We start from the raw sequence: 109,096 nt of genomic DNA, 5'->3' as shown, positions 1-109,096 counted from the left end.
AATGGTTGGTTGATAACGAGTACTACGAGCGGGATTTCCTTGAGCTTTATGATGACGCCTTTCTGTGCGCTATGTACGACAGAGCACATCAAGCTAAGCACCAGTTCCGCACCTTCCTCGGCGCATTTAAGTTCTTTACTTCATATGCACTGAAAACCTTTGATGGCTCGCGATTTCTGGAAGGCTACGAAGAACGTGTCGCCACCACAGCTTTATACCTTGCACAGGGCGACGAAGAGCTCGCAGAAAAACTGGTGGATGACATCATGACCGGACGCTTCCAGCCCGCCACCCCTACTTTTCTCAACGCAGGGAAAGCCCAGCGTGGCGAAATGGTCTCCTGCTTCCTCCTTCGCATCGAAGACAATTTGGAAAGCATTGGCCGCAGCGTGAACTCTGCACTGCAGCTTTCAAAACGCGGCGGTGGTGTGGCCTTGTTACTGAGCAATCTGCGCGAATCCGGAGCCCCAATCAAAAAGATTGAGAACCAAGCTTCCGGCGTAGTCCCAGTCATGAAAATTCTGGAAGATAGCTTCAGCTATGCCAACCAATTGGGCGCCCGGCAGGGCGCTGGAGCCGTCTACCTACATGCGCACCATCCAGATATTCTTCGTTTCCTGGATACCAAGCGGGAAAATGCCGATGAGAAAGTCCGCATCAAGACTCTTTCGCTGGGAGTTGTTATTCCAGATATAACCTTCCGGCTGGCCAAAGAGAACAAGGATATGCATCTTTTTAGCCCGTATGACATCGCTCGCGAGTACGGCGTAGCCATGTCTGACATGTCTATCACCGAGTATTACGACGAGCTGGTTTCCAATCCGCGAATTTCTCATACGACTATCAAGGCCCGCGAGTTTTTCACCACGCTGGCTGAGCTTCAGTTTGAATCTGGATACCCCTACATACTCTTTGAGGATACGGTCAACCGCGCTAATCCCCTCAAAGGACATATCAATATGTCCAATCTGTGTAGTGAGATCCTCCAGGTCAATACGCCATCCACCTACGGCGCCTCAGGTAACTACACCACCGTTGGCCAGGATATTTCCTGCAATCTAGGGTCGCTCAACATCGCTAAAGCTTTTGAATCACCGGACTTTGGGGAAACTGTTGAAACCGCGGTGCGCGCTCTCACGAAGGTCTCAGACCTAACAAATATCGAAGCTGTTCCTTCCATCGCTCACGGTAATGCATCCATGCATGCCATCGGGTTGGGTCAAATGAATCTCCACGGTTTCCTGGCTTCCAAGCGTATTCCTTATGGCTGCGCCGAAGCACTGGACTTTACAAATATCTATTTCCTGACCGTGACCTATCATGCGCTCCGTGCATCCCATGCACTCGCGGTTGAGAAAGGTCAACGATTCACTGGCTTTGAAGAATCCACCTATGCCACTGGCGTCTACTTCGACAAGTACATCGACCAAGACTGGGCGCCGGCCACTGACCACGTAAAACAGCTATTCCATGAGGCTGGCGTGCAGATTCCTCAACGCGAGGATTGGCTACGCCTCAAGAACCAAGTGATGCAAGACGGCATCTACAATGCCTACTTGCAGGCAGTTCCACCCACTGGATCAATTTCCTACATCAATGACTCCACCGCGTCCATACACCCGATTGCCTCCAAGATTGAAATACGCAAGGAAGGCCGCTTGGGGCGCGTGTACTACCCCGCACCGGAAATGACCAACGACAACTTGGAGTATTTCGATGACTCCTACACCGTGGGGTACGAAAAAATCATCGACACCTACGCTATGGCCACCCAACACGTGGACCAAGGGCTTTCCCTGACTTTGTTCTTCACCGCTGACACCACTACGCGGGACATCAACAAGGCACAAATCTATGCCTGGAAAGCCGGAATCAAGACCTTGTACTACATCCGTTTACGCCAACCTGCACTCCAGGGAACCGAGGTCGAAGGCTGCGTTTCCTGTGCTCTGTAGGAACACGGTCCTTCCTTCATTCACAACCATCCATCAAGAAAGAAAGAATCTATGTATTCAACATCAAACACTGCTGAGCTAACCAGCATCTCAGTTACACCGCCAAGTTACCGGCATGACCCTTCAGCCCGCATCCGCGCCATCAATTGGAACCGGGTGAGCGATGACAAGGATCTTGAAGTGTGGAACCGTCTCACCGCCAATTTTTGGTTGCCAGAGAAGGTCCCGCTTTCTAATGATCTCCCGGCGTGGCAGAAGATGACGCCCGAGGAACGCAACCTCACCATGCGGGTGTTCACGGGACTCACCACCCTGGATACTGTCCAGGCCACTGTGGGAGAAATCTGTCAGATTCAAGATGCCCGCACCGAACACGAGGAGGCCGTGTATACCAACATCGCCTTCATGCAGTCAGTCCATGCCCGTTCTTACTCTTCAGTGTTTTCTACCCTGAGCAGTACAAAGGAAATTGATGAAGCATACCGTTGGGCGGTGAATAATGACCTTCTCCAGGCACGCGCCAAGAAAGTGCTCGAGCACTATTTTGGGCCGGATCCACTCAAACGCAAGGTGTCATCGACGCTGCTTTCCTCGCTGCTTCTCTACGCGGGTTTCTATCTTCCCCTGCACTTTTCCGTCCACGCCACCCTGACAAATACGGCAGACATGATTCGCCTCATTCTGCGTGACAAGGCAGTGCACGGCTACTACTCGGGCTACAAGTACCAGCGCGGTTTGGAATCCACGACCCCGCTACGGCAGAAGGAAATGCATGATTTCACTATTTCCTTGCTCGAAGAGCTTTATGCCCTAGAGCTGGATTATTCCGGCGAGCTATATGAGCCGTTGGGGCTCATGGATGATGTAGCTGTATTCGTTCGCTATAACGCCAATAAGGCGCTCATGAATTTGGGCTACCCGGACTACTTCCCACCTGAAGAAACGGAAGTGAACCCGGAAATCCTCGCTGCCCTAGCGCCCGGAGCAGATGAAAACCATGACTTCTTCTCTGGATCTGGTTCCTCCTATGTCATTGGCACCGCTGAAGAAACGAGTGATGATGACTGGGATTTCTAAACCGTTTCCACGACCAGACCAAGGAAGCTGGCTTGAGACCATCGCGCTGTTTGAAGCCATCCGCGAAGGAAACCAACCAGCAGCCATGCGGCTTTTGGATACGTCCGCCGCACGGGAGGCCGTCCTCGGAGGACTGTTAGGACTCATCGAACTGTACTTCCGCCATGAAGAAGAAGACAAAGTGGATAACTTTCTTACTGCCGCCCACGCCGCCGGGCCACCGCCTGCCTTTGGCTGCAAGCCTTTTCTCCCTTGACCGCATGTACCTACGCCCAACTAAGAAGAAAGGACTTTCTATGACCACCCCACGTATCAGCGTTATCGTCGGCAGCCTGCGCCGCGGCTCATTTGCGCGCAAGATTGCACACGAAGTGCTCACAATGATCCCTGAAAACTACCAGGCAGACATCGTTGAAATCCGTGACTTGCCGCTCTATGACTTCGACTACGATGACCCCTCGGTCACGGACAAGCCCATTCCAGCTGAGTACACCACCTTCCGCGACACCATCAAGAACTCGAGCGGCGTCCTCTTTGTTACCCCGGAAAATAACCGTACTATCCCTGCCTGTCTCAAGAATGCAGTGGACATCGGTTCCAAACCCAACTCGGATGTGGCTTGGAAGAACCTTCCCGCAGGTATCATCAGCCACTCTGTAGGCCGCATGGGCGGCTACAGTTCACAGAAGAACCTCCGGCTCGCCCTGTCCTACTTCGATATGCCGCTTCCTGGTCAGCCCGAGGTATTCCTTGGCCAATCCCCCACCCTCTTCGAAGACTCCGGCCATCTCAATGAAGGCACCGCAGGCTTTGTCAAAGACTACGTTATACGCTTCCTGCAGTTGGTCGACATGACATTAACAGCCAAGCACAGCTAGCGAAGGCGACTAACCCTAGCCACCCTCTACGAAGTACTTGAAGGCTTCTAAAGGGCCTTCTCAAAGACACAAACCCCGGATTCACACTCATCCTTGAGTTACCTGAATCCGGGGTTTCGCTTTCCCTCGAGCACACACAAAAGGCCCAGCGCACGCACGCTGGGCCTTGAGCATGAAGGGCTATTACTCGGCGTCGGTAGCCTCGGCCTCGTCCTCGTCGATCTCACCGAAGTACTGGTCAACATCAACCTTGTTGCCGGCCTCGTCGGTGACCTCGGCGCGGCAGATAGCCATTGCCAGGGCCTTGCCACGGCGAACATCGGAGAACAGGTTACCCAGCTGGTTGCTGGACTGCAGCTGCTGGATGAACTGGTTCGGGTCCATGCCGTAAGACTGCGCGGTGAACAGGATGTGGTCGGTCAGCTCCTGCTGGGACACCTCCGGCTCCTCGATCTCAGCCAGGGCGTCGAGGAAGAGCTGGGTGCGGACGGATTCCTCAGCGGACTTGCGAGCATCAGCGTCGAACTCCTCGCGGGTCGTGCCCTGTGCCTCAAGCAGCTGGGCCAGAGCCTTCTCGTCGTGAGCCAGCTGGCCCATGACCTGGTGCAGCTGAGCGTGAACCTGCTCATCAACGATGGAGGACGGCAGCTCGAAGGAAACCTCTGCCAGAGCGGCCTTCAGGACCTCATCGCGGATGGCAGCAGCCTGCTCGGACTTCTTGGACTCTTCGACGCGGGACTTGGTGTCCTCTCGCAGCTCGTCGATGGTGTCGAACTCGGAGGCCATCTGCGCGAACTCGTCGTCGAGATCCGGCAGCTTGCGCTCCTTGGTCTGCTGGACGTGGATCTTCACGGTGGCCTCTTCGCCCTCGTGCTCACCGGACTGGATGGTGGTGGTGAACTCGTTGTCCTCATCGGTCTTCATGCCACGCAGTGCGGTATCGAGACCCTTAATCAGGTTGTCGTCACCGATGCGGTAGGTCATACCCTCGTGGGAAGCCTCATCTAGCTTGGTGCCATCAACTTCGGTGGTGATGTCGACGATAGCGAAATCACCGGTCTTCATCTTGCGCTTGGTGTCCTTGAGCTCACCGAAGCGGGAAGCCAGGTCCTCGAGTGCCTTGTCGACGTCCTCTTCGGAAGTCTCCAGCGCCGGCACCTTGACGGAAATCTTGGAGAAGTCCGGCACCTCAAACTCGGGACGAACGTCTACCTCAGCGGTGAACTCGACGAAGTCGTTGTCCTCCAGCTTGGCAATGTCAATCTCCGGCTGACCAATAACCTTGAGATCGTTTTCTTCAACGGCCTGCTCGTAGCGGGACGGCAGCATGTCGTTGACGACCTGCTCGAGGATGGGGCCACGACCAAAGCGGGCGTCGATAAGCTGGCGCGGAGCCTTGCCCTTACGGAAACCCGGGATGGAAACCTGCTGCGCGATCGCCGCGTAGGCCTGATCGATTTCCTTGTCCAGCTCAGCAAACGGAACGTTGACGGTGAGCTTGACGCGGGTATCGCTCAGCTTGTCTACGGTGGTCTTCACGAGAAACTCTCCTGATTGTGATCGTTCAAAGATGAAATTAGGGGGCCTGGATGAGTGTCCAGGCCCCCATACGTCGGGGCGACAGGATTTGAACCTGCGACCCCCTGCTCCCAAAGCAGGTGCGCTACCAAGCTGCGCCACGCCCCGTATGGAAAGCCTCTGCGCCCGGAAGTTCCGCACGCAGCTGCGCTTCATACTGGGGCTAGTGTACCGATAGCTGCTTGACTATCCCAACACCGGCCCCAATTAAACTTTGTTTCCCCACGTCAGGGGCAGCTTTAGCGCTAGAAGTCGAAGTCGAAATCAAACATTCCGCCATCGCCCCCGTCGCCACCAAACAGGCCGTCGAAAAAGCCGCCCTCCACGCCTCCCCCGGCGTCACCGGCACCATCCATGGCGCCGCCGTCCATACCCTCGGCGCCGCCCATGTCTCCGCCCCAGTCGCCGCTTTCAGCGGCTGCGGCGGAGTAGCCCACTCCCGCCATGCCGGCGAACATGGCGTTGAACATCATGGAGTATCCCACCATCCACACGCCGGTGGTCAACGCGTCAGCCCACCACGGGCGCGAGTACCAGCCGGCCGGGACCGGGCGCCCTGCGACGACACCACCCGGGTAGTAGTTGGGGGTTTCTGCGGATGCGCTTGGCGACGCTGTCAGGGTCTCCCCGTTGGCCTCCACCGTGCGGGTCTCCGTCACCTTGCCGGCCTGGCGCTGGCCTTCCAACGGCGGCAGCTCTGGACCCGGGTCCATACCCATAATTTCACGGGCCGCCGCAACATAGTAGAGACCCTCCAATGCAGATTCGCGCGCTAGGTGCGCCTGCTTGACCGTGGTGGCCTGGGAGATTGCCGAGTTAGCGGCGGTAAAGCGCTCGGAAGCATCCGCCATAGCCTGCTGGGAGGCGGTATCCGTGCCGCTGATATTCATCACCTGACCACCGAGACGCTCGGTCCACCGGCGGGCATCCGCCATCGCATCATCAAAACGTTGGGATTCTCGCAGCTCTTGCTGCTTCTTCCCGTTTCGCGAGGACAGAAACCAAGCGCCGCCGCCAACGACGAGGATGAGGAGCAATAACGAGCTCACGAAAGCACCACTTTCATCTCAGAGTCGAATTGTGTGTTGTCGTAATTATGTACCTATCCAAAATAACGTCCTTTACCCCTTTCTAGTTCCCATTTTCGTTTCAGCGCCCACGTGCGCTAAAGTAGTTCGCACGCCGATTCATTGGCTTTCAAGCGCAGTGTTTTCACAGTCGGAGCTTTGAAAGTTGGAGATCGTCGGTTGTGGGAATGTCGTATAGTGGCTAATACCTCAGCCTTCCAAGCTGAAGACGCGGGTTCGATTCCCGTCATTCCCTCCAAGAAAACAGCCCCACTACCTGCGAAAACAGGGAGTGGGGCTGACTTTGTACTGGCCTGTACCGGCAACCATGGTAGCTAAGGCGGTAGCTGGGCTTAAGGGTCATTTTGTTGTGCGGCTTCCCCTTGCATCTTTTCTGCATGGATGGCCGCACTCTGCGTAGAGTGGGCCGCATGACTGTACCCAATATCGAACTCCACGATGGCAACACTATCCCCCAGCTCGGCTTCGGTGTCTTCAAGGTTGACCCCGACAAGACCGAAGAGCTGGTCCTCGAAGCCCTCAAGGTGGGCTATCGCCACATTGACGCCGCTGCTATCTACGGCAACGAGGAAGGCGTGGGCCGCGCTATCGCCAAGTCCGGCATTCCGCGCGAAGAACTATTTATCACCACGAAGCTGTGGAATGACCGCCAGACTGACGCGGCCGCTGCTCTCGACGAGTCCTTGGAAAAGCTGGGCCTCGATTACGTGGACCTCTACCTCATCCACTGGCCCTGCCCGGATAATGGCACTTATGTCGAATCCTGGAGGCAGCTCATCGAGCTGAAAAAGGCCGGCAAGGCCAAGTCCATCGGTGTTTCTAACTTCGAACTGGAGCACCTGGACCAGCTGGAAACCCAGACTGATGAAACCCCCGTGGTCAACCAAGTGGAGCTGCACCCCTACCTGCAGCGCTGGCGCGAGCTCGACGCCTTCCGCGCCCACAAGGTACAGATTGAGGCTTGGGGCCCACTAGGCCAGGGTAAGACGGACCTCTTCGAACTGCCGGAAATCACCGAGCCTGCCGAAAAATACGGCGTTTCCCCCGCCCAGGTGATTATCCGCTGGCATCTACAAAACGGCGTCATCGTGTTCCCGAAGTCCGAAAACCCGGAGCGCATCGCGCAGAACTTCGATGTTTTCGGCTTCGAGCTAGATGAATCCGAGATGGCTGCAATCACCGATCTCGATCTCGGGGAAGAGGGCCGCGGCGGCACTCACCCCGCAGAGATGAACTACTAAGCCTCCGGAAGCTCCGGCGGAATGTTGGTGCGCTCGTACTCGGCAAGAATGTCGATGCGGCGCTGGTGGCGCTCAGCACGAGACCACTCCTGATCCAGGAAGGCATCCACGATAGCCAGCGCCTCCTCCTCAGAGTGCATGCGGCCGCCGATGCCGATGAGCTGAGCATTATTGTGCTCGCGGGCGAGGCGTGCGGTCTCAGGGGACCAGGCCAGCGCGCAACGTGCACCCTTGACCTTGTTAGCAGCGATCTGCTCGCCGTTTCCGGAGCCGCCGAGCACGATGCCCAACGAGCCCGGATCATTAACGGTCCGCAACGCGGCTTCAATGCAAAATGCCGGGTAATCATCCTCGGCGTCGTACTCGTGGGAACCGCAGTCAATAACGTCGTGGCCCTGCTTCTTCAGGTGTTCAGCGATGATGTTCTTCATCTCGAAACCTGCGTGGTCTGCTCCTAAATAAACGCGCATGCCCCACATCTTAGCGGGCAGGGCGACTGCCCGCTGAGCCCTGCCATTAATAACGTGCGTTTGCTACGCTCGGTGCCGCCCGCTCAAAAGAGGAGATTTTCCATGCCCATGACACGACGCGTGGCCGCCTTATACCTCATAGCTTTTCTCATCGGCGCCGGCTTGTTCGCCGCAAATTTCTTCACGGAACGCAGCTTCCTCCTGCCCCTGGTCATGGCGATCGTGATGACCGTGGCTCACCTCGGGGTGGGCGCATGGTGGATAGCCCAGAAGCCACACCGTGCAGCCGGCATCACTGCTGGTGTGCTGGCTCTCCTCGCAGGCGTTTCATGGGCTACGTGGGTGGCCGCCGCGTGGGAGGAATTTCAAGCGCAGGCCTCCCTCCCAATCATCAACATTGCCGGGCTACCTGCCTTCGTGCTTAGCCCGGTAGTCCTCATCTGCGTCGCCGTACCGGCGATGCAGAATCGAGCTCGCTAGACCTGCGGGGCTTCCGTGCGGGAGCGCTTGAGCTCGAAGAAGTACGGGAACTGGGCCAGGCGCACGGAGGCGTCGAAAAGCTCGCCGGCTTCCTCGCCGGTAGGAACGCGGGTAATCACCGGGCCGAAGAAGGCGGTATCACCGAACTTCACCACTGGGGTACCGACCTCATCGCCAACTTCGGAGATGCCACGGTTGTGGAACTCGGTGAGCTTCTCATCCATCTCCTCGGTGTTGGCCACGGAGGCGAAGATGGAGGGGAGGGAGGCGTCGTCAAGCGCCTGCTTGATGATGTCATCGTAGGCACCGTAACCTTTCTTGCCGCCCTGGCCTTCCGTGTGGATGCGGGTGCCCATCGCGGTGTAGAAGGCATCGACCTTGTCCGGGGCCTCCACGGCGATCTTGGCCGCCACGCGGGCAGGGCCCCAGTTGGCCTCCATCATCTTCATGTACTCCGGATCCAGGTCGCGGCCCTTGTTGAGCACAGAGAGGGACATCGGCTGGAAGGTGACCTCAATATCGCGAACCTTCTCCACTTCCTTAATCCAGCGCGAGGTCAGCCAGGCGAAGGGGCACGAGCAGTCAAACCAGAACGTCACCTGTTGAGCCATAGTAAATCTCCTTTGTTTGTGTGGGCTTTGGCACCCCACCCTAGGCGTGTGACTACGCTGGTGCAGAGACTAAAGGTACCGAGAAAGAGGAGAGACAGCACATGACCTCGATTAACCTCACCCGCGAGGAAGCCCAGCAGCGTTCCGACATGGTGGAGGTAAGCCACTACGACGTCGCCCTCGACCTCACCGGGGAAGAGTTCTTCACCTCCACCACGGTGGTGAAATTCCGCGTGACGAAGGCCGGCTCGACCTTCATTGACCTGCGCGGTGATGAGCTTCTCGAGGTCCGCCTCAATGGCGCTCCCCTGCCCACCAGTGCTTATGACCCGACCTATGGCATCCCGCTGTCAGGACTGCAGGTCGCGGAGTATGAGCTGAAGGTCGTGGCGAAGATCCGCTACTCCCGCACCGGCGAGGGTCTACACCGCTTCGTCGACCCGGTAGATGGTGAAGCCTACCTCTACACCCAGTTTGAGACTGCCGACGCCAAGCGCGTCTTTGCCTGCTTTGACCAGCCGGATTTGAAGGCAACGTACTCGCTGACTTTTGAGGTCCCGGAGCACTGGACGGTGATTACCAACTCCCCCATGACGCGTTCAGGCAATACCGTGCGCGCTGCGGTGGACTACCCGCTGTCGACCTACCTGATTGCGCTGTGCGCGGGCCCGTACGTTGGTGTGACGGATACGTGGACCGGCACTTTGGCGGAGCATTCCGAGGGCTCGCCGGCACAAACCGTTGAGGTGCCGCTGGGGATTTACTGCCGCCCCTCGCTGCTGGATTCGCTCGACGCGGAGCGCCTCTTCACCGAGACTAAGCAGGGCTTTGATTTCTATCACCGCAACTTCGGCTTTGCCTACCCCTTTGGCAAATATGACCAAATCTTCGTGCCGGAGTTTAACGCCGGTGCGATGGAGAACGCCGGCTGCGTGACCATCCGTGACGAGTACGTCTTTACGTCTCAGGCCTCGCACTACAAGTACGAGCGCCGCGCGGACACCATCCTGCACGAGCTGGCGCACATGTGGTTCGGTGATTTGGTGACCATGCAGTGGTGGGATGATTTGTGGCTCAACGAGTCTTTTGCTACCTGGTCCGCGGCGATTTCCCAGGCGGAGGAAACTCAGTACGACACCGCGTGGGTGACCTTTGCCAACGTCGAGAAAGCTTGGGCCTACCAGCAAGATCAGCTGCCCACCACGCACCCGATTTCCACGGACGCCTCCGATATTGAGACCGTGGAGCAGAATTTCGACGGCATTACCTACGCCAAGGGTGCGTCGGTGCTCAAGCAGCTGCAGGCCTATGTGGGCCGTGAGAACTTCTTCGCCGGCGTGCGCCGCCACTTCCAGGAACACCAGTGGTCGAACGCCACCTTCGGGGATCTGCTGCGCCACTTGGAGGAGGCCTCAGGGCGTGACCTGTCCTTCTGGGCACAGCAGTGGCTCAAGACCACGGGCGTAAACACGCTGGGCGTGGCGTTGGGTACGGACGAGTCCGGCACCATCACGCAGGCCTACCTCACCCAGCGTGGTGATACCCTGCGCACGCACCGCGTCGCTGTCGGCGTCTATGCCTTGCAGGGTGAGAAGGTGGTGCGCACCGAGCGCATCGAGATGGATATCGACGGCTCCTCCACCGAGATTCCGGAGCTTGAGGGCCGCGCGCTTTCCGACGTCCCCTTCATCCTTCCCAACGACGATGACCTGACCTACTGCCTCATCGATCTGGATGCGGGTTCTTTGCAGTTCCTGCTGGAGAATGTCGACAAATTCGAGGACCCCATGGCCCGCACCCTGTGCTGGTCCACCGCGTGGGAGATGACCCGTGCAGGTACCATGCGCGCCCGCGATTTCGTCGCGCTCGTCGCCCGCGGTGCGGCGGCGGAGACTGAGCTCGCCGTGCTCGAGCGCATCCTCTCCCAGGCCGCCACCGCGCAGTCCACCTACGCCGATCCGGAGTGGGCTAAGGAGGACACACAGCTTGCTGACGCCCTCCTGGCGGGCGCCCGCTCCGATAACGCCGAGCGCTCCATCGTCTTCACCCAGGCGCTGGCCGGCATTAAGCTTCACGACGCCTCCCGCGCCTTCTTCCAGGACCTCCTTGAGACCTCCTCGGATGCGGGCCTGCGCTGGAAGGCGCTCACCGCGCTCATCGCCGATGGCTCGCTTGCCAGCGCCACCGGTCCCGAGCACGCCGGTGCTGCCATGACGGCTGTGGCTGAGGAACTTCAGCGCGATAACACCGCAACGGGTTACCAGGCGTCCCTCAAGGCGTTGGCAGCCGTGAACACCGAGGACAACAAGCGCGCGGTATGGGACGAAATCGTCGCCGGTGAGTTGGGTAACCGCGACTTGGAATCGAAGCTAGCGGGCCTGACCTTTGTCGGCTCCGACGAGCTCCTGCCGAGCGCTGAGTTCTTCGACGTGGCGGAGAAGATCTGGTCCGCGCAGTCCAACGAGATTGCTCTCACCACGGTGACCGGGTTGTTCCCGCGCTGGGATGTCAGCCAGGAGACCCTCGACCACGCCGACGAGTTCCTCTCCCGCGACCTGGCCGGCGGCCTACGCCGCGCAGTCACCGAGCAGCGTGACCGCCTCGCCCGCGCCCTGCGCAACCGCGCCATCGACCGCGGTTAGTCCCCAGAGCACACGCGTCTAGCCCCTCACCTGAGGGGCTTTTCTCGTTCCGTCCCTCCCCACAGATGCCGTTCCCCAACCAATCCCTTTCCCTGCCCTTAGTCGGCGTTAACCCCGCCTCTGAGCAGGAATTTTGCCCCCTCCGGTTGCGGGGTTGCGGATGCTGTTTTAATCTCTGTGCCCATGGGGGATATCGAAACCTACATCCACCTACGCAACTCGGGGATTGCACTGGTGGAACATGTACCTGGCACACCCGACGAACTCCGCGCGCTCGGCGCGGATGCCTCCGATGCTGCTGAGCTTTCACAACTACACCAGGTCTACTTCGGCCCGACCCGCTTTACAGGTAAGCAGAAAAAGGCCCGCCAAGCAGCACTCAAACAACGCCACAGCCTCGGCACCCTCACACTGATTGAGACCTACACCGCACGCGTGAAAAAGACCCTCGATGCCTGGAACCTCCGAGCAAAACTCGCCGCCACACCCGCACACCGCATCCCCACCGTTGCCGCCGCACGGCTAAAAGAACTCAAGCGTAAACGAACCGCCAAACCAGGCGTGCGGATTACCTACAGAGCCGAAGGCCCCAACACGCTCTCCATTACCGACGATGCCACCACGATTGCCAACATGCGCGCAGTCCTCGAATCCACCAACACCACCGACCTCCTCCAAGCCGCCAACGACGTCTTCTTCAAAGAAGGCACCGGTTCTAAACCCGCGGTGCGCACCCAAGTCATCGTCACCCTGAACGAGCTCGACCAGATCATCAACGGCGAGGGCGATGAATTAGAGCTCAACATCACTAACGGCGGGCGCATGACCGGGGCAGAGTTTTTGACCCACAAATTTGCCGAAATAGGGTATGCCACCATCGTGCATCCCCTCGACGGGCCCATCAACACCTGGCGCTTAGAGCGTGGGGCAAACCTCAACCAACGCCTTAGCCTGCATGCTGAATTCCACACCTGCTCACGCCCTGGGTGTAATAAACCAGCTGATTACTGCCAGGTGCATCACCTTATCCCCTGGCAGGCAGGTGGCTACACCAATATTAAGAACCTGACCTTCCTATGCGCCTACCACAACGGCATTAACGACGATGACCCTTTAAGGCCCACCGGGCGCGGCTACATGTACCGACTTAACACCGGGGTGACCTTCATCCCACCCTGGGGTGCACCAATTACCGCAATGCCGGAATACCAAGAAGCAGTCGCCAGACTCACCGCCGAACAAGCCACAGGACAAGCCACCCCAACAACCCCGGCCACAGGACCAGACCAAGGAGCTGCCACAACACCGGGCACAGCACCACAACAACCACCAGACCCACCACCCGACAGCAGCTAACACCCGCAGCCACCACACACAGGAAGGACAGCGCCAGCCACCTGCACCAACAGCACCCCGACAGCGCCACCCGTCAACCAAAGCCAGGTTGACGGGGGACTCGGCGATCCCAAGCCCCGCCGCACGTGCCGCCGGAAGCAGCAGGAGCAACGGGGCCTCCTTAAGCCCTTAAAGGGCGAAGCCCGCCAACCGGATGAAGGTTGGTGGGTTGCCCGGCGTGCGCATTCGCATCTCCGGGCGAGGCAGAACGTCTGGAGCCCTCGCGGGGGTTTCTAGTCGAGGGTCGGCGTGGGATCCTCGCCGATGACGACCTCCACCGTGGCTGCATCAGGGCGCAGTGTCTCCTCCAGCTGAGCTACTACGACGCCGCCCTCTGCCTTGATGGTTCTCGTAATGCGCAAGACCGGCTGGTTGCGCCCCACGCCCAGGGCCTTTTGTTCCTCCGTGCGCGCGGTGGCAGGCACGAGGGAATCGCGTTTAAACACTGGCGCCAGACCGAGGCCTGTCAACAGCTCGGTCAGCGGCTTCTGTACGTCCTCTTCCGTAAGGCTCGGCGCCAAGGCTTGTGGGATAAGGAGCGTGGAGGCCATAATGGGCGAGTCCTCAGTCACCTGCACCGTGCGGCACTCCCACACGGAATCACCCTCCTCAATTTCAAAGGAGGAGGCAAGGTGCCCAGGCGCATCAATGAACGTCAGCGACAGCACCCGTACTTCCACATCGAGGCCATGCTCACGCAATTGGTCGAGGGCACTGCGGCCACTCGTCAGACTCAGCGTGGGCGGGGTGGCGCGCACGAAGGTGCCGCCGGTGCGGCCACGCTTGCGGTCAATAAGGCCTTCGATCTGGACAACGTCCAGCGCGTGGCGCACGGTCATGCGCGCCACTTTGTATTCCTGAACCAGCTCCCGCTCAGTGGGAAAGCGGTCACCCGGCTTCAGCTCACCGGATTCAATCTTGCTCCTGAGCGAATCCGCGATCACCAAATAGGCGGGGCGGCGGCGTTGAGAGGTGGACACGCCTCATAACTGTACCGTGTGCTGGGTTTTTCGCATCTTGAGCGAGATTGCGCCGCCTACTTGCGCTGGTTGAGCTCAACGCGCGGGCGCACGCGGATCTCCGTCAGCTGCGTCGTCGGTCCTGCGTCGACAGTGGCGCGGATGGCCTTTGCCACCTCGACCGGGGCGATAACGTGCTCCGGGTTGTAGTCCTGCAAGCCCTGCAACATCGGGGTATCCGTCGGGCCGGGCGCGACGGTGGACACGCGGATACCGAGTTCGCCGAGGCGCAGGCCGTCAGCCAGCGCGTAGAGCGCGTGCTTGGTAGCGGCGTAAATGACGTTGTCGCCGTAGGAGTGGATGCCCGCACCGGAATTGATGAAGACCGCAAGACCTTCCGCTGCACGCAGCGCAGGCAGCAACAGGCGGGTCAGCTCCGCCGGAACATGCACGTTAAGGTCCATCTGCCCGCGCCAATCCTCAGGGCTGGCGCTTTCCACCGAGCGCTTGTCCGCCCGGGCCGCCGCGTGCACGAGCACATCGATGCGCTCAAGCGCAGCCAGTTCGGCGGGAAGCGCTGCACCGTCGAGAAGCGACAGCAAGTCGACGCTCACCGGCACGATGTTGTCCGCCTCCGGCAGCTCCCCGGCGCGCCGCCCCAGGGCATACACGCGGTGGTCCCGGGCTAGGTCCTTGATGATCTCCACGCCCATTCCACCGGTTGCCCCGGTCACAACGGCAGTCTTCACCATGTTTGTTCCTCCTTCAGTTAGCGGAAGCGCTTCGGCACATCCGGCTCCCCCAGCGTCAGCATCAGGCGGTTGGCCCAGTTGAAGAACGCGGAGGAGTTAATGACGTCGATGATGGCTAGCGTATCGAAACCCGCCTCGCGGAGAGCATCCACGTGGGAGGAATCGAACGAGAAGGGCGACTCGGTCAGTGCCAAAGCTGCTTCGCGGATGGCGGACCACTGCGCCGAGCCCAGGTCGGCGGAAACGCCCTCATCGAGAAGCCGGTCGATCGCCGCGGCGTCACCGCCCTCATCCTTGGCGCGCTGCTGGTGCACCGACGCGCAGTACTCGCAGCCATTCAGGCGCGAGACCACCGTGGCAGCCAGCTCACGCTCAGCGCGCCCTAAGCCACCGTCGGTGTTGTAGAAGATGTCCAAATCCGTCAGCGTGCGCGCCTTGAGCGCGGCCGGGTCGCGGGCCAGCAGGCGGAAGTACTCCATGTCGATGCGCTCGGGCTTAATCAGCGCGTCACGCTGCACGTCGGTGAACTCCTCCTTTGGCTGCGGCGGCACCCACGGCTTCCAGCCCAGCGAGTGCGCCACAAAACACTGCGGCTTGACGACGTCCGGCACCAACGTCCCCTCCCCCGGCACCCACTCCGGGGTCTGGGTGGAACACGGCGCCTCAGTCACAGGCGCGGGCTGAGCGCTACCGGCCAGCACAGACAATCCGTGCGCTACACGCAGCTGGAAGGACAGGAAGCTAACGAGCTGTCCCAACGTCACGATGTCATCGTTGGACCATCCGGCTGCCTGCAGGTGACCGATCACGGCCGGGGAGGCGTCCTTGGGGTGGAAGGCCAGCAGGTGGGCGAAGTCGAGGGCGGCGGCGAGGCGCGGGGAGCCGTCGAAAAGCGTGAAGCCGCCATCAATATAGGGGCCAGTGGTAATGCCGCGTTCCACCGCGCGGGCTATTTCTGCAGCAAGCTCCTCCGATTCTTCTTCCAACAAGTCGGAGTAAAACTCAACCGCCCGCGGGGCCTGGTAGATGCCCGCCACAAAGGTCGCGATGGCGTAGCGCTCCGCATAGCTGAACGTGCCGGGCTCTTTAGGCTCAAAGAGTGCGGCGAAGGAGGCCTGCGCGTTCTCCTTTGCTTCAGGCCGGCGCTCGCGCAGCTGGGCGACGTCCTCGCTTGCATTTGCCAGTAGGTTAATGATGTCTGCCATGAATTAATCCTTTCTTGTGTTCGCCCCAGGCTACAGGCCGAGGTTGAGGTCACCGGCGCGGTAGCGCGAGCCGGGGATGGCCTCGATAAGCTTGCGGGTAAACGGTGATTGCGGGTTGCTAAAGACCTCGGCCGTGGGCCCATATTCCACCTGTTGTCCCTTCGAGAGCACGGACACGGTATCGGAAATCTGGTTAACCACCGCCAGGTCGTGGGAAATGAAGATGTAGGTCAGACCAAGCTCGTCCTGGAGCCGGGCAAGCAGCCGCAGGATCTGGGCCTGCACGGTGACGTCGAGGGCGGAAACGGCCTCATCGAGGATGACCAGCTCCGGCTCCACAATCATGGCGCGGGCGATGGCCACGCGCTGGCGCTGCCCGCCGGAGAGCTCGCGTGGACGGCGGTCATAATGATCCGGGTTGAGGGCGACCAACTCTAGGAACTCTTTGGCCTTGGCTTTCGCGCTGCTTGCCGCCACCCCCTTCAAATTCCGCAGCGGCTCCGCCACCGTCTGGCCAATCGTCTGCTTGGGGTCCAGCGAGCCATAGGGGTTCTGGTAGACCAGCTGGATGTTGCTGCGCTCTTCGCGCAAGGCCTTGCCGCGCAGGCCTACGATATCGCGCCCGCCGACGGTGATGCTGCCCGCAGTCGGGGTGTTGAACATCGCGATGCTGCGCCCGGTGGTGGTCTTGCCGGAGCCGGACTCGCCCACGATAGCGTGGGTCGAGCCCTTAGCCACGGTAAAGGAGATGTCATCGACCGCGGTGAAATCACCGAAGCGCTGGGTCAGACCTTCTACGCGCACCAAAGGTTCACCGACAGCGCGAGTAGTCGGCGCGCCGGTAGATTCAGATGAAGCACGCTGAGTGCTTAGGTTGCCCTGGGGTGCGACGGCGCGGGCAGTTGACGTGCCGGCGTCGGCGACGGTAAGGGAGGGGGCGTCGGCAAGCAGGCGTTTGGTGTAGTCGTGGCGCGGGTTGGTCAGCACCGTAGCGGCCAGGCCTTCCTCGCGCAGCTGGCCGGATTCCATGACCACGACGCGGTCGGCGCGGTCACCGGCCACGGCGAGGTCGTGGGTAATGAAGAGGATGCCCATGCCGAGCTCCGCGCGCATGTCATCGAGGAGGTCGAGGATGATCTTCTGCACGGTGACATCCAGCGCGGAGGTGGGCTCATCAGCGATGATGAGATCTGGCTCCAGTGCCACGGCAGCAGCGATGAGAACACGCTGCTTCATGCCGCCGGACAGCTCATGCGGGTACTGGTTGTAGCGGCGCGCAGGGTCATCGATGCCGACGCGCTCCAGCAACTCCAATGCCTTTGCCTTGCGTTCGGCCGCGGTGCCGACCTTGTGGATGCGCAGCCCCTCCTCCACCGAGGCGCCGATGGTCTGGACAGGGTTCAGCGAGTTATTCGGATCCTGCGGGATGAGCCCGATGCGTCGCCCACGCAGCTCACGCCACTGACGGCGGCGAAGCGAAGTGATATCGCGGCCATCGAAGGTGATGGTTCCGGCATCGATGCTGGCATTCGAAGGCAGCAAACCAATGGCGGCCATGGCGGAGGTGGTCTTGCCGGAGCCGGACTCGCCCACGATGGCGGTCATCTGCCCAGGATGCACCTCGAGGCTGACGCCCTGGACCGCGGGAACGTCACCCCCCGGCGGTGGAATAGGACACGTTGAGGTCCCGCACGTGCAGCAGGGGCTGCGCTGCATTCTTTGTAACAGTCATGTTAGGCCTCCACAGGGAAGTTCTGGGACAGACGGTTGGCGGACATCACCACGGCGACCAAAGCGATACCGGGCAGGATGATGAGCCACCAGGCGGTGGCCATGAAGTCGCGGCCTTCGGCGATGATAAGCCCCCACTCCGGGGTCGGCGGCGGGGCGCCGTAGCCCAGGAAGCCGAGGATCGACAGCTGCAAAATAGCGGTGCCGAATTGCAGGGTGGCCAGGGCGATAACCGGGGTGAGTGAATTGGGAAGGATATGGCGGAAGAGCACCGTGGCGTGGGTGGCGCCCGCACCGTACGTGGCCTCGATGTAGTCCGAGCTGGCCACGGAGATCACCTGGGAGCGGGCCAAGCGTGCAAAGGTCGCCACCGAGGTCGCACCGACAGCCACCGCCGCCTGCACGGAGCCGAAACCCAGCACGATGATGATGGACAGCGACAGCAGGATGCCGGGGATGGACAGCAACACGTCGACGACGCGCATAAGAACGCTATCCACCACTCCACGCAAAGAGCCGGCGAGAAGGCCGATCAGCGTACCGATGACGAGGCCAACAACCACGGCGATCAGCGCGCCAAGCAGCGACTGGCGGGCACCATAAACGATGCGCGCGTAGAGATCGCGGCCCACCGCGTCGGTTCCCATGAGATGGCCGGACTCCCCCGGCGGCAACAGGGCTACATCGGTGCCAGCATAAGGGTCAGCTGAGGTGAACAAGCTCGGGAACAAAGCGGCCAAGAATGCGATCGCGAGGATCACGATGGCGATGATGGAACCCGGCGCAAGCCACGGGTTGGAGGTCTGGCGGCGCGGCGCCCATGAAGAACGCAGCGGTTTGGTGTGCGTCATGCTCATGAGCGCACCGTCCTTTCCTGAGTATCGGCCGACAAGTCAGCCTCCGGGGTGGTGGAATTCGTGCTGCGGCGTGCTTCACGCTTCGGGGCGCTGGCGCGCAGGCGGGGATCGAGCACCGGGTAGAGCAGATCCACCACGAGGTTGATGATGATGTAGGAGGTCGCGGCGATGAGAACCACCGCCAGCAGAACCGGGGTATCGCGGTTGGCCACGGCCTGGGCCACCATGTATCCCAAGCCGGTGCGGCCAAAGACGGTTTCGGTGACCACGGCACCGCCAACGAGCTCGCCGAAGAGCAGGCCCGCCATGGTCAAGGTAGGCAGCAGCGAATTACGCAAGACGGTGCGCCAGAAGATCCAGGACTCCGAAGCACCGCGTGCGCGTACCGCTTGGACGAAAGGCCGCGATTGTGTCTCATCGATAGAACGGATCAGCACCTGGATGAGAGGGGCGGCCATGGGCACCGACAGCGTCAGGGTGGGCAAGATGAGGCCTTCGACGTTGCCGGGTTCGATGACGCGCACCCAGCCCAGCTGGAAGGAGAAGAACTGAATGAGCAGGATGGCAATCCAGAATCCCGGCAGCGACACCATGAAGGAAGGCAGGCCCCGGAAGAAAGAACCGATGGCACCGAGCCCCGGCAGCGTCGCTAGGAAGGCAACGAGCACGGCGACGATGAGCGCCAAGCCAATGGCGCTGGCGGCGAGGATGAGGGTGTGGGGAAGGGCGTCGGCAAGCAGCGTAGCTACCGGGGCGCCCGACTGCGTGGAGTTACCAAAGTGCCCGGTAAGGAAGCCACCCAGGGAGGTGAAGTACTGCACCACAAGCGGCTTGTCCGCGCCCATCTCCTCCCGAATGGCATCAATCTCCGCCTGGGACAGGCCCAGGGCAGGGTCGCCGAAGCGCGACTGCACAGCATCCGACGGCAGCGCCGACAGAAGCAGGAAGGCCACGGTGTAGGTAATGAGCAGCACGAGGAGGGCCTGCCCAATGCGGCTGAAAATCTGGCGGGTTGTCATTTATTTCTCCTCCTCACCCGATGCCGCGCGCTGGGGCGCGGCGTCGATGCTGACCTCGTAGAACCACGGGCGCGCCACCGATTCCGGGCTAAAGCCAGTGATGCCCGGTCGCACGGCATAAACCACGGGTTCCTCGAAGAGCGGGAGCACATAGGACTGCTCGGTGAGGTAGTCCTGCACCTCTTCCGTGGCCTTGATGCGGCCTTCTTTATCGGGGGTATCGAGGACGGCGTCGAGAAGCTCCTGCAGGTGCTCGTCGATGGGATTGCCCTCCGCGTCCTGGTTGAGGAAGGCATCGCGGTTGTTGATGCCATAGAGCGAGGTGATGACGGCGTAGTCGGCGCGGCCCACCATCGAGTGGTAAATCTGCACCTTGTTGACGTCCTTGGCATCGGCGTTCTGGGTGGCCTGGTCACCGGCGTTGACTTGGATGCCGATGCCCAGCTCACCTAGCTGGTCCTGCACCATGGTCATGACTTCCTTGGAGCGCGGCTGCGGCAAAGCGGTGTTAGTGCGCAGGACGAGGTGCTGGCCGTCCTTGACGCGGATACCATCCGGCCCGGGTTCCCAGCCGGCCTCGTCGAGAAGCCGCTTGGACTCCTCCGGGTCGAAGGTATAGGCGGCGGACTGATCCTTGTAGGCCAGGCCGGTCTTGGCCACCGTGGAGGTGGCCAGCGGGTAGGACTCGGAGAAGAGCACGCGGAGGATCTCCTCGCGGTCCACGCCGTGGATGATGGCCTCGCGCACGCGCTTGTCTTGCAGCAGAGGGTGGTCGAAGCGGAAGGCGAACTGGTTGTTCATGGAGTTCGTGCCGCGCGAGACGATGTCAACGCCTTGTTCTTTCAGCAGCGGCTCCTGCGGGGCGGAGATCTGGCGGGCGATATCGGCCTGGCCGGAGAGGATGGCGCCGGTTCGCACGGACTCTTCGGCGGCGAGGATGTAATGGACGCCGTCGATGTCCGCGCGGCCTTGGTGCTTCACGGCCGGCGGAGCCCAGTCGTAGTCCTCGCGGGTCTTGAGCTTAAGGTCGGTGCCGATTTCCTCCGACTCCACCACGAAGGGGCCGGAACCGATGACGTTGACCGCGTTGCCGGGGCCGAAGCCCTCGTTGTCTAAAGCCAACGTGGAATCGGAGAGCAGGCCGGCGTTATAGGCGGAGGTGGCTTGGAGGAAACCCGGGGAGGGCTGAGTGAAGTAGAACTTCACGGTGTCCTCGTCCACGACTTCGCCGCGGTCATAGTTGGCGATCTGCTCGGAGCTGGTCAGCGTGCGGGATTTATCGCCGCGGCCGAAGAGGTCGAAGTTGGCCACGACGTTCTCGGCGGTCAAAGGAGAACCATCGGAGTAGGTGACGTCGGTGCGGATAGTAAACGTGTATTCCGTGGCATCGGCGTTGACCTTGGGCATCTCCGTGGCGATCCATGGCGAGAGTTCCAGGGTCTCGGGGTCTTGGTAGAGGAGGCGGTCGGTCAGCTGGTTGACCACGCCACCGTTGGGGTAAAAGCCGGCGGCCGGCGGATAGAGCGTGCGGAAGAATTGCGGCTCGAGGTAGGTGAGGACGTTATCCTCCCCGTCCGGCCGATCCGCGGCAGAGCAGCCCGCTAAGGCGAGGGCTGCTGCCAGGGTGGCGGCGAGTGCGCGTAGAGTTTTCACGGTAATGCTTTCAGAAAGTCGGTAGTCGGTTTGTGCTGTGTCTCTGGATTTAACACAACGCATACTGAGCGGTATTATTCCACTAGACAGCACAGTCTAAAAGTTTGAGGTTGATTTATATGCCCGCCATCGCCATCGTCGGGGCCGGCCCGCGCGGTATCTCGCTGGTCGAGCGCCTTGCGGCCCATCTGCGCGCGACCCCCCTTCATTCACCCCTGCGACTCCACATCATCGACGATGCCCCGCTGGGCGCCGGCCGCATTTGGGATACGGATCAGACCCGCACGCTGTGCATGAACACCCTGGCTGGCGCGGTCACGTTATTCACCGAGCCTGATTCCACGACCACCGCGCCGGTGCTGGAGGGTCCCATTCTCTACGAGTGGATCCAGCTTCTGCGCGGCGAGCGCCCCGACATCGCGCCCGCCAAGCTAAAGCTTTATGATTCCCACCCGCCGCGCGAGGGGCTCGCCGCCTCATTTGCCACAGAGCTCGCGCAGACCCGCCCGGAATCCAACCCTTCCCGCGCGCTCTACGGCGCCTACTTGGAGTGGGTCTTCGAGGTTGCGCTGGCTCAGCTGCCGGAGAGCGTGGACGTCGTCCAGCACCGCGCCCGCGCGCTGTCCATCGAGTCGGCAGAGGACCACGATGTCATTGCGCTTTCCGACGGCACCACCGTCACCGCCGATGCCACCATCCTGGCTTATGGCTGGCAAGTGCCTGCCCTGACCGAGTCCGAGCGTGCCCTGGCGGAGGCCGCAGATTCCGGCTTGCACTGGGTGCACCCGGATAACCCGGTGGAGCAACCGGTGTCTGAGGTTCCTGCGGGCGAGAAGGTACTGGTCCGCGGCTTGGGCATGGGCTTCTTCGACGTCATGGCGCTGCTCACCATCGACCGCGGCGGCGAGTTCGTCGAGGATCCCTCCACCCGGTCTGGCTTGCGCTACGAGCCCAACGGCGAGGAACCGCACTTCATCGTCTCCTCCGGCCGCGGCTACCCTTATATCCCGAAGTCGGAGTATCACGCGCTGCCACCAAAGGCTGAGCTGACCCGCTTCCGCGCCGCGGTCGTCGCGCTTGATCCGGAAGCGGAGCTGGACTTTAGCACGCAGCTGCTACCGCACATTCTGCGTGATTCCTACGCCGAATACTACGAGAACCAGGCTCGTGTATTCCCAGATGCCCTGCAGCGCCCGCTTGCGGATATCCTCGCCACGATTGATTCCACGGAGCTCACCGCCCCAGATCTCCGAGGCATGGCGGATCAGCTGCGCGTGGCGCTGGAGGGCACATCGACTGCCCCCCTCGACCTTGCCCACTGGGCGAACCCGCTGGCGGACTTCGACAGCGCGGAGGGCGCCGAGATCACCGAGTACATCGCCGAGGGCCTCGCCCGCGATATCCGGGAGGCCGTCGCCGCCGCCGATTCCCCGCTGAAGTCCGCGCTGTGGGCCATCTCAGCCGCGCGCAAGCCCTCCTCCATCGCCGGCTCGGAGGGCCGGATGACGTGGGAGTCCCGGACCAGCACCTACAAGGAGTTCATGGCCTTTGGGCAGATGGTGGGCTCCGGCCCGCCGCTCTTCCGCACCCGCCAGCTGCTGGCGCTTGTCGACGCCGGCCTCGTCACCTTCCTGGGCCAGCGCCCCCAGCTGGAGATCGGTGAGAAGTTCACGCTGCGCACCGCGCACGGCGAGGCTTCCTCCACCTGGCTTATCGACGCCTGGATGCACTCCCCCGATGTCCGCCGCGCCGGCGACCCACTTGCGGTATCCCTCAACGGACGTGTTCGCGCGTTCGTCGACCATGGGCAGGCCACCGGCTCGCCGGAGACGACATGGAACCGTCGCGTGGTCAACCCCGGCGGCACCGAGGACCCGCGCCTGCACATCGTCGGCATCCCCACCTATTCGCAGTGGCCGGATACCACCATCTCCCCCATGCCGGGCACCGATCCGCTCATGCTGCAAGAAACCGACCGCACGGCCGGTTCCCTGCTCACTTCCCTCTAACCTCACACAGCGCAAGCGCCGAGGCCCACACTGCCTTGGCGCTCTCGGTGGTTTTAGTCCAGGGCGTCGAGGGCTTGCTCCAAGTCTGCGAGCAGGTCATCAATGGACTCAATGCCCACGGAGATGCGCACGAGGTCTGCCGGTGGGACGAGTTCGGAGCCTTCCGCGGAGATATGCGTCATGTTCTGCGGGTGCTCAATGAGGGACTCCACACCGCCGAGGGACTCCGCCAATGAGATGAGCTTGGTGTTGAGACAGATCTGGCGAGCATGCTCCTCGCTATGGAAGCGCACAGACATCATGCCGCCAAAGCCGCGCATCTGCTTCTTCGCCAGCTCGTGGCCCGGGTGCGAGGGCAGGCCCGGGTAGAGCACCTGCTTGACCTCTGGGCGGGATTCCAAGAACTCAGCCACAGCCTGCGCATTGGAACAGTGGCGATCCATGCGGACTTCCAAGGTCTTGATGCCGCGGGCGGTGAGGTAGGCGTCGAAAGGCGAGGACACCGCACCGACGTTTCCTTGGAAATACAGCAGGCGCTCATCCATCTCAGCGGAGTTGGTCACGACCGCACCACCCAGCACATCCGAGTGGCCGCCCAGGTACTTCGTGGTGGAGTGCAGAACGTGATCGGCGCCCAGCTCCAGAGGGTTCTGCAGGTAGGGAGTGGCGAAGGTGTTGTCGACGACAATCTGGACGTCGCCAGCCGCCTTGACTGCCTTAGTGACCGCGGCGATATCCGTGATCGTCGTCGCCGGATTGGTCGGGGTCTCCAACCAAATGAGCTTGGTGTTTTCCTTGAGCGCCCCTTTAACCGCCTCAGTATCGGCGGTATTAACGATGGACAGCTCGATGCCCCACTCACCGTAGTCATGGTGCAGGAGACGGTACATGCCGCCGTAGGCATCGTTACCCAAAATCACGTGGTCACCTGGGCGCACGATGATACGGATGAGGGTATCGACGGCCGCCATGCCCGTGGCGAAACAGCGAGCATACTCGGCATTCTCTAGCGCCGCGAGGGTCTTCTCTAGGGAATGAACGGTGGGGTTGGCCACGCGGCCATACTCGTAGCCGCCGCGCCGCTGCGCGAGGCCGTCCTGCTGGTACGTGGTGGAAGCGTAAATCGGTACGTTGATGGATCCCATGTAAGGATCCGGCTGGTAACCGGCATGGATGGAACGGGAAGAAAAGCCAAGAGTGCGGTTGTCAGTCATGAGGCACAAGTCTAGACCAAGCTGTTCAGTTGCGAGAAAGACTAGCTTTTTATATTCAACTCTCTTCCCTACTATCGATAGGCGTCAGTCGTGAGCGACAAAAAGAAAGGACACGCGTGACTGCATTATCCGCACGCCTAGGCTCAGCCTCCGAAACAACCAACGACGCCGTCGACACAGTCACCAGGTGGTGGCAGACCGAAAACATGCAGTCCTGGCTCATAGACAAGCCCATCGGCATTGCTCTCATTCTCATCGTCGCCATCATCGGTAGCTGGCTGCTGCGGCGGCTCATCACCAAACTGGCAGACAACAGCATCAAGAAGGGCAAGCTCAGCTCGCCGCTCTCCCCTCGCAAAGCTCACCGAACAACCGATAAGGCGCTCGAGAAAACGCAAGAGGCACGGCGCACCTCCCGCATCCAGACTCTCGCCGGCGTCGGCCGCTCCGCGGTCGCCATATTCGTCTGGGTCTGGGCAGTGCTGGCCATCTTGGACAAGCTCGGCGTCAACGTCGCCCCGCTCGTGGCCTCAGCCGGCGTGGTTGGTGTCGCCCTTGGTTTCGGTGCCCAGGCGCTGGTCAAGGACTTCCTCTCCGGCATTTTCATGCTCATGGAGGACCAGTACGGCATCGGTGACACCATCGACCTCGGCAACGGGGTCTTCGGCGATGTAGAGTCCATTTCCCTGCGTATCACCACGGTCCGCGACATCGATGGCGCGCTATGGTACGTCCGCAATGGCGAAATCCTGCAGGTGGCCAACCACTCCGACCGCTACTCCGTAGCCCGCGTCCAGGTCCCCATCGCGCTGAGCAACGACCCCACCCGAGCAGTCGACGTCATCACCACCGCAGCAGAAGAAGCCGCCCGCGACTCCGACATCAAGGACTTCATCCTGGCCACCCCCACGGTCAACGGCATGTCTGGCCTGGAAGTGGACCACATGTCCTACCGCGTTTCCGTCAAGACGCTACCGGGCAAGCAGTGGGATGTGCAGCGCGCCATGCAGGCGAAAATCCTCACCGCCATGCACACGGAAGGAATTACCACGCCCTACCCGCGGGGGATGGCTATCTTTGATCTGGAAGAACCCAGCCTGACGAGAAAGGAAGATTAGGCGTGCAACCAACGAGCGTGTTCGACGCCGTCGGCGGAATGGAGACCTTTGAGAAACTCGTCGGCGGTTTCTACGCCCAGGTGCGCGAGGATGATCTCATCGGCCCGATGTACCCACAGCAGGACTGGGAGGGAGCAGAACAGCGCCTGACCTGGTTCCTTGTGCAGTATTGGGGAGGGCCACAGCTCTTTTCCGAGCAGCGCGGCCACCCTCGCCTGCGCATGCGCCATGCGCCCTACCCCATCGACATGGCCGCCCATGATCGCTGGCTCGAGCTCATGGGCAACTCCTTGGCGCAGATCGACGAGGAGACCATCCCGCCGGCCTATCGCGCCATGATTTGGGACCACATGGAGCGAGTGGCGGCGATGCTCATCAACCGCGCTCCCTAATTAGGCGATTCAAAAACTGAATATAGCTCTGGGACCGCAGGCGGTGCTCTGATACTGTTCGCCTAATAGAAATTAGCTCCGACCCAAAGTTATTCGAATGGCCAACGTCTTACTCTCCCCAGGACTATCCGCCCCTTCGCTGCCACGGAGGACGCGCAATATTCGTTATACAGGCGTCTTTCTAGGAATTGTGCTGGCAGCCTTGTCCTACTTTGCGATGCCGCAATCTGCGGGCTTCGATGCCCGCGTCACCGCCGCGATCGTCGTCCTCATGGGCACATGGTGGATAACCGAGGCCCTTCCTCTCGCCGTCACCGCGATGGTTCCGCTCGTGGCCTTCCCCGCCCTGGGCACGGCAGACATGAAAGATGTTGCCACATCCTATTCTGCGCAAATCATCTTTTTGTTCTTGGGCGGATTCCTCCTCGCGCTCGGCATCCAACGCTGGAACCTGCATCGACGCATCGCGCTCGTCATCGTTCTCCTCGTGGGAACAAAACCCGATCGCCTCATCCTCGGAATGATGCTGGCCACCGCAGCTTTAGGCATGTGGGTATCCAACACCGCAACGGCGCTCATGATGATTCCGCTGGGCGCATCCCTCGTGACGTTAATTAAAGAGCGAAGCGGCACTACGAAGGTCTCGAATTTCAGTGCCGGTCTTCTGCTTGGCATCGCCTTTGCCGCAACCATCTCCGCTTTCGGAACGATTATTGCCTCCCCGGGTAATGCTTTTGTGGTCGGCTACCTCAACGATGCCATCGGAACAACCATCACGTTCCCGCAATGGATGATTTTCGGAACACCCCTAGCGCTTAGCTTTACGCTTGTGGGCTGGTTCATCATCACCAAAGTCGTGTGGAAACCCGAAATCGAGGACATTCCGGGTGGCCGGGAGCTGTTCCAGAAAGAACTCGCCGCCCTAGGCAAGATGAGCTTCGGAGAATGCCTCATCGCCATCATCTTTGGTATTACCGCGCTCGCGTGGATGTTTGTATCGCTCATCTTCAAAGACACCTGGGCTACCGACGCCGTCATCGCAATGATCGCCGGCATGTCTTTGTTCACCATCCCTGGACGGCCGCGCGACGGTGTCATGCTCATGGATTGGGAGACCGCGCGCGATGTTCCGTGGGGCACGCTTCTCCTCTTCGGCGGCGGCCTTGCGCTATCTGGTCAGATCACTAACAGCGGACTCGATAAATGGATCGGTGAGGCCTTCTCCGGTCTCACCGCCCTGCCCTTCTGGCTAGCGCTGGCGCTTATCGTTCTCATCGTCATTCTGACGACAGAGATCACGAGTTCTATGGCCACGATTGCAACGTTCGTGCCGATCGTCGTGGGGCTTTCCCAAGCGCTGGGCTATGACCCACTACTCATGGCCATCGTTGTCACTCAGGCCTGCCAGTGCGCATTTATGCTGCCTGTCGCCTCTGCCCCGAACGCCATTGCGTTCGGAACCGGGGCAGTCAACATGCGCCAGATGGTCATCACCGGCATTTGGTTTAACGCCATCGGCTTTGTGTTGGTCTACGCAGTAGCCTTCACGTTGCTGCCAATGGCGCTCAACCTCTAAAGCCCGAAGGCGTCCTTTACCGGCTGGGACAGCAGCTCTCCCCCACGAGTCATGAGTCCATCGCCCAAGCCTGGGTAGCGCTCAACCGCACCGTCAAAGCCATCAGCAGCCACTGCACGCATATAGGGCAGCGTGGCAGAGCCCAACGCCCGGGCGGAGGTATTCGCTACCGCGCCCGGCATGTTGGCCACGCAGTAGAAGATCGTGTCGTGCACCTTGAAGGTGGGCTCGTCGTGCGAGGTCTTTCGGGAGTTTTCAAAGCAGCCGCCTTGGTCAATGGCGACGTCGACAAGCACAGCCCCCTTCTTCATCCGCTCGACCACATCTTCGCGCACCAACTTCGGCGCCGCAGCACCTGGAACCAACACCGCGCCGATAACCAAGTCCGCCTCCAGCAACTCAGCCTCGAGCGCCGCCGGATCCGACACAATCGTGCGCACGCTGCCCTGATACTGCTCATCGAAGCGCTGCAACACGTGCGGGTCAAGGTCCAACACCGTCACCTCGCCGCGCAGGCCGTGCGCCATTGCCACTGCCGACGCCCCCACTTGGCCACCACCGATAACGACAACGCGGGCTGGCCGCGTGCCTGGTACGCCAGCAACCAGCAAACCTCGCCCACCTTCGGTGGAGAGCAGATGGTGCGCGCCCTCGATTACGGCAAGACGACCAGCAACCTGGGACATCGGGGTCAACAGTGGTAGGGTGCCGCGAGAATCGGTCACGGTTTCATAGGCTACGGCCGTCGTCCCCGATGTGATCAGCGCTTCCGTCAACGGGCGGTCCGCAGCCAAGTGCAGGTAGGTGAACAGCAGGAGGTCCTCGCGCAGATATCCATATTCTGACTCGAGTGGCTCTTTAACCTTGACCACCATATCCGCAGCCCAGGCCTCCGCTGCGGAGGGAACGATGGTCGCGCCGATCTCTTCATAGCTGGAGTCCGGAAAAGAAGCACCTTCCCCGGCCGTTGTTTCCACTACAACCTCATGGCCATCCTTCACCAGCGTCCCGGCCGCGCTGGGGGTAAGCGCGACGCGGTTTTCGTTATTCATGATTTCTTTGGGTACGCCAATACGCATGCTTCGAGCCATCTCCTTTTGCTGAAGAAAAAGAATTCGACCCCTTTAGGGTAACGCAGATCACCCCTTAGATGTGTTGTTCCTGCTCAGCAGGCACGGCTCCCCGTCAGACGTTAGTATGCGGAGCATGAGCACACTGCGCGATGTACGGTCCTGTAAGCCCCATCATCACTCACGGAGTTACGGGGTGGGCCTCGGCGCTGATCGCAGTGGGCACAGGAATAGCACTCTTATGCAAAGCCCCGCCGTGGACGGTCGCCGTAGGCGCCGCACTGGCGGGGTACGCACTGCTTTAGACCTTTAGAACAAGGACAGCCGCGTCGAGTGGTAAACGCTGCCATAAGGCGCATCAAGGCGCACCCAGCGCCCCTTGCCCGCCACGCGAAGGTGGCGGGGGATCTCGAGTGAGGCGGCAAAGCCCGGGATGAGCCCCAAGCTCGTGCAGGCGAAAATCATCCGCATAGGAATCTCCACCTGAGTCTCCGCATCATTCACGGTGAGCACCGTCTGATTCAGCAGGCTCTTCGGAGGTCCCATCGGCCCGGAGAATTGGCGGGCCAGCTGGCGGCCCTTGTCCGCGAGTTCACGGACAACGTCGACTGGCAGCGAGTCGATCTCCTTAAAACCCTGTGCCGGCGGCAAGGCCCCCGGCCAGGACGGATCACGTGCTGGACCTAAATCAAGTTCCACGCCTCCCTCGTGGCCGAGGGAATCAGGGGCGGTGTGGAGGGCGTCGAGAAGCGCCTGCGCCGACACCACGGCACCGTCGCGGCCCACGGTCCCCTCGCAACGCCGAGCCACGACGACGTCGAACGGCGTGGTCACAAAGACCTCAGCCTGGTTGGTGTCGTACTGACGCAGGCGCACCGCTGCGGATGCATCCAGCCCCGTCGCGCGGGAGAGGAGGGCGCGCAGCCCTACCCCACCGCTGCGCAATGTCAGAGTTTCGCGCTCCATTACTGCTGCTCAAGCTCGACGACAGCGTGCTCCAGGATAATGTTGCGCTCCTGCTCAGAGACCTCTCGCGGCATCTGAGTATCCGGGTCAATGGTGACCTGCACGCAATCAATGACGCAGGCCACTTGGCCCTGCGCATCCTTGATCGTCTGGCGAGTGGTGAAAGACGTGGTGCCGAGGCGCACCACCGTGGTTTCCACCGTCACCGTTCCATGGCGTCCATCCCACTTGATGGGGCGGACATAGTCCGCTTCGATGTGACGAACGAAAGCCACCATATTGATGCCACGTGCGTAGAAGTGGTGCATGGCAAAAGCCAAGCGCGCCTCCTGCGCCAGCTCAATGAAGTTGGCATTCATCATGTGGCCGTACATGTCAAAGTCCGACCAGCGCACGCCCACAGTAAGCGCGTGGACGTTGTCCTTGGTCTCCTCCGACACAACATTCTGAGCGGACATTCCAGGTTCCTTCCGGAGTTCGTGCTTTAACGCTAGGGACTTAAAGGCCCTAGCGGCTGAGCTTACGGTGGGTAACGCGGGACGGGCGTGCAGCCTCCTCGCCGAGGCGCTCGACCTTGTTCTTCTCGTAGTCGCCGAAGTTGCCCTCGAACCAGAACCACTGGCCTTCTGCGACGTTGCCCTCCCACGCCAAGATGTGAGTACAGGTGCGGTCGAGGAACCAGCGATCGTGGGAGATGACCACGGCGCAGCCAGGGAACTTCTCCAGGGCGTTTTCCAGGGAGCCCAGGGTTTCCACGTCCAAGTCGTTGGTCGGCTCATCGAGAAGGATCAGGTTGCCGCCTTCCTTGAGGGTCAAGGCCAGGTTCAGGCGGTTACGCTCACCACCGGAGAGGACCTTGGAAGGCTTTTGCTGGTCAGCACCCTTGAAACCGAAAGCGGAGAGGTAGGCGCGGGACGGCATCTCGTTCTGACCGACGTGGATGTAATCCAGCCCGTCGGAGACGACCTCCCACACGGTGGCCTCCGGGTCGATGTTCTCGCGGCCCTGGTCAACATAAGACAGCTTGACGGTCTCGCCGACGTCAACGGAACCCGAATCCGGCTGTTCCAAGCCCACGATGGTCTTGAACAGGGTGGACTTACCCACACCGTTCGGCCCGATAACACCGACGATGCCGTTGCGCGGCAAGGTGAAGGAAAGATCCTTGATGAGGACACGGCCGTCGAAGCCCTTGGTCAGGTTCTTGACCTCCACGACCTTGTTGCCCAGGCGCGGCGGAGTCGGAATCTGAATCTCTTCGAAGTCGAGCTTCTTGTACTGCTCGGCCTCCGCAGCCATTTCCTCGTAGCGCTGGAGACGAGCCTTGTTCTTGGCCTGGCGGGCCTTCGCGCCGGAGCGAACCCACGCGAGCTCGTCCTTGAGGCGCTTCTGCAGCTTCTTGTCCTTAGCGCCAGCAATCTCGAGACGCTCGGCCTTCTTCTCCAGGTAGGTGGAGTAGTTGCCCTCGTAGGGGTAGAGCTTGCCGCGGTCCACCTCACAGATCCAGCCCGCGACGTGGTCGAGGAAGTAACGGTCGTGGGTCACGGCGAGGACAGCTCCTGGATAGTTCTCGAGGTGCTTCTCCAGCCACTGAACGGACTCGGCGTCAAGGTGGTTAGTGGGCTCGTCGAGCAGCAGCAGGTCCGGCTCACTCAGCAGCAGCTTGGCCAGCGCGACGCGGCGGCGCTCGCCACCGGAGAGGTTGGTCACCGGGTCATCGGACGGCGGGCAGCGCAGTGCTTCCATGGCCTGCTCGATCTTGGAATCCACTTCCCAGGCATCGGCAGCATCCAGCTCCTCCTGGAGCTTGCCCATCTCCTCCATGAGTTCATCGGAGTAGTTGGTGGCCATCTCTTCGGCAATTTCTTCGAAGCGCTGCTTCTTCTGGAAAATTTCTCCAAGGCCCTCTTCGACGTTCTCACGGACCGTCTTTTCCTCGTTGAGCGGCGGCTCCTGGAGGAGGATGCCGACGGTCTTGCCCGGATCGATGAATGCCTCACCGTTGGAAGGCTGATCCAGTCCGGCCATAATCTTCAGGATCGAGGACTTACCTGCACCGTTGGGGCCCACGACGCCGATCTTGGCGCCCGGGTAGAAAGCCATGGTGACGTTGTCCAAAATAACCTTGTCACCGATGGCCTTACGCACGTTTTTCATCGTGTAGATGAATTCGCCCATGTTTCACCCTTTGCTTCTGTCAGGATTGGTAAATAACAGTACAAAGACTACATGACATGGGCGGCGGTGGTCCTTTGTCCTTAGACCATCGCTTCTTCTGGCTCCGGTTCAAGGTATGGCTCAGCCCCGGACTGCGCTTGCTGACGGTCCGCCGCGGTGTCCTGCGGAGTATCTCCCGGCCGCAATGCAGCTGGCATTGCTTCTTCCGTTGCACTCTCCGAGCCTTCTGTGCTCTCTGTGTTCTGCGTATCCCTTGCGTTCTGTGAATCGCTCGGCGGTGCCGTGTAATCCACGTCCAAAACCGGCGGATTCTCCCCTAGCCAGAGGGCTTCGCTGCCCTCCTCACCATAGGAGGTACCGATCTTTGTAGAGGTGATGCAGAAGCGGTTGAGGTCCAGGCCCACGTGGGCGATTTTGATATAGGTCCTAGAGCGCTTCGCACCGTGCTGATCTTCCCACCGGTCAGTCACGATGGAGCCCATAACGAAGACGGGCATGCCCTTAAACAGTGACTTCTTCACGTTGATGGCGCACTGCCCCCACACTTCTCCATCGATAAAGTTGAGATCCAGCTCCCGCCATACGGTTTTGCCTTCCTCGTCTTTCTCCGGAACGCTGCGGGAAGAAGCGATACGGATGCGGGCCTTATACATGGTGTCGCTGATTTTGGTCAGGTGCGGGTCGTGAGTCAGACGTCCTGTAATGGAAATTGGGTATTGAGACATTGCTTGATTCCTTTGCTGGTCATGGCTGGTAGCTTTCTTGCGGTTGAGGAAGCGATGCGCCTCCCTTACCTCGCATCTTTGCCACCAGGAACAGCACCCGCAATGACTTCGCCAGCAACCTGTGGATAACTTGTTGCAAGCGTCAACAAAAAATCCGTTTATCCAGGCAGAAGTACCCTTTCCATCACCCTGGACGCGCCAGCTCTCTCGTGCTGGCACCCCTAGTGCTGGCGGAAGCTAGATTCGTCGCCTTCCCCCATTTGCTTGAGCATCGCGTTATAGCGTTCCAGATCAGCATCGCCGTCCACGTCTGCCTTAGCATCATAGCGCCGAGCAGTCGCGCGATCTTCCCGCAGCCAGTCCCGGAATAGTGAGCCGAACACAATCACCAGCGGGAATTGGCCGAATCCCCAAGAAATGCCACCGCCGGTCCGCTGGTCCTTCACAAAGTCCGGGTTCCATGGCAGGTTCAAGGATTCATAGAAGTCCAAACCAAGAATCACCTGCATCTGCATGAGATAAACACCGGCGAAGAGGTGCAGGGGCATCGACACAAACAGGATCAACAGGCGAACGCCCGTGGGCGCGCGCCACGGCAGCGGATCCGGGCCGATGACCTCCCAGTAGTAGATATAGCCGGAAATCAAGAAGACCCAGTTCATGATGACGTGCCCGGCATGTTCCGAAATGGCGACCTCATAGAAGCTCGGGAAGAGGTAGAGCACGTAGAGGATGGCCAGGAACTGCAGGACATTGACCGCTGGGTGCGTGAGCACACGCAGGGTACGGGATTTGGTGAGGGCGACGGCGGCGTCGTGAAGCGTGGGCTTGCCCGGCTCACCCGGCTCAAAGGCTTCCATCACCAGGGTCACTGGGGCGCCCAACACGAGGCACAGGGGAATTGCCATCGACAGAATCATGTGCACCAACATGTGCATGGAGTACAGCGCCGGCATGTATAGGCCGATGCCATTGCTCAGGATCAGCGTCAGGCCCAGTGAGCCCACAAGGAACCAGGTAGTACGCACCGCCGACCACGTCAGCCCACGCTGCTTCAGACGCCAGAGCGCGTACAGGTAGAAGCCGGCTAGTACGAGTCCGAGCGAGCCAAACATGAGATCAAAGCGGAACATGGTCCACACGTTGGTGGCTGTGGGGGCGTCGAAAAGCTCGTAGCCCACGAGGATCTGCATGGCGTTGAGGTTCGGATCCCGCGGCGGCGGGGGCGGTGTACGGCCCATCGAGATGGCCACGCCGACTGTGGCCGCCATGATGAGAACCTCCACCACGGCCACCCGGATGAACAGGCGCGGCGCGCGTTGCAGCTGGGGAATGGTGACCCGGCGATGCACAAAGCCGATGGCCGCGAGCACCACGGTGAGCACTGTTTTGCTCAACACCAGCAATCCATAGCGAGTGGTGAATAAATCCCCTAGCTCAACGCGGATGAGCGCGTTGACCACACCGGTCGCCGCCAGCCCCAAGATGGACAGCAGCGCAACCGTAGAGTAGCGGCGAACCGCCACGCCCATGTCAGGGCCTAGGCGGCGGCCATGCGCAATGAGACCCATGAGCCCGCCGACCCACAGCATGATGAAGAAAAGGTGCAATAGCAGCGAGTTCGTGCCGTAATCATGATCGCCGCCGGAGGCCGAGTGACCCTCCATGCCGAGGGGCACCGTCAACAACAGCGACAGGAAGAACGTGGCAACCTGTCCCGCCCAGGTGCGCGCAACAAAGCCCATGATGGCAACGAGCGCTGCGATTCCCGCGGTGAGCAGCCACACTTGCGACGTGGCAATCTGTCCCACCGCCATGCCCATCAGCTCTGGGTTGAGGACTTGGCCCAACGGGGTACCGGTGAGGTCCGACATCACGAGGGGAACCTCAATCAACGACACCACCGCAGCGCCCACGGCGGCCCACGCGCCGGTGCGCGCCGCAATGTGCCCATCGACGGTCAGGCCAGCCTCGATGAGACGCTCGTTGTCCTTGTCCGGCACGGCCGGGTAAATCAAGAAGGCACTGGACATAAATGAACCGATGGCTAGCGCCATGAGCATCCAGGCAACCGCACGGAAGAAGGGAAGGCCGAACGTTGTCATGCGGCCTGGGTCGGGGATGCCCAGGGCGGCAAGCGAATCCGCGAGAAAGAACAAGGAAATAATTCCTCCCACGAGGCCCGCGAAGACGACGAAAGAAAAATTCAACAAGCGGGAAGGCTGCGCTCCCGACCCCGAGTGCGCCAGCCCCCGAAAGTGCTGTGAACTGGGATTTTCTTTCTCAGTGTGCATGGTGGGCAGTCTACCGCCACAGACGTTCTCTTACCTAAAAGGTAAATTATTCTCAGCATTCGTGTAGTCTGCTCTCATGGACTCTCGCCAGCTTCACCACTTTCGGGCCGTCGTAGATCACGGTTCTTTCACGCAAGCTGCGGAAGCGCTACAGCTCACACAACCTTCTTTGAGCCTGACCGTCCGCAAGCTTGAAAAAGATCTCAATGTGAAGCTACTTTCCCGCGGACGCGGCGGAGTCCACACCACGGAGGCTGGGGATTATCTCTACGGCGTGGCTACCTCGATCGATTCCCTCCTCACCACCGCCACCGCCCGCCTTGCCGAATTTGCTTCCTCAACACCAGCGCAGAACTAACACCAGCGATAGCCCGATAATCAGGTGGTCCGCAGCGGTGCGTTATGATGTTTTCGGTACGCCTCCATAGCTCAGTGGATTAGAGCAGTGGGTTTCTACCCCATGTGTCGCGGGTTCGAATCCTGCTGGGGGCACTTTTAGCCAAACCCCTTCTACTAGCGTTTATGCTGGTGGGAGGGGGTTTCTGCGTTTTCACCCATACAGCCGTTTGCAGCGGTTTGCCGTGGTTTACGGTGGTGCATGTCGTGGAAATGTCGTGGGATTTTGGGGCTTCGGCGGCGTTGGTGGGGCACAACTTGCAATGCCGCAATTTACGGCATATAATGGTGTTAGACGGCAAGGAGAACAGCTCCTGGAAGAGGCCGCAAGTACCGGAAAGAGAGTCCGAAAGATGTTCCTCATCGCAACCATCACCAACAAAACCAACGCCCCGCGTATCCGCCGCCAGCTCAAAGCCCAAGGCTTCGGCTATGTCCGCGCTCGCGGGGAGTGGGTGAAGAACTGCATGACCCTGCGCGGCACTCGTCTCGACCTGCCGAAGGCCCGCACCATCGACGGCGTAGACATCCAGCTACGCAGTGGCGAGGAGATGCACGCCATCATCAACGCCGCGATTGCAGGTGCCTAGCCATGCAGACCATCGTCACCACCCTTGGCACCTTCACCGGCCCCCACATGTACGCCATCCTCAAAGAGCATTTCCCCGAGGACGTCACCTTCCGGCGCAGCAGCACCCCGGGCCAGTGGGGCACCATCGACCGCGTCGTGGGCACCCCATTCAACCGCCAGTATTTCAATCTCGGCACCATCACCGAAGTAAGGACCATTGCCGCATGACCCCAACCGAATTCCGCATCCTCCGCACCAGCATGGGGCTCACCTCCCAGGACGTCGCCGACGCCTGTGACGTGAACATCCGCACCGCACAAAGGTGGGAGTCCACGCATCAGCCCCCACTCGACGCCGGCGTGTGGCTCCAGGACAAGTGGGTGCGCTTCGCTGACTGCATCGACCAGGCGATACAGATTGCGGAGAAGGCCGAGGAAGAGGGCAAACCGATATCTCTCACCAACGTGGTTACCGGCGAAGGACTAAGCCGCTCTGAGCATACCGCGCTCATGGGGCACATCTGCATGGCGCTCACGCTGGCGGACTTTGATTACGAGGTAGCCCCCTAAAACGCAGAAAAGGACCCCCACCTGGCATGGGTGAGGGTCAAAATTCAAAGGTCTTCAAAAGTCGTTTTCTAGCTCGTCTGGGATAGGTAGCTCGTCAACGCTCTCCGGGTAACGTAGCCGCCACTGGCGAATATGATTCACAGCAACGAAGTAGCGGCTTTTCCACACCTCCAATTTGTCGCGCAGCTCGGCAATCTCTCCACGCATCTCCGCAATAGACTTGTCGCGGGCCTCAAGCTGCTCGTTCGTCCACTCGCGGATGCTCTTAGTAAAGGATTCCCACTCCGGGCCTCGGGTTTCTAGCTCGGCTTTCTTTTTCTGGCTCTTTTCCGTCAAGTGCGTACCGATAAGGGTGCCGAGCACGCCGATAACACCAACGATAACGGTAGCCAGTGGCCCGTCCACGGGCATACCCGTCACCTCCCGTCTACTATTTTCAGCTCACTCGTCTGCCCCCGCCCATACGCATAAAGCGTCATTGCGGCAATACCGATATAGCCCAGGGAGGATACCCATGCGCGGCTGAGGTCATCGAAGAGCGTGGCGAAGATAAAGCTGAGCGCCCACATGGAGTGAAGGCCGACTACTGCACCGACGGCGGCGGGGACAAGCCTGTGCCACTTCACCGCGCAGAGGCACAGCAGCCCCATGAGTATCCACACCACTGCCCACGCCGGAGGGTTAAGCACACTCTCCATGAAGTGCGTGGGGCGGCGGTCGGGGTCGACGAGGACAGGAGTGTAGGACATTCCGCGTGCAATGGAGATGCTACCGAGAATGAGGAGACCGGCGGCGTCGGAGACAAGCCAGTGCGCGGCACGGGCCTTAAACGCTTCCCATTTCATTAGTCGTCTCCTGCTGTGGTGGGCCCGGTGTAGACCGGCAGTGCGGGCGGGGCCTGCTCGGCCTGCGCTACCTCAGCCTGCTCCGCCAATCGTGGGGCCATGCTTGGGGTGACGCCATCGACGGTGAGGCGGTTGACTAGCGTGGTGAGGATGAAGCCTGCGCCGCCGGTGACGAGGATGAACCACTCCGGGGCGTCGGCGTAGCAGACGGGTAGCACGCCGACCAGCCACGCCAGGGCCTGCAGGATAAGCATGATGGTGCCCTTGTAGCGGAGCCACCACGGCTGAGCCGTAAGCTCCGCCGCTACTGCATCGGCGATATGCTCCGAAACCGTGTTGATTGCGGCCTGATTGTAGTGACGCGCCATTACTTCTTGTCCTCCAATTTCTTTTCGATACGCGCCACATCAGCACGGAGTGCCGCGACCGCATCGACCAGCGTTAGATTCTGGCCTCGCTCGTTCTGCCCTAGCTGCTCCCAGCCCTTGCCGCCGGGGCCGCGTAGCTGCCGCCAGATTTCCTGGATAGCGTCAAACTGCGGGCCGAGATAGCCGGTGATGAAGTCTTGGAAGTACTTTTGTGTAAGTGTCACGGGTGTGCCTTCTTTCTTCTTTGTCGGCGCCGCGCCGGTCATGTGGTCGTACCAGTACTGTGCGCGGCGAATATATTGGTCGTGATACTTGTGGCCGGGCCGCAGGTGGTAGGGGCATTCGGTATATCCGCCGGACTCGATGCTGTGGAATCGCACATTCTGGCCCGATACTGGCCTGCCGAGCTTGTAGTAGCGGCAAATAGCGGCGACGAGGTGCGCGCCTTCTTCCAGCGTTGTGTCTCCGATAGGCCAGTCCTGCTCGGGCCCGGCACTGTTGGAGTGCTCAATGGCGATGGTCTTTTGATTCGAGTCAAGGTTTCGGTTGGCCCAGGCGGTGTCTCGATCCCATACGGCCTGCCCGATTTCACCCGTAGGTGACACGGTGTAGTGTGCTGACGCTTCGCGCTGCTGCCATACGTTCCAGCACTCATCCAAGCCACCAATCATGGCCATGTGGTGAATTGTGACGTGCTTGATTTTCTGCCCGCCGCGCCCCGGCGTGAAATGCCGCGATAGTAGACGTACCCGGTCGGGCTGTAGGGTGTTCCAATTTTTCAATTTGCCCTCCTTTTGGGCATGAGAAAAGCCCCACGTGTGTGGGGCTAGTGTTAGTTACTTACTTGTTCCGGCGGGTTACTCGATGGCCACCAACTGCGCCAGTCGGGCGTACCCAGCAGTGTTGAAGTGGAGGCCGTCGGCGTTGTACTCGGCGCGAATAGATTGAGAACCATCATCCATCGCTGTGCTGAAATCGAAGACATCTTTGAACTTACCGGTCGTCTTCAACCATTGGTTGTAATCCTTCAGTTGGGAATCGTTGAGGTTATCAGAGGGTGTAATGGTTGCAGCATAAATCTGGTCGGATACTTCAGAAGCGAGATATTCGACTGCTCTCCTCGTTATCTCCTGCATTTCTGCCGATGATGCACCACCGGAGAAGTCATTTCGCCCCATTGCCCAAATCGCCGCGTCGGGTTTAGCAAAGCGGGGATGCGCAAACCTGGCGACTTTGTAAGCGTCGGTGTGGCTGACCCATGACGATCCTGTGTCACCTGATGTGGCATAGAGAACGGCGAGACCGCCGTGGTTTCGAGCGTATTGGTTTGCCCAGGAATCATGTACCGGGAGATCTGCATTTGCTCCGGCGGTGATTGAATCACCAATGGCTGCAATTACTGGGGTTTCGGCTTTAACCTCAGCTTCTATCCAGATGTCGAACGGCAGCTGGGATACTCGCGTCGTGGATGGAGAAGGATCTGTTGCTGCGGCGTTCCCTACACTCCAACCGCCACCGAGATTCCCCGGAGGAGTTGCCTTAAAGCCTCCGTTCGATGTGTAGGTGTAACTCAGCAATGACGGCATGCCGCCCCCGAGCGGACTTTCTTGCCATTCGGTGAACGCTGCCGCGCCGTCGTTGGGTATTTTAAGGTTCGATGCAACCAGGCGTGGTGTCGATGAAAAATGTCCTTCGCCACTGTGGGGGCCTACTGCCAGCTGGTTGATGACGGCGTCGCCTCCGTGGGAATAGTCAAAACGCGATGGGCGCATCGTAATTCCGACGCGCCAACGCTCGAATGTTGGCGAGTAATCAATTGGGATTCGATACGAACCTTTAGCCGGCATTCCTGCTGAGTCTCCGTCGCCTGCGGTAAGCAGTAGCGGTACGAGCTTTGTTTTTGCCGGTTCCGCAGCTTTTGGCTCTGTGCTTTTGGGCGCAGGACTTGCAGTCGTTGGAACGACGGATGTTGAGGTCGGTGCATGCGTCGGGCGTTCATCCAAGCCATTTTTCGGATGGCTCGATCCGGCGGTGGCCCCTACAATCAGTCCGATTATAGCGAGCAATGCGAGCACCACCTGAAGGATGCCGCCAAAGTCGAGCGTTTTCCAGTGCGATAACTTCATAAATGTCATTGTCGCATGGGTAGATTCCTCGCGTTGAGCAAACGACTACTTCACCCTCCTTCGATTAAAATCATCATATTGGAGTTATGACAATAATAGCCGTGGAATTGTCACTCGGGCGAGATACTGACACGCCAGAGAAAACCGCCGTATCCACAATTCGACGCAGCATGGACTCCCCCGCCGTGGCGATGTCTATTCTTGCCTGGCCAGGCCGGGGCTGCAGTCGCACAACACCCCCCACGAGGGGTTTCTCAAAGTTGACATCCAAGAGTATTTTTCCTGCTGAAGGGAACGGCAGAATGGCGCTGCTCTCAAATTGCAGCCAATACTGCGTAGAATCCGCTGTAGCAGCTCTAGCAATGACACCAGGCTGCAGCCTGCCGATGATGGTAGCCATTTATACCGCCGCCAGCGCCTGCGCAATGCGCATGCCTACCGATGGTGTGACCACGGGCCGATTGACCGCCTGCGCCAGGACTGCATACCCCGCAGTATTGAAGTGAAGCCCGTCGGCGTTGTACTCGGTCTTAATCTGCCCCGCGCCAGAGTCCACCACACTGGCGAAATCAAACACGTCACGGAACAGCGTCTGTGAGTTCAGCAGCCAGGTGTTGTACTTGGCGCGCTCCGTGTCCCCCTCGCCCGTGTTGCGTGGCGTGATCGTCACGGCGAACACGTTCGGGGAAAGATTCTGCTGAATGAACGCTGTCGCCTTTGCAGACACCACACGCATATCTGCGTCGGTAGTGCCGCCACTGAAATCATTGCGGCCCATTGCCCACACCACCGCATCGGGGCGTGACAAATGCGGCTTCAAAAACCGCGTCGCCTTGTAATACTTCGGGTTATCTGCCCACGACTTACCAGTATCCCCAGACGTGCCATACAGGGTGGCAATGCCACCGATACGGCGGGCATACACGCTACCCCACGCATCAAACACCGGCATAGTCGCATTCGCACCACACGTAATGGAGTCACCCACAACGGCGATGACAGGCACATCAGATTCGACCTCGAGCTCAACCCAAATATCGAACGGCAGCTGGGATACCCGAGTCATACCGGACGGGGCCACGTCCATCGCGGTGGCCTGGCCCGCGTCCCACCCACCGCCGAGATTCCCCGGAGGGGTCTTCGTGCCGGTGGACGTGTACGAGTACGACAGGAGGTATTCAGCGTTGGCGTCCATGGTGCGTGTAGTCCACGGCGTATAGGCTGCTTGTCCGTCCTTCGGGACCACCAGGCCGCGGGCTAGGCGTGCTGGGGACTGCGCAAACGCACCGTTTGCACTGTGTGGAGCGAAGCCAATATCCGTAATCGTCGCGTCGATATTGTGCACCAGTTCATAGCGCGGCGCACGAAGCGTAAAGCCCACTCGCCATCGCGTAACCTTCGCACCGAACTTCATTGGGATACGGAAGGAGCCATTCGCTGGCATGTTTCTAGAATCTCCATCCCCCAGAGTCAATGGTGAGGGCACCACTTTCAGCCCTGCCGGAGACGCCCCCACGACCATTGGCGCAGCCCCAGCCCCAACCCCAGAACCATTAGCCGACATATCAACCCACTCGCCCCAACCATGCTGGGTTTTGGTACGAAAGAAAGTCTTTGACTGGCCTGGCATTGGCGACACAGCTTCAAAGATCTGGGTGCCGTTCGTTCCGTAATACTTCGTCGTAACCATGCCCGACAGCACGACAGGGAGTTGGAGTCGGGTGGCTTCCGCGCCGGACCAAACTTCCACAATGCCTGCAGGTAGGTCATCTGCCGTGGCCGTCGTAGTGTCCGTGGACTTGCCGAGGTACGGGAAGCCGTGGTCAAGGTCGGAGCTTTCACGCACCCACTTCTGCCACACCCCGTTGTGCTTTGCACGAACCCAGACGACACCAGAAGCCATGACCGGGTCATGCACTTGGAAACGCTGGAAGCCAGATTGCCCCCACCCCACAGACTGAATCAGCCCCTGGGATTCGGAAGGCATCCCCATAGATTTAGCCTGCGCTGCAGACCACACAGACCACAAGCCATCCCCCAGCAGGTCCACAGAAGCAGTACCGGCGTTACCCTTGTACCACCACAAAGACGAAGGGGCGTTGCGAATGGCTTCATTGAGCAAGTCCTGCATGTTCTTCGTGACATCGAGCATGCCCGCGATATCCGTAGGAATACCGAGAGCATTCACCACCGCCTGCCAGATTTTTGTCATGCCAGCCGCCGCGATAAGCGGGACACTGTCAGACCAGCCCGGCCCCTCAATATAAAGCCATGCTTTCACCCCCTCCGCCAACGACACAGAGATTTGCCCAGTCGCTGCCGTGTATTCCACGTTGACGGGTTGGGTGGCGGTAAGCCCCGTCGCGGAAGGCGTGGGCACCGCGGCTTTTGCCGTCACGTTCGTCACCTGGCTCACCGGCTGCGCTGTCACATCCGTGATCGCCCCAGTCAAAGTAATAGCCATCATCTACCCCTTCTCCACGACACCAGTCGTAGTATTCAAAAGACCCCAGCCCGGTTTGAGCTGAGGTTTCGTTCCCTTACCATCCCAATGCAAAAGCAGTGGCAAAGACTCCAAATATTTCGCCGTTACATAGGCCGACAAGTCAGGCCCCGGAGAAGACTCCAAGGCTGCTATCCGTCTAGATAGGTCGGAGGTTCCTTTGTTTGCGGATTCTGCTTGTGCGGCTACCTCCGCGAAGACTTTGCTGGCCTCGTTGCCGGTGTGCTCGGCGTCGTTGATGAGTTGTTGGGCTTCGGTGCTGCCGTCGACGCGGTAGTGTGTTTCTACATTCTCGCCTGTGTTTGGTCTAATACCCATTCTCTAGCTCCTCCATGGCCTTCAAGCGCTCTAGGCGCATGGCCTCAGCCGCGAGCTGGGATAGCTCAAGGGCGGTCAGGTCAGCCAGGGTCTTAGGCGCCGGGGTCGACGATTCAGCCCGAGCACGCTGCTGCCTTATGGGTATCCATGCCACCTGTTCGCCTGGTGTGCCGTTGCCGCCGAGCGGGTCGAGCTTCACCGACGGGCCAAGCATCAGGGTCACGTCGTACAGGCCGGGGCGTGAGAACACGCCGACTAGTTTGCCGGTGTGGCGCTCCAACCTAATACCAGGCGGCAGGTGCCCCTCCACAATGCGCACACCACGCCGGTCAGCACCAGGAACCACCATGTCCATGGTGTCCCCAACGCTGGCACGCTGGCGGTCACTATCAGTGTCGAAATCCACCGCCCACCCAAGCGTGACGGTCTCCGGCTCTCCAGTCTCGAAGCGTGCGCCGAGCTCGTCGAAGATATGCCGCGCCACAGCAGACTCGCGGCCCTCCGGTACAACGCCTAGAAACAGGCCCGCGTACGGGTGCTCACTCTCGGGTACTTCCGTCGGCACGATGTAGCGGTAATCCATCTTTATCCTCCCTTTGTCACGGCCAGACGGCCAATCACAGCACGGATGTTCTCTTTATTGGCTTGGTAGAGCTCACCCGGCGACGCCAGCGACGCGTAATCACCAATGCGCAGCGTCCAGCCCACCTCATTGCCGGGCTTAGAAGTCCACGTCAGCCCGGACACGTAAGCTGCCCATACGACACCCCACGCGGTAACACCGATGGTGTCGCCAAGGTCGAAATCACGCCCTGGTAAGTACGGGTCAGGGTTGTCGATGGAGAACTCAGCGGAAATGCCGCCCTCTGTCTCTTGCTTCGCCTGCCATGCTTTCTGTAGCGAGTCCACCGTGTTCGCCTCACCTGGCTTGGACACGGCGGTAAACCGCGAGCGGCCATAATGGAATTGCCTGTTCTTGTCCACGAACTCATTGAGAACAAACAGGCGGTCTGCGGACATCTCCGCGAGAAGTTCACCGCCGCCCTTAATCGCCTCAGCAGCCGGGCCACCAATCACAGGCACCGCTGACACAGCCGCCGCGACAGCTGACTTGATACCAATGTTCACGACTTTGTTCACCATGTCCGGTGACTTACCGCCCACGAGGAACCTGTGGTCAGTGGACTTGCGTATTTGCACGCTCGGCGCATCCATCAGGGTGTACACCACCCATGGCTTGCGCCCGTCCGCATTGCGGACATCAACGTCCGCAAACTCAGTCGTCGAGGTGATGAAATCATCACTGCTAATCGTCCGCTTCAACTGCCGGAATGCCTGCCCGACAATGCCGGCGGCGCCGGTGACTGTGGCCCTGGGGGCGAAGTCAATAATCGTCGTCGGCAACGAGAGCGTCGTATAGGAAGGGAAGGGTTGCTCATCGCCGGGTAGCCACAGCCACGCGAAAGGCTGCACGCCTGCCGCCGCCCATGTCGCTTTGAGTAGGTCCCAGGCGTTGTCCCAACGAGCCGACACCACGCACCACTCGGAGCGGTTGCCAGACATCACCGGTGAACAAATCACCGGGTGCATCGACGGGTTGAATCCCCGCCACTGCGCAGGGCTTGTGTACTTGTCCGTCCACGAGAACATCGACGCCATCAGGCTCGGCTGCTGGTAGCCGATGAGGTTGCGGCCAATGAGCTTGCGGCTGACCTTCTCAGCACTGCCGTCCTGGCGGTCCTCCCACTGCGCCTGAACCACCTTCGACCTATTGGACGGGTCCGCCCAGAGTGGAAGGTGCTTCAAATGCTCCATGGAGTCCACGCCAGTGAGTTCCACCTCGGAGGGGTTGCCCTCCGGGTCGCCACCGCGGGGACTGATTTCTAGGATGCGGTAGCAGCGGCGGCGCAGACCAGGCCGCTCCACCACCACGTGTACCGCGCCGTGAATAAGCGCATCCAAACGGCCACCCTCGTCCAAGCGGCGCAAATCATCGCGCAGCAGGTAGTCCACCACGGGGTTGACCACACCCGGCGAAATCTCACCCGGAATCGTCATGGACATGTTGCCCACGTCCGCAAAAATGCCACCCCACTCGGCATCTACCCAATCCTCAATATCGAGCACCGGCTCCCAGTTCTTGTCATACAGGCCGACATACTGCCCGTGGGCCTGCATGACCGATTCACGGTCGGTCTTATGCTTTTGCCAATCAACCATGTGTCACCTCCACGGGCTAAGAAAGCGCGGGGTGACCTCTAGGGTCAGGCCCGCGCCCAACTGGAAACTATTCTTTGTGTGTGGCTGCAGCGTCTCCCCCACGAGCACGCCACGCAGCGATGACCAGGTTCCGGTGTCGACGTTGCCGTCCGCATCGGTCACCTGGCCTTGCATGCCGCGCTCCAAATCAATCCACCGAGTGCCCGGGCCACTACCCAAACTGACGCGCAGCCCACTCGGTAGGGAGAAGGCGGTGGCTTGCCCATCCCAACGCAGGCGAAGTTTCGGGGGAAGGTCGCCGGGAGTCGTCACAGTGACGTTACCCGTGTATGTGGTAACACCACCCGTCCAGTACCCATCAAGGCACTGATACTGAACACTATCCTCAATAAGGGTTACGCCGGACGGATCAACCTCAACCTCACCAAACTCCACCAACCTGACACGCGCCTCACGGTCACCACCATCACGAGCAACAACCTTCAACTTGCCATCCTCAAAATAGGACCACGAGTTACGCCAATCACGCAGCGTCTCCATCACAGACCCATCAGGCCCAGGACGCACAACCACATCCAGAGAGCCGGTAAACGCCGGAACCTTCATCCCCAGTATGCGGGAACCGTATCGGGTGACGGACTCCGCCGAAGCGAAATCCACACCCCCAACACCATCACCGAAACCGCCCTCCTTGAGGACGACGCGCTGCTCATCCGCCTCCGCGTCAAGCATGGAATGAAGGATGAACTGCTCACCAGGACGGTGCGGCGCGGTATACACCACCTTGTAGCCCGGCGGGTCCGGTAACTCGTGTCCCGAGAAACCGGAGCCAAACCTCACGGGATGGACCATTACATCGCACCTCCCCTAGTCGTGCCAGCAACAGCCACGCTCGTGCGACGGCGCAGCTTATCTATTTCCTCAGTGTTGATGGTGACCTCGCCTTCTACCTTGTCCACGCGCTTACGCAGCACTTCCTGGCCTTCAAGATTGACCACAAGAGTCATCCCATCATCAGACTTGAGTCCGCCGCGCTTAATGTCACGCCACTGGTCGCCGTTGAACACAGGCTCCGGCTCATTCGACAGGTTCACCGCAATGCCGCCCGGCTTCAACCAACCGCCTTGGTCGTACACAGCGCCAGCACGACGGGCATCAATGACGGCCCCGACGAGGTCATCATCCTCATGGATGCCTATCTGGGCCATGCGCCCGTCGTAGTCACCCGTCGTCATCAGATGCTTGTAAGAAGCCACCGGCGAAGCGTCCTTAGCCGCAATGCCGGTCTTCGCTTTACCGCGCTCCTCAACCAGGTTGAGAATCGACTTAGCAGCATCCTCACTACGCAAAAGTAGAGAGGTGTCCACCAGTCCAGCGTCGGCACCATCCCACGCGGAAGAGAATTCCTGGAAAGCGCCCTTCAGCTGAACCTCTGGCTTAGCAGGTGTGCTACCGCCGCCGAACACGCCGGTCTCGTTGACCAGCTTCTCGGCAAGGCCCATCTGCTGCGCATAGCGGCCAGGGAAGGCGGACACCTGAACCTTCTGCGCGGCAGCGCCAGGCTCCATATCCTGCCACTTGAAAGTATGCAGCTGGCGGAAGAACATCGCCGCGGACTCATAGGGGTCCATGCGCTGCCATACCTCGCCCCAAGCGCCGTTATCACGCTGCTGGAACAAACCAACGGAATCGTAGTCGGAGCCAACAGCATCGTGACGATATTTCAAGGACTCAGGCACAGCACGGTTGGCCCACATCTTCATCGGATTACCCGACTCAACCAATGCAGTCGCCACACCAATCTTCGCGCCCTTAGCACCCACACCAAGACGCTTAGCCGCCTCAGCAATCTCACTCGCAAAGAACGGCTGACCCCACTCCGCAGTCTTAGCCTTGCGGGCCTCATCCGGAGTCACAACAGCCGGAGCAACCGACTTATCCACCGGAACCTTAGGCTCCTCCTTCTTCCCAGAAGTCGGAACCTGAACCTGCTTCTCAGTGACGATGGAATCACCCGACGGCAACCAATCCCCCGGCTTACCCAGAAGAATCTTCGCCAACAGGCCACCACCAAGACCAGCCATATCCAGCAAGCCCTCAGTGAAATGCTCCACAACTGACTTATCCCCAAGCTCGTTCGCGGCGGTGGCGATAGCCGCCTCCTCAGGCGACAGCTTCACCGTCTGCGAAACAGAACCGGATGACGTGGACTCACCAGTCACCAGAGAAGTATCAATCTCACCGGTCTCCGCCATCGGAAGAATCTCATTCATCTTCGGCGGCACCGGGGGCTTATCCTTCAGCCCAATCCAATAACGATCCGTGTACTGAGAGTGACGAGCACCAGCAGCGGCACCAGCAATCTGCCCGTTACCGCGACCACCACCCATCTCCACATTCGTCGCATGACCATTAGCGTCATAGATTGTGCCGGAGGTGTGGCCACCATAGGGGCCACCGTTGAAGAGCCCAATCTCGAACGCGGACTTACCAGGCGACATGCCAGACGAGAATCCCATCTGCGATAGGACCTGGCCCTCGTTACCGGTGGCGAACTTGCGGCCTGCAAGGTCCATGCCGATAGCGAACGCCGCCAGACCACTCATGGCTCCGGAGCAGTCACCCCAGTTCCCCAGAAGTCCACCGCCCCACACGTAGGGCGAGCCCTCAAGACTGCCGGGGGCCTGCTTGCCCTTCACATTCTGCCCAGAAGCGAACGCCAAGAGTTCCTTGGAGGACACGACGCCACCATTAGCGAAATAGTGGGCACGCATCGGAGCGACAGCTGAGTACGGTGCCGGGGTAATCCGCTCACCGTCCTTATCCAGCACAGTCAGGCCGAAAATATCAGCCGTCTTGGCAAGAATCTCAGTGGAGCGCTTGCGCTTCGACTTGGCGAGTGGGATGTAGGACTCGCCGCCGGTTTCCGGCTCCGCCCACACACGCCACTCACCACCGCGAGCAATCTGCGCCCGATGGTCCTCACGTGTGCCACCGTTAGCGTAGCGCTCCAGCTTGTCGATACCACCATCCACATAGGCGCGGGTGATACCACCCTCCACGAGGACGAGGCCACCACTAGCGAAGCCCATCATGCCGCGAATCTTGTCCGGCATAATCGAACCAATAGCGTTACCCACCTGACCAAACATGGACTTAATGCCGTTGATGAGACCAGAAATGATGTTCTTACCGGCATTCACCAACCACGAGCCAGCATTAGCGAAAACGTTCTTAATCTTGCCGGGAATCTCCCCGACAACACTGAGCATTTCGCCAATCTTGCCGCGCACCGCGCCCACCATGTTGCCGACAGAGTCAGCAAACGCAGACACAACGCCCTTCGCGTTCTCAAAGATCGACTTGAAGAGGTTCATCGCCGCATTGATAGCACCGCGCACCACGTTGGAAATGGCGTCACCCATCGACGAGAAACGATTCCCGATGTTCGAGAAATTACCCGTCAACACGTCCGCCAGAAGACCAGCCGCGTTGCGGAAGAAATCCCACGTGGGCTTAATAATCCCATTCCAAATATCAGAAATCAGGGTGCCCATGGTGCGGAAAGCACCACCAATCATGGCGGTGAAAATCGGGGCCACAAACGACGCTACAGCCTGCACCACCGACATGAATACCGACAGGGTTGGCTGAATAACCGAGGACCACACCGTAGAGATGACCGTGCCGACGAACTGCATCGCCGTCCAAATCCCCTTCAACGCCCCAACCACAATCGTGCCCATCGTCTGAAACACAGTCCCCATGAAAGACACAACCGGGGAAATCCACGTCTCATAGAACTGGCCGAAACCAGTCGTGAACTCGCCCCACTTCTCAGACATGGAGCCCCACGCCTCAACAACGAAATCCTTAACCGCAATCACAGTTTCGCGGAAACGGAAAAGTATATCGACGACTCGGGAATCCTCTTCCAGGCCGAAAGGTAGACCAGTGAAGTCGCCCTTAAACAAGATGTCTGCCACGCCAGAAACTAGCTCACGCGCAGTATCAAAAATCTCCTTGAGATTGTCCCATCCAGACTGGAACCGCTGAACAAGACCATCCCACGCGGAGACAGCGCGTTCCTTTAAGGACTCAAAGACGGGGCCGAAGTTCTCACGAACCCAATCCAGGCCAGCTTTGAACTTCTCAACAACCCAATCCCAGCCAGTAGCAAGGGCCTCCGTAAAGGACTCCCACATCTTGCGGCCCGTCTCCGTCTTCGTGAAGAACACCACTAGACCAGCCACCAGGCCAGCAATCGCAATGGTGATAAGCGCAATCGGGTTCGCAGCCATCACCATGTTGAACGCCGCCTGCACGCCGGTCATCAACTTCGTGACACTAGACAGGCTCTTGAACCACTTAATCAAACCGCCAGCGGCAATAACCTTCTGCTGGAAAGCAACCGCCGCCAACCCACCAGCCACAACAGTCAGACCAGCCCCCAAAGGAAGCAGCCAATCCTTACTCTTCTGCACCCACTCGGCAAAGCCCTTCACCGCATCGAGAGTGAACTCAAAAGCGCCTTGAGCACGGTCCAAAGCCGGGACTAAAGAGTCAAAAACCGCCGCCGCAATAGGCTCCAGCGCCAACATAGCCTGATTCTTAAACTGGTCCCAGTGCTCCGCGAAGTCCGCGGTCTCCTCCGCCAGTCCCCCAATCGTGTCCGAGGTGGCACCAGTCGCATCCATGAAATCATCCACAGACAAAGTGCCGGTCTTGACCGCGTCGACGAATTGGGCGGCACCACGAGTACCGAAAATACCGGACGCCATATCAATAGCTGCAGCATCATCACCCGCATTGATGAGTTCCTCAATCGACCCGATGGTCTCCTTGAGCGCTTCCGGCGCGTCACGCCCCTCAGACGCAAACTCAGCCAGCGCACGCTGCATCGACTGCAGCGTCTTGTCTGCGTCCAAACCGGCCTTATCCATCTGGCCCACAAGTGCAGCAGAATCAGCCATCGAGAACCCGAACCCGCGCAAAACGGGGCCAGCCTTCACCGCCGACTGCGACAACTCAGTAATCGTCAGCCCAGTCGCCTGCGACACTTGGAACAACTCATCAAGCGCCCCCGGCATGTCCTTCGCCTCGATACCAAAGCCAGACATGGCCTTCGATACCTCGTTGATGTCCGCATCCACGCCGAGGTTCTGCAGCTGCATGAACTGAGCCGTCATCTCCTCAAGCGGCTCACCAGTCAGCCCAAGGCGCGTATTCAGATCCGCAAGCGTCGAGCCGATAGCCCCCATATCGGAGCCAACACCAATGGACTCGCCTGCGACCTTGCGCATCGAATCCTGCAGCTCCTCAAATGCAGCGCCACTAGCGCCAGTGCCAGCACGAATCGTGTCATACGCATCATCAAACTGGGAACCAATGTCATACGCAGCCTTACCAGCCGCGCCGACAGCACCAACAACAACCGCGCCGGCAGCGGCAATCTTGCCCAGAGAAACCTCAAAGCCCTGGCCCTTACCGTCAGCATCAGCCGCAGCGTCACCAAACTCCTTGGTCGCACCAGTAGCCTCGTCAGTAGCGGACTCCAGCTCCTTCTGCGCCGCCGCGAGAGAATCAGAAGCACGCTTCGACTCGGCCATCGCCTTTTCGACGCCACGCTCGGCCTTCTCAACATTCTGCGCAGCGGTCTCCACACGGGCACGCTTATTCAGCACATCAGCCTCAGCACGGGCCAACTGCTCAGACGACGCCTTACCCGACTTCTTCATCTCAGACAGCTTCGACTCAGCAGCCTCCAACTGCTTCGCCGCCGCCTGAGACTTCAACACCTCAGAGTTACGCTTCGACTCAGCAGCCGCCAGCTCCTCCGAGGACTTCTTTACACGATAGTTGGCCTTCTCAACCCGCTTCGCCGCATCATCAGAGCCCTTCGTGATGCCCTTCTCGATGGAGTCACCAGCCTGCTTCGCAGCCTTCGACGCCGGGGCCAGAAGCTTATCTTGAAGCTCCTTACTAATGCCCGACAACGAAATCGTAGTAGGCAATACGGCATAGCCTGCTGCACCAGCCATCTAGGTACCTCCATCAAAAAAGGCCGCACAGGCAATCACCTGGCGGCATTAAACTTTCGGGCCTTCTCACGCGCCCGCTCCATCGCAAGCTCACGCTCCTTGGCGCGACGCTCACGCTTCAACTGCTCCCAACGCGGATGCTTCTGGCCGTTCAAACTCGACCAAATATCCATCAGCACCGAAGAAATCTCACTGACAGGCGGGCGGTCTTGCATCACGGAGTGGAACAGGGACTCCGGCGGCAAATGCTCCGCAAGCAGAAGCATGCGCCGCAGCGTCATACGAGACGCACCACCCCCGGGGCGGTAGAAGTCGCGGTAATCCAGGTGGTAGAAACGCTGAAAATCAACCTCGACCAAATCCTCATGCTCGGCAATGAGGTACAGGAGATCTATTTTCCCTGGCGGCGCTCACCCCACGCCTTAAACACCTCACGGAACTCATCAACCGACAGGCCAAGGTCCATCAGCTTAAACACCTGGTCCTCACCAATGAGCTGCTCAAGCACACTCGGAATGTACTTCTGGGCGTAGCGCTCGTGGAAGACGAACATCATTCCGCCGGGTGCCGCCTCACGAGTCCAGCGGTCCTCAATTTCGATGTCTTCACCGTTGACCTCGATGGTGAACGTGGGGTACTCCACCACCTCATCCTTGGTGTCGGTGGTGGTTTCCTCGAGGGCTTCGGCCTGGGCGCCGGTAGCGTCCTTAGGGTCGATGGTGTCGTTCTTTTTCTTGCGAGTAGTCATGGCAGACCCTTTCACATTGAGTTATTTGGATAAAACTTGGGCAGACCAATTGAGTAGAGGGGTAGGGGCGGTCTGCCAAAAATCTCCCCTACCCCATCGCACTACTGCGTAGCGCCAGCCTCCTCGCCAGCACCAGCATCAGCTTCGCCGCGAGACGGAGCCTCCTCCGCCGCATCACCAGAATCATTCTTCTCAGCAGAGAAGCGGATGACCTCCGGCAACTCATCCGGGGTATCGTCACCCTTCAGGCGCAGGTAGTCATAAATCGCGCCGTACTGGTCCTTACGAATCTCAGCCTTAAAGCTAATAACCGAAGCGCCATCATCGTTACGCTCATTACCACTCTCGGAGTAGACGAGAGCCTTACGACGAGACACGTCAATGTAGACATCGCCGAAGCTGTTGGTGGTCTTGAATGCAATGAAGCCCTCCGCCGGATTCTCCGGTGCGAGCAGCACACCAGCCTTACCAATCTCAAACTTCGAGCCGGGCCACAGCAGCGGGAACGTCACATCGTTCATTTCGAGTGCGTCGAAACCGCGAACATCCTTCTTGAACTTGTTATTAATCAGCTGCAGCACGCCACCAAACGAGTTGATTTCAGTGCGGTCAACCTCCGGCTCCTGCGTAATGGCGGAACCATCGTTGAGAAGGCCGATGAAGCTCCACACCTTCGGGTCAAACGACCCATCATTGCCAACTTTCGGGTCCGCCTCGGTAGACCAGTAAACTTCCGCGTCCTTCCAGACATCAATCATCCGGGCGCGATCCGTTTCCAGGGTCTGAGTGCCCTGGTCAGTAGTAGGAGAAGTCATCTTGCGAATCCTTTCTTAGTAGACGCGGCCACAACCGTGACCGCAGCGACCCAGCCCTTCACGTCCTCATCCTTCACAACAAGGAACGGGCCGGGAGAAATACGAAAACCCCCAACAGAGTGGGGGTTTAAAAGCCAAGCATCTATCTCGGCAGCGACGCGCCGAACCTCTGGCTCAAACTTGCCGTACACATTCACACGCACATTCTCAGTCGACGTAGCACGGCCCGAGCGTGGAGAACCGTCACTCGATACCGTGACTACCGGGCCATCATCCACCGACCACCCCTGCGGGATAGCCGCCGCAACCCTAATCGACTTCGCCATCACGCCACGCAAAGCACGGCGAATGACCTCCGGGGCATTACGCTGCACAAAATAATCCATACCGCGTCACCCCTGGCTATAGCGGTGCACATCCAGGCCCTGCGACGCCGCGGCACGCGTCAACGTGCCACGCTTAGCCTGCATGGCCAAGCCCTTCGCATGGGCCAGTGTTACCAGCGCAACAGGGCGCCCATTGCGGTCTGTCTTCATCGTCACCGTTACCGGAACATCACCATCAACGGCACCAGCGACCGCCTGAGCCTTCGCCGCGAGTTGCGGGGCCAGAGCAGCAAGATTCTTCTTGTACCACTCATCCGGAATATCCAAACGAGGCTTACCAACCTTCGCCATCTATCCCTCACCCCTCACACAATCGAAAACCATCGACGGACGATGCCGCCTATACACAGGGCGACGATGCTTAGACCAATCCCACGCAGTAATCCGCACCTGATACCGCTTACCCCGAACAGTGACCTCATCACCATCCGAAACCTCAACACCAGGCGGCGCCCACACACGCAGAATGTCCTTAGTACCCTGCTTATCCTCATCCGACATCTCAGACAAAGACAACGGCTGCACCGACTTCACCATGACCTCACGGTCAGGCCCACCGGCAACCGGGTAACCATCATCATCCACACCACCAGCAGCACCATGAACAATTATCGTTTCGGCCACGAGTACACCTCCGGCCAACAACGCGGCGGCGGGAAATGCCCACGAGCACCACCCGGCATACACAGGCCAAGCTGGGCACGCTGCGCATCAGTCAGACGCACACCGCCGAAACTCACGCTGTCCACATCGGCATAGGTGATGCTGTCCGACTCCTGCCCCGTCGTCGACGACACAGACCGCACACCAGCATTAGGGCCAACGAGAATCGCCGCAGACGCCATTTCACGAATCACGCGCCGCGCCACAGACCCCAACCACGGCACCGATTCCAGCTCCTGGTCAAAGTCCCGACCACAGCGCATGAACTCAACCTCAATGAGGTCAATGGCGTCCTCAATGAACACGCCTAGGCGCTTCATCTCCTCACCAGTCAACGACTGAGGAAGACGCTCGGCCACATACTCGGCACTAATCTCAAGCATGCTGCACCTCCCTCACTATTGGGTTGCGGCGATGATGTCCTTCTTCGACAGGCCCTTAGTGACAATCCCCAGGGACTCGGCGTACTTGCGCCAATCATCAATCGACGCGGCGCGAGCCGGGCGCTCCACTGAACCAGCAGCCGCCTTAGGCTCCGCCTCCGGCTCGGGCGCTGGCTCCGTCTTAGGCTTCTCCACAGGCTTCTTCACCGCCGTCTTCGCAGACGAATCAACCAGCGCACCGCAAGCCTTTAGCCACCGTGCTGTCTCCTCGTCCACTTCAACGACAGAACCCGGGGGATGCACAACATCCTCCGGGCTCCAATACTTCGCCAACGTAACCTTAACCATTAGGCGATACCCGTCAGCTTGACGACAGCCTTCGGATTGTCCACCGCGATAGCACGCTTGCGAACAAGGTCAGAACGCCACGACATCGTCGGGCCACCAAGCTCAGACTGACCACCCTCGGAGTACAACGGCGTCGCGGTCAACGGCATCGTATCCGACTTGAAACCAACCCCCTGCGCCTCAAAGACGTACGCGGTGCCAGCCTCAATCAGACGCGAGGTAGCCACACGCAGCGTGCCAAACAGCTCAGTGGAGCGCAGGCCACCAAAGATGGAGTCACCATTCTGGTCAAGGAACACCGGGTTATCCAGAGCGGCGTTACCAATGTAGTACTTCTGCATCTGCTCATTGCGCACCAGCTTCGTGTAAGAAGCCGGGTGCAGCAGAATCGTGTTCGGCTCATAGTCGAACTGGCGGTCAACGTTGTCGTCCTCATGGGCAGACTGAACCAGCTCAATCGCATCGAACACGTCCTTGACCGGGTCACCACCAGTCCACGGGGCGGACGCCTGCAGAGACGGCACATTCGCCGCCTCGAACACACCAAGCACAGCGTTAATACCATGACGAATGACGGTCTTCTCAAGCGCCTGAATGTGGCGGTTGACCTGGTCGACCTTATTCTCGTTCTTCATCTCATAGGAGATGCGGATAGCCTCACCGGTCTTGATGCCGTAGGCAGCACGCAGAGCACCAAGCTCCGGGGCAGATACCGGAATCTCACCAAACTCGGCGATTTCCTCAGCATCGTCGGCAAGGTACAGGCCAGCGGCTTCACGGAAAGCGACGACGCCCTTGTTGGGCTCCGCCTGGCGGAAGAACAGGTCTTCCAGAAACTGGCCCTGAAGACCATCAATGACGCGCTGAGGGATAAACGTCGGGTCCTCAAGCATCTCGGAAACGGTCAGCTTCGGCCCATCGTAGGCGCTAGTAATGAGCTCACTCATTCTTAATTCTCCTTCTCAAAAATGTTGGGTTAGCCCGCTGCTGCCGGGGCAACAACCGGAGTGACAAGGGTCGTCTTGACGGTCTTGCCAGCACCAGGACGGGCAGCAACACCAACGAGCAGGGAGCCAGTGGCGGACACCTTGCCGTCAGCGGCGGCATACACCGGCGCACCCTGCTTAATCGCGGTGGCGTCACCGTCAACCTCAAGCGGGACGGTGGCGGGGCCAATGTGGACGGCGACGATGCCCGGCGCGTCCAATGCCAGGGTGTTAACCGGCTGCTCTTCCTTCGGCGCGAACGCGTTCTTAGTGACGGCACCAAACACGGGGCCAGCAGCGGCGGCGTGCTTCACGCCGTTCTCTCCGACCTGTACGAGTCGGAACTTGGTGAGGTCTGCCTCGGCCTTGTAGCTAATCGGGCCGGAGCGGAAAGTGGGGTTCGACATGACTTCTCCTTAGTGAAAGTTCTTGCGGGAAAGAAAGCCGACCTTGTCGGCCTTCGCGGACAGGTTCTTCGACGGCTCCTGCTCGGTGTCCTTGCCGTAGCCAATTTCCGCACGTGGGATGGTGCCAGCGGGGTTAGAGCCGTAGATGTCGCGGGCTGCTTCGGGGTCGCGCTTCATCGCAGCAATCGCCTTGGTGCGGCGGGCGGCGGAGATGCGGCCTTCCTTAATCCAGCCGTCCACCTCGGCGACGAGGTCGGCTTCCTTCTGCTGCTCCATCGCCTTCCATCCGTGCTGAGCTGCTGCCTTGAGCTCGGCGTAGGTCTCAGCGTCAAGGATGACGGTGTCATCCGCTGGCGCAGCCGGGGCCGGGGTGAGCTCAGCTGGGGTGTCCTCCTCGGGCTCAGCGGCGGCCTTCACCGTGACGGGTACGGGCAGCTCCACCGGGGCATCCCCACCGTTAGCGGTGACGGTGAACTCCACGGTGGTGTCCGGCTCCACGTTGGCCGGCGCGGTGACCTTGAGAACACCCGTGTCCTCAGTGACCTCACCAGTCCAACCGTCCGGGGTGCTGGTCAGCTCAAACGCGACACCGGCGGGCACCTCACCCACCGGAGCAACCTCAACCGCGCCGGTCGGGACGACAGTCGCATCCTCCGGGTAGGCAAGGTCAACAGTGGCGGTCACGGTAACCTCCTCATTAAAAAAGCCGGAGAGTGCGCGCTGCACGTCCTCCGGCTTCTTGCCCAACTCCTGGGCAAGCTGATTCAAGATACTCACAGTATCCCCTTCCTGCCCATCACTGGGCGTAGTAGTTGCGTCCCCCGATTCCGACCGGGAGACAGGCGGCGGCGGAGCCGCAGCCCGGTTAGCGAACTTGAAACGCCGTTTCGCCAACGACGCCGACGGAGCCGGGGCGGACGACTTCTCCGCCACAATCCCATCCGCCAAACCAGCAGCCACGGCCTCCTCAGCGGTGTACCAGGTCTCCGCGCTCATCGCGTCCAACCAGTCCTGAATCTCACCACCGGCCTTACCGGCGTAGATAGCGGCCAGCTTATTGTCCTGGCGCTCAAGGTCAGACAGTGTCTTGCGAACCTCATCCGCATTACCCTCAGCCAAAGTCCACGCACGATGGATCATCAACTCCGAAGACGGCCGCATCAGCACACGGTCAGCACCACCAACCGCAATGAACGACGCGGCAGACGCAGCCAGTGATTCCACAATCACAGTGACCTCACCATCGTGGTTCTTCAAGGCCTGCATGATGTCAATGCCTTCATACACATCACCACCGCCCGAGCTAATACGCACGGTCACGTCACCGGAGATTTCGGAGAGTTCAGCCATTACTGACTTCGCAGTAATCGCATTCTCAGGCTCCCAAAAATCCGGGCCAATCGGCCCATACAAAAGAATCTCGCTCATGCCGGGCCTCCTTCCTCACTACTCGTAGCCGTATCGGCATCACTCGAAAGCGTGACCCCTATCTGCTCCTCCAACTGCTGGCGCTGCTTCTTCGACTCAAGCGCATCGGTTAGTTTCTGCTTCGGTGGCAGCGTGTAACGGCGACGCAGGTCCTCCTCAAGGTCCTTATCCCCAAGAATCAGACCGGCATTCTTCAACCCGGCGAGGTCAGCAGCACTGATTTCCTTCCTCGACGCAATCGGATCGAACGCAATACGCGGCACCAAGCCCGTGTGCTCAGGGAAAGCAACCCGAACAAGGTCCTCCACAATGTGCTGGGTAGCCACATCCGCAAGCCACTCCGCTGTGGTCTGCAACGACTGAATAAACAGGTCTGACTGGGTTTCCGCCAGCGCATACGAGCCGCCCTTACCCTCAAGGTTCAGGAAGTGCGCAAGCACCGACTTGGCAATCATGCTGTCGTGGTAGTTAATCGCCTCACGCGGGCTAACGAGCTGCCCCGAGGTGCCCAAAAGCTGCAGCTTTGCACCAAACGGAATCGACGCCCCAGAATGCTCACCAGCGCGAAATCCCTCAACAATGGCCTGACCATCTTCAAGGTCTTTATCCGGGTCAATCGCCACATCCGAGCCGGTATACACAGGTACCCCCATGCCGTTACGGTCCAGGGTGTTCAGCTCAAGACGCAGCAGCGAATCCCGCAGCTTCCAATGCTTATATGCCGGGCGCAGCACCGACTTACCAGTCCACTGCGAGCCCTCATCATCAAAGACATACGCCACAAGACGATCCACCGGAATGACCCGCGCCTCATCCGCCCGGGAACGAGATGCCAGCGGCGTCTGACGAATCGACGCCAGGCCACCATCATCATCAACATTGATCTGGTCAATCGTGCCCGGCCACCGAGGAGCCAACTTCACCAGACGCTCACGCCCATCCAAGCCTGGCTCGTACACCTGCTCAAAGAACATGTGCCCAAACTGCAAAGCCTTCAGAGCTTGCTCTAGGTGTTTCTCCCACGACACCCTGCCGGTGCGAGGCGCGAACGGCTTATTCGGGTCCTCACCCTTCGCCCGCAGCCGCAGGTCTTCACACACTGCGGAGACAATCTCATCCGGCGCACCATTCGGCTCCACAAACCAGGTAGCGCGGCGAATCGGCAACGTTACTGCACGCAGCACCGACGTGACCTGAGCATCCTCGCGCCCCATCTTTGCAAACACCCGCGTCGAATGAGGGAACCGCAGTTCCCAGTTATCCTCCGCGAGCGCGTGGTTACGGGTGGCCCGGGCATGGCCCACCTCGCGCACATTCAAACCAGCCACACAGGCCACCTCCTTAGAAACTCATCTCAGACACACGACGCTGCTTCTTCACAGCACGCGCCGAGCTCACATAATGACGGGTGCGCTTCACCTCAACCTCAACATCACCGATGCCGAACTCCTGCAGCCCCCACACCGCCAGCGACGCGGCCACAAGCACAGTCACATCACCGGAATACCGGTCAAGGCTGCGATACCGGCCATTCTTCGACCGCTCCTGCGCCACCCCCAACGCATCCAACCAGCGCGGCGAACCATCATGCGCAATACGCTTTTCCGCCCACATCCGGAGAAATAACTCATATGCCTTCGATACCTGCGAACCACTCAACGTCTCCGGCGCAACACCAATACCCCGCAACGGTTCCACCAGTGTTGAGCACTGCCCAGATGGGTCAAGCACCACCGCCGACGGGTCATTCAGCCTCACCGTCGAAGCGACCTTCTCAACCACCAGGGCGCGGTCAAACTCCTCATACGGAGCAAGCGACAGATAGACTTTGTCGCCCCATTGCGCGGCAGACACCACACCCACAGACTCACCATCCGGCGTCACATCCACCGCCAAACACGACTCCCCCAACGACGACGGCATCAACGCCGACGCAGCAGACCAATCCTCGAAATCAATGACAGGGACAAAGTCATCCACCACATCCCCATCACGCGGCACCCACTCACCCTGGCCCAATGTCTCCACCAGAAACGGCTCAAGAAGTGCCTCCGACGACCGCGCCGACGCAGCCTCGGCACGAACCTCATCCAACTGCACACCAGGGCGCGGCTCATCCACCAACGACGGATTAGCCTTCACCCACGTCGACTCCTCAAACGGATCGTCCCCCTCCTCACGGCACCACTCCTTAAACAGCATGCCGTCCACACCATCCAACGCGGCCCAACGCTTCGCAGAGAAGATAGCCCCATGGAAATGCTCGCGAGTATTCACCGGTGACGAGATAAACACCTTCTGCGCATTAGGGCGCGCCTTCGTCGTGTTATTCATCGCCGCATAAACCTCATTCGGGAGGTCAAAGCACTCATCAAAAATCAGCCAGTCAAACGACAAACCACGACCAGTCTTCTTCGTGCGCGTGCGATAATAAATCTTCGCCTTATTCGGGAACTTGATAGCGTCCTTGCCATTACCAAGCACCGGCTTCGGGTACTCGCCCGGGTGCTCATCCTCCCACCACTCCATAAGCGCCGGGTTCGCTTCGATGACATCCCATAGGCGGTCACGCGCATCCATCGCCGTATCTAGGAAGTGAGCCGAATGCATGATGCGCTCCGCACCACACAGGTAGATAGCCACCAACTCTAGGGCCACAAGGACCTCGCCCTTGCCGTTCTGGCGGGCCAGGGACACCACAACCTCACGCGAAGCCCACATACCCTCATCAGTCTGAAGCAACGCATCCCGCAGCAGGTTCTCCTGCCACGGGTACAAGCTCAATCCCGCCCAGCGGACGAACTCGCAAGCCTTATCGGCAAACTCAACATCACCTGTCGGTACATGCTGCCGTGTAGGTGTCTGACACCCAATCAACCACGCGGGCTTCTCCATCAGACACCTCCCACTATCTATTTCACGAGCTTGAAACCACCGAACTTATCCACCTTCGAGGCTGAATCAGCCCCCGCCGAGCCAGAACGCTGCCCAAACAGGTCAGGACGCTCCTTCACCCAACCCCGAATCTCAGCTGAGGCCATCCGCTCCACCTTTACCGCCGGGTGCTCGATAGGCTCCCCCGACTCCTTCGCTGCCAAAGGCCCCTCAACAGCGATAATCTCGCGGGCCTCACGCACACGACCAATCAACTGGGACACAATGGCGACCGCACGAGCATCGAACTCGTTTAAATTGCCATCTCCACCTAACGCCTTTTCAAGGCCTTCAATGTCCAATTTGATACCTCCATCGCTAAAAGCCCGCCAGAGGGGCACACAGGCCCGAAAAATCCGGCGTTACGTGGGGAGAGAGACGGGCTGACTCAAGGGCAGACGGGGCGGAGTCAGCCGACCAACCCGCTCAAGATTATTGGTGGCGGGTTTCATTAAGCCGGTCATGCCCAGACGAAGCCCTGGCCTGCATTTTCTCCGGATTCACGGGGCTTTTTCTTGGGTTTGTCCCATGCGCCGCCGGAGCGGTTGCAGGTGCGGTGTAGGAGCCGTGTCGCCTTGGTGGCCTGCTTATTCTCCGCGTATTTGAGTGCGCTTCCTGGCCCGTGGTCGGCTTCGAGGGCTGCTCCGTCGAAGTTCTTGGCTGCGGTCTTGAACATTGGTTTTCCGCATTCTGGGCATGGTGTGCCGTCTTTAAGCTGGGCCATGAGTTTGCGGCGTTGTTGCTGGTGTTGGTGCCCGTAGCCGCGCTCATGGGTACTCTTCTTCGCTGCTGGTTTGTTGTCGTACCATTTCGCGGCGGCAATCAGTGAGGCTTTGGGCCGCTCTGCCTTGCAGCGTTTCATGACGGTGCCTTTGCCTGGGTCAATGGTGTGGATGGTCGCGCCCATAGCTTCGTAGTCGTTGAGCTGCTTAGGTGTGGGCTTGGTGTGGATGAGCCACACTGTGCAGTCTTGTTTCATGGCGGCGTCTATAGCTGCTCGCCGTGCTGCTTTGGCCACAGTAAGGATGTGCGACGCGTGCTCATGGTTGCCCGTATCTTCGCCTGCGAGGGCGTTGGCGATGTGGTCGAGGTCGATGCGGATGTCACCTGGCTTCGCATGCTCAGTAACATAGGTGGTCTTTCCTGCCGCTGGCGGGCCGGTGACAACGATGAGCGCCACGGTCACCTCCCTCGTTTGTTGGTGTCTTACTCTGGTCGTGAGCCAGTGGCCTCGCCTCTCTGGTGTGTTGACTTCGAAAACCCACGCAGCACGGACGGAAGTGAAGCAGGCGGTAAGACTGGTGCCCCTGGCGGGTAGACCGCAAAATACTGTTGGGGAGTATTGATGTGCCAGGGGTGTAAAACGACGAAAACCCCAGCTGTTGCCGGGGTATAAGTTGTCGTCGCGTCGATTATACCATGGATGTGGGGAACCGCTAGTCAGACGCAGTTTCGGTTCACTTGATTTGCTCCTCCCAATATTGGCTACTTAGGTCTGCGCGTTGGAAGTTGTCGACAACTCCGTAGGCGGGAACGATTTCTCCCGTTTCATCGACGGCAGCTACGACGACTCGTACGTTACGCCGAGTCTCTACTTCGTAAGTTTCTATGAGCTTGCCAGCTGAGTTGCGGGACATTACATAGCGCCCATTCAGAACTTGCCGCAACACTCCCGGTGATGGGTCGGTGAACTCACCGTTCTCGCCTTCATAGGTAAGCGTGAAGGCCCCCGGCATAGGGATGAACTCTAGAGTCTCCCAGTCCTCAATGTAGGTTTTATTCGGCATCGTTCTCTCCTATCAGGTTGTTGAGGCATTCAGACAGTAGGTAGCCGCCGCGTCCGTTGGGCATGGTTGTTCGGGTGATGTGCCCGGAGCGTGCCCATCCTCGGATTGTGTCGGCGGTTGCGGGGATGCCGCGTGCTCGGAGTTGTCGTGCGATGTGTTCTGCTCCGTGTCGGGGTTCGGGTTGTTTGGCAATGGTTGCGGGTTGTGTTGGGTTGCATCTCCTATCAATGATTCGGGTTTGGTTGGTGAGTTCGTCGTGTAGGTCTGCGGCCCAGGTGAGTTCGCTGGCGGCTTGTGCGTGGAAGGCCAGGAGTTGGCAGAGTCGTGGTGCTGATGCGTCGGTGTCGCGGATGCGTATACCGATGTCTGCGAGGGCGTTGAATGCGACTTCGCGGAGTCGTTGTTCTTGGTCGATGTAGGTGGCGACGTACAGCCAGTTCCCGGGGGACTGTGGTCCAGGTGCTGGCTTCATCACGCGTACTTCGGGTGGTTTGGGTCGGGCGTGCTTCAGCTCATGCAGCTGCTCATAGAGTCCGCCGAGGCGGCGAGCAGTGCTGCGGAATTGTTGCTCGTCAACGCTCATTCTTGTTCCTCCTGTTTGAAGCCGAGGGCTTGCAGCGCCTCCGCTACTTCTTTGCCGTTCCAGGTGGGTCTGGGTAGTGGGTGGTGAGCCATTCGGTCGGCGTAGCGCATCGCCATGCCCCATTCCGGAAATCGACGCCCTTGGGCTTCTTCCCACCAGTGCGCGTTTAAAGGCTGGGTTATCCAGCGCAGCCATCTATCCTCAGGGTCTTTGTAGACCTTCCAGCGGCTCATGCCTCCTCCCAGTCCCCTACCCAGCGGCGGTGTGTGGGTTCTCCGTCGTAGTAGTACACGTCGGTCATGCCCTTGTAGTCGCCTAGGTATTCGGCGTGCTCCCATTTGCCTGGTGGCGTGCCGTCTGGTGCCCAGGCGCGGGGTAGGTCAAAGCGTGGGGTGAGGTTTTCGGGGATGGTGAGGGTCCCTAGCTGGCCTTCGTGGATTAGCTCACAGAATCCTTGATGGTTTGGGCTGTCACCTACGTAGATTGCGAGGTTGGTGCGCTCGTCGGGGTCCGGGAAGTCGCACCACATTCCCCGGCACTGTGCTCTTTCTTCGGGTGTGAGGTCTGCGAGAGTAGTCATGCTTGTCCCTTGATGCGGTCGTAGATGGGTGTAGCTTCGGGGAGTTGGTGGCTGTCGCCGTCGAGTTGAACACTGTCCGCGTAGACAGCGAGGTGCACGCGGTAGAGGTTAGGGCTGAGTGTTTCGACTCTTGGAGCTTCGTCACTGTGTAGGAGTGGGATACCGTCGAGGGTTATGCCGCGTAGGCTGACGTTGATTCTGTGGGGTCTCATGCTTTCCCCTTCGAGTATTGGGCGGCGGCGAGCACTGCGAGGGCGAAGGCGTTGGCTTCGTCGGGGGTGAGGTCGCCGGGTTCGACGCGCTGCACCATGATTCTGCCGCCGGGTGCTGTCCATACGCTTGGGCCGGTGAGGCCGCAGGGTAGCCATCCTTTGCCGTCTGGTACGAAAATGCTTGGGTCATTCGGCTCCGGGAGGTCTGGCGCTAGTAGCCCCGCTTGGGCGAGGGCTTCTACCGCATCATTCGGGTGGATGCGTAGTTCTCCTGGGCGGCGGGCTGTTTCGAGTACCGCGAGGGCACGGTCATAGTTAGTCATCTTGTGTGTCCTTTAGGTCACAGGCGGCGAGGATTGCGTGGGCGGTTTCACGCCCCTTGGTGGTGTTCGAGAAGCGAAGCTCACCAGGGTCAGGGTCTAGCTCCGCAGGCTCACGGTCATCCCCTGCTTCATCATGGATGACGTGGATGATGCCGTCCTCCACAGACACGTAGCCGTCTTCCATGTGCCATTCATGTTCCCCGGTGTCCGGGTAGATGCACGGCTCTGGCGGGTCTGGGGTGAGTAGGCCGCAGTCAGCTAGGGATTCGGCTATGCGGCGGGTGCTGTAGCCCTTCATCGCGCACATCCTGATGACCTGCGCGGCCAGGTTGAGGTTAGTCATCGTGGTCTCCTAGGACGATTTCTTTGAGGTAGCTGGCGATGGTTGCGGGGTCTTGCCACTCGTTATTTGCCGCTTTGGTTTCCATCTCCAGAATTAGTCCCTCAATGCGCCCGCGTAGGCGGATTGCTTCTTCTGCGAGTGCCGGGGTGAGGGGAGAATGACGGATAACCTCCATCTCTGCCTTCACCCCGTATATCTCTTCGTGCTTGCTGGGGTAATCGTGGTGGATACTGCTGGCGTCGGCACCCTTGTACGTCCACTGCATCTCGGGAAGATTGCGCCGCTCCTCAGCCAGGAGACGCTTTAGGAGGTCGATGCTCAAGTCAGTCATTGGTGGTCTCCTAGGACTTTTCTTTGTTGTTTATTCACCCGTCTTCAAGATTTCTAGCTCGATGGATTGGCAGTAGTAGCCAGTTCCTTCATCGCCCCGGATGTGCACATCTGCGATGTTCTTGTCCGCAGCGAGGATGTGGATAGTCCACGATTCATCGTCGTCTTGTACGGATGTAGTGACGTGGGTGATCGCGTTGTCGGTGAGGTTCTTTTCTTCGAGTTCCGCAGCGAACCATGCGCAGCAGTCGGACACGTCGTGGAATTTAAGCACTGTTCCGTCGTGCAGCGTCATGGTGCTGTTTTCGGTGTCGATTTTGACGATCTTCTTGCCGACAAGTTCACGGGCTAGGTCTTGATCAGTCATGTCAATGTACGTATCTACGTATTTGATTTCGCTCATTCTTCTTCTCCGTCTAGTAGGAATTTTGGTGTCTTGCTGGTGGGGAGGACTAGGCCGTGGGCTACGGCCAGTCGGTAGTTGGATTGGCGCTCTAGCCGCGACGGGATAAGGCTTAGCTGCTCCCGTAGTTGCTCCACGCTGTAGGTGACCTTGTATCGGTTGCATAGCTGGCAGGCGGGTACGAGGTTTTCTAGCTCGTCCCCTCCGCCTAGGTAGCGTGGGTGTAGGTGGTCTACCTGAAAAGCGGTGTCGCCTTTTCTCCCGGCGGTGAGTGTTTTACCGCAGTATGCGCAGCGTCCTCCGTATTTTTCGAGTACGGCCTGCCTGTCAACCCGGCTCATTCCTGCACCTCTGTGAGGGTGTAGCGCTTGCCGGTCGGGGTGAGGTCTGCGGGGTCGGCGAGGCGGATTTCGTTCGCCCCTCCAGCACGGAGGTATTGGATTTGCCTAAGCCCCGCATGGCGGTAGAGCATGATCACTTTTCCCCAGTACGTGTGTTCTGCTTCTGCGAGGTAGTGCACGTCATCGTTCCACTCAATTTCCGCCATGGTGAGTTCTGGGAATGGTGGAAGGGATGCACGGACTATTTTCTCGTTTGCCAAAGCGGAAGTCATGGACGTATCAGACGCAAGCACTGAGAGACTAGTTAGTGCCCTGTGTGCGTTGATGATCTCTTGGCGGGTTGGGTTAGTCATTGGTGTGCTCCTTGATGTGTTGGTTGAGGCGTTGCCAGTCGGGGTCGTCGATTTCACTGAGGACGCTGCGGTGCGTGTTGTCGCGGTAGTCGCATTCCTCGGCTACGTCGCGGGCGATGACATAGCGTGTGTTGTCGGTGAGTTCATCCCAGTGTTTGATGACCCAGTCGACGGTCTCTTTGACGACGTAGGTGGCGCGGCCCCTCGCGTAGCGCACCGCACCAATCACCAGAAATTCGTCGTTTGGGGAAATACGGGTGCCGTGGATACGCGGGTCATACTCCTGGTTCCGCCAGTTGTCGGGGTTCTCCGATGGCGGGGTGAAACGCTCGTCATAGAGGATTTCGTCGTCTTTGCGGATGTCACGCACCCGCTCCCAGTAGTCGTCCTCAGTCACTGCACGCCCCCTATGACTGTGGCGAGCATGATGACGGATAGGGTCAAGAAGGTAATCAGAATGACCGTGACTATGGTGCAGGTCAGGATGATGAGGTCAAAAGGCTCCTCCTCAAGCCACTGTGAGAATTTTTCACGCAAGGTCATTGCTGGGCCTCCTTGAGTGCGTCAGCAGCCTGTTCGGCCAGGCGGCGGGTTTCCGCTTCGACTTCTTCCCACATCCAGATGTGATTAGTTCCTCCAAAGCTGCCAAGGAAGGGGGACACTGGTGATTGGCCTGTGAGCTCAGCGTCAGGATGCTGCCCGTCTCCGAAATGGTTGGTGTCGAAGCCGATCACTCGGCCTGTGTGGTAGGTGATTCCGCCGTGGACGTCCACGTCGAAGTACTGTAGGTCTTTTGCCTCGTCGAGCCAGGGATGGCTCTCAGGCAGTTCGATGTAGCCGTTGATGGTGTACGGCCCCATCTGAGTCATGCAATTGATGCCTTGGTGGGTGAAGCGCCGGTCTGTGCCATTGGCGATGCAGTCGAACGGGTCAGTCATTGTTGTTCCTTCCAAAAGATTGTGATGTCAGCGCCGGGTGGTGTGGCGGTGTTGGCGTAGTGTTTGGTGGCTCTGAGTTTGGTGACGCGGCTGTCGTTGGTGATGACGCCGGCGGCTTCGAGGGCGTCCAAGACGGAGCGGGCTAGTTTGTCCACATCGGGTTTGACCGCAGGAACGTTATAGCGGGGTCGTTTCGGGCGGGGTAGGTAGAAGTCCATGAAGACGCTCACGGGGGCGTCTACGGGCGCGCTGGGCCTGTTTTTGGCGGCTTCTTGGGTGACGGCTCGCATCCATGCGGGGAGCTTCTTCGAAGACTCAATCATCCTGCCGTTGCCGACGTGACGCTTCGAGCCTTTCGGGGCGGGTTCGCCCTCAATACGGAAAGTGATGATGTTCAAAATGGGGCCTCCTTTCACTTGTGAGGCGTTGAAGATGTGTTCTGGGGTGATTGTCCAGAGGTGTTGTGTTTGTCCGCCTGTGGGGCTGCTGGGCCATGATTTGGGCGTGTTTCTGGGTTGTGGTCGCAGCGCCATGCCTCCCCGTCCTGGTATCGCATGCCGTTGTCGTCACACAGGGCGCAGGAGTCGATAGCGGCGCGGCGGGCTTGGGCGGCGGTCTCAGCGCGGTTGGTGTCTTGTTCGTCTGCCCAGGCTTCGTCGATGAGGGTGCGCAACAACCCGGGGCCTTTCGGTTCCGGGCGTTGGTTGAAGTTGCGGGTGCCGGTGTTGATGGCGGACTCTGAGATTCCGGCTTGGCGAGCGCGGCGCGTAGCCGCCGCCAGCTCGTCGAGAGAGATTCCGCCAGCCATGTCCCCATCCCCTAGATCACCGTTACTTGGCTGGCTACCTGTACCACCAGAAGGGGACGGGTCGGGTCGGGCCGGGCCGGGTAGAGCGGACGACGCTCGGAGTCCCGGTAGAGCGGACGGCGCTTCGCTGTCCGGCTGGACGTCCGCACGGACATTTTTACGTTCCTGCTGCTTATCCCGCTTTGCCCCCCTCGCGAGACGCTTACGTTCGGCGTCTTCTCGACGCTTCGATAAAACGTCGTCGCGTGTTGGTTGAAACTCCCGCCAATCGTTGAAGACGTATCGGCGAGCGCTCGGCGGAGCATCGTCGGCACTCCACAGGCCCGCCGCGACGAGCTTCTCGGCCTGCTTTTGAGTGCCTCCAATCACCTTGATTTGACGCCCAGTAATCACTCCATCAGTAAGGTGCCTGGCACAGTACGCGCCCGCCATAACCCAAAGCCCACGGGCTGCCATATCTAGCTCAAGCACCTTCGGATGGTCATAGAAACCATCGTCCACTTTGAACCATGGCATTGGCTGGTCTCCTTAGTTGTTGAGTTTGAGGGAGTCTTCCAGCACCCATAGGTAGGTTTGGGCGCGGTGGATGTGCTTGTGAATCTCCCGAATCTTGTACAGGTCGTCAGCGCTTCTGGATAGGGATGCTGCTTCGTTCAATCGGTAGGCGGCTTGAGTCATCAGGTTCTCGTTGAACTCGTCAGCGATCATCGTCTTTTCCTCCTTTCTCTATGGATTGGAACAGTTTGATTAGTGCGTCGAGGAATGCGGGTTGTGCGCAGTACACGTCTTGGGATTCCAGCCAGGCCCGCATGTCCTCACGCTGCTGGCGGGTGGTCACTGTCCTGTGCTCCCGATACCTGCATTACCGCGTTCTGTGTGGCCGAGAGCGTCGACGTGGTTGAGTCGAACCTCTGGGATGGGGAGGATGACGAGCTGTGCGATGTAATACCCTTCGGGGATGGTTTGCATGTGGCGTCCGGTGTTGTGTAGGGACAGCATGATTTCGCCGGTGTAGCCTGCGTCGATGATGCCGGTGCCGTTGCTCAGCACAAGGTGTTTCTTAATCCCCGTTGAGCTGCGCACAAACACCATGCCCACATGGCCCTTGGGGATGGCTACGTGCACCCCTGTGTGGCACACACGGTGCTGCCATGCTGGGATAATCACCGGATGATTCAACGCCAGGTCAATACCGGCGTCATCCGTATAAGCGCGGCGCGGCGGGTAAGCATGCTGGTCAAGGCTGTAGTTAACGTTCATGGGTTCCTATCTGTGAGTTTTGCGGGCGCGGATTGTGCGTTGGGCTTCTCTGTTGCAGGTGGCGCACCTGCGGGTGAGGTTTCCTTTTCTGTCGCGCACCCATTGGGTGTTTGAGTCGGTGTATTCGTGGCCTTTCGCGCAGTGCGTCTTTCGTCGCCTGCGGCCCCCGCTGCGTGGTGGTGGGGTCTCAAAGTCGAACCACAAGCGGCGGGCTTTTTCGGCAGCACGGCGCGCAGCGACCCGCATGGTTGATTCCGGCCAGCCCAACGCGGCTGCGGCAGCCCTCAGGGTTGGGTACTCGGACACGTGGATGAGGATTTCCCTGTCAGCGTCCGGGAGCTTCGCCATGACCTGCGCGAGAGCAAGAGGTGTGAGCGCGTCGGGCTGGTATGTCCGTGCTTTGGGTTCCCAGTACATGGTGAAGCGTGGCCCATACCCGTGTGCTTGTACGTCTTTGTCGTATGCCTTGCCCAGGTAGCTAATGGCGGCGGTGTAGCAGTCTTTCTCCACGCTGTCGGGGTGCTCCGCAAGATGGAGAGCCGCGCCTTCCCACGCTTCCACAAGGGCATCGTCTATGGGGAAGTTGCGGCGGTATTGGGTGCTTGCGGCGGCGCGTGCTACGTCCCAGATCCTTCTTGGGTTAAGTCCCATATTTCATCTCCTAGGGTGAAAGTGTCGAGGTTGTGGACGATGCTGTGGCGTGCTTCGCGCCCGGTTTCTTGTTGGTAGACGGCGCGTAGGTTTTTGTCCGCTATGGTGCAGGCTTCGGGGTCGATTTCCACCATGAGCATTCGATGGTGGTAAAGGTCATCCAGCTGGTCGGGGTTGAGCCCTGAGAGCTGCATCAGGCGTGCCAGGTAGATTCCTGTACCGCCGAATGGGTCAGTGATGCGTACCTCGGGGTCTGCGAGGCTGTAGCCCTGGGCTGCAAGTTGGTGGACGACTGCGCGGACTTGAAAGTCCACGATTTCTACTGGCGTGACCACTACCCCGTCGCGCTGGCCCCGCATAGTGTCGGTGCCCCGCTGGTAGTTGATGGCGATGCGCCTCTGTACAGCAGCGCGGGGGTCGTCAGTCATCTCCTTGTGTCTCCTAGGATTCGGGGTCAATAAGGACTGGTGCGTCTGCGGGGAGGGTGAAGCGCCCGTCACGGGTTGCGCCGTACACTCGGGCACCTTCTTGGGTGGCGTAGACCAGGCGGTCGGGCACCAATCGGGGGTCATATGTGTCGGGGTCCAGGACAATGCGGCAAACCCTGTAATTAGGTAGGTCTGCCGCTGTCATCTCCACGTAGGGCATCAGTACTCGCCTCGTCTAATGAGGGCGATGACGTGTGCAGCTGCTTTGGCTAGGTCTGCTGCCCCGAGGTCTTGCAATTCTGCGGGGGTTGGATCATCGTTGCTGTAGTGCTTGAGGTGGTCGATGTCGTAGGCGTACGCGAGGAGCCTGTCTTCGAGCCGTTTCAGTTTCTCCTCGTAGTAGGCGGCATCCATACCAGTCACCTAGAACGGCGGTTCGCCTTGTTGGCCTACGGGTGCGGGGTCACCCCACGCCCCCGTGGTGGCGGTCTGCCCCTGGGATGCGGCCTGATTCCATTGCTGCTGAGCCGAAGACTGCTGCTGCTGGCCCTGCCCGCGTGGCTGGTTGTAGAAGCTGCTGGCAAGAAGCTCAACCTTGCTGCGCTTCTCCCCCTCCCTGGTTTCCCACGACTGGGTAATCAGCTTGCCGGTGACAGCAACCTGGTCGCCCTTCTTCAGCTCGGCGGCGAGGTGCGCCCACTGAACCGGATTCTGGTTCTTGGTCTCATCCCAGATGGTGACGTCGAGGTACAGAACGCGAGTCTTCACCCACTGGTTCTGTTCCTGGTCGAACCTGTTATCCGACGATGCGAGGGTGAAACTAGCGACAGCCTTACCACTCTTGGTGAAGCGTAGCTCCGCGTCACGAGGCAGACCGCCGGTGATGGTGATGGTGTCAATCACCTACTTCTCCCCTTCCAGCTCTGCCCAGCGAGCACGGCACAGGTCGATCACTGCGTCTGGTACTTCACCGGATTGCTTCAGGTTGGCGGCGAAGTCATTCACCTGCTCACTGGTGGTGAAACTCTCCAAAGTCTCCCGAACGTCTGCGATGAGGTCATCATCAACCACCTCCGGCTCCTTCTTCGTGGTCAACTCCGGCACCGGCGCAGACTCAGCCTTCGCACGCACATCCTCACGAGTAGCGGTCATCTTGACTGGCTCCAGTTCCAGGTCTTCGGCGCTGTACTTGATGCCGAGGAGGACGTCCGGGGCGAGCTTGCGGGATACCTCGGATGCGGCCTTGGCGTACAGCATGGCCTGTGGGTCGGTCTGATACTTCTTGTTGCTGGTGTATCCGGCCTTCTTGGCGCGCTCAATAGTCCAGGTGGATTCCTCAGTCTCACCTGCCGGTGAGGTGCCGCGTACGGTGACGGCTTCGTCACTGGTCTCTACGGTCTGGAACTTGTAGCCCTTCGCCTTCAACAGGGCGACCATTGTTCGGGCGTAGATAGCGGGCTGGCCGTGCACTACGAAGACCTGCTGTAGGGCCTGCTGTGGCTTCAGTCCGAGTTCTGCGCCGTAGAGGATGGCGGCGGCACCGTCATCGGGCTTGCCCCGGAAGGTTTGCGGCACCATCTGCGTGTTGCAGAGGACGGTGGCGAGTTTGTGGGCTGCGCCCATGGCTTCGGCTTGGCGGGTGAGGAGGTCGAGGCCGTCCTCCGTGGTGTTGGTGGTGGGTTCGAGGGTGTATGGGGTGGTCATGGTTACTGCTCCTTTTTGAGGTAGGCGATGGAGATGGTGGTGACGATTTGGATTGCTTCTTCGCGGCTGAATCCGGCGTCGATGTAGGCGGAGACCATGGAGGCCATGTGTCCGGCCATTTGTCGTGTGTCGCTGTCTGCTTCGGGTAGTTGCTTTCCCCAGATGGGCATTAGTTCTCCTTGATGGTGAGTCGGGTTGACCCTGCGCGGGTCTTGGTCTTGAACCTCTGATAGAGGTCTGCGTGTGCCTTGCGGAACGCGGCAGAGTCGAACACTTTGCTGGACTGTGTGGTGCTTACTGTGAGGTGGTAGCCGCCGTAATCACCGGTGTGGGAATCGCCGGTCAGGGCGAGGATTTCTGCCTTCAACGCGCTGATGCGCTTCTTGAGGTCGTCGACTTCGGCGGTGAGCATGGCGTATTGGGCAACAAGGTCGGTGACGTTGTCCACCTGGTCGAGGCTGGTGATTTCGCCCATCCACTCCGGGGTTTCCCCATCGAGCCATGCGAACCACACTCGCGCTGTTTCCATGAGCTCAGCGGCAAATTTCGGGTCATACAGGATGGTGCGGTGGTCGAGCGCCACCGGTGTGAAGTCCTCATGCACCTCCACCAACAACGCGCAGGCTTCAGCCCCGACGTAGTGCATGTTCGCCTGAATCTGCGCGAAGTACTGATTAGGGCACCAGTCATGCCAGCGGCCACCTTGAAACGGCTCAGTACTGGTCTTAATCTCCCCAATTACCTCAAGGTCTTCCGCGTAGAGGTCAGGTGTGCACGAGAGGCGCTCATCATCAGGTAGGAAAATGGTTTGCGGCTCCGCGTTGTACACCAGCCGCGAGTCCACTTCGTCTATCAGCACCTGGGCCAGTAGCGGTTCGCGGGCACTGCCCCACTCTGTCCATTGGTTGCCGTGGAACTTACTACCGTGCTCCTTGGCCTCGCGTACCTCGTGCCACGTCGCAGCATTGCGGCTGGTGTGCAGGCGGGCCAACTCCGTGGAGGTCAACTTTCCTTGACGAAACGCCAGCCAGTCCTCGTTATCAGCTGGTTCGTAGCGTCTCACTTCTTCCCCTTCTCGTCGTAGCGCGACAGGGTGATATCAGTCAGGGTGCACGCAATTTCAGGCTCATAGCCCCTGTCCATGAAGGCCTGCATCACGTCGTCCGCTTCCTCAATGAGTGGCTCCATGTAGAGGAAGTGCGGGGTGATGCTGGTCAGGTGTGGCGGCATCTTATTCGGGGTGTTCATGTCATCCTTTTCGTGTCAAGAATCTTCTTCGCGTGGCGGGCATGCTCGTCGCAGAATCGGAAACCACGCCCCAGGTCGAGGTCATCAGTGCCGATGCGGGTGCAGGCGTGGTAGAGACAGCCGTGCTCATCGCGGAAAGCGACGAGTGCTTTCGTGGCCTCCGGCTGCGTCTTAAAACCGGTGGGTTTCGGGATGTTTACCCACCAGCGGCCACGCTTAAATCGTGCTGGGGTTAGTGCCATCGTTGAATGTGCCTTCTAATCGTCTTCGGGGTGGTGTGGTACACAGCGGCAAGCCGCTGCACAGCGAGTTTCGGACCAAGAATCATCTCAAAATGCTCATATTCCTCAGCCACAATCTGGCCTTTGGTTGGCTTGCGGCGTACCCGCTTCACGAGCTGGTTCTTGGTGCGGTGCTCCCCCATGTCGTGCACGAAGCGCATCGCTTCACCCCAACTCGCAGCGGGAAACACCGCGTCCCCCTCGCGTACGTGCCACACGCCGGTGATGAGGTCTTTGTGGATGCTGGTCATCACATCCACACCGGCGGCATACTGATGAAAGCGTGGGCGACGAAACCGACGAGGCCACCAAGAATGCCAGTGGCCCAGCACAAGCGCGTACGCTTCGCCGCAACATCCTGCCAATACGCGATACGGCGAGCATCAGGAGTAGAACGAGGAGGTCGATTAGTAGCCACGGTCAATTTTCCTTTTCTCTTTCTCAGCCAGTGTGGCGAGCATGTGTGCTTGTGCCGCGTTGTCCTTGATGCGGCGGCGGATGCTCTCCGGCAGTCGGGTCATGGTGTAGAGGGCGCGATACCGGCCCTCAATGTCTTTGAAGTGCGCGATGGCTTGGTCGATGGTGATTTCCCGCATGTCAGCCCCTCCGCATCATGTAGAAACGTGGCGAGTAGGCGCGGTGACGACGATGGAAAAAGTGTTTCAGTAGGCGTTTCATGCTGCTCCTTGGTTCATGTACTGGTCGAGCCAGGATTGTGTTGTGCGCCAGGTCTTACCCGGCTTACGGGCCTCAATGTCGCCGCGCCGCATCAAAGTGCGGATCGTTTCGGCATGCAGGCCGGTGTATTCGGCGGCATCCCTTACGGTCAGCCAAGCCGGTGTAGTATTCATGGTGTTGTCCTTTCCAGACGACAAGGCCCCCGCGACTGCTGCTAATCACGCGGGGGTCTTTTGTTATGTGAAGGGGGTTGCAGGCGTGCAGTGCCAAAGGCAGGGCCAGAAAGAATGGCGACGGAAAGCCACCCCGCCCCGGTTACAGCCTTGATGCTCGTCTTTCCTCCGACAGGAGCTAGCGCTTAACAACCCCTGGTGCCCAGCCGGGGAGTTGCACCCCGGTGTTGCTTGCAAGAACCACCACCGCATGTAGGTGATAATTCGATCTACTCTGGGCTGAGTGCTTCGCCCGGGATTCGAACCCGGATACCCGCGTGGGTGCCGCATTTTGAATGCGGTGCGTCTGCCGATTCCGCCAGCGAAGCGTGTATTTATGTCAGCGCCGCTCGTTCCCTCCCAACCACGTTGGGCGGGGTTCGCCTAAGACGCATACTTTTCGAAATATCTATCCGCTATCTGCTGGAAATGAGGCTTCATTTCCTTATGCCGGGACAGGTAAGCGTATGCACTGTTACAAGCACGACATCCGCGACGGTTGGATTTACTAATTACCAAGTTCCCATGGCAGAAGGCGTGCCCCTTCGAACAGTGCGTTTTCACAGCATTGTGATGGCGCCCATTGCGCACTTTATCTAGGGTGTTTTCCTTCCTTGAGCCCCAGCGCAAATTTTCCAGCCGATTATCTTCCGGGTTGTCGTTCCAGTGGCACGCCTCCATGCCATCAGAGCACGGACCAACAAAAGCCTCTAAGACGGCGCGGTGAACATGTATTGAGGTTCCTTTTCCTCCTCGGAAAAGATTCACTCGTAAATGGGAAGTTCTACCGTCGTGAGCCGGGGACAATATCTTCCCTTTTAGTGGTTGGTTAACCCCGTTAGACAGGGTGATGATTCGGGGTAGAGACCGCACTCTTCCTCCGTTAGAAACCTCGTAGTATCCTTCCCAACCGGGGATTGGTCTCCATTCTTCTTTCATTTTTCTTCTTCTCTTTCTACTCGCCTTATTTGGGAGAGCGTGCCGTGTGCAGGACTTGAACCTGCTGAGTGCCCTTCACGGCTTGGGGTTTACGTCCTTGGTGGTTCCCTCCCGCTTACGGCGGGGTGCCTGCCTGTCGGCTTGGCCTAATGCTTCACGGACATGTCAACGTGGTTCTTAAGCCCGGTATCTTCTATCAGGACAATTCACTAATTCAGTTGTCAGTCATCGCGGCCAACTGGTTCCTGCCCTATCCCCTTAGGCAGGAAGACTTTGGCGGCCTGGTGCCCGTGGGGAGGCTTGCACTCCCCCGCCTGCTAAGTCGGGCTATTGGTTTTCGGATTGGTTGAGGCGTTCGCGTGCTACGGCTTCTGCTTCGGCGAAAAGCTCATCTACGTATTTGGGGTCGAGCTGTTCTTTGATTGCGGCTTCGATGTAGCCGAGCATGAAAGCTTGGATGCCGGAGATGTCCATGGTTTTTCGTCCTTATGCGGTGGTGTAGTACTGGTCCCAGACGCGCTGCATCAACGGGCGGTCTGCTTCGGTGTAGCCATTGACCTGGCGCACTTGACCGTTAGGCAGGGTGAGGTCGTACTTTTCTGGTTCGCGCCCCTTTTCCAGCGTGTACAGAGCCTTCATGCGCTTGCCGAACATCGGAGCCACGGACTTCATCTTCTTGGTGGACAGGTTCTTGGACTTGAGGAAGTCCGCGGTGTACAGGGGCCGGGTCTTCGGGTCAAGTTCCGGAGCTTCTCCCAAACCACGGGCCAGGACGATGCGGGCCTTCGCTTCCAGATGGTCAGGGTGGATAAGCCCCTTCGCTGCCTGACACAACTCCATCTGCATTTGCGACTGACGCATCAAAGCGTTCAGCTGGTGCTCCTCGGCGCGAGGATTAATAGCGCCACCCTTATGGAAGTAGGAGTCAAGGGCGTCAACTGCTTCGCGTTGGTAAGCAATGAGTGTTTCCTTGACCTCTGGCGCTACGCGGCCCTCGTTAATCGTGGCGAGCCACATGGTGAGCGTGCGACGGTCTACCATTGCCATTTCGCGGTTCTTGCCGTCCGCTCCAACCGTGGTCAAAATTCGGACGGTTGACCAAGAGCGCTCGGTGAGCTTGCGGTGTTGGCTCTTCCAGTTGATGCCGAGTGCGTCGCAAATGTGGCGAGCAGCGGCCCATTCGGTGCCGTCATGCTGCACTGCCATGATGGGGGTTGAGGTGCCAGGCACCGGAATAGTTACTAGCTGGTTTCCCATTGTGATAATCTCCTTATTGATAGTTACTTTTTCGGCTCGGTGTTCCAGCACCGGGCCTTTTTTGATGTGCTTCACTGAAACCAGGGCAACCAGCCCTAGAAAGTGAGGTGAAAGTAGTGGGAAATTCAGATTCTTCGAGTCAATGGTTCGGGTTTGAGGATGTGGAATGGCGACTCCGCGAAGCGGGCCTTTCCATAACCCCCGACTTAATGGCGGAACTTGCGCCGCTTGTTAACGGGCTGCCGGTCGGTGAAGTCCCGATTGAAGAAGCGGTCACGGAGTACACGCAGTTTTCGAAGCGGGCTATTTCTTTGGTCGCGTTGAAGATGTCGCTTTTGGAGAAGCGAATCATCGACCTTGAATCCGGCAACGAGGCCTAGCACTTCTTCCTTATTGAAGATTGGGTCTCCGCTAAGGTCTACGGTCACCTTCGGCGTTGCAGCGCCGGAGGTTTCTTTTTCATAGCGGGTCATGCTGCTTCCTGTTCTTCGACTTGGTCGAACCAAGCCGCTATGTAGTTTCTGTCGCCTTGTAGTGCGGATACTCGCAGTGCGAGTTCTGCGGTTACCTTCGCCCCTGCGCGCAGTTTCGGAATGTCTTCGGCGCGTACTCCGATGAGTAAGGCCAGCTGTTCCTCTGTTTGCAGGTTCCTAGAGCGCATGATTGCGTCGAGTGCTCCAGGGCGGAAGGTGAACCGGGGCGGTGCCATGACAGCCATGTAGTTACCTCCATGTGGTTTTGAATTTTGTAAGCGGTGCTGTTCTGCGCCGGTGATTTCATTATGTAGCCGATCGGCTACGTTCGTCAAGCGCTTAAGTTCATCCACCCCCATTTACCACCCCCGCGATACGCTTTTACCTGCCCTAATTGCCCCGGCTACAAAATGCAACTAATATCTAAATCATGAACTTTGAAACATGGCTAACCGAGCTAATAGGCGAGGACACCCGCCGCACCGCCTCATCTAAAGCAGGGATGGCAGAGAGCACCCTCTCCCGCCAACTTTCCCGCGGGCACCTCTCGCCTGAGATGGTCATCGCTTTATGCCGCGCTTACGACCGCTCCCCCGTCGCAGGCCTCATCCAGACTGAATACATCAACGACTACGAGCTACACGGCCCAGACGTAGAGATAGCCCTCCGCGAAGCCACAAACCAACAGCTCCTGAACGAAATCATGCGCCGCTCCGACCCTGAGGCTCGCTACCTCTTTGGCAACGACGGCGACGATGACGCTATCGGCCTAGCCCCGCATCTCACCCCCGTGTCCGACGCGTCTGATTCAATGCCGCTCAGTGCGGTTGCTTACAGCGGCCCCGACGAGGATGCGGAAAGGAATGATGCCTATGACGACTAGCGCGGTAGAGCTGCACCTCCTAGCGGAAAGCATGGGTGTGCAGCTACGTCGCCACTCCGGCGGGCCACCCGGCTGGTACGACCACCACCGGCGCATTATCAGCACACGGCGCGGGCAGTCCATCGGGCAGTACAAAAGCGTCTTGGCCCACGAACTCGGCCACGCCGCCCATGGCGACACCCCAACCGGAAACGGCCACTATGACCAGCGCCAGGAGCGTCGCGCCGACGAATACGCCGCCCAATTACTCATCTCCCCCGTCGACTTCGAGACCGCCGCCGCGTGGCACCAAGGGCACCTCCCCGCCATCGCCGACGAACTAGAAGTCACCAAACACATCCTCAAAACCTGGCAATCTCTCCACGAAAGACAAGCAGCCTAACCCCTGGAAGGACAATTCCATCATGACCCCTACCCCTTATTCCGAGTACGGCAGTCAGCCCACCCCTCCATCCCGTAAGCCACCCACGTGGAAGAAAGTGCTCGCTTGGAGCGCAGTGTTCCTCGGCGTGATTGTCATCCTCGGAAACTTATCTTCAGGTGGTTTCCGAGGGTTTCTCGCGGGCGTGTGCGCTGGGCTAATCTTCCTCCTACCTGGAGCGTGGTACCTCCTGCATGAACGTCGTGAAGCCAACGGAGCTACTCCACTAAATCGCCGCTGGTGGTGGATAATCGCTGCCTGCGTCGGACTCCTCTTCCTAGGAGCCGCCATCAATCCCGAGACAACAACTAAGCCAAAGGATTCCACAACAAGCAAGACTTCAACCACTCCGGAATCCACCACATCTTCAATGACGCCTACAAGTTCGGAGCTTGCGCCCACGTCGACGACTAGAACGACTGAACCGTCCTCAGCTGCACCTTCGACCTCCATCTCGCAGGACCCAACGACCGAACAACCCGCACCAGCCCCCGTCCCACAAGAGCAACCGGAACCAGAACAAAACACTCAAATTCAGCAATTCGCTCCGGCCCCTGAGATTCAGGAAGAAGCGCCAGCACCTGCCCCGGCACAGCCAGCCCCGGCCTACTCCGGAGGCGGCAATTCTGGGTCGTGCGCCGACATCGGACACAAGGTATACCGCGGCGACGGTATCTACCTCCCCAAGCATGACAAGGACGGCGACGGCGTGGGCTGCGAATCCTACCCGGGTTAAACCAGCCCCTGCCCCGCACTTACGTCTGATGGTGGACTAAACAACCCATAAGGAACTGCCCCGTGGAGCTGTGCTCAACACGGGGCGTCCTGGCCCAACGGGGGGATGTGGGCCTAGCAACAGCATAAAGCAAGACCGGCCCTGGCGCTCAACATGTGGAAGTGGAGGAGCACCAGGACCGGGATACACGAACCCCAAACAAGGGGTCGGAGTTGTCGCCCGGGGCGTTCTTTCAGCCCTGGCTAACAAGGAGAAAGCATAATGGCAAGCATCAAGCCCTACAAGACCGCAAAAGGCAGGGCGTGGCGCGTACAGTACCGCTCCCCTGATGGCAAGAACCGCACCAAACAAGGATTCAGAACAAAAAGCGCGGCACAAGCGTGGGCCGATAAGAACGCCACCACCATCCGCGAAGGTGAATGGATAGACCCCAACGCCGGGAAAATAACCGTCGGAGAACTCGGGGCGCGCTGGCTCGCCATGCAAACACACTTGAAACCATCCACGATGCGGACAACGGAGCAAACCTGGCGTATTCACGTCGAACCACGTTGGGGAGACACACCAATCAGGGCGGTGTTGTCGTCTGAGATTCAGCACTGGCTATCAAGCACAGATAGGTCTGCATCAATCGTGAGGAAGAATCATGCGATGCTGTCCCAAATCCTTGATATGGCGGTGCGTGACGGGATTGTGAAGACCAACGCGGCGAAGGGTGTGGCGCTTCCTAGGAAGGCGAAAGCGCGGAAGGTGTATTTGAGTTGGGAGCAGCTAGCCGTGTTCGCTAACGAGTGCGGCACCAATGCCCCTATCGTGTGGCTGCTGGGCACCGTAGGTTTGCGGTGGGGTGAGCTTGCGGGCTTGCAGGTCCAGGACGTGGATGTGCTGCGTGGGCGTATCACTGTGCGGCGTAACGCGGTGACTGTGGGGTCTGGGGTGGAGGTGGGTACGCCTAAGACTCATGAGGCGCGGGTGGTGGCGGTGCCTAGGTTTGTGATGGATATGCTGGTGCCGTTGATGGATGGGAAGGGTCAGGATTCTTGGGTGTGGTGTAGGTCTGATGGGTCACCGTTGCGGGTGCCATCATCAAATACGTGGTTTTATTGTGCGCTTGGACGGTGCATGGATAGGGACGACGAGTTCCCGCGTGTGACCCCGCATGGGCTTCGGCACGTGGCGGCGGGGTTGATGATTTCGTCGGGGGCGCATCCGAAAGTGGTACAGCGTCAGCTTGGCCATGCGAGTGCGGCGATGACGTTGGATACGTACGCTGATTTGTGGGAGGACGATTTGGATGCAGTGGCAGGCCGTATGGATGAGAGTTTTTCGGAGGTCGTGGAATTGTCGTGGAAATTGGCGTAAAGGTTGTGTTTACGCTGGGCAATGGGGTGTTTGTCGCGGGTTCGAATCCTGCTGGGGGCACGCAGGTCAAGGCCACTTTCTAGGGCTTCACTAAGCCTCAGAAAGTGGCCTTTGGGCACAGATTGGACTCTCTTCCATGGACATCACCCTCGCGACTTTTGACCACGCCCCGGAATCAGCGCTGCGCGGTATGCGCTTCGCTAACGCGTGGGTACCGGCACCAAGCTATGCGGCATCACGCCGCGCGGTGCTCACCGGACAATATCCACAGCGCGGAGCCACAACGCGCATCACGGAGATTTTCAAGGCCGCTGGCTTCGAGGTTCGGGAGGATACCCAGCCAGCTTCTTCGCAGGTCTTTCGTCTTCTCGAACAGCCGAACCCCCAGCTACTGGACACCCTCGATGGTGTGGTGGCGGTGTCTTCCCTGCAGGGAGATAAGGCCGCCATGTCCCTCCTGTGGCCCGGGGTTGCAGAATCCGGAGAGTGCACAGAGCTCGTCTCCCCGCTCGACTTGGCACCCACGCTCGCGGCGATCGCGGGGCTCGATGTGCGCCCCAACGCCCCGCTGTCTTTCGATGGGCTCAACTTGGTGCCGGTCCTCCGCTACGGGGCATCCGGGCACGCGGCTCTCTTCTTCGACAACGGCGTGCGCATGCAGGACGCCGTGCTTGTCGACGACTCCGCCACCCCACCCAGCGCCTTGCCGCGCTTGCGCGAAGAGTGGGAAACGTGGAAGCGGTTCATGGCTCTGGGCCCGCTGCAGTAACTACTCCACTGGGATGACAACCCAGAGGATGAGGTAGAGCAGAATGCCTGAGAAGCCCAGTAGGGTCGCAACAACGAAGAGAATGCGCACCAGGGTCGGATCAAGGTTGTAGGTGTGTGCGATGCCGCCGCACACACCTCCGAGCATCGTGTCAGTTGTGGAACGGGTCAAACGTTGGTTGTTCATGATCTCTCCTTTCACCTTCCATTATCCAGAGTTGGGACTGAGGATTCATCGGTGTTTACCCTGATTTAAACCCTGATTGCTCTACGCTGGGTGGAGACTTCCCACCCTGAGAGAAAGGATGCCGCTTATGGCTCACTCCCCTGGGCTGCCCGCCCCTACCCGCTCCTCCTACGCGCTGTTGACCGGCGCTAGCCAGGGAATTGGCGCTGCGATGGCCAAGGACCTGGCTGCCCGCGGTTATAACGTCATCCTCGTCGCACGCCGCGAAGACGTCCTCGAATCCATTGCTGCGGACCTGCGCTCACGCCACGAGGTAGACGCCATTGCGCTGGCAGCGGACCTCTCCGAGGCAGCGGACGTGGACCGCGTCATCGAGTTCATGGCGGGCAAGGAAATTTCCATCATCGTCAACTCAGCGGGTATCGCCAGCTTTGGCAAGTTCATGGATCAGGACTGGGACTATGAAACCCGGCAGTTCGACCTCAACGGCAAGGCCGTTCACCGTCTGACGCGCGCTGCTCTGGAGCAGATGCTGCCGCGGCGCAGCGGCGCTATCTGCAATGTGGGCTCGGCGGCGGGCAACGTTTCCATTCCAAACAATGCCACCTATGTTTTCACCAAGGCAGGTGTCAATGCCTTTACTGAGGCCCTGCACTACGAGCTCAAGGGCTCCGGCGTGACCTGCACGCTGCTTGCCCCTGGCCCGGTGCGCGATGCCGTCATCCCCGAAGAAGAGCAATCGATCGTGGACAAGGTCGTCCCGGATTTCTTGTGGACCACCTACGAGTCTTGCTCTGAAGAAACTCTGGAGGCCATGGCCCGCAACCAGCGCCGCGTGGTCCCCGGGCCACTTTCGAAAGCAATGAACGCGCTGGGTAAGATTGTGCCCACCCCAATTGCTGCACCGCTCATCGGTAGCTTCTATTCGAAGATGGCTTAGAACACCACAATGCCCGCTCTCCTGTTTTAAAGAGAGCGGGCATTGCTTTACTTACCTTGGAGCGGCGATTGCTCCGCGATAGCTTTCTGCGCGGCTTCCTGCCGGGCAGCCTTGCGCTCTACCCAGAACTCTGCGTTCTTGATTCCCAACGCCTCTGGGTCAAACTGCGGGTCCTTGCCAGCAGCCTTCTGTGCGCTGTAGTCCTTGAGGCACTTGAGAGCCGGGACCTGCAGGAAGAGGATGGCGATGATGTTAAGCCATGCAGTCGCGCCAACGCCGATATCACCCAGCGCCCAGGCTGCACCCGGAGTCGTGGTAGCTCCGACAATCACGGAGACCACGAGGAGAATGCGCAGGAGCCACACCAGCGCGCGACGGGTGGTCTTGTTGCTGATCCAGCGGTTGAAGTAGGTCAGGTTGACCTCTGCCATGTAGTAGTAGGCCAAGACGGTAGTAAAGGCAAAGAACGCGATGGCGATGGCAATGAAGCTCGGTCCGAAACCTGCCAACAGGGTGTCTAGACCGTGCTGGACAAAGCCCGGACCCACCTCAACACCATCCGGGATAGAGCCGGCATAACGCACGGGACCGTCCTCAGATTCGCCCTCGAAGACCTTGTACATGTCGGTAGAGATGATGATGAAGGCGGTTGCGGAGCATACGAAGAGGGTATCGATGTACACCGCGAAAGCCTGAACGAACCCCTGCTTAGCTGGGTGGGACACCTCCGCGGCCGCAGCAGACTGCGGACCGGTACCCTGACCAGCCTCGTTGGAGTAAATACCGCGCTTGACTCCCCACATGATGGCCGAGCCCAACAGGCCGGAGAAGGCCTGCTCGGCGCCGAAAGCAGACTTAAAGATCATGCCGAAGACTTCGGGAATCTGGTTAAAGTTCATGATCAGAATGATGATGGCAAAGAGAATGTAGGCAGCCGCCATGAACGGAACCACGAGGGACGCGAAGTTCGCGATGCGCTTGACACCACCGATAATGATGATGGCTAGAATCCCGCCCAGAACCAGGGCAGACCAGCCGACTTCAATACCCCAAGCGTTCTGGACTGCAGCGGCCACGCCGTTCGCCTGGATACCAGGCAGGAAGTAGCTGGTGGCCAGGATCATCGCAATGGCGAAGACGATGCCATAAACCACCATGAATGGTCCGGCCTTAGTGTGCTTGTAGGCCTTCTCGATGTAATAAGCCGGGCCACCACGGTACTCACCGGTGTCCTGGTCCTTCTCCTTATAAACCTGCGCCAGAGTACATTCCACAAACGAGGTGGCAGATCCCAGCAGGGCCACGGCCCACATCCAGAACACCGCACCTGGTCCACCGAAGGCAATAGCCGTCGCTACACCAGCGATATTGCCCACGCCGACACGGCCCGCTAGCGAAATCATCAGCGACTGGAAGGAGGAGACACCCGAATCGGAGCTTTCACCATCCTTCAGCTGCTTAATCATGTCCGGAATGCAGCGTACCTGCAAGAACTTGGTGGCCACGGTGAAATAGATTCCCGCGCCAAGACACAGAAAGACTAGTGCTGGTGACCAAATCAAAGAGTTGAGGGTGTCGAGAAAGGCTGACATCGGTAGGTTACCGTCCTTCGCAATATGTGAGTGCCGTCACGTTAAAGGCTGACCTAATAATGCCCTTCCACGACGACTTTCGTGCGTGAAATCATAAAAAAGTTGAGAAGGCGCCACCCTCAACATTGACATCCAGCACAAATCCCCAGCACATATCGATTAAGAGACCGATTTCGATAAGCACACTCTTCCCCCACCCCCACTTACCCCCACCGAGCCAAGAGCGCGCGTTCCCGACCACGCCCCAAGAGAAACTATGGTGGAAGACATGAGTGATATCCCCGCTAAGAACGACCGCCTCGTCTGGATCGACCTGGAGATGACCGGGCTTGATCCGAAGCGCCACGTGATCGTGGAAGTTGCCGCCGTGATTACCGACGCCGAACTGAACATTCTCGACGAGGGCATTGACCTCGTCGTCCACGCCACGGAGGAAGAACTCGCGCAGATGGATGCCTTCGTCACCGAGATGCACGCGAAGTCTGGGCTGGACAAGGAGATTCGGGAATCTGCAATCACGATTAAGGAGGCAGAGGAGGCGGTACTGAAGCTCGTCGAGAAGCACTGCGACGCCAACCATCCGGCACCCCTTGCCGGCAATTCCATCGCTACGGACCGCACCTTTATTCGCGAATACATGCCGCGCCTGGACGCCGCGCTGCACTACCGAATGATTGATGTCTCCACAATTAAGGAGCTGGCACGCCGCTGGCACCCGCGGGCCTATTACAACCAGCCCGACAAGGGGATGGCACATCGAGCCCTGCAGGACATCATCGAGTCCATTCGCGAGCTCGATTTTTATCGCCGCAGCGTGTTCCGCACAGATAACGGCCCCTCCACCCCGGAAGCTGAGGAGCTCAAGGCGGCTACTACCAACGACTACCAGGCGTTTTTGTAAAACGGAGAACGTGGGTTAACCTGTATCTCGTTGCTTTCCGCAACGATGGTGGCTGTAGTTCAGCTGGTAGAGCACCAGGTTGTGATCCTGGGTGTCGCGGGTTCGAGCCCCGTCAGCCACCCCGAATAGACCCCGCATTCTGTTTGAGCAGGATGCGGGGTCAACTTTTTGCATTGAGCCCCAGCACCACCACACCGCACCACCAAGCCCCACAACGGGCCGGCCTTGAGTATGTTAGCCTTACCTAATTGTATAGTGCGTAGGCTTCCGCCAGCACAGCAACTCAAGTTTTTCAAAGGACAGTGATAACGATGGCTGGCCAAGCTAAAGAGGCAGCGCCGAAGCGTAAGCCCCGCAAGGCGCATGAAGCAACCGTGACTGGTCGCCACCAGGTCTCTCCGGATTTGATTCGGTTGAGCATGAACTCTCCGGCTTTTGTAGGCAAGGAGCTGGAGTTTACAGACCACTACATCAAACTGTTGTTTGTGCCAGAAAATGCTGACTACTCTTGGCCGTTTGATATCCAGCAGATTCGCGAAGAGCAGCCACGTGACAAGCAACCGACTCTCCGCACCTATACCCTGATTAACCTAGACCCGGAGACCGGGGACTTCGACGTTGATTTTGTCACCCACGGTGATTCCGGTCTGGCTGGTCCGTGGGCACGAGTCGCTAAGGCCGGAGAGAAGATCGGCTTCCTCGGCCCAGGTGGCGCGTGGGGACCTGCCGAAGAATATGAGCACTTCATCTTCGCCGGCGATGAATCTGCGGCACCGGCCATCGGCGCTGGTCTGCGCCACCTCCCTGAGGGCGCGACCACTACGGCCTTCATCGAGATCGAAGACGAAGACCGCAAGTTCGAGCTGCCCACCCGCGAGGGTGTGGAGATCGTCTGGGTAATCCGCAACGGCGCTACCCACGGCACTGAGCTATCCCGCGTGGTACGCGAGGCTGGTATCCCCAAGGAGAAGAAAACCAGCTGGTTCATCCACGGTGTCGCCGAGATGATCAAAGAGCTGCGTCGCTTCCTTTTCGTGGAATCTGGAATTCCCAAGGAAGACGTTTCTATCTCTGGCTACTGGCGTATCGGAATGACTGAGGACCAATGGCAATCCTCCAAGCGCGAATTCAATGCAGAGATTGAAGCAGAGGAAGAAAGAGCTAAGGCCTAACGCTTGTTTTCACGTTAGACTGCGGCAATGATCGATTTCACCGACACCGCCGACGTCGTTGCTCCCCAGCTTCTGGGCACGGTGCTCACGCACAACGGCGTTTCAGTACGCATCACGGAGGTCGAGGCTTACCTCGGCGCAGACGATGAGGCCTCACACACTTTTAAGGGCCGCACGCCGCGCAACGCAGCCATGTTTGGCCCACCCGGGCGCCTCTACGTCTACATGTCTTATGGCATCCATCGGAACGGCAATATCGTCTGCGCGCCCGAAGGCACCGGTCAGGGTTGCTTGCTCCGCGGCGGAGAAGTCATCGACGGGCTAGACATTGCCTACCAGCGCCGGGGCGACACGGATTTTCATAATCTCGCCCGCGGCCCTGGCAATTTGGGCAAGGCCTTAGGATTCAGCCTTGAAGATAACGGAACCCCGGTAAAACTTGGCGCACGCGAAGAGGAGCCCGAGTGGGTCCGCGGGCCGCGCATCGGCATCTCAAAGAACCAAGACGCCGCGCTGCGATTCTGGATTCCCTTCGACAAGACAGTGTCTCGACGTCGCGGTCTCCCCCGCTAGCCCCTACCGGCGCATGAGTCCTGAGACTCATGCGCCTTATCTTTAAGCCAAGGCTGCTCGCACCAGCTCCGCTGCCTGCGAGGGGGTCTTGCCCACCTTCACGCCGGCCGCTTCCAGCGCCGCCTTCTTGCCTTCTGCCGTACCAGAACCACCAGACACGATGGCGCCAGCATGCCCCATCGTCTTGCCTTCCGGCGCGGTAAAGCCCGCGATATACGCAATCACCGGCTTCGTGACGTGGTCCTTGATATAGGCAGCGGCATGCTCCTCTGCATCACCGCCGATTTCACCGATCATAATGATCGCCTCGGTATCCGGATCATTCTGGAAGGCCTCAATCGCTGAAATGTGCGTGGTCCCGATAATCGGATCTCCACCGATTCCCACGCACGTGCTAAAGCCAATATCGGATAGCTCGTACATCATCTGATACGTCAGGGTGCCCGACTTCGACACCAAGCCAATCTTTCCTGGGTTTGGCGCAGTCTCTGCCGGAATAATGCCCGCATTAGATTCGCCCGGTGTGTAGAGCCCCGGACAGTTCGGCCCAATGATGCGGGTTTTGGATTCTCGTCCCAGCGCATAGAGCTCAGCGGTGTCCTTCACCGGAATTCCTTCCGTAATGATGACCACGAGTTCAATACCGGCACGGATGGCTTCTTCCGCTGCGTCCTTAGTGAACTTTGCCGGCACAAAAATGACGGTGACATTGGCATCGGTAGCCTGCATGGCCTCACGCACGCTGCCGAAGACGGGAATCTCACGCCCCTCAATATCCACGCGCTCACCTGCCTTGCGCGGGTTGACCCCACCTACGATGGTGGAGCCAGATTCCAGCATGCGACGCGTGTGCTTCATACCTTCGGACCCCGTCATGCCCTGGACAATGATCCGCGAGTCTTTGTTGAGAAAAATCGACATGTCTACTCCTAGTTCGCCAGCTCCGCAGCCCGGTGGGCCGCAGCGTCCATGGTTTCAACTTGCTCCAGTTTGGGCAGGTGTGCGTCATTCAGAATCGTGCGTCCCAATTCCGCGTTGTTGCCATCGAGGCGCACCACGAGCGGCTTGGGTTCAATCCCCTCCGAGTCCAGGATTTTGTAGGCCTGCACGATGCCCTTGGCCACTTCATCGCAGGCGGTAATACCGCCGAAGACATTGACAAAGACCGATTTCACCTGCGGATCACTGAGAATCACTTCGAGCCCGTTGGCCATCACCTCCGCATTAGCGCCACCACCGATATCGAGGAAGTTCGCGGGCTTCGGCTGCGAAGAAAAATCCTCGCCGGCATAGGCCACGACGTCGAGCGTGGACATCACGAGGCCAGCGCCATTGCCGATAATCCCCACGGAACCGTCAAGCTTCACGTAGTTCAACCCCATCTTCTGCGCCTTGAGCTCCAGCGGATCGGTCGCCCCGTGGTCTTGGAGGTCCCGGTGCTCGGGGTGGCGGAACTGCGCGTTATCGTCCAGCGTGATTTTGCCATCAAGCGCGATGATCTCACCGCTCGATGTCTTGACCAGTGGGTTCACCTCTACAAGCGTGGCGTCTTCTTCCGTGTACACCGTGTAGAGCTTCTTGAATACGGGCACCAGCTTGGCGACGTCCCCCTCGTCAAACCCCGCCTCATACGCCATGTCTCGAGCGAGGGTGTCTGTCATGCCATCGAGTGGGGAGAAGCTGCGCTTAATCAGGGCATCTGGGCGCTCTTCGGCCAGCTTCTCAATCTCCACGCCGCCTTCTTTGGAGAGCATGGCCAGGTAACGGCGTTTGGTGCGGTCCAGGAGGATGGAGAAGTAGTATTCCGCAGCGATGTCGGCACCTTCTGCCACCATGACCTTGCGCACGGTGTGCCCCTTGATCTTCAGGCCTAGAATCTCATTGGCCTTCTCCGCGGCTTCCGCAGGACTGTGCGCTAGCTTGACTCCCCCAGCCTTTCCGCGCCCACCGGTTTTGATTTGTGCTTTGACCACGACCACCGGTGTCCCCAACTTCACGGCTGCTTCTTCAGCCTGCACGGCCGAGGTCGCAACGATGCCTTTGAGGGTGGGAACGCCATGAGCTTCAAAGAGGTCTCGAGCTTGGTACTCGTAGAGATCCACTTCTGCCTCCATCTTTGCAGTGAATAACTAGTTCTCCACAAGATTCACCAAAACAAAGACGTGATGCAAGCCACTTTGCAGAAGTTAAAGTATTACACTTCACACACTTTGCATTACATGCGCGCACGTCGCAATGCTGCCCGTTACAGCCATTTAGGCCACTGACGCCGAATTAGCTGTTTTAACTTTCGGGTGCACCCTGATCGATCCCCGGGGAGCTACTGATTAGCGGTAGCATTCCCCGCAGACCACGTCTCCCAGTCCATATTCCAGTCCCCTAGACCATCGAGCGCACTCAGCACACCACCGCCGGTGTTGGAAACCCTCACAATATCGCCGCGTTTGACCGTGTTTTGGAACCACTGAGCAGCCTCAGTAGTTACATTGATACAGCCGTGGGACTGGTTATAACTGCCCATCGCACCCACAGCCCAAGGCGCCGCATGGACATAGATTCCGGAATAGGACATCTGCGTCGCCCACTGAACGTCGGTCTTGTAACCGCCAGCGTCGAGAGCCAGGCCAAAGGTAGTCGAGTCCATGGTGAGGGACGGGTACTGGTCACCGATGATGTAGGCGCCGTTCGGGGTATCCCACTGGCCATCCCTGCCCATCGAGACAGGAATACGGCGCAGCACCTCACCATTCTTGAACACCGACATCATCTTCGTGTTGTTATCGATCAGCGTGATGACGCGGTCGCCGATAGTAAAGTTGGTTGAGGCATCCTCGCCGCCGTAGACACCGCCGCCGAGGTTGCGACCGTACAGGTCGACGTCAACAGTCACCTTCGTACCCGGCTCCCAATAGTTTTCCGGGCGCCAGCGCACCTCCTGGTTATTCACCCAGTAAAAAGCACCGTCGACGGCGGGCTCTGTTTTGACCGTAATAGCCTTTTCGGCCGCCTTGCGGTCAGTGACGTAGTTGCCAAAGCGCACGCCGATAACCTGACCCACGCCTACTTCGGAGTCCGGCAACGGACTCAGGGCCACCTCGGACACCCCTGCGGCCTGCGGGGTGGTGAACGTGATGGTCTTGTGGGTGCCATCTTTGTCCGTGGCATCGATGGTGTACGTGCGGTTATACCCCAGCACCTCAGCACTCTTCCACGTGGTCGAGTCCGAGGACAGCTCATCTTCCACTTCAATGCCAGCCTCGTTGGTCATCGTCACCGACTTCAGGCCAGCCGGGGAGTTCACTTCTACCGGTTCGGATGGATCAACATTGCTAGCACCGTCCTTGACGGAAAACTTCAGCTGCTTCGCTTTAGCGGCTGCCGAGGCCGACGCCTCCGCCGAAGCACTCGTCTGAGCATCTGCTTCCGATTGGTTTTCGGCTGGGCCAGAATCCGCGGCCCCGCCGATGGTGCAGGCGGCCAGAAGGGAAGCCGTTGCAACGAGGCTCGAGAGAAGTACTGCGGGACGTGCAGAAGGGAATAGAGAACGCACAGAAACCCCTAGCTCATAGAAATGATTAAAGACAATGACAAGAGTTCTCATAGCCTAACCGCCAGCGCACCTCTCAAACCAGTTGACGCCACCACCCTTAACCGTTTCGTTACCCACCCGTTGCGCACCCAATTCGCCCCTCCTTCAAAGCGGCCACAACGCCACCACCGAAGACCCCAATAAACCACCAACTACCTGGCGATTTTACCTTTTTACAAAGAGGGTGTTAAAGTTACATCTCGTTGCACGGCAGGCACTGAGGAAATCAGCAGTCACCGAGTAAACACAAGCGCCATTAGCTCAATTGGCAGAGCAACTGACTCTTAATCAGTGGGTTCGGGGTTCGATTCCCTGATGGCGCACAGTTCAACCCCCTTCATCCTTCGATGAAGGGGGTTTCCTCATTCCGTGGCCGCCCCAAAGACCTCCAGGCGCTGCGTCTTGGGCCGCCACCAGGCGGCAGATTCTGCCCTGAATTCTTTATGCTCCGGCCCGGCAATCTCATCGAGGACGCGCATATAGTCAGGCACCAGTGCCCGGGGCAGGCGCAGGCCCATCGTCAGATGCGGCGTCCACCGTGGTCCGCGCCCCTCGGGGTTCTTAGCGCTTATCTTCCGCGCCGCAATTTCTAGCTCATCGGTGGTCTCTAGAAGCCAGGCCACGGTCTGCTTGCTTTTCCTTCCGAAGACCACCGTTCCTACGCGATGAAATTGCGCCGGCATCAGCGGTGGGAGCAGGCTGCGAGCCTCGTCGACGACTGAAGTCTCGAGCACCGGCGCGAACGTCACCGTAATGTGTGGGCGCTGGTGCTGCACCGGACAGCCACGCTGAGCCAGGGCTGCGTAGACTTCCCGGATGGTGTTTTCATCCTCCGGGGTGAGGTACAACAGGAGGTTCTCGGGCGAATTTCGGCTCACACGGCCCGAGTCTAACTAACCTCCCGCAGCGCCACGACGGGTTGCCCGCGGTGGTCCAGCACATCCGTCTCTACGCCGTAGACCTCGCGCAAGAGTTCCTCCGTGAGCACCTCCCCCGGCGCGCCATGGGCGCGGGCCTTGCCACCGTGGAGCACGACGAGCTGGTCACACATCCGGGCCGCCAGGTTGATGTCATGAATCGCTACCAACGCGAGGCTGCCTTCCTCCCGAGCTTTTGCCCGCACGCGGCCCAAGACGAAGAGCTGGCGGTTGAGATCGAGGGCGGAGGTGGGTTCGTCGAGAAGCATGAGCCCAGGGGTCCCCACCAGCATCTGCGCCACGGCGACGAGCTGGCGCTGGCCGCCGGAGAGCTCGTTGAGGTAGCGCTGCGCAATGTCATCGAGCCCCATGGAGTGCAGGACCTCTGCGGTGCGGGTGACGGGGTCCTCGCATGCTTCCCGACGCGCCGCAATCAGCACCGCCTCAAACGCCCGCAGCGCCGCGGTGTGCGGCAGGCCCTGTGGCACGTAGCCAATGAGCCGGCGGCGCCGCTGTCCGCGCGGAACCTGGCCGTCGACACGAAAATCCACCGTGCCGCCCCGCGCGCGGTGCACGCCGGCGAGCGTCTTGATGGTGGTGGTCTTGCCGGACGCGTTCGGCCCCAGCAGCCCCACGACCTGCCCGCCGCACAGGGCGGGAAGGCTCAGCCCGTCCACCACCGTGCGCGAGCCATAGCCGGCAGATAGATCGGTGATGGTGAGTTCTACGTCCACAATGCCCTCCTTCGGGTCATGACGATGGCGATGAAGAACGGCACGCCCAGAAGCGAGGTGACGATGCCAATGGGGATGGCCAGCCCGGGCTTAATCAGGAGGCTTAGCGCGTGGGCGGCGCACATCACCGCCGCGCCCGCGGCCATGGAGGCCGGCACGAAGTAGCGCTGGTCCTCGCCTACCAACATGCGTGCGATGTGCGGGCCCACCAGGCCGATAAATCCGATGATGCCGGCAAAAGCCACGGTGGTTGCCGCGACGAGTGAGACCACGACGAGAACAATCACGCGCAGGCGGGAAGTGTTGATGCCGAGGGCGGTGGCGCGGGCGTCGCCAAGCCGCAACGCCGTCAGCCGCCACGACAGCGCGCCCAGGATGGGCAACGCCACCGCAAGCACGCCGGCCAGCACGGCGTTGGCCTGCCAGCTGGCGCGGGTGAGGGAACCCATGGACCAGAAAACGATCTGTTGGAGAGCCTCGCTGGAGGAACGATATTGAATGAGCGCCAACATGGCCTGAAAAAAGAAGACGAGGCCGATACCGAGCAGCACCATCGTCTCGGACTTCGCACCGCGGATGACGGCGGCGACGACGATGATGGCCGTGGCCAGCGCCGCCGACAGCCACGCGATGAGCGCGAGGTTGAACTGCGGCTGGGCCAGGATCTGCCACCGCAGAACGATGGCGCTGGCCCCGCCGAAAGCAGCCGCCGCGGAGATGCCGAGGGTAAAAGGCTCCGCCAGCGGATTATCCAGGATGGTCTGCATCTGCGCGCCAGCCAGTGACAGGCTAGCCCCGATGAGCAGCGCCATGACGGCCATAGGCAGGCGCAGGCTCCACAGGACTGTACGCGTTTGCTTGTCGACGCCTCCCGGGTCCACCATCCCCCGCAGCACCTGCCCCGTGGTGAGGTCGATGGCGCCAACGATCACGCTCACGACGAAGGCGGCGAGTGCTACGGCGATAAGCCCGGCGACGATGGCGATGCGGCGGCGGGTCACGCGGGAATGTTCGTGTGCGAGGGCCTCCACAGGAAGTTCCGCGGTTTCTGCGCGCGTGGTTCGTTCAGGGTTTGCCGTGCGCGTGGTTGATGTGAGAATGCTCATGACTAGTTGGTGCTGAAGAAGGTTCCGTCGCCGGGGACGGGCGAGTATTTCTCTTGGGCTTCGGCCCATTCTTGCTGAACGTTGACGTCTGCGTAGTCCTCCGGGTGGAGCCACGCGGCGATCTGGAGGAGCGCCAGGTAGTTGAAGGGCGAGTTGTAGAACTGGTGCCACAGGCCGTGGAGGTTGTGCTCCTTGACGGCAGAGAGGTCCTCAAAACCAGGTTGGACGCTGGCCAGCGTCTTGGCGCTGTCGTGGGCATCCTTTTCGCTGATGCCATAGCCAGTAGCGGCGAAACCGGTGTGGCCCCTTGCGTTATCCACCTTGGTGGACCAGTCACCGCCGGTGGCGATGACCATGTCGGGATCGACATCGATGACCTTCTCCGGGGTCAGTGCGCCGGACTCGCCCTCGATGATGCCATCTGCCACGTTCTTTCCGCCGGCGACATTGACCAACTCAGAAATATTGGAGTCGTTCCACGAGCCGCAGCAATCTGAGATACCTGCTGCACGCCACACGAAGGTGGACGGCTTATCCTGCGCCTTCTTTGCGCGCTCAGTTACCAGGTCAACGTTCTTTTGCCAGTCTGCGATGAACTCCTCCGCGCGGTCCTCGTGGCCGAAGATATCGGCGAAGATTTCCATGGTGGGCACGGTGTTCTCCAAGGGCTTGGAACGGAAGTCTGTGACGGCATAGGTCAGGCCAGCCTGGTCCAGCTTGTCGGTGAGCCCGGCGGTCTGGGAGGCCTCATATTGATCCTTGGAGAGCACGATGAGGTCCGGGTCGAGGCTGATGAGCTCCTCCACGGTGACGTCACCCTTGGTGAAGCCGCCGATTTCCGGCAGCTCGTTGACTTTGGGCGTGGTCTTTTCCAGCTCGCGGTAGTAGTCGGGCACATTCTGCTTCAGGTCCGATCCGATGGCCACGACCTTGTCCAGCGGGTCTTCCTTGTTGAGGATGCCGGTGGCAAAGACACTGCGGCCCTCTCCCAGGATGACGCGTTCCGGCGCGTGGTCCAGCTCCACCTGGCGGCCGGCAAGGTCTGTGAAACTCACAGCAGCAGTCCCGGCCTGCTCGCTGCCAGCACCGGCATTGTCGGCGGCACAGCCCGCCAGCGCGCCGGCCAGCGCCGCCACCATGGCGCACGCCCCTACCACTCGCCCGGTGCGTGGACGGGATGCCTGGCCTGCAGGCGTCGATACGTGAAGCACGATTTCTCCTTCAAACTTTCGTCTTGTGGTCTGTTCGGAGGTTCATACTACACACTCAGGTAAGGCTACCCAAAGCTCTTATAGGGTAGGCAATGCTTTTTCTAGTTTATGCGGAGCGTAAAAATGCCCCACCCCAGGCATTTCCCAAGGCAGGGCCTCTACGCGCGCAGTCGCGCCCACTGGCGCGTGTCCGCGCTAGCGGCGCTCAGCAAGCAGGCGCTGCAGCTCCTTGATGTCGGACTTACGGCGCTTGGAGCGGAAGACGGAAAAAGCGATGAGGCCTACGACGGCCGCGCCAACGCCGGCGAGCGCCATCTGCACATTGCGCTCCTGCAGCTTCTGGGTTGCCGCGCCCTTAGCATCCTCGACGAAGTTCTGCGGCTTGCTGCGATCAGCGAGCTCATCCAAGGTACTAGCCAGCTGACGGCGGGTGCGCTCGATGTCGCGCTGGATATCATCAATGTTGCGTGCCACGTGAATCTCCTGAATTTTGGCTTCGTTCGGTGTTGTTGCGGTTAGTGTCTTTCCAACCGTTGTGGTTCTAACGTGGACATTCTACATTGACCACCAGCGTGTCTGCAGAGTTGGTCAACGTTTATCTCACCCACGCTGCACCGAGTGAACATCGTTGAGCGAAAGAGCCCTTGAGCAGAGCACGGTAAGGTAGACACCATGACTGAAGCACAACGACTGTCCGTAGGTGACAAAGCCCCCGCTTTTTCCTTGAGCGATGATGCCGGCAACACCGTGAGCCTGAGCGACTACGCCGGCCAGCGCGTCGTGGTTTATTTCTACCCGCGCGCCAACACTCCTGGCTGCACGAAGGAAGCCTGCGACTTCCGCGACAGCCTGGAACAACTCAATGGCATGAACATCGCCGTGGTGGGAATCTCCCCTGACAAGCCCGAGGCACTGGCGAAGTTCCGCGAGGACCACGAGCTGAATTTCCCGCTGCTGTCTGACCCCGACAAGGAGGTCATGACGGCGTATGCTGCTTTCGGCGAGAAGAAGAACTACGGCAAGATCGTCCAGGGTGTTATCCGCTCCACGTTCCTCATCGAGGAAGATGGCACCATTGGCCAAGCCATGTACAACGTCAAGGCCACGGGCCACGTCGCACGCGTGCTCAAGGGGCTCAACTAAACCGTGGAATCTAACGCGAAGTCACCGGAGATTCTGGTCCCGAGGCGTCGCCCAGCGCAGGCACGCAGCCGGGCCAAGTATGACCGGATCTTGTCCTGCGCGCGTCAGACGCTCGTGGACTATGGCTTCGAGTCCTTTACCTTCGACGAAGTCTCGCGCCGCGCGGAAGTGCCGATTGGCACGCTCTACCAGTATTTTGCCAACAAGTACGTGTTGATCTGCGAGCTCGACCGCCAAGACACCGCCGCAATGCAGGCGGAGGTCGAGCGTTTTTCCCAGCGTGTGCCGGCCCTGCAGTGGCCGGACTTTCTCGAGGAATTCATTGACCGCATGGCTCGCGTCTGGCGCGAGGACCCTTCGCGCCGCGCGGTGTGGCACGCCGTGCAGTCCACACCCGCGACCCGCGCCACGGCCGCCGACACGGAGCTCAGCCTGCTCAAGCCCATCGCGGAAATCATCGAGCCTCTTGCCCAGGGCATGGACGCCGACGCCCGAGTGGAAATCGCCGCCTTCCTCGTCCACACCGTGGTGTCCTTGCTCAACTACAGCACCATGCGCTCCGAGGAGAGCTTCGATGGCGTGGTGGAAGAGATTAAGCGCATGCTCATCGCCTACCTCTTCGCCATCGCGACCAGCGCCTAGGTCATGGCGTGGGTTATGGCGTGTGCCGCGAAAGGTGCACGGTAGCGGTGGCGTAGTCACCATCGTGGCTGATCGACAACGCCGTAGAAAAATCCCCCAGGGATTCCCGCGCGAACCGGGCAATCTCCCCGCGCAGTTCAACTGCCACGCGCCCCCACGCATCCGGGCGGACCTCAATCTCGGCCCAGTCCACGGCCTCCTCCGCCAGGACCGGCGGGCGCCCGTAGAGCGCTTGCGACCACGCCTTGATGAAGGCCTCCTTCGCTGCCCAGCGCCCCGCGAAGTGCTGCGCGCGGGCAGCACCGATTAGCCCACGAGCCTGCGCCACGCGCAGCTCGGAGGCGCTGAAGACCCGCGCAAAACGTGTGCCGGGAAGCTCCAATTGCTGGGCAAAGGACGGAATGTGCACCAAGTCGGTGCCCACGCTCACGCCACTCATAGTCATGCAGGCCAGCTTAGTTGCGCGAACCGTGGTTTAGCGCGCCAGCTCCTGCTTGAGCTCCTCCAATTCGTCGCCGCCGGCCATCCACTGGGTCAGCTCCGGCAGCGTGACCTCCTCCTTGGAAGCGTCGAGAGACATCTGCCCCACCGTGAGCACGATGAAGTGATCGCCCACGAGGTAGGCGTGTTGCGGGTTGTGCGTAATAAACACCACGCCCATGCCGCGTTCGCGGGCGGCGTCGATAAAGCGCAGCACCATGCCTGATTGCTTCACGCCGAGCGCGGCGGTGGGCTCATCCAGGATGATGTAGCGCGCGCCGAAGTAGATGGCGCGGGCAATGGCGACCACCTGGCGCTGGCCACCGGAGAGGGCGGAGAGTTCCACGGAGACATCGCCAAGCTCAATGCCCATTTCGGACAACTGCTCGTGCGTAATGCGCTTCATTTCCTCCTCACGCAAGCTCCCCAGCGCCCCGGTGAGCTCTTGGCCTAGGAAGAAGTTTCGCCACACAGACAGCGAGGGCACCAACGCCAAATCCTGGTACACGGTGGCAATACCGGCGCCGAGGGAATCGCGCGGACTCGTGAAATTCACCTCTTCCCCATCGACGGTGATAGTGCCGCCGGTGGGCTGGTTGAGGCCGGCGAGGATTTTAATCAGCGTGGATTTACCCGCGCCGTTATCACCCAGCACGCAGGTCACTGCGCCTTCCTTGACGCGGAGGTTGATACCGCGCAGGGCGTGGAAGTTGCCAAATGTTTGGGAAATATCGTGCAACTCAATCATGGTTATCGCTTCCTCGTAAAGTTGGCCACGGAAGTGTTCGTGAGCACGGCAAAGAGCAGCATGGCGCCGAGAAAGAACTTGAACCAGTCGGGGTTCCAGCCGGCGTACACGATGCCCTGGTTGGTCATGCCGAAGATGAGTGCACCAATGGCGGTGCCCACCGCGGTACCGCGCCCGCCGGTCATGGAGCAGCCGCCAATCACGGCGGCGATGATGTAGAGGAACTCGTTGCCAATGCCCTGGCCGGCCTGGATGGAGTCGAAAGCAAAGAGGGTGTGCATGCCCACGAACCACGCTGCAAATCCGACGAGCATAAACAGCGCCACCTTGACGCGGCGCACGGGAACACCGACGGCGCGGGCGGCTTCATCGTCGCCACCAACGGCGAAGATCCAGTTTCCCCAGCGCGTCTTGTACAACACCCACGAGGCGATGGCGACGAAGAGGATCCACCAGATGACGGTGGCGCGGATGCTCAAGCTGCCGATGTGGATGGTGCCGGAAAAAATGATGCGGGCAGAATCGAAGCCTTCCATGTCCGAAATGGTGGGGGTGGCCACCTGGCCGGTAACCAGCTTGGTAATCGCCAGGTTGAGCCCCTGCAGCATAAGGAAGGCCGCCAGAGTAATAAGGAAGGAGTCGATCTTGGTGCGCACCACCAGGAAGCCGTTGAGCGCACCGATGGCCAGTGCGGTCAGCAGGGAAAGGCCCACGCCCACCCACGAGTTGAGGTGGAAGTTGTAGTTGAGCATGGTGGCCACGAGCGCCGCGGAGGTCACCGCCACGCCGGAGGACAGGTCAAACTCGTTACCAATCATGAGCAGGCCCACCGCCAGGGCCACGATACCCAGCGTGGAACTGGCGTAGAGCACCGTGGAGAAGGCCTCCACCGAGCGGAAGGCGGGCGCCACGATCATGAAAAGGACGAAGATGACCACAGCGCCGAGCAGGCTGGCCAACTCGGGGCGGCGGATGAGGCGCGCGAAACCGCTGCGGCGGGTCAGGCGCGTATCGGCGGGGCTAGATAGAGCCTCGTCTGATGCAGTCGTGGCTTCGCTCATCGCAGACCTGCCTTAGCGGATTCGGAGATGATGTCCACGTTGGTGGAATCCACGAAGGAGGGGCCGGTGTACACGGGGCGTCCGCCGCCCATGGTGGAACCGTTGCGGTGTGCCAACCACAGCGAATCGACGGCGAGGTAGCCCTGCATATAAGGCTGCTGGTCGACGGCCCACTGGATTCGCTTATCCGCGATGGCGTCGACAAGCTCGGCGTTGGTGTCGAAGGTGGAGACCTTAGCCTTAGAGGAGGCGTCAGCAACCGCGTCGGCGGAGCGCATGGCCACGGAGGCCTGCAGCGCCATCACCCAGTCAATGGACGGGTCCTGGCTCAGCTTCGCGTTGATGGTGGACTGCGCGGCGGTGAGATCCTTGCCGTTGACGTACAGGATCTCAACCTCGCCGTTGTCCAGCCCGTCCTTCACGCCGGCACAGCGCGACTCCTGCGAGGAGTTGCCCTGCTCGTGGATGACGCACAGTACGTGCTTGGCGCCATCGTCTTTGAGGCGCTCGCCGGCCTTGGTGCCGGCTACCTTTTCCTCTTGGCCGAAGAAGGCGCTCATGCCGTATTTCTGGTAATCATCCATGCCGGCGTTAAGCCCCACGGTGGGGATGCCAGCATCCACGGCCTTCTTGGCCACCGGTCCAATCGCCCCAGCGTTGGGCATGGTCACGGCGATGCCATCCACCCCGGAGTCGATGGCGGACTGGACCAAGTTTGCCTGGTTGGGCGCTTCCGGGTCGGAAGAGTAACGCAACTCGATATTGTCCTTGCGCGCGGCGTCCTCCGCGCCCTTACGCACGAGATCCCAGTACGTATCACCTGGTGCGCCATGGGAAATCATGGCAACGACAAGACGCTCGGTGTCGACGCCACCGGCTAGCTCACCGTCAGCTTCGGGACGGGGCGCACCACCGGTGGCGGAGCAGGCGGCAAGAAGGGTGGCAGCGGCTACCGAAATAAGGCCTAGTAGTGGCTTCTTAGCTTTATTCACCCTTGCATGGTGCCCCAGATTGGGGGACTTCTCCAACCCGCCTGACCTGCTTCTTTATCGTTCCAGAGGGGACACGCTGGGGATACTCTAGCGCCTGCTACCCCCGTTTCGTTGTGTCTCCTCCCTCCGGTTCGAGGATGCCGTTGCGAAGCCGAGCGGATTCGCTCAGCAGCGTTGCTGCCTCACGTTCAGCTACCTCGTCAGCTGTGCCTGCTCCCAAGTTGCGCTTTACCGGCCGCTCGTACAGCGATGGCCCACCGCGCATGCCTTCTTCTAAGCGCCGCAGTCCACGCAGCTCGCGATCGGCGGCGGCCACCCGCCAGGCTTCGGCCACGCCCTCACCCTGCTCCCGGGCCAATGCGGCAAAGAAAGCACTCGGGTGAACCAGCGCGATGAGGGCGGAGACGTGCCCGAAGCCCAGAGATGTCACCAGGCCCGCCTTCGGCGGGGTGCGGCGAAGGTCCAACGGCTGGCGCAGCCACAGCAGGTGCGAGTGACGGCGCAGCACGGGGTCGACGCAGTCCAGGGAACGATTCGGCGGGAGGACCCCACTACGCAACACCTGGGTCAGACCGATGAGTTGGAAGGCCGCTGCTCCGCCCTTGGCGTGCCCGGTCAGGCTCTTCTGCGATATCACATAGAGCGGGTTGCCGGGGCTGCGGCCGAGTGCGGCGGCGATGCGCTCGTGCAGGTCCGATTCGTTGGGGTCGTTGGCGTTGGTGGAGGTATCGTGCTTGGACACCACAGCGATATCGTCCGCACCCACGCCGAGAGCCTCCAGGGAGCGGGCCAGGCGGGAGTTCTGCCCGCCCCGCGCCGCGGAGAGTGCGCCCAAGCCCGGCGCGGGGATGGAGGTGTGCGCGCCGTCAGCGAAGGACTCGGCAAAGCCCACCACGCCCAGCACTGGCAACCCCATCTCCGCCGCAAAGCTTCCCCGGGCGAGCAGGATAGTCCCGCCGCCTTCGGATTCCACGAAGCCGGCACGACGGCGGTCATTAGCGCGGGAGAAGAAGCGATGCTCAATCCCCTTCGCTTCCAACTCCGCGCTATCGGCAGTGGCTGCCATGTCACCAAAGCCGGTAATACCCTCGATGGACAGGGCATCGATGCCGCCGGCCACGACGAAGTCCGCCTTGTGCAGGCGCAGCTTGTCGAAGCCCTCCTCCACCGACACCGCTGCCGTGGCACAGGCGGCCACCGGGTGCACCATCTGGCCATAGCCGCCGATATAGGACTGCATCACGTGCGCGGCAATAACGTTGGGCAGCGCTTCCTGCAGGATGTCATTGGGGCGTGGCTGTCCCAGCAGCTTGTCGACGTACAACGAGCGCAGCGCCTCCTGGCCTGCCATGCCGGTTCCCTGGGTGGAGCTCACGCGCGCCGGGTGGACATGGGCTAAGAGCTCGGCCGGGCTAAAGCCTGCAGAAAGGAAGGCATCCACTGTGCACACCAGGTTCCACAGGGCGAGCCGGTCGAGGTTATCCACCATGTCCGCGGGGATGCCGTAGACCTGTGGGTCAAAGCCCTCCGGAATCTGGCCGCCCGCAAAGCGGGTCATGGCCACGCGCCGCGGGACTCGCACCGCGGAGCCAGCAGGGCGGGTGACCTGCCATTCGACCTCACCTGTCGCGCCATCGACGCGGCGGAGTGTGGCGCCCTCGCAGCTGTCAACGAAACTGCGCGCCGTCTCTTCATCCTGCACGGTGAAGCTCAGCGGCTTCTCTAGATAGATGGTGGTCAGCTCGGGCGCGAGGTTATCCAGCATAGGTAGGTGTGGTCCGAAGTCATCGTGGAAGCGGCGTACACCAATCCCAGCGAGAACTTCGTCGTGGAAGCGCTCGTAGACGTCTTCCTCTGCTAACTTTTCACCTTCGGCCGTCAGCCATCCGGCTGTGCGCTCATCCCAACTAATGAGTCCGCGACTCCAGGCCAGCTCCAGCACGCCGGCCGCGGAGAGCTCTCCGCCGACCTCCACCTCATAGCGGGTACGCGAGGAGCCCAGCGGACCGAGCTCTCCCGCGCCGACGATGACCACCATGTCCTCGAGAGTCTGCGTTACCCCACTGAAGTCGGGGCTGGTCGACTCCGCAGGTTTCAGCACGTTCGGCAGGGCCTTCGCCGTTCGCGAAGCCTTCTCTACGCGCGAGCTACCAGCTGCCAGTGGTGCATCTGCTTCCTCTGGCTGTGACGCCCGGGCAAGTGCGGCTAGGTCCAACTCAGCATCGGCCAGCCCGCCGGTGAGGTCGACGCTCAGCGGTGAGGACGCTGCCTGAGCGCGGATCTGCGGGGACGCGGTGACGTCGAGAAGCTGCACCGCCATCTCCTTCGCTGAGAAGGTCCGCACGCCGCGGGCCTCCACCTGCTCAACCAGCGGATCGTTGCCGCCCATCAGGCCGGTGCCGCGCACCCACCCGATGTGGGCGTGCACCAGCGAGGTGCGCGCTCCCCAGCTGGATTGCTCGGAAGACCAGCGGTTAACCAAGGCATCGAGGGCCGCCTTGGCCTCGCCGTAGGCGCCATCGCTGCCGAAGCGCCCGCGGTTGGGTGAGCCCGGCAGCACCACGTGCAGGCGGTGGCCCACGCGTGTATCCGTACCCACAGCGGAAAGCGCCGCAATAAGTTTTTCCACCGACCACAGCAGCAGGCGCATCTGGGACTCCGCCCCCGCACCGGCATCCTGGAGGGTACCGGTAACGCGCGGCGCGGCGAAGGGAAAGAGCAGGTCCGGCACATAGGCCGGTTTTATCTGCACGGTTTTACCGCCCACGGTGGCGGTGTGCTCTGCCGCAATCCATTCCACGAGCGCATCCACGTCCGCGAAGGAACTGAGGTTTGCTGGAACTACCCACAGCGCGGCCGCGCCGACAGCCCGCCTGCGGTAGAGCTCCTTATAAAACTCCAGGCGCTCGTGGCTTAGCTGGGAGGTCGTCGCAATCACGGTTGCGCCCTCCGCGAGCAACTCGCCAATGAGCTCGACGGCAATCGAACCCGGCGAGCCACCCGTCACCACCGCCACCTGGTCAGCCAAGAGCAACCCATCGGCCGGGGTGCGGGCATCGCGGGCCAAGTCCACATAGCCGAAGTGCTCGGCTAAGAGCGCTACCTCCTCACCGGCGCCCAGCACGTCGAGTTCGGGCTCTGTTTCTCCGGCGGCGGCTGCGCGGGCGATGTCCTCGCGGGCGCTGGCCCAGCGGTCGTCGAGAAGCACTGCCTTGCGCGCATCAAAAGCGGGGGCGACGCGCTGCTGCCAGTCCGGCCCCAGCTCCGTGGCAACGAGCTGCTCCAGCTCCGTGCGTGCTGCGCTGTCCCCCTGCTCAATCAGGGTCTCCTCACAGCCGAGGGCGGCGAGTGCGGCGCGGGCGGAGTCCTCCAGCGCCGATTCAAGGCGCTCGGTATAGGCGCGCACCGCTTCCGGGTCCACGGCCTCGTGTGGCGTTGCCGCTGCGGCCTTCTGCAGTGAGACTCCTTCACATTCCCCGGCGGCGCACACGGCGGCATCAATCAGCGCATCAAGCTCAGCTACCGACGCCACACCGGTCGTGGGCAAGCTGGCCAAGTCCCCGCCGCGCAACGAGGAGCCCTCGCGAGTACCCAGGACCAGCTGCACAGTCGCGCGGTCGACCCAGCCTGGCCCCAATCCCCAGGTACCGCTCACGCGCTCGGCCACGTAGCTGGGCTTCTTGCCCGCCGGTCCCGTGAGCCGGTTGAGCGCCTGCGCAACCTGCTCTGTGAGGACCTCCCCGAATGGTGCATAGCCCGGCGCGCGCTGCGCCACACTCTCCGCCAGCTGCGGGATGGGTGTATCCGCAGCATTCTCGATGGCGCTGATGCCGAATTCCACGCCAAGGTCAACGAGCAACTGGTTGCGGCGGGAGGATACGCCTTCCACGAGGGTTTCGATGGAATCAGTCGCGGCCATTTGATCGGGGCGGACCTTCGTCCACAACGCAATAAGCATCTCGAGTGCCTGGTGCGCATTCAACGGGCAGTCCTCGACGACGGCCGGAACCTCCTCATGCGATGCCTGCACCATTTCTTCCTGGTGTGTGGTCTGCGGTGACTGCCTCGACTCAGATTCGACCGATTCCGCTTCGGCGCTAACCGGTTGTGCGGCTTGCTCTGCGACCGCCTTCGCTGCTGGCCCGGGTGCCGGCTCGGCGTCTTCGGCAAAGACTCGCCCATGGTCGCGCTCATAGTTGAGCACCTCGAGGTCTGCGCTGCCCGCGTGCTGGGGAAGGCGCAGGGTTTGGCCCAGCATGTTGGTCAGCGTCGGCGCGGCGCCCACACCGACCTCGATGAAACGCTCCACGCCAAGCTGCCCGAGGAGCAAATCCTGGGTCTCTATCCAGCGCACGGGGGAAGCAAACTGCCAGGCCAGAAGCTCGATGAGCAGGGTACGGCCCAGGCGCGCCGGGCTCGCCACGGCACCATCGAAGTCCGCCAGAATCTCCGCGATGGGTTCCGAATCCACCACCGCGGCGATGGATTCCACGAACTCGCGGCTCAGCGCGAAGGGCCGCGCCACAAGGTTTGGAATATAGCGCCCCACCAGCGGGTCGAGATTGATTTCTTCAGGAACGAGTACATCGAGGTGCGCGCGGAAATCCGCTACGCCGCCCACCAGGTGGGAGGAGTGGAAAGGCACGTCAATTCCCGGAATGGGGATGACGGCACGCTGCCCAGGGGCGCGGCGCTCGGCGTCGCTCGCCAGTGCATCCAGGCCCGCCTTCGTGCCGGCCACTGCATATTGGCGCCCGGCGATATTGTGGTTGACCACCTCGAGGAACTCGTCCGTATCCGCAGCGACCCGAGCGACATGGTCAAAGGCTTCGGTCGCGCTCATCCCCATCTTGTTCGGGCGCAGCGCAGCGAAACCGTAGAGAGATTGCCCAGCGGAATCGCGCTCGACCAGACGGTGCATGGTTAGACCGCGGACATAAACAATGTCCAGGACCGCCTCCAAGGACAGGACCTCGGCATAGGCGGCCAGGGCGTTGTACTCGCCCACCGAGTGGCCAGCGAAGAAGGCACAACTTTCAAGAACCCCGGATTCTTTAAGCGCTGCAATCTGTGCGCAACCCAGCGTCGCCATAGCCACCTGCGTGAACTGCGTCAGATATAGCACGCCATCCGGGTGGGTGAATGCCTCACCATCCACCACCACGGTGTCGGGGTTGTGGCGGACGATCTCCAGGATGGAGAAGCTCAAGCTCCGCCGCGTGTGTTTATCCGCACGCTCCCACACGGCGCGCGCCGCTGCGGATTCTGCGTAGTCCTTCATCCCCATCCCCGGGGACTGGATGCCCTGGCCGGGGAAGGCATAGAAGGTGGTGGGGCTGCTCATCGTCGCTCGCGCCTGCAGCACCGGCACGCCCTGACTGGTGGCAGTCACGCTGCGGACCTCACCGTAGCCGCGCCGCTTGTCGACGCCCACCCGTTCCACATCAAACTCCACCTCACTGCCGGGAAGCACGGCTGCAAGCCAGGTAACGGACCACTCGAGAACGCGGGTGCTGTCAAATGCCGCAGCCGCCTGCGCCAGCGCCGAGGTCCACATGCCGTGGACGATCGGGCCTTGACGATGCCCCGCCAGTGCCGCAGCGTTCGATGACAGGTGGATGGGGTTCCTATCCCCCGTTACAACGGCGAAGGGCCGCAGTGATTCCGGTGCCACCGCGGTGGTGCGGTGGCGGAAGGAACACGGAGTCTCACGGAGAGAGGACCCTGCACTGTTTTCTTGGCTGTTTGCTTGCGCGTTGGTTTCGGATGCATCACCATGCCGTCCGGTAATCAGGAAGCGCTCGTGCATCTGCGCGAATTCATGTTCTTCGTCGCGCACGGCTGTAGTCACGCCGACTGTAATGTCGACAACGCGCCCCGACGGTGTATCGCGTACCTCCTCCAGCTCGGCGGTGTAGCGCAGGTCCAAAGGCTCAGCGTCGGGGGCGGCGCTGCTGCGAAGCCGATCCCAGGCGTGCGGTGTGAGGCTCAGCGAGTGCTCGAGGTGGACAAGGTTGAGGAAGCCCTCCACTATCGGCTCCCCGCACTCGGTGTGGGCGCCGGCCAGGACTGCGAAGAGTGCCGGCCAGGCGCGGCCAACGAGGACATCGGGCGAGGCAGCAGTGCTCATCTCCCCGCTCGTCACCGCACCATACTGGGCAATGTCGGTGGCACTGAGGTCAGCGCTGATTGTTGCGGCCCCGGAATCAACCTCAGGTAGGTCGCCGCCGGCAGCTTGGCGCAGCAGCTCCCGCATGGCGGATTCGGCATCGTCGACAATGACCAGTGGTGAGGCGCCCGGAATGCGCGGCGAAGTGATGCGCACACGCAGCTCAGCTCCGGAATGGAACGGAACGGTCAACCACATGGCATCGTCGCCGGCAGCCTCCAGTTCCACGCCATGAAGGCCCAAGCGCAGAGGGTTGGGCTGCTCGCGCCCGGCCCAATTCAGCCCCGGGGCGCGGCGAATGAGCTCTTCAGTGCTGAAAGCGGGCTCGCCAGAGCCATCCTCGGTCTCGTCAAGAAGCGCAAGTGCCGCCTGTTCGAAGCGGCCAAGTATCTGCGCCACCGGCCCGTTGGCCTGCTCGATTCCCTCAACGGCTGCCGTGCCAGGGATGATGCAGACCTCATCGGCCTCGTAGTGCTCATCGTGCGCCTGCCACAAGGTGTCGCGGCGCCAGCGGCGGCGTACGTCAGAATCGATGACCGGCACAAAGTTTGCGGGTTTGCCCGGACCATCCACGAGCTGGATGAACCATGCGGCGTCGGTCGGGTGCAGCGCGGCGTCACCGTAGAGTTCGGTTAGCTGAGCACTTGCCTCAGCTGGGTTCTCGCGGTCAACCTCAACGCGCAACTCAATCTCGCCGTGGTCGGTCGGATGAAGGCGGGCTTCGGCGCGAGCCACCATGCGCATGAATCGACTCAACCAGGATTCATCGACCCAGCCGTCCAGATAGGACAGCTCAAGGTAGCGCTGCAGCCACTCGGAATAAGACATCTCATTAAGGTCCCCGAAATAGGGCTTGCACGTGCACCCGATGGCCTCAATGATCTCCGCGCGGTGAGTCTCCACGGCCGCAGCGTCACCGGCCACCTCATCCAAGAGGCGCCCAGCGCGGGCAAAGGAATTGTCCAGCTCGTGAATGTCTGCCCCCAGGTCCGAGCGTCCCGATACAACGTCGTCGCGCTTCGCAGCGACGAGCGCCTGCTTTACCGACTTGGATGCGGTGGATTCCTTCGCCGCCATGGCAGCGGTGCCCACCATGATGGCATCGACTGGCGCTGCGGGCAGACCGTAGCGCTGCGCCCACGTGCCCAGCAGGTACTCTGCTCCACGCGCTGGGGTACCGATTCCCCCACCAACGGCGAGAAGGACATTGTCGTGCTCACGGATCCGCGCGTAGGTAGCAACAAGGACCTCATCGAGACTTTCTAAAGAGTGGTGGCCACCGGCCGAGCTACCTTCCAGCTGCATGATGACGGTGGTCTCAGGGAGAGCGTCCGCAACGCGGAGAACCTCCTCCACCTGCGCCGAAGTTCCCGGCTTGAAGGCGACCCACGGGATATTCGCTGCGTGGAGCTTCCCCACCAGCTCTATTGTCTCCTCCACAGGCGGAATACCAGCGGAAATCACCACGCCGTTGATAGGCGCTCCCACTGCGCGTGCCTGCAGAATCGAATTCGGCCCCTCGATCTGGCGGCGCCACTGGGAAGCCGCGAGGTACAGCGCATTGAACTGGGCGTTAACCCCAGGCTGCAGTAGCCGGCCCAGGGTGTGCAAGTTCTCTTTAAGGATGGCATCGGTGTGCTGTCCCCCGCCGGCCAATTCGGCCCAGTGCCCGGCATTGGCTGCCGCGGCGACGATGTCCGGGTCCACCGTGGTGGGGGTCATCCCGGGGAGCATGACTGGTGAGTAGCCGGTGGCCCGAGTGAAAGCGGTCGACAGACGCCCGTTTACCACGCGCGGGGCCCACTCGGACCACGCGCGTGGCAGAGAAGGTGCGCGTCCCGGTTCCACGAGCTGAGCCAGTCCTTGCGCTGTCCCCACGGCCAGCGTGCCCACGCCGTGCCCGGCAACGAGATCTCGTGTCAGCGGCTCCACCCCGCGGGTGGGCCCGACTTCAAGGATCCAGCGAGCCCCAGCGTCAAGCGCCGAATCAACGCGCTCGGGCCAGTCCACGTAGTCCGTGAGCACGGCGCGCGCGAGCTGCGCGGTGATTTCTGGGTCCAAGCCGATTCGCCCCGCCCAGCTTTCTACCTGTTCCACCGCATACTGCATGGTGGGATGGTGGAACGCGGCCGAAACGTCAAGGTCGGAAACGGTAACTGCGGCGGGCTTGACTTCCTCCCCTTCCGTAAGGGTCGCGTTCTCCTGCAGCGCGGCCTTCACTCGGGCAAGCTCAACCGGTGTTCCGACGATGACGAAGCGCCCCCGTCCGTTGTCGAGGCCAATGCGGGCACCGGCTTCATGCAGTTGCTGCTTCGTCGCACCGGTCACCGCCGCCATGGGTGCGCCCTGCGCGGTGCGGACGAGCCCAGCGCTGCGCGCGGTAGTCACCATGGCTGCGCCGATGAGACGCGCCAGTGCCAGAGCCCCCGCTGGGCTCATGCGCTTCTTCACCACCGCTGCGGCGAGCACGCCTTGGGAATGGCCGATGCTGCTCACAGCGTCCTCGAGTTCTACTCCGTGTGCGCGCAGGTTTTCTAGCACCGCCAGCTGTGCGGTGAGGATGCCGGGAGTGGAAAGTGGGACGTCGGCAAGCGCGTGCGCCCACGCCGGCTCCGCATCCGCCCAGGCCAGGGGTGCAAACCCGTGTGGCGCAGCGGGCAGGAGTTCCTCGTCCAGTGGGGCAAGCAGTTCTTCCGCCTCAGCGAGGTACTCAGTCAGTTGCGGCCCGACACCAGTGGCAAGGGCGTCGCGCAACGTCGGCAGCCAGGCATAGCCTTGTCCGGAGAAAGACAGCGCGAAAGGCTCGGAGCCCAAGTGCGCAACCAAAGGCACAGAGACGTGGGAATCGGACACCGTCACTACTCCCCCAAAGCGCGAGCGACAAGCTGCGCGGCCTCATCGAGGGAAGACTGGGTCTTCGACTCAGGAATATCAGAAAAGACCTGGCAGGCGTGGTCTGGGACAACCTCGGCCGAGCGCTGCAAGCCGCGTTCAGCAAGGTACTCGTCAAAGAACATATCGATACTCATACCGTGTGCCGATTCTACCCACTAGGATCACTACGTCATGTCCACTCGTACCCCGTTCTTCATCGCCGCACTGCTTAACGCCGCGATAGCCGCACTGGTGGCTGTGGGCCTTTTCCTTCCCGCCCCAGTCGATCCCCCATTCGAGCAGCCCAGCGCCACAACGGCAGCGGCGCCGGTCCAGGAGGGACCTACAGAAGAACAGTCCGAAGAGGCCGCTCCCGCGCCGGAGATCGCCGAAACACTCGCCGCCTTGAATTCCTTGGAGGTCAAAGGCCGCGCTCCCATGACCGGTTATGAGCGTGAGGAATTCGGCCAAGCGTGGTCCGATGATGTGACGGTGGACTTCGGACACAACGGCTGCGATACCCGCAACGACATCCTCCGCAGGGATCTGGATCCGGAAAGCCTCGTGCTCAAGGAAGGCACCCACGACTGTGTGGCGCTGTCCGGGGTTTTGCACGACCCTTATTCGGGCCAGGACATTGAGTTTCAGCGCGGGGCGCAGACCTCACGCGCGGTGCAGATCGATCACGTTGTGGCGCTGGCCGACGCCTGGCAGAAAGGCGCCCAGCAATGGTCACCGGAGAAGCGCCGCAACTTTGCCAATGATCCACGCAACCTCCTTGCCGTCGGCGGTCCTCTCAACCAGCAGAAAGGCGCTGGTGATGCCGCCACGTGGCTGCCGCCTAACAAAGGTTTTCGCTGTGAATATGCGCGCCGCATCGTCGAGGTAAAAGCGACCTATGGAATCTGGGTTACGGAGGCAGAAAAGGATGCACTCAGTCGGCTGCTGCACGCCTGCTGAGTATTTCTATCCCCCTTAATGTGTTTTAAGCGTTGCGGGTGCGTTCCGGCTACCCCCGAAATTATGCGCATAATATTCATCCGCACCTAACGCTGGAGCTTAGTTTTCCACGATCGGAATTCCGGGGCGCACTGCACGGGCAAAGGGCCTGACCCGTTCCCAAGCCATTCGCAAGCACGCCCTGCGCACTTCCATCATTCCGGTTGCGACCTCCGTTGCTTTCTCCGTTCCCGACATCTTCACCGGCGCCATCATGATGTTGACCATCTTCGCGTGGAAGGGCAACGAAAAGAGAGCCTTCCCAAGCTGCGGAAAGGCCCTCTTCATGTGGTTTTGAATGTGCTTAGTTATTGCCCTTGTTGAGCTGATTGCGCAACTGATCAAAGTAGTCGCGCGCGCTCTGCGGCTGGTTATTGCCCTGCGGCGGGGCCGGGAAACCCGAGAACTGACCAAAGCCCTGGCCCTGCTGTGCGTTCTGTACGTGCTCCTGTGCTTGTTGCTGTGCGCGCTGCGCCTGCTCCATCATCTCAGCATCGCGGCGGGCACGCTCATCCCGCTCGCGGCGCTCCTGTTCCTCACGACGGCGACGCTCCGTGGCGGCATCCTCGCGGCTGT

At 60.1% G+C, this 109,096-nt stretch carries 123 protein-coding genes, 6 tRNA genes and 2 pseudogenes (2 of these 131 only partly in view); 34 read left to right on the top strand and 97 right to left on the bottom strand.

What is annotated here, in order from left to right:
• The 4 genes in view from nrdE to ABZS45_RS00930 are tightly spaced (at most 51 nt apart) and all read left to right on the top strand, a layout consistent with a single transcriptional unit that may run on beyond the window.
• Positions 1 to 1,955 carry the 3' portion of a class 1b ribonucleoside-diphosphate reductase subunit alpha gene (nrdE, locus tag ABZS45_RS00945; protein WP_412100250.1) on the top strand. It extends 241 nt beyond the left edge of the window, so 1,955 of the gene's 2,196 nt are visible here — the last part of the coding sequence; the start codon falls outside the window, past its left edge; the stop codon is at positions 1,953 to 1,955.
• A 51-nt stretch (positions 1,956 to 2,006) separates the two neighbouring features.
• Entirely contained in the window at positions 2,007 to 3,032 is a 1,026-nt protein-coding gene (gene nrdF / locus ABZS45_RS00940) for a class 1b ribonucleoside-diphosphate reductase subunit beta (RefSeq protein WP_412100249.1), read from the top strand.
• On the top strand, positions 3,013 to 3,288 hold the full coding sequence (locus ABZS45_RS00935; protein ID WP_158014706.1) for a hypothetical protein: 276 nt from the start codon (positions 3,013 to 3,015) through the stop codon (positions 3,286 to 3,288). Before nrdF ends, ABZS45_RS00935 begins: the two co-directional genes overlap by 20 nt.
• A 40-nt stretch (positions 3,289 to 3,328) precedes the next feature.
• A complete protein-coding gene (locus ABZS45_RS00930; RefSeq protein ID WP_022862715.1) occupies positions 3,329 to 3,910 on the top strand; it encodes an NADPH-dependent FMN reductase in 582 nt (193 codons plus the stop codon).
• A gap of 183 nt (positions 3,911 to 4,093) precedes the next feature.
• On the opposite strand, the gene tig is transcribed toward ABZS45_RS00930, so the two are convergent.
• The 3 genes from tig to ABZS45_RS00915 form a co-directional block, all read right to left on the bottom strand.
• The gene (tig, locus tag ABZS45_RS00925; protein WP_412100247.1) at positions 4,094 to 5,449 is read right to left on the bottom strand and encodes a trigger factor; all 1,356 of its coding nucleotides are present in this window, start codon (positions 5,447 to 5,449) and stop codon (positions 4,094 to 4,096) included.
• Positions 5,450 to 5,522: 73 nt separating this feature from the next.
• Positions 5,523 to 5,596: transfer RNA gene (locus tag ABZS45_RS00920), tRNA-Pro, on the bottom strand.
• A gap of 137 nt (positions 5,597 to 5,733) precedes the next feature.
• Complete coding sequence (locus ABZS45_RS00915) at positions 5,734 to 6,537, bottom strand: DUF1542 domain-containing protein (protein ID WP_412100246.1); 804 nt, start codon at positions 6,535 to 6,537, stop codon at positions 5,734 to 5,736.
• Between the two features lie 202 nt (positions 6,538 to 6,739).
• On the opposite strand from ABZS45_RS00915, the gene ABZS45_RS00910 reads away from it, so the two are divergent.
• Both ABZS45_RS00910 and ABZS45_RS00905 read left to right on the top strand, forming a co-directional pair.
• Positions 6,740 to 6,814: transfer RNA gene (locus ABZS45_RS00910), tRNA-Gly, on the top strand.
• 172 nt (positions 6,815 to 6,986) lie between these two features.
• Entirely contained in the window at positions 6,987 to 7,817 is an 831-nt protein-coding gene (locus tag ABZS45_RS00905) for an aldo/keto reductase (protein ID WP_412100245.1), read from the top strand.
• Here the strand turns inward: ABZS45_RS00905 and ABZS45_RS00900 are convergent.
• Positions 7,814 to 8,287 (bottom strand): ribose-5-phosphate isomerase, encoded by a 474-nt coding sequence (locus ABZS45_RS00900; RefSeq protein ID WP_412100244.1) that lies wholly within the window; start codon positions 8,285 to 8,287, stop codon positions 7,814 to 7,816. The genes ABZS45_RS00905 and ABZS45_RS00900 overlap by 4 nt on opposite strands.
• Before the next feature lie 102 nt (positions 8,288 to 8,389).
• Here ABZS45_RS00900 and ABZS45_RS00895 point away from each other — a divergent pair, with 102 nt between their 5' ends.
• Entirely contained in the window at positions 8,390 to 8,767 is a 378-nt protein-coding gene (locus ABZS45_RS00895) for an MFS transporter (RefSeq protein WP_412100242.1), read from the top strand.
• On the opposite strand, the gene ABZS45_RS00890 is transcribed toward ABZS45_RS00895, so the two are convergent.
• Positions 8,764 to 9,378 carry a DsbA family protein gene (locus ABZS45_RS00890; protein ID WP_412100241.1) on the bottom strand — a complete coding sequence of 205 codons (615 nt, stop codon included), beginning with the start codon at positions 9,376 to 9,378 and terminating at the stop codon, positions 8,764 to 8,766. The genes ABZS45_RS00895 and ABZS45_RS00890 overlap by 4 nt on opposite strands.
• 101 nt (positions 9,379 to 9,479) lie before the next feature.
• Here ABZS45_RS00890 and pepN point away from each other — a divergent pair, with 101 nt between their 5' ends.
• Positions 9,480 to 12,020, top strand: a complete 2,541-nt coding sequence (gene pepN / locus ABZS45_RS00885; protein WP_412100240.1) for an aminopeptidase N — start codon at positions 9,480 to 9,482, stop codon at positions 12,018 to 12,020.
• 183 nt (positions 12,021 to 12,203) lie between these two features.
• The gene (locus ABZS45_RS00880; protein ID WP_412100239.1) at positions 12,204 to 13,376 is read left to right on the top strand and encodes an HNH endonuclease signature motif containing protein; all 1,173 of its coding nucleotides are present in this window, start codon (positions 12,204 to 12,206) and stop codon (positions 13,374 to 13,376) included.
• Positions 13,377 to 13,648: 272 nt separating this feature from the next.
• On the opposite strand, the gene ABZS45_RS00875 is transcribed toward ABZS45_RS00880, so the two are convergent.
• The 7 genes and pseudogenes from ABZS45_RS00875 to ABZS45_RS00845 form a co-directional block, all read right to left on the bottom strand.
• Complete coding sequence (locus ABZS45_RS00875; protein ID WP_412100238.1) at positions 13,649 to 14,395, bottom strand: GntR family transcriptional regulator; 747 nt, start codon at positions 14,393 to 14,395, stop codon at positions 13,649 to 13,651.
• 56 nt (positions 14,396 to 14,451) lie between these two features.
• Entirely contained in the window at positions 14,452 to 15,126 is a 675-nt protein-coding gene (locus tag ABZS45_RS00870) for an SDR family oxidoreductase (protein ID WP_412100237.1), read from the bottom strand.
• Between the two features lie 17 nt (positions 15,127 to 15,143).
• The gene (locus tag ABZS45_RS00865; protein ID WP_412100236.1) at positions 15,144 to 16,331 is read right to left on the bottom strand and encodes an alkylhydroperoxidase domain protein; all 1,188 of its coding nucleotides are present in this window, start codon (positions 16,329 to 16,331) and stop codon (positions 15,144 to 15,146) included.
• 30 nt (positions 16,332 to 16,361) lie between these two features.
• Positions 16,362 to 18,063: pseudogene (locus ABZS45_RS00860) on the bottom strand (dipeptide ABC transporter ATP-binding protein).
• A 1-nt stretch (position 18,064) separates the two neighbouring features.
• On the bottom strand, positions 18,065 to 18,919 hold the full coding sequence (locus tag ABZS45_RS00855; RefSeq protein ID WP_412100235.1) for an ABC transporter permease: 855 nt from the start codon (positions 18,917 to 18,919) through the stop codon (positions 18,065 to 18,067).
• Positions 18,916 to 19,938 (bottom strand): ABC transporter permease, encoded by a 1,023-nt coding sequence (locus ABZS45_RS00850; RefSeq protein ID WP_412100234.1) that lies wholly within the window; start codon positions 19,936 to 19,938, stop codon positions 18,916 to 18,918. The genes ABZS45_RS00855 and ABZS45_RS00850 overlap by 4 nt, the downstream gene beginning before the upstream one ends.
• Positions 19,939 to 21,654 (bottom strand): TIGR04028 family ABC transporter substrate-binding protein, encoded by a 1,716-nt coding sequence (locus tag ABZS45_RS00845; RefSeq protein WP_412100233.1) that lies wholly within the window; start codon positions 21,652 to 21,654, stop codon positions 19,939 to 19,941. It lies immediately after the preceding gene.
• Positions 21,655 to 21,710: 56 nt separating this feature from the next.
• On the opposite strand from ABZS45_RS00845, the gene ABZS45_RS00840 reads away from it, so the two are divergent.
• Positions 21,711 to 23,600: an FAD/NAD(P)-binding protein gene (locus ABZS45_RS00840; RefSeq protein WP_412100232.1), complete on the top strand. Its 1,890-nt coding sequence runs from the start codon at positions 21,711 to 21,713 to the stop codon at positions 23,598 to 23,600.
• A 53-nt stretch (positions 23,601 to 23,653) separates the two neighbouring features.
• Here the strand turns inward: ABZS45_RS00840 and ABZS45_RS00835 are convergent, their stop codons facing one another.
• Complete coding sequence (locus ABZS45_RS00835) at positions 23,654 to 24,814, bottom strand: cystathionine gamma-synthase (RefSeq protein WP_412100231.1); 1,161 nt, start codon at positions 24,812 to 24,814, stop codon at positions 23,654 to 23,656.
• Positions 24,815 to 25,020: 206 nt separating this feature from the next.
• On the opposite strand from ABZS45_RS00835, the gene ABZS45_RS00830 reads away from it, so the two are divergent.
• The 3 genes from ABZS45_RS00830 to ABZS45_RS00820 all read left to right on the top strand — a co-directional run bounded on the left by ABZS45_RS00830 (position 25,021) and on the right by ABZS45_RS00820 (position 27,900).
• Entirely contained in the window at positions 25,021 to 25,932 is a 912-nt protein-coding gene (locus tag ABZS45_RS00830; protein ID WP_253287096.1) for a mechanosensitive ion channel family protein, read from the top strand.
• A 2-nt stretch (positions 25,933 to 25,934) separates the two neighbouring features.
• Positions 25,935 to 26,324 (top strand): globin, encoded by a 390-nt coding sequence (locus ABZS45_RS00825; RefSeq protein WP_412100230.1) that lies wholly within the window; start codon positions 25,935 to 25,937, stop codon positions 26,322 to 26,324.
• A 97-nt stretch (positions 26,325 to 26,421) separates the two neighbouring features.
• Entirely contained in the window at positions 26,422 to 27,900 is a 1,479-nt protein-coding gene (locus ABZS45_RS00820; RefSeq protein WP_144656669.1) for an SLC13 family permease, read from the top strand.
• Here ABZS45_RS00820 and ald read toward each other — a convergent pair.
• The 6 genes from ald to ABZS45_RS00790 form a co-directional block, all read right to left on the bottom strand.
• On the bottom strand, positions 27,897 to 28,979 hold the full coding sequence (ald, locus tag ABZS45_RS00815; RefSeq protein ID WP_070729507.1) for an alanine dehydrogenase: 1,083 nt from the start codon (positions 28,977 to 28,979) through the stop codon (positions 27,897 to 27,899). The genes ABZS45_RS00820 and ald overlap by 4 nt on opposite strands.
• Before the next feature lie 300 nt (positions 28,980 to 29,279).
• Positions 29,280 to 29,936 (bottom strand): hypothetical protein, encoded by a 657-nt coding sequence (locus ABZS45_RS00810; RefSeq protein ID WP_070644648.1) that lies wholly within the window; start codon positions 29,934 to 29,936, stop codon positions 29,280 to 29,282.
• The gene (locus tag ABZS45_RS00805) at positions 29,936 to 30,394 is read right to left on the bottom strand and encodes an acyl-CoA thioesterase (RefSeq protein ID WP_070644647.1); all 459 of its coding nucleotides are present in this window, start codon (positions 30,392 to 30,394) and stop codon (positions 29,936 to 29,938) included. The genes ABZS45_RS00810 and ABZS45_RS00805 overlap by 1 nt, the downstream gene beginning before the upstream one ends.
• 49 nt (positions 30,395 to 30,443) lie before the next feature.
• The gene (gene ettA, locus ABZS45_RS00800; RefSeq protein WP_070719347.1) at positions 30,444 to 32,114 is read right to left on the bottom strand and encodes an energy-dependent translational throttle protein EttA; all 1,671 of its coding nucleotides are present in this window, start codon (positions 32,112 to 32,114) and stop codon (positions 30,444 to 30,446) included.
• Positions 32,115 to 32,194: 80 nt separating this feature from the next.
• On the bottom strand, positions 32,195 to 32,839 hold the full coding sequence (locus tag ABZS45_RS00795; RefSeq protein ID WP_070443557.1) for a single-stranded DNA-binding protein: 645 nt from the start codon (positions 32,837 to 32,839) through the stop codon (positions 32,195 to 32,197).
• A gap of 221 nt (positions 32,840 to 33,060) precedes the next feature.
• Complete coding sequence (locus ABZS45_RS00790) at positions 33,061 to 35,133, bottom strand: cytochrome c oxidase assembly protein (RefSeq protein ID WP_070443551.1); 2,073 nt, start codon at positions 35,131 to 35,133, stop codon at positions 33,061 to 33,063.
• Between the two features lie 76 nt (positions 35,134 to 35,209).
• Between ABZS45_RS00790 and ABZS45_RS00785 the strand changes: the two genes are divergently transcribed.
• From ABZS45_RS00785 to ABZS45_RS00765, 5 genes are all read left to right on the top strand, one after another.
• On the top strand, positions 35,210 to 35,491 hold the full coding sequence (locus ABZS45_RS00785; RefSeq protein WP_070443549.1) for a LysR family transcriptional regulator: 282 nt from the start codon (positions 35,210 to 35,212) through the stop codon (positions 35,489 to 35,491).
• 60 nt (positions 35,492 to 35,551) lie between these two features.
• A tRNA-Arg gene (locus ABZS45_RS00780) sits at positions 35,552 to 35,625 on the top strand.
• Positions 35,626 to 35,882: 257 nt separating this feature from the next.
• Positions 35,883 to 36,119: a hypothetical protein gene (locus ABZS45_RS00775; RefSeq protein ID WP_412100227.1), complete on the top strand. Its 237-nt coding sequence runs from the start codon at positions 35,883 to 35,885 to the stop codon at positions 36,117 to 36,119.
• Between the two features lie 2 nt (positions 36,120 to 36,121).
• The gene (locus tag ABZS45_RS00770) at positions 36,122 to 36,328 is read left to right on the top strand and encodes a hypothetical protein (RefSeq protein ID WP_412100225.1); all 207 of its coding nucleotides are present in this window, start codon (positions 36,122 to 36,124) and stop codon (positions 36,326 to 36,328) included.
• A complete protein-coding gene (locus ABZS45_RS00765) occupies positions 36,325 to 36,669 on the top strand; it encodes a hypothetical protein (protein ID WP_412100224.1) in 345 nt (114 codons plus the stop codon). Before ABZS45_RS00770 ends, ABZS45_RS00765 begins: the two co-directional genes overlap by 4 nt.
• Positions 36,670 to 36,723: 54 nt before the next feature.
• Here ABZS45_RS00765 and ABZS45_RS00760 read toward each other — a convergent pair whose 3' ends face one another.
• The 60 genes from ABZS45_RS00760 to ABZS45_RS00465 form a co-directional block, all read right to left on the bottom strand.
• Complete coding sequence (locus ABZS45_RS00760) at positions 36,724 to 37,080, bottom strand: hypothetical protein (protein ID WP_412101114.1); 357 nt, start codon at positions 37,078 to 37,080, stop codon at positions 36,724 to 36,726.
• A 5-nt stretch (positions 37,081 to 37,085) separates the two neighbouring features.
• The gene (locus tag ABZS45_RS00755) at positions 37,086 to 37,514 is read right to left on the bottom strand and encodes a hypothetical protein (protein ID WP_412100223.1); all 429 of its coding nucleotides are present in this window, start codon (positions 37,512 to 37,514) and stop codon (positions 37,086 to 37,088) included.
• Positions 37,514 to 37,882: a hypothetical protein gene (locus ABZS45_RS00750; RefSeq protein WP_412100221.1), complete on the bottom strand. Its 369-nt coding sequence runs from the start codon at positions 37,880 to 37,882 to the stop codon at positions 37,514 to 37,516. Before ABZS45_RS00750 ends, ABZS45_RS00755 begins: the two co-directional genes overlap by 1 nt.
• Positions 37,882 to 38,664, bottom strand: coding sequence for an N-acetylmuramoyl-L-alanine amidase (locus ABZS45_RS00745; RefSeq protein WP_412100220.1), 783 nt, complete (start codon positions 38,662 to 38,664; stop codon positions 37,882 to 37,884). The genes ABZS45_RS00750 and ABZS45_RS00745 overlap by 1 nt, the downstream gene beginning before the upstream one ends.
• A gap of 75 nt (positions 38,665 to 38,739) precedes the next feature.
• On the bottom strand, positions 38,740 to 40,008 hold the full coding sequence (locus ABZS45_RS00740; RefSeq protein WP_412100219.1) for an SGNH/GDSL hydrolase family protein: 1,269 nt from the start codon (positions 40,006 to 40,008) through the stop codon (positions 38,740 to 38,742).
• Between the two features lie 400 nt (positions 40,009 to 40,408).
• Positions 40,409 to 42,475 carry an SGNH/GDSL hydrolase family protein gene (locus ABZS45_RS00735; protein WP_412100218.1) on the bottom strand — a complete coding sequence of 689 codons (2,067 nt, stop codon included), beginning with the start codon at positions 42,473 to 42,475 and terminating at the stop codon, positions 40,409 to 40,411.
• Entirely contained in the window at positions 42,476 to 42,829 is a 354-nt protein-coding gene (locus ABZS45_RS00730) for a hypothetical protein (RefSeq protein WP_412100217.1), read from the bottom strand.
• Positions 42,819 to 43,412: a hypothetical protein gene (locus tag ABZS45_RS00725; protein ID WP_412100216.1), complete on the bottom strand. Its 594-nt coding sequence runs from the start codon at positions 43,410 to 43,412 to the stop codon at positions 42,819 to 42,821. Before ABZS45_RS00725 ends, ABZS45_RS00730 begins: the two co-directional genes overlap by 11 nt.
• Before the next feature lie 2 nt (positions 43,413 to 43,414).
• Complete coding sequence (locus tag ABZS45_RS00720; RefSeq protein ID WP_412100215.1) at positions 43,415 to 45,049, bottom strand: hypothetical protein; 1,635 nt, start codon at positions 45,047 to 45,049, stop codon at positions 43,415 to 43,417.
• Between the two features lie 3 nt (positions 45,050 to 45,052).
• Positions 45,053 to 45,901, bottom strand: a complete 849-nt coding sequence (locus tag ABZS45_RS00715) for a hypothetical protein (protein ID WP_412100214.1) — start codon at positions 45,899 to 45,901, stop codon at positions 45,053 to 45,055.
• Positions 45,901 to 51,090 carry a phage tail tape measure protein gene (locus ABZS45_RS00710; protein ID WP_412100213.1) on the bottom strand — a complete coding sequence of 1,730 codons (5,190 nt, stop codon included), beginning with the start codon at positions 51,088 to 51,090 and terminating at the stop codon, positions 45,901 to 45,903. Before ABZS45_RS00710 ends, ABZS45_RS00715 begins: the two co-directional genes overlap by 1 nt.
• A 35-nt stretch (positions 51,091 to 51,125) precedes the next feature.
• Positions 51,126 to 51,356, bottom strand: coding sequence for a hypothetical protein (locus ABZS45_RS00705; RefSeq protein WP_412100212.1), 231 nt, complete (start codon positions 51,354 to 51,356; stop codon positions 51,126 to 51,128).
• 125 nt (positions 51,357 to 51,481) lie between these two features.
• The gene (locus ABZS45_RS00700) at positions 51,482 to 51,838 is read right to left on the bottom strand and encodes a hypothetical protein (RefSeq protein ID WP_412100211.1); all 357 of its coding nucleotides are present in this window, start codon (positions 51,836 to 51,838) and stop codon (positions 51,482 to 51,484) included.
• Positions 51,839 to 51,939: 101 nt separating this feature from the next.
• Positions 51,940 to 52,653 carry a hypothetical protein gene (locus ABZS45_RS00695; protein WP_412100210.1) on the bottom strand — a complete coding sequence of 238 codons (714 nt, stop codon included), beginning with the start codon at positions 52,651 to 52,653 and terminating at the stop codon, positions 51,940 to 51,942.
• Positions 52,650 to 53,039: a hypothetical protein gene (locus ABZS45_RS00690; protein ID WP_412100209.1), complete on the bottom strand. Its 390-nt coding sequence runs from the start codon at positions 53,037 to 53,039 to the stop codon at positions 52,650 to 52,652. Before ABZS45_RS00690 ends, ABZS45_RS00695 begins: the two co-directional genes overlap by 4 nt.
• Before the next feature lie 6 nt (positions 53,040 to 53,045).
• Positions 53,046 to 53,330 carry a hypothetical protein gene (locus tag ABZS45_RS00685; RefSeq protein ID WP_412100208.1) on the bottom strand — a complete coding sequence of 95 codons (285 nt, stop codon included), beginning with the start codon at positions 53,328 to 53,330 and terminating at the stop codon, positions 53,046 to 53,048.
• Complete coding sequence (locus tag ABZS45_RS00680; protein WP_412100207.1) at positions 53,331 to 53,663, bottom strand: hypothetical protein; 333 nt, start codon at positions 53,661 to 53,663, stop codon at positions 53,331 to 53,333.
• Positions 53,648 to 54,085 (bottom strand): Gp19/Gp15/Gp42 family protein, encoded by a 438-nt coding sequence (locus ABZS45_RS00675; RefSeq protein WP_412100206.1) that lies wholly within the window; start codon positions 54,083 to 54,085, stop codon positions 53,648 to 53,650. The genes ABZS45_RS00680 and ABZS45_RS00675 overlap by 16 nt, the downstream gene beginning before the upstream one ends.
• Before the next feature lie 15 nt (positions 54,086 to 54,100).
• A complete protein-coding gene (locus ABZS45_RS00670) occupies positions 54,101 to 54,433 on the bottom strand; it encodes a hypothetical protein (protein ID WP_412100205.1) in 333 nt (110 codons plus the stop codon).
• Positions 54,433 to 55,380, bottom strand: a complete 948-nt coding sequence (locus ABZS45_RS00665; protein ID WP_412100204.1) for a hypothetical protein — start codon at positions 55,378 to 55,380, stop codon at positions 54,433 to 54,435. Before ABZS45_RS00665 ends, ABZS45_RS00670 begins: the two co-directional genes overlap by 1 nt.
• Before the next feature lie 29 nt (positions 55,381 to 55,409).
• On the bottom strand, positions 55,410 to 55,826 hold the full coding sequence (locus tag ABZS45_RS00660; protein WP_412100203.1) for a hypothetical protein: 417 nt from the start codon (positions 55,824 to 55,826) through the stop codon (positions 55,410 to 55,412).
• 9 nt (positions 55,827 to 55,835) lie between these two features.
• The gene (locus ABZS45_RS00655; RefSeq protein ID WP_412100202.1) at positions 55,836 to 57,254 is read right to left on the bottom strand and encodes a head maturation protease, ClpP-related; all 1,419 of its coding nucleotides are present in this window, start codon (positions 57,252 to 57,254) and stop codon (positions 55,836 to 55,838) included.
• Entirely contained in the window at positions 57,251 to 58,582 is a 1,332-nt protein-coding gene (locus ABZS45_RS00650) for a hypothetical protein (protein ID WP_412100201.1), read from the bottom strand. Before ABZS45_RS00650 ends, ABZS45_RS00655 begins: the two co-directional genes overlap by 4 nt.
• Before the next feature lie 13 nt (positions 58,583 to 58,595).
• Entirely contained in the window at positions 58,596 to 60,149 is a 1,554-nt protein-coding gene (locus ABZS45_RS00645) for a hypothetical protein (RefSeq protein ID WP_412100200.1), read from the bottom strand.
• A gap of 17 nt (positions 60,150 to 60,166) precedes the next feature.
• Complete coding sequence (locus tag ABZS45_RS00640; RefSeq protein ID WP_412100199.1) at positions 60,167 to 60,490, bottom strand: P27 family phage terminase small subunit; 324 nt, start codon at positions 60,488 to 60,490, stop codon at positions 60,167 to 60,169.
• A gap of 158 nt (positions 60,491 to 60,648) precedes the next feature.
• On the bottom strand, positions 60,649 to 61,368 hold the full coding sequence (locus ABZS45_RS00635) for an AAA family ATPase (RefSeq protein WP_412100198.1): 720 nt from the start codon (positions 61,366 to 61,368) through the stop codon (positions 60,649 to 60,651).
• Between the two features lie 277 nt (positions 61,369 to 61,645).
• A complete protein-coding gene (locus ABZS45_RS00630) occupies positions 61,646 to 61,975 on the bottom strand; it encodes a hypothetical protein (RefSeq protein ID WP_412100197.1) in 330 nt (109 codons plus the stop codon).
• Positions 61,965 to 62,558, bottom strand: a complete 594-nt coding sequence (locus ABZS45_RS00625) for a hypothetical protein (RefSeq protein ID WP_412100196.1) — start codon at positions 62,556 to 62,558, stop codon at positions 61,965 to 61,967. The genes ABZS45_RS00630 and ABZS45_RS00625 overlap by 11 nt, the downstream gene beginning before the upstream one ends.
• Entirely contained in the window at positions 62,555 to 62,791 is a 237-nt protein-coding gene (locus tag ABZS45_RS00620) for a hypothetical protein (protein WP_412100195.1), read from the bottom strand. Before ABZS45_RS00620 ends, ABZS45_RS00625 begins: the two co-directional genes overlap by 4 nt.
• Complete coding sequence (locus tag ABZS45_RS00615; RefSeq protein WP_412100194.1) at positions 62,788 to 63,138, bottom strand: hypothetical protein; 351 nt, start codon at positions 63,136 to 63,138, stop codon at positions 62,788 to 62,790. The genes ABZS45_RS00620 and ABZS45_RS00615 overlap by 4 nt, the downstream gene beginning before the upstream one ends.
• 208 nt (positions 63,139 to 63,346) lie before the next feature.
• Positions 63,347 to 63,673, bottom strand: a complete 327-nt coding sequence (locus tag ABZS45_RS00610) for a hypothetical protein (protein ID WP_412100193.1) — start codon at positions 63,671 to 63,673, stop codon at positions 63,347 to 63,349.
• A complete protein-coding gene (locus ABZS45_RS00605; protein WP_412100191.1) occupies positions 63,666 to 64,016 on the bottom strand; it encodes a hypothetical protein in 351 nt (116 codons plus the stop codon). The genes ABZS45_RS00610 and ABZS45_RS00605 overlap by 8 nt, the downstream gene beginning before the upstream one ends.
• Positions 64,009 to 64,347 (bottom strand): hypothetical protein, encoded by a 339-nt coding sequence (locus tag ABZS45_RS00600; RefSeq protein ID WP_412100189.1) that lies wholly within the window; start codon positions 64,345 to 64,347, stop codon positions 64,009 to 64,011. Before ABZS45_RS00600 ends, ABZS45_RS00605 begins: the two co-directional genes overlap by 8 nt.
• Positions 64,348 to 64,377: 30 nt before the next feature.
• Positions 64,378 to 64,749 carry a hypothetical protein gene (locus ABZS45_RS00595; RefSeq protein ID WP_412100188.1) on the bottom strand — a complete coding sequence of 124 codons (372 nt, stop codon included), beginning with the start codon at positions 64,747 to 64,749 and terminating at the stop codon, positions 64,378 to 64,380.
• Positions 64,746 to 65,090, bottom strand: a complete 345-nt coding sequence (locus ABZS45_RS00590; RefSeq protein ID WP_412100187.1) for an HNH endonuclease — start codon at positions 65,088 to 65,090, stop codon at positions 64,746 to 64,748. Before ABZS45_RS00590 ends, ABZS45_RS00595 begins: the two co-directional genes overlap by 4 nt.
• A complete protein-coding gene (locus tag ABZS45_RS00585; RefSeq protein WP_412100186.1) occupies positions 65,087 to 65,443 on the bottom strand; it encodes a hypothetical protein in 357 nt (118 codons plus the stop codon). Before ABZS45_RS00585 ends, ABZS45_RS00590 begins: the two co-directional genes overlap by 4 nt.
• Positions 65,436 to 65,840: a hypothetical protein gene (locus ABZS45_RS00580; RefSeq protein WP_412100185.1), complete on the bottom strand. Its 405-nt coding sequence runs from the start codon at positions 65,838 to 65,840 to the stop codon at positions 65,436 to 65,438. The genes ABZS45_RS00585 and ABZS45_RS00580 overlap by 8 nt, the downstream gene beginning before the upstream one ends.
• A complete protein-coding gene (locus ABZS45_RS00575; RefSeq protein WP_412100184.1) occupies positions 65,837 to 65,986 on the bottom strand; it encodes a hypothetical protein in 150 nt (49 codons plus the stop codon). The genes ABZS45_RS00580 and ABZS45_RS00575 overlap by 4 nt, the downstream gene beginning before the upstream one ends.
• A complete protein-coding gene (locus ABZS45_RS00570) occupies positions 65,983 to 66,381 on the bottom strand; it encodes a hypothetical protein (RefSeq protein ID WP_070563840.1) in 399 nt (132 codons plus the stop codon). The genes ABZS45_RS00575 and ABZS45_RS00570 overlap by 4 nt, the downstream gene beginning before the upstream one ends.
• On the bottom strand, positions 66,378 to 66,779 hold the full coding sequence (locus tag ABZS45_RS00565; RefSeq protein ID WP_412100183.1) for a RusA family crossover junction endodeoxyribonuclease: 402 nt from the start codon (positions 66,777 to 66,779) through the stop codon (positions 66,378 to 66,380). The genes ABZS45_RS00570 and ABZS45_RS00565 overlap by 4 nt, the downstream gene beginning before the upstream one ends.
• Positions 66,780 to 66,793: 14 nt before the next feature.
• The gene (locus tag ABZS45_RS00560; RefSeq protein ID WP_412100182.1) at positions 66,794 to 67,189 is read right to left on the bottom strand and encodes a hypothetical protein; all 396 of its coding nucleotides are present in this window, start codon (positions 67,187 to 67,189) and stop codon (positions 66,794 to 66,796) included.
• Between the two features lie 528 nt (positions 67,190 to 67,717).
• Positions 67,718 to 67,897, bottom strand: coding sequence for a hypothetical protein (locus ABZS45_RS00555; protein ID WP_412100181.1), 180 nt, complete (start codon positions 67,895 to 67,897; stop codon positions 67,718 to 67,720).
• 126 nt (positions 67,898 to 68,023) lie between these two features.
• The gene (gene dut / locus ABZS45_RS00550) at positions 68,024 to 68,449 is read right to left on the bottom strand and encodes a dUTP diphosphatase (RefSeq protein ID WP_412100180.1); all 426 of its coding nucleotides are present in this window, start codon (positions 68,447 to 68,449) and stop codon (positions 68,024 to 68,026) included.
• A 6-nt stretch (positions 68,450 to 68,455) separates the two neighbouring features.
• Entirely contained in the window at positions 68,456 to 69,100 is a 645-nt protein-coding gene (locus tag ABZS45_RS00545) for a hypothetical protein (RefSeq protein ID WP_412100178.1), read from the bottom strand.
• Positions 69,067 to 69,528: a hypothetical protein gene (locus ABZS45_RS00540; RefSeq protein ID WP_412100177.1), complete on the bottom strand. Its 462-nt coding sequence runs from the start codon at positions 69,526 to 69,528 to the stop codon at positions 69,067 to 69,069. Before ABZS45_RS00540 ends, ABZS45_RS00545 begins: the two co-directional genes overlap by 34 nt.
• A 219-nt stretch (positions 69,529 to 69,747) precedes the next feature.
• Positions 69,748 to 69,951, bottom strand: a complete 204-nt coding sequence (locus tag ABZS45_RS00535) for a hypothetical protein (protein WP_143342252.1) — start codon at positions 69,949 to 69,951, stop codon at positions 69,748 to 69,750.
• Positions 69,952 to 70,431: a single-stranded DNA-binding protein gene (gene ssb / locus ABZS45_RS00530; RefSeq protein WP_412100176.1), complete on the bottom strand. Its 480-nt coding sequence runs from the start codon at positions 70,429 to 70,431 to the stop codon at positions 69,952 to 69,954.
• On the bottom strand, positions 70,432 to 71,232 hold the full coding sequence (locus ABZS45_RS00525; protein WP_412100175.1) for a hypothetical protein: 801 nt from the start codon (positions 71,230 to 71,232) through the stop codon (positions 70,432 to 70,434). It lies immediately after the preceding gene.
• 2 nt (positions 71,233 to 71,234) lie between these two features.
• On the bottom strand, positions 71,235 to 71,402 hold the full coding sequence (locus tag ABZS45_RS00520) for a hypothetical protein (RefSeq protein WP_412100174.1): 168 nt from the start codon (positions 71,400 to 71,402) through the stop codon (positions 71,235 to 71,237).
• Positions 71,402 to 72,295, bottom strand: coding sequence for a YqaJ viral recombinase family protein (locus ABZS45_RS00515; protein ID WP_412100173.1), 894 nt, complete (start codon positions 72,293 to 72,295; stop codon positions 71,402 to 71,404). Before ABZS45_RS00515 ends, ABZS45_RS00520 begins: the two co-directional genes overlap by 1 nt.
• Complete coding sequence (locus tag ABZS45_RS00510) at positions 72,292 to 72,480, bottom strand: hypothetical protein (protein WP_412100172.1); 189 nt, start codon at positions 72,478 to 72,480, stop codon at positions 72,292 to 72,294. Before ABZS45_RS00510 ends, ABZS45_RS00515 begins: the two co-directional genes overlap by 4 nt.
• Positions 72,477 to 72,722 carry a hypothetical protein gene (locus ABZS45_RS00505; protein ID WP_412100171.1) on the bottom strand — a complete coding sequence of 82 codons (246 nt, stop codon included), beginning with the start codon at positions 72,720 to 72,722 and terminating at the stop codon, positions 72,477 to 72,479. The genes ABZS45_RS00510 and ABZS45_RS00505 overlap by 4 nt, the downstream gene beginning before the upstream one ends.
• On the bottom strand, positions 72,713 to 73,012 hold the full coding sequence (locus ABZS45_RS00500; RefSeq protein ID WP_412100170.1) for a hypothetical protein: 300 nt from the start codon (positions 73,010 to 73,012) through the stop codon (positions 72,713 to 72,715). The genes ABZS45_RS00505 and ABZS45_RS00500 overlap by 10 nt, the downstream gene beginning before the upstream one ends.
• On the bottom strand, positions 73,012 to 73,179 hold the full coding sequence (locus tag ABZS45_RS00495) for a hypothetical protein (RefSeq protein ID WP_412100169.1): 168 nt from the start codon (positions 73,177 to 73,179) through the stop codon (positions 73,012 to 73,014). The genes ABZS45_RS00500 and ABZS45_RS00495 overlap by 1 nt, the downstream gene beginning before the upstream one ends.
• Positions 73,169 to 73,357, bottom strand: a complete 189-nt coding sequence (locus ABZS45_RS00490) for a hypothetical protein (RefSeq protein WP_412100168.1) — start codon at positions 73,355 to 73,357, stop codon at positions 73,169 to 73,171. Before ABZS45_RS00490 ends, ABZS45_RS00495 begins: the two co-directional genes overlap by 11 nt.
• 78 nt (positions 73,358 to 73,435) lie before the next feature.
• Positions 73,436 to 73,612 carry a helix-turn-helix domain-containing protein gene (locus ABZS45_RS00485; RefSeq protein WP_167595778.1) on the bottom strand — a complete coding sequence of 59 codons (177 nt, stop codon included), beginning with the start codon at positions 73,610 to 73,612 and terminating at the stop codon, positions 73,436 to 73,438.
• Positions 73,613 to 73,896: 284 nt separating this feature from the next.
• A tRNA-Leu gene (locus tag ABZS45_RS00480) sits at positions 73,897 to 73,980 on the bottom strand.
• Between the two features lie 55 nt (positions 73,981 to 74,035).
• Positions 74,036 to 74,590 (bottom strand): NUMOD4 motif-containing HNH endonuclease, encoded by a 555-nt coding sequence (locus ABZS45_RS00475; protein WP_412100167.1) that lies wholly within the window; start codon positions 74,588 to 74,590, stop codon positions 74,036 to 74,038.
• Positions 74,591 to 74,917: 327 nt separating this feature from the next.
• Positions 74,918 to 75,064: a hypothetical protein gene (locus ABZS45_RS00470; RefSeq protein WP_412100166.1), complete on the bottom strand. Its 147-nt coding sequence runs from the start codon at positions 75,062 to 75,064 to the stop codon at positions 74,918 to 74,920.
• A 12-nt stretch (positions 75,065 to 75,076) separates the two neighbouring features.
• Positions 75,077 to 75,847, bottom strand: a complete 771-nt coding sequence (locus tag ABZS45_RS00465; protein WP_412100165.1) for a phage antirepressor N-terminal domain-containing protein — start codon at positions 75,845 to 75,847, stop codon at positions 75,077 to 75,079.
• Between the two features lie 116 nt (positions 75,848 to 75,963).
• Here ABZS45_RS00465 and ABZS45_RS00460 point away from each other — a divergent pair, with 116 nt between their 5' ends.
• Complete coding sequence (locus ABZS45_RS00460; protein ID WP_412100164.1) at positions 75,964 to 76,227, top strand: hypothetical protein; 264 nt, start codon at positions 75,964 to 75,966, stop codon at positions 76,225 to 76,227.
• An 89-nt stretch (positions 76,228 to 76,316) separates the two neighbouring features.
• On the opposite strand, the gene ABZS45_RS00455 is transcribed toward ABZS45_RS00460, so the two are convergent.
• Entirely contained in the window at positions 76,317 to 76,565 is a 249-nt protein-coding gene (locus ABZS45_RS00455) for a hypothetical protein (protein ID WP_412100162.1), read from the bottom strand.
• Positions 76,566 to 76,750: 185 nt separating this feature from the next.
• On the opposite strand from ABZS45_RS00455, the gene ABZS45_RS00450 reads away from it, so the two are divergent.
• The 5 genes from ABZS45_RS00450 (at position 76,751) to ABZS45_RS00430 (ending at position 80,491) form a co-directional block, all read left to right on the top strand.
• The gene (locus ABZS45_RS00450) at positions 76,751 to 77,203 is read left to right on the top strand and encodes a hypothetical protein (RefSeq protein ID WP_412100161.1); all 453 of its coding nucleotides are present in this window, start codon (positions 76,751 to 76,753) and stop codon (positions 77,201 to 77,203) included.
• A complete protein-coding gene (locus tag ABZS45_RS00445) occupies positions 77,193 to 77,585 on the top strand; it encodes an ImmA/IrrE family metallo-endopeptidase (RefSeq protein WP_412100159.1) in 393 nt (130 codons plus the stop codon). The genes ABZS45_RS00450 and ABZS45_RS00445 overlap by 11 nt, the downstream gene beginning before the upstream one ends.
• A gap of 22 nt (positions 77,586 to 77,607) precedes the next feature.
• Positions 77,608 to 78,360 (top strand): hypothetical protein, encoded by a 753-nt coding sequence (locus ABZS45_RS00440; RefSeq protein ID WP_412100157.1) that lies wholly within the window; start codon positions 77,608 to 77,610, stop codon positions 78,358 to 78,360.
• Positions 78,361 to 78,621: 261 nt separating this feature from the next.
• A complete protein-coding gene (locus ABZS45_RS00435) occupies positions 78,622 to 79,722 on the top strand; it encodes a tyrosine-type recombinase/integrase (RefSeq protein ID WP_412100156.1) in 1,101 nt (366 codons plus the stop codon).
• 136 nt (positions 79,723 to 79,858) lie between these two features.
• The gene (locus tag ABZS45_RS00430) at positions 79,859 to 80,491 is read left to right on the top strand and encodes a hypothetical protein (RefSeq protein ID WP_070443437.1); all 633 of its coding nucleotides are present in this window, start codon (positions 79,859 to 79,861) and stop codon (positions 80,489 to 80,491) included.
• On the opposite strand, the gene ABZS45_RS00425 is transcribed toward ABZS45_RS00430, so the two are convergent.
• Complete coding sequence (locus tag ABZS45_RS00425; protein ID WP_070443435.1) at positions 80,492 to 80,677, bottom strand: PspC domain-containing protein; 186 nt, start codon at positions 80,675 to 80,677, stop codon at positions 80,492 to 80,494.
• 127 nt (positions 80,678 to 80,804) lie between these two features.
• Between ABZS45_RS00425 and cmrA the strand changes: the two genes are divergently transcribed.
• Positions 80,805 to 81,617 (top strand): mycolate reductase, encoded by an 813-nt coding sequence (gene cmrA / locus ABZS45_RS00420; RefSeq protein ID WP_070644644.1) that lies wholly within the window; start codon positions 80,805 to 80,807, stop codon positions 81,615 to 81,617.
• A 47-nt stretch (positions 81,618 to 81,664) separates the two neighbouring features.
• Here cmrA and ABZS45_RS00415 read toward each other — a convergent pair whose 3' ends face one another.
• Positions 81,665 to 83,209: an alanine/glycine:cation symporter family protein gene (locus ABZS45_RS00415; RefSeq protein WP_070443432.1), complete on the bottom strand. Its 1,545-nt coding sequence runs from the start codon at positions 83,207 to 83,209 to the stop codon at positions 81,665 to 81,667.
• A 268-nt stretch (positions 83,210 to 83,477) separates the two neighbouring features.
• On the opposite strand from ABZS45_RS00415, the gene orn reads away from it, so the two are divergent.
• From orn to ABZS45_RS00395, 4 genes are all read left to right on the top strand, one after another.
• The gene (orn, locus tag ABZS45_RS00410) at positions 83,478 to 84,110 is read left to right on the top strand and encodes an oligoribonuclease (RefSeq protein ID WP_307890509.1); all 633 of its coding nucleotides are present in this window, start codon (positions 83,478 to 83,480) and stop codon (positions 84,108 to 84,110) included.
• A gap of 48 nt (positions 84,111 to 84,158) precedes the next feature.
• Positions 84,159 to 84,231, top strand: a tRNA-His gene (locus ABZS45_RS00405).
• A 190-nt stretch (positions 84,232 to 84,421) separates the two neighbouring features.
• Positions 84,422 to 85,282 (top strand): siderophore-interacting protein, encoded by an 861-nt coding sequence (locus tag ABZS45_RS00400; protein ID WP_395419165.1) that lies wholly within the window; start codon positions 84,422 to 84,424, stop codon positions 85,280 to 85,282.
• 27 nt (positions 85,283 to 85,309) lie between these two features.
• On the top strand, positions 85,310 to 85,855 hold the full coding sequence (locus ABZS45_RS00395) for a DNA-3-methyladenine glycosylase (RefSeq protein WP_070443426.1): 546 nt from the start codon (positions 85,310 to 85,312) through the stop codon (positions 85,853 to 85,855).
• Positions 85,856 to 85,897: 42 nt separating this feature from the next.
• On the opposite strand, the gene sucD is transcribed toward ABZS45_RS00395, so the two are convergent.
• The 3 genes from sucD to ABZS45_RS00380 form a co-directional block, all read right to left on the bottom strand.
• A complete protein-coding gene (gene sucD / locus ABZS45_RS00390) occupies positions 85,898 to 86,776 on the bottom strand; it encodes a succinate--CoA ligase subunit alpha (protein WP_070729980.1) in 879 nt (292 codons plus the stop codon).
• Positions 86,777 to 86,784: 8 nt separating this feature from the next.
• Positions 86,785 to 87,957, bottom strand: coding sequence for an ADP-forming succinate--CoA ligase subunit beta (gene sucC, locus ABZS45_RS00385; protein WP_395419220.1), 1,173 nt, complete (start codon positions 87,955 to 87,957; stop codon positions 86,785 to 86,787).
• 218 nt (positions 87,958 to 88,175) lie between these two features.
• Positions 88,176 to 89,405, bottom strand: coding sequence for a L,D-transpeptidase (locus ABZS45_RS00380; protein ID WP_070729985.1), 1,230 nt, complete (start codon positions 89,403 to 89,405; stop codon positions 88,176 to 88,178).
• Between the two features lie 289 nt (positions 89,406 to 89,694).
• Between ABZS45_RS00380 and ABZS45_RS00375 the strand changes: the two genes are divergently transcribed.
• A tRNA-Lys gene (locus tag ABZS45_RS00375) sits at positions 89,695 to 89,767 on the top strand.
• A gap of 39 nt (positions 89,768 to 89,806) precedes the next feature.
• Here ABZS45_RS00375 and ABZS45_RS00370 read toward each other — a convergent pair.
• The 5 genes from ABZS45_RS00370 to ABZS45_RS00350 all read right to left on the bottom strand — a co-directional run bounded on the left by ABZS45_RS00370 (position 89,807) and on the right by ABZS45_RS00350 (position 93,886).
• Positions 89,807 to 90,322 (bottom strand): 2'-5' RNA ligase family protein, encoded by a 516-nt coding sequence (locus ABZS45_RS00370; RefSeq protein WP_412100155.1) that lies wholly within the window; start codon positions 90,320 to 90,322, stop codon positions 89,807 to 89,809.
• A gap of 11 nt (positions 90,323 to 90,333) precedes the next feature.
• The gene (locus ABZS45_RS00365) at positions 90,334 to 91,095 is read right to left on the bottom strand and encodes an ABC transporter ATP-binding protein (protein WP_395419160.1); all 762 of its coding nucleotides are present in this window, start codon (positions 91,093 to 91,095) and stop codon (positions 90,334 to 90,336) included.
• Positions 91,086 to 92,201: a FecCD family ABC transporter permease gene (locus ABZS45_RS00360; RefSeq protein WP_395419158.1), complete on the bottom strand. Its 1,116-nt coding sequence runs from the start codon at positions 92,199 to 92,201 to the stop codon at positions 91,086 to 91,088. Before ABZS45_RS00360 ends, ABZS45_RS00365 begins: the two co-directional genes overlap by 10 nt.
• Before the next feature lie 2 nt (positions 92,202 to 92,203).
• Complete coding sequence (locus tag ABZS45_RS00355) at positions 92,204 to 93,340, bottom strand: ABC transporter substrate-binding protein (protein ID WP_070645947.1); 1,137 nt, start codon at positions 93,338 to 93,340, stop codon at positions 92,204 to 92,206.
• Positions 93,341 to 93,607: 267 nt separating this feature from the next.
• On the bottom strand, positions 93,608 to 93,886 hold the full coding sequence (locus ABZS45_RS00350) for a DUF3618 domain-containing protein (protein ID WP_010191207.1): 279 nt from the start codon (positions 93,884 to 93,886) through the stop codon (positions 93,608 to 93,610).
• 198 nt (positions 93,887 to 94,084) lie between these two features.
• On the opposite strand from ABZS45_RS00350, the gene bcp reads away from it, so the two are divergent.
• Both bcp and ABZS45_RS00340 read left to right on the top strand, forming a co-directional pair.
• On the top strand, positions 94,085 to 94,555 hold the full coding sequence (gene bcp, locus ABZS45_RS00345) for a thioredoxin-dependent thiol peroxidase (RefSeq protein WP_070443412.1): 471 nt from the start codon (positions 94,085 to 94,087) through the stop codon (positions 94,553 to 94,555).
• 3 nt (positions 94,556 to 94,558) lie between these two features.
• Complete coding sequence (locus ABZS45_RS00340) at positions 94,559 to 95,197, top strand: TetR family transcriptional regulator (protein WP_412100152.1); 639 nt, start codon at positions 94,559 to 94,561, stop codon at positions 95,195 to 95,197.
• 13 nt (positions 95,198 to 95,210) lie between these two features.
• On the opposite strand, the gene ABZS45_RS00335 is transcribed toward ABZS45_RS00340, so the two are convergent.
• From ABZS45_RS00335 to ABZS45_RS00310, 6 genes are all read right to left on the bottom strand, one after another.
• A complete protein-coding gene (locus ABZS45_RS00335; protein WP_395419217.1) occupies positions 95,211 to 95,636 on the bottom strand; it encodes a holo-ACP synthase in 426 nt (141 codons plus the stop codon).
• A gap of 36 nt (positions 95,637 to 95,672) precedes the next feature.
• Complete coding sequence (locus ABZS45_RS00330) at positions 95,673 to 96,425, bottom strand: ATP-binding cassette domain-containing protein (protein ID WP_070443408.1); 753 nt, start codon at positions 96,423 to 96,425, stop codon at positions 95,673 to 95,675.
• A 2-nt stretch (positions 96,426 to 96,427) separates the two neighbouring features.
• Positions 96,428 to 97,486 carry an ABC transporter permease gene (locus ABZS45_RS00325; protein ID WP_412100151.1) on the bottom strand — a complete coding sequence of 353 codons (1,059 nt, stop codon included), beginning with the start codon at positions 97,484 to 97,486 and terminating at the stop codon, positions 96,428 to 96,430.
• On the bottom strand, positions 97,483 to 98,478 hold the full coding sequence (locus ABZS45_RS00320; RefSeq protein ID WP_070729990.1) for a substrate-binding domain-containing protein: 996 nt from the start codon (positions 98,476 to 98,478) through the stop codon (positions 97,483 to 97,485). The genes ABZS45_RS00325 and ABZS45_RS00320 overlap by 4 nt, the downstream gene beginning before the upstream one ends.
• Positions 98,479 to 98,575: 97 nt before the next feature.
• Positions 98,576 to 107,500, bottom strand: a complete 8,925-nt coding sequence (locus ABZS45_RS00315) for a fatty acid synthase subunit beta domain-containing protein (RefSeq protein ID WP_412100150.1) — start codon at positions 107,498 to 107,500, stop codon at positions 98,576 to 98,578.
• Between the two features lie 5 nt (positions 107,501 to 107,505).
• Entirely contained in the window at positions 107,506 to 107,676 is a 171-nt protein-coding gene (locus tag ABZS45_RS00310) for a hypothetical protein (protein ID WP_168163690.1), read from the bottom strand.
• A gap of 37 nt (positions 107,677 to 107,713) precedes the next feature.
• On the opposite strand from ABZS45_RS00310, the gene ABZS45_RS00305 reads away from it, so the two are divergent.
• Together ABZS45_RS00305 and ABZS45_RS00300 are read left to right on the top strand one after the other, a co-directional pair.
• Positions 107,714 to 108,481: an HNH endonuclease family protein gene (locus ABZS45_RS00305; protein WP_070645935.1), complete on the top strand. Its 768-nt coding sequence runs from the start codon at positions 107,714 to 107,716 to the stop codon at positions 108,479 to 108,481.
• A 127-nt stretch (positions 108,482 to 108,608) separates the two neighbouring features.
• Positions 108,609 to 108,764: pseudogene (locus tag ABZS45_RS00300) on the top strand (ABC transporter permease subunit); the annotation flags it as partial.
• A 60-nt stretch (positions 108,765 to 108,824) separates the two neighbouring features.
• Here the strand turns inward: ABZS45_RS00300 and ABZS45_RS00295 are convergent.
• Positions 108,825 to 109,096, bottom strand: partial view of an SPFH domain-containing protein gene (locus ABZS45_RS00295; RefSeq protein ID WP_070645931.1) — the 3' end only. It continues 928 nt past the right edge of the window; the window shows 272 of its 1,200 coding nt (coding positions 929-1,200); the start codon falls outside the window, past its right edge — the gene reads right to left on this strand; the stop codon is at positions 108,825 to 108,827.

Origin of the sequence: Corynebacterium aurimucosum, assembly GCF_046895345.1 — a bacterium.
GTDB lineage: Bacteria > Actinomycetota > Actinomycetes > Mycobacteriales > Mycobacteriaceae > Corynebacterium > Corynebacterium aurimucosum_G.
The sequence above is the reverse complement of the archived record's forward strand: the minus strand, read 5'-3'. Positions and strand labels throughout refer to the sequence as shown.

What these genes read in the sequence shown, in the direction of transcription:
- ABZS45_RS00490 (WP_412100168.1), bottom strand. Translation starts at nt 73,357, where the DNA reads ATGCGGGAAATCACCATCGACCAAGCCATCGCGCACTTCAAAGACATT.
- ABZS45_RS00545 (WP_412100178.1), bottom strand. Translation starts at nt 69,100, where the DNA reads ATGGGACTTAACCCAAGAAGGATCTGGGACGTAGCACGCGCCGCCGCA.
- ABZS45_RS00790 (WP_070443551.1), bottom strand. Translation starts at nt 35,133, where the DNA reads ATGCACACTGAGAAAGAAAATCCCAGTTCACAGCACTTTCGGGGGCTG.
- ABZS45_RS00835 (WP_412100231.1), bottom strand. Translation starts at nt 24,814, where the DNA reads ATGACTGACAACCGCACTCTTGGCTTTTCTTCCCGTTCCATCCATGCC.
- ettA (WP_070719347.1), bottom strand. Translation starts at nt 32,114, where the DNA reads ATGGGCGAATTCATCTACACGATGAAAAACGTGCGTAAGGCCATCGGT.
- ABZS45_RS00615 (WP_412100194.1), bottom strand. Translation starts at nt 63,138, where the DNA reads ATGACTACTCTCGCAGACCTCACACCCGAAGAAAGAGCACAGTGCCGG.
- ABZS45_RS00585 (WP_412100186.1), bottom strand. Translation starts at nt 65,443, where the DNA reads ATGACTAACCCAACCCGCCAAGAGATCATCAACGCACACAGGGCACTA.
- ABZS45_RS00470 (WP_412100166.1), bottom strand. Translation starts at nt 75,064, where the DNA reads ATGGACATCTCCGGCATCCAAGCTTTCATGCTCGGCTACATCGAAGCC.
- ABZS45_RS00670 (WP_412100205.1), bottom strand. Translation starts at nt 54,433, where the DNA reads ATGGTTAAGGTTACGTTGGCGAAGTATTGGAGCCCGGAGGATGTTGTG.
- ABZS45_RS00560 (WP_412100182.1), bottom strand. Translation starts at nt 67,189, where the DNA reads ATGGCTGGCGGAATCTCTCTCGACGAGCTGGCGGCGGCTACGCGCCGC.
- ABZS45_RS00435 (WP_412100156.1), top strand. Translation starts at nt 78,622, where the DNA reads ATGGCAAGCATCAAGCCCTACAAGACCGCAAAAGGCAGGGCGTGGCGC.
- ABZS45_RS00355 (WP_070645947.1), bottom strand. Translation starts at nt 93,340, where the DNA reads ATGGTGGCGGCGCTGGCCGGCGCGCTGGCGGGCTGTGCCGCCGACAAT.
- nrdF (WP_412100249.1), top strand. Translation starts at nt 2,007, where the DNA reads ATGTATTCAACATCAAACACTGCTGAGCTAACCAGCATCTCAGTTACA.
- ABZS45_RS00865 (WP_412100236.1), bottom strand. Translation starts at nt 16,331, where the DNA reads ATGGCAGACATCATTAACCTACTGGCAAATGCAAGCGAGGACGTCGCC.
- ABZS45_RS00630 (WP_412100197.1), bottom strand. Translation starts at nt 61,975, where the DNA reads ATGCCGAATAAAACCTACATTGAGGACTGGGAGACTCTAGAGTTCATC.
- ABZS45_RS00930 (WP_022862715.1), top strand. Translation starts at nt 3,329, where the DNA reads ATGACCACCCCACGTATCAGCGTTATCGTCGGCAGCCTGCGCCGCGGC.
- ABZS45_RS00440 (WP_412100157.1), top strand. Translation starts at nt 77,608, where the DNA reads ATGACCCCTACCCCTTATTCCGAGTACGGCAGTCAGCCCACCCCTCCA.
- ABZS45_RS00855 (WP_412100235.1), bottom strand. Translation starts at nt 18,919, where the DNA reads ATGAGCATGACGCACACCAAACCGCTGCGTTCTTCATGGGCGCCGCGC.
- ABZS45_RS00880 (WP_412100239.1), top strand. Translation starts at nt 12,204, where the DNA reads ATGGGGGATATCGAAACCTACATCCACCTACGCAACTCGGGGATTGCA.
- ABZS45_RS00845 (WP_412100233.1), bottom strand. Translation starts at nt 21,654, where the DNA reads ATGCGTTGTGTTAAATCCAGAGACACAGCACAAACCGACTACCGACTT.
- ABZS45_RS00575 (WP_412100184.1), bottom strand. Translation starts at nt 65,986, where the DNA reads ATGACCTTGCGTGAAAAATTCTCACAGTGGCTTGAGGAGGAGCCTTTT.
- ABZS45_RS00775 (WP_412100227.1), top strand. Translation starts at nt 35,883, where the DNA reads ATGTTCCTCATCGCAACCATCACCAACAAAACCAACGCCCCGCGTATC.
- ABZS45_RS00750 (WP_412100221.1), bottom strand. Translation starts at nt 37,882, where the DNA reads ATGGCGCGTCACTACAATCAGGCCGCAATCAACACGGTTTCGGAGCAT.
- ABZS45_RS00760 (WP_412101114.1), bottom strand. Translation starts at nt 37,080, where the DNA reads ATGCCCGTGGACGGGCCACTGGCTACCGTTATCGTTGGTGTTATCGGC.
- ABZS45_RS00475 (WP_412100167.1), bottom strand. Translation starts at nt 74,590, where the DNA reads ATGAAAGAAGAATGGAGACCAATCCCCGGTTGGGAAGGATACTACGAG.
- ABZS45_RS00820 (WP_144656669.1), top strand. Translation starts at nt 26,422, where the DNA reads ATGGCCAACGTCTTACTCTCCCCAGGACTATCCGCCCCTTCGCTGCCA.
- pepN (WP_412100240.1), top strand. Translation starts at nt 9,480, where the DNA reads ATGACCTCGATTAACCTCACCCGCGAGGAAGCCCAGCAGCGTTCCGAC.
- ABZS45_RS00935 (WP_158014706.1), top strand. Translation starts at nt 3,013, where the DNA reads ATGATGACTGGGATTTCTAAACCGTTTCCACGACCAGACCAAGGAAGC.
- ABZS45_RS00840 (WP_412100232.1), top strand. Translation starts at nt 21,711, where the DNA reads ATGCCCGCCATCGCCATCGTCGGGGCCGGCCCGCGCGGTATCTCGCTG.
- ABZS45_RS00465 (WP_412100165.1), bottom strand. Translation starts at nt 75,847, where the DNA reads ATGGGAAACCAGCTAGTAACTATTCCGGTGCCTGGCACCTCAACCCCC.
- ABZS45_RS00450 (WP_412100161.1), top strand. Translation starts at nt 76,751, where the DNA reads ATGAACTTTGAAACATGGCTAACCGAGCTAATAGGCGAGGACACCCGC.
- ald (WP_070729507.1), bottom strand. Translation starts at nt 28,979, where the DNA reads ATGCGTATTGGCGTACCCAAAGAAATCATGAATAACGAAAACCGCGTC.
- ABZS45_RS00425 (WP_070443435.1), bottom strand. Translation starts at nt 80,677, where the DNA reads ATGAACAACCAACGTTTGACCCGTTCCACAACTGACACGATGCTCGGA.
- cmrA (WP_070644644.1), top strand. Translation starts at nt 80,805, where the DNA reads ATGGCTCACTCCCCTGGGCTGCCCGCCCCTACCCGCTCCTCCTACGCG.
- ABZS45_RS00810 (WP_070644648.1), bottom strand. Translation starts at nt 29,936, where the DNA reads ATGGAGCGCGAAACTCTGACATTGCGCAGCGGTGGGGTAGGGCTGCGC.
- ABZS45_RS00645 (WP_412100200.1), bottom strand. Translation starts at nt 60,149, where the DNA reads ATGGAGAAGCCCGCGTGGTTGATTGGGTGTCAGACACCTACACGGCAG.
- ABZS45_RS00455 (WP_412100162.1), bottom strand. Translation starts at nt 76,565, where the DNA reads ATGGCTGTCATGGCACCGCCCCGGTTCACCTTCCGCCCTGGAGCACTC.
- ABZS45_RS00430 (WP_070443437.1), top strand. Translation starts at nt 79,859, where the DNA reads ATGGACATCACCCTCGCGACTTTTGACCACGCCCCGGAATCAGCGCTG.
- ABZS45_RS00690 (WP_412100209.1), bottom strand. Translation starts at nt 53,039, where the DNA reads ATGGATTATTTTGTGCAGCGTAATGCCCCGGAGGTCATTCGCCGTGCT.
- ABZS45_RS00335 (WP_395419217.1), bottom strand. Translation starts at nt 95,636, where the DNA reads ATGAGTGGCGTGAGCGTGGGCACCGACTTGGTGCACATTCCGTCCTTT.
- ABZS45_RS00400 (WP_395419165.1), top strand. Translation starts at nt 84,422, where the DNA reads ATGGCTGGCCAAGCTAAAGAGGCAGCGCCGAAGCGTAAGCCCCGCAAG.
- ABZS45_RS00675 (WP_412100206.1), bottom strand. Translation starts at nt 54,085, where the DNA reads ATGCTTGAGATTAGTGCCGAGTATGTGGCCGAGCGTCTTCCTCAGTCG.
- ABZS45_RS00900 (WP_412100244.1), bottom strand. Translation starts at nt 8,287, where the DNA reads ATGCGCGTTTATTTAGGAGCAGACCACGCAGGTTTCGAGATGAAGAAC.
- ABZS45_RS00605 (WP_412100191.1), bottom strand. Translation starts at nt 64,016, where the DNA reads ATGACTAACCTCAACCTGGCCGCGCAGGTCATCAGGATGTGCGCGATG.
- ABZS45_RS00555 (WP_412100181.1), bottom strand. Translation starts at nt 67,897, where the DNA reads ATGATCGCTGACGAGTTCAACGAGAACCTGATGACTCAAGCCGCCTAC.
- ABZS45_RS00590 (WP_412100187.1), bottom strand. Translation starts at nt 65,090, where the DNA reads ATGAGCCGGGTTGACAGGCAGGCCGTACTCGAAAAATACGGAGGACGC.
- bcp (WP_070443412.1), top strand. Translation starts at nt 94,085, where the DNA reads ATGACTGAAGCACAACGACTGTCCGTAGGTGACAAAGCCCCCGCTTTT.
- ABZS45_RS00830 (WP_253287096.1), top strand. Translation starts at nt 25,021, where the DNA reads ATGCAGTCCTGGCTCATAGACAAGCCCATCGGCATTGCTCTCATTCTC.
- ABZS45_RS00570 (WP_070563840.1), bottom strand. Translation starts at nt 66,381, where the DNA reads ATGACTGACCCGTTCGACTGCATCGCCAATGGCACAGACCGGCGCTTC.
- ABZS45_RS00730 (WP_412100217.1), bottom strand. Translation starts at nt 42,829, where the DNA reads ATGGGTATTAGACCAAACACAGGCGAGAATGTAGAAACACACTACCGC.
- ABZS45_RS00310 (WP_168163690.1), bottom strand. Translation starts at nt 107,676, where the DNA reads ATGAGTATCGATATGTTCTTTGACGAGTACCTTGCTGAACGCGGCTTG.
- ABZS45_RS00695 (WP_412100210.1), bottom strand. Translation starts at nt 52,653, where the DNA reads ATGACTTCTCCTACTACTGACCAGGGCACTCAGACCCTGGAAACGGAT.
- ABZS45_RS00725 (WP_412100216.1), bottom strand. Translation starts at nt 43,412, where the DNA reads ATGGATTACCGCTACATCGTGCCGACGGAAGTACCCGAGAGTGAGCAC.
- ABZS45_RS00520 (WP_412100174.1), bottom strand. Translation starts at nt 71,402, where the DNA reads ATGCCCATCTGGGGAAAGCAACTACCCGAAGCAGACAGCGACACACGA.
- ABZS45_RS00905 (WP_412100245.1), top strand. Translation starts at nt 6,987, where the DNA reads ATGACTGTACCCAATATCGAACTCCACGATGGCAACACTATCCCCCAG.
- ABZS45_RS00500 (WP_412100170.1), bottom strand. Translation starts at nt 73,012, where the DNA reads ATGACCAGCATCCACAAAGACCTCATCACCGGCGTGTGGCACGTACGC.
- ABZS45_RS00895 (WP_412100242.1), top strand. Translation starts at nt 8,390, where the DNA reads ATGCCCATGACACGACGCGTGGCCGCCTTATACCTCATAGCTTTTCTC.
- ABZS45_RS00700 (WP_412100211.1), bottom strand. Translation starts at nt 51,838, where the DNA reads ATGACTACTCGCAAGAAAAAGAACGACACCATCGACCCTAAGGACGCT.
- ABZS45_RS00785 (WP_070443549.1), top strand. Translation starts at nt 35,210, where the DNA reads ATGGACTCTCGCCAGCTTCACCACTTTCGGGCCGTCGTAGATCACGGT.
- ABZS45_RS00505 (WP_412100171.1), bottom strand. Translation starts at nt 72,722, where the DNA reads ATGGCACTAACCCCAGCACGATTTAAGCGTGGCCGCTGGTGGGTAAAC.
- ABZS45_RS00795 (WP_070443557.1), bottom strand. Translation starts at nt 32,839, where the DNA reads ATGTCTCAATACCCAATTTCCATTACAGGACGTCTGACTCACGACCCG.
- ABZS45_RS00595 (WP_412100188.1), bottom strand. Translation starts at nt 64,749, where the DNA reads ATGAGCGAAATCAAATACGTAGATACGTACATTGACATGACTGATCAA.
- ABZS45_RS00805 (WP_070644647.1), bottom strand. Translation starts at nt 30,394, where the DNA reads ATGTCCGCTCAGAATGTTGTGTCGGAGGAGACCAAGGACAACGTCCAC.
- ABZS45_RS00360 (WP_395419158.1), bottom strand. Translation starts at nt 92,201, where the DNA reads ATGAGCATTCTCACATCAACCACGCGCACGGCAAACCCTGAACGAACC.
- ABZS45_RS00610 (WP_412100193.1), bottom strand. Translation starts at nt 63,673, where the DNA reads ATGACTAACTATGACCGTGCCCTCGCGGTACTCGAAACAGCCCGCCGC.
- ABZS45_RS00415 (WP_070443432.1), bottom strand. Translation starts at nt 83,209, where the DNA reads ATGTCAGCCTTTCTCGACACCCTCAACTCTTTGATTTGGTCACCAGCA.
- sucD (WP_070729980.1), bottom strand. Translation starts at nt 86,776, where the DNA reads ATGTCGATTTTTCTCAACAAAGACTCGCGGATCATTGTCCAGGGCATG.
- ABZS45_RS00705 (WP_412100212.1), bottom strand. Translation starts at nt 51,356, where the DNA reads ATGCTTCTGCTTGCGGAGCATTTGCCGCCGGAGTCCCTGTTCCACTCC.
- ABZS45_RS00485 (WP_167595778.1), bottom strand. Translation starts at nt 73,612, where the DNA reads ATGAATACTACACCGGCTTGGCTGACCGTAAGGGATGCCGCCGAATAC.
- dut (WP_412100180.1), bottom strand. Translation starts at nt 68,449, where the DNA reads ATGAACGTTAACTACAGCCTTGACCAGCATGCTTACCCGCCGCGCCGC.
- ABZS45_RS00625 (WP_412100196.1), bottom strand. Translation starts at nt 62,558, where the DNA reads ATGAGCGTTGACGAGCAACAATTCCGCAGCACTGCTCGCCGCCTCGGC.
- ABZS45_RS00600 (WP_412100189.1), bottom strand. Translation starts at nt 64,347, where the DNA reads ATGACTGACTTGAGCATCGACCTCCTAAAGCGTCTCCTGGCTGAGGAG.
- ABZS45_RS00735 (WP_412100218.1), bottom strand. Translation starts at nt 42,475, where the DNA reads ATGATGGCTATTACTTTGACTGGGGCGATCACGGATGTGACAGCGCAG.
- ABZS45_RS00620 (WP_412100195.1), bottom strand. Translation starts at nt 62,791, where the DNA reads ATGAGCCGCTGGAAGGTCTACAAAGACCCTGAGGATAGATGGCTGCGC.
- ABZS45_RS00540 (WP_412100177.1), bottom strand. Translation starts at nt 69,528, where the DNA reads ATGACTGACGACCCCCGCGCTGCTGTACAGAGGCGCATCGCCATCAAC.
- ABZS45_RS00770 (WP_412100225.1), top strand. Translation starts at nt 36,122, where the DNA reads ATGCAGACCATCGTCACCACCCTTGGCACCTTCACCGGCCCCCACATG.
- ABZS45_RS00755 (WP_412100223.1), bottom strand. Translation starts at nt 37,514, where the DNA reads ATGAAATGGGAAGCGTTTAAGGCCCGTGCCGCGCACTGGCTTGTCTCC.
- ABZS45_RS00330 (WP_070443408.1), bottom strand. Translation starts at nt 96,425, where the DNA reads ATGATTGAGTTGCACGATATTTCCCAAACATTTGGCAACTTCCACGCC.
- ABZS45_RS00525 (WP_412100175.1), bottom strand. Translation starts at nt 71,232, where the DNA reads ATGACCACCCCATACACCCTCGAACCCACCACCAACACCACGGAGGAC.
- ABZS45_RS00710 (WP_412100213.1), bottom strand. Translation starts at nt 51,090, where the DNA reads ATGGCTGGTGCAGCAGGCTATGCCGTATTGCCTACTACGATTTCGTTG.
- ABZS45_RS00715 (WP_412100214.1), bottom strand. Translation starts at nt 45,901, where the DNA reads ATGGTCCATCCCGTGAGGTTTGGCTCCGGTTTCTCGGGACACGAGTTA.
- ABZS45_RS00510 (WP_412100172.1), bottom strand. Translation starts at nt 72,480, where the DNA reads ATGAACACCCCGAATAAGATGCCGCCACACCTGACCAGCATCACCCCG.
- ABZS45_RS00665 (WP_412100204.1), bottom strand. Translation starts at nt 55,380, where the DNA reads ATGAGTGAGCTCATTACTAGCGCCTACGATGGGCCGAAGCTGACCGTT.
- ABZS45_RS00850 (WP_412100234.1), bottom strand. Translation starts at nt 19,938, where the DNA reads ATGACAACCCGCCAGATTTTCAGCCGCATTGGGCAGGCCCTCCTCGTG.
- ABZS45_RS00740 (WP_412100219.1), bottom strand. Translation starts at nt 40,008, where the DNA reads ATGAAGTTATCGCACTGGAAAACGCTCGACTTTGGCGGCATCCTTCAG.
- ABZS45_RS00655 (WP_412100202.1), bottom strand. Translation starts at nt 57,254, where the DNA reads ATGAGCGAGATTCTTTTGTATGGGCCGATTGGCCCGGATTTTTGGGAG.
- orn (WP_307890509.1), top strand. Translation starts at nt 83,478, where the DNA reads ATGAGTGATATCCCCGCTAAGAACGACCGCCTCGTCTGGATCGACCTG.
- ABZS45_RS00765 (WP_412100224.1), top strand. Translation starts at nt 36,325, where the DNA reads ATGACCCCAACCGAATTCCGCATCCTCCGCACCAGCATGGGGCTCACC.
- ABZS45_RS00445 (WP_412100159.1), top strand. Translation starts at nt 77,193, where the DNA reads ATGACGACTAGCGCGGTAGAGCTGCACCTCCTAGCGGAAAGCATGGGT.
- ABZS45_RS00720 (WP_412100215.1), bottom strand. Translation starts at nt 45,049, where the DNA reads ATGGTTGATTGGCAAAAGCATAAGACCGACCGTGAATCGGTCATGCAG.
- ABZS45_RS00305 (WP_070645935.1), top strand. Translation starts at nt 107,714, where the DNA reads ATGTCCACTCGTACCCCGTTCTTCATCGCCGCACTGCTTAACGCCGCG.
- ABZS45_RS00890 (WP_412100241.1), bottom strand. Translation starts at nt 9,378, where the DNA reads ATGGCTCAACAGGTGACGTTCTGGTTTGACTGCTCGTGCCCCTTCGCC.
- ABZS45_RS00870 (WP_412100237.1), bottom strand. Translation starts at nt 15,126, where the DNA reads ATGGTGAAGACTGCCGTTGTGACCGGGGCAACCGGTGGAATGGGCGTG.
- ABZS45_RS00685 (WP_412100208.1), bottom strand. Translation starts at nt 53,330, where the DNA reads ATGGCGAAGGTTGGTAAGCCTCGTTTGGATATTCCGGATGAGTGGTAC.
- ABZS45_RS00325 (WP_412100151.1), bottom strand. Translation starts at nt 97,486, where the DNA reads ATGAGCGAAGCCACGACTGCATCAGACGAGGCTCTATCTAGCCCCGCC.
- ABZS45_RS00395 (WP_070443426.1), top strand. Translation starts at nt 85,310, where the DNA reads ATGATCGATTTCACCGACACCGCCGACGTCGTTGCTCCCCAGCTTCTG.
- ABZS45_RS00660 (WP_412100203.1), bottom strand. Translation starts at nt 55,826, where the DNA reads ATGTCGAACCCCACTTTCCGCTCCGGCCCGATTAGCTACAAGGCCGAG.